Below are 113,450 nucleotides of genomic sequence, written 5' to 3'. Positions count from 1 at the left end.
GACCTGCGCCGGCACCGCATTCATGAGCACGGACGAGGGATAGGCCGCGGTACCGCCGGGCACGTACAGGCCCACCGCGTCCACGCTGGTCCAGCGATGGCCCAGCACGACGCCGGCGGCGTCGCGATAGCTGTCGTCGGCCGGCTTCTGGCGGGCGTGATGAGATTCGATGCGCGCCTTGGCGAAGGCGAGGGCTTCGCGGGTTTCCGGCGGGATGGAGGCGAGGGCCGCGTCCAGCTCCGCGTCGGTCACGCGCAGGCCGAGCTTCGCAAGGTCCACCCGGTCGAAGGTGCGCGACAGATCGATGAGAGCCTCATCGCCCCGCGCGCGCACGTCGGCGATGATGGTGGCCACCTGTTCCTGCACGTCCACCGAGGCCTCGCGCTTGGAGCCGAGGAAGGTGGTGAAACGCTCGGGAAAATCGGGTTGTTCTGTGATGAGGCGGATCGGCATGACGCCTTGCTAGAGCAGCTTCGCCCGCGAGGGAAGCCCCGCGGTCACCGTGCCGCGCCGGCAGCGCGTCGCGCCGGCGCTTCCGCGGCTCCGCTCAAGCAGCGGAACCCTTGGATTGCGCCACGTCTTCCGGCACCGGGTGCTTGGGCGCATGGGTGCACCCCCAGGCAGGTCCGAGGTCCCGCATGCCGGCCTCGATGCACTCCACCTCAAGCCGCACTTCCGCGCCGCCGGAGAAGGTGAGCAGAACGAAGCCCGAGGGCAACTCACCCGGGATGAAGGTGACGGCCAGGAGATTGAGCACGCCGGTGCGGCGCGCCTCCTCCATGTTGCGACACTTCACGTCGCGCACCCGCTCGAAATGCAGGCCGGTGCGCCGGCGCACGGTCTCGTTGGCGCAGACCTGCTGGTCCCAGTCGAAGCGGTTCAGCACCATGGCGAAGCGCTGCAGCCGCGGCAGGAACCCCATGTCGACCGTCTTCACCACCGCATCCTGCAGATGGGCGGAAAAAATGGCGAGATCCTCGTCGTCGAGGGCGATGAGCTTCAGATTTTCCATGGCGATGCTGCCTTTCTGGCATGCAGCGCACATAGCGATCACGCCCCCGCCCTTCAAGGGGCAAGTGCGCGGCTCAGCTCTGCAACCGCTCGCCGGCACGGGCAAAAGCGCGATGCTGCGCCTTTGCCCTGGCGCTCCGGCAACCTATAGGTTCGCGGCGCCGGCGCGTGCGGCAGGAGGGATGACGGCACAATGAGGATTTTCGGCCCGCTGTGGCGGGGCTCAAAGCGCGCAGTGAAGCTGTTCGCCCTGCTGGTGGCCGCCGTCGTCCTCACCATCTTCGTGGTGCGGGCCGTGGACAGCCAGCGCGGTCCGCCGCTGGAGCCGTGGCATACCTTCGTGCCGCCGGAACTCAGCCGCAGCGCGCTGGCGAAGGCCGACCTTGCCCAATATCTTGCGGCCGAAGACAAGGCTTTCGCCGCCGTCGAGACCAAGGTGACGCAGAAGCTGCCCCCCACCGACCGGGTGCGCTTCAACCGCTATTATGACGCCAGCCCCATCTATCCCGGCCGCTTCGCCCAGGATTTCAACCGCACCTATGTGCTGGAGCCCAAAGGCGCGCCGGAGGGGGCGGCGGTGTTCCTCCACGGCCTCACCGATTCGCCCTACAGCCACCGGCACCTAGCCAAGCTCTATGCCGATCACGGCTTCATCGCCATCGTGCTGCGCCTGCCGGGCCACGGCACCGTGCCCGGCGCCCTCACCGAGACCGATTACGAGGACTGGATCGCCGCCACCCGCCTCGCCATGCGCGAGGCCCGCCACCGCGTCGGGCCGGACAAGCCGGTGCATATCGTCGGCTATTCCAATGGCGGGGCGCTGGCGCTCATGCATGCGCTGGACGCGCTGGACGATCCTTCGCTGGTGGCACCGTCCCGCATAGTGCTGATGTCACCCATGGTGGGAGTGACGGAGTTCGCCCGCTTCGCCGGCCTCGCCGGCCTGCCGTCCATCTTCCCCGCCTTCGCCAAGGCGGCGTGGCTGAACCTCATTCCCGAGTTCAACCCGTTCAAATACAATTCATTTCCGGTGCATGCGGCGCGTCAGTCCTTCCTCCTGACGCAGGCTCTGCAGGAGAACATCACGCGCCATTCGCGCTCCGGGCGCCTGTCCGGCCTCGCTCCGGTGCTCACCTTCCAGTCGGTGCTGGACCATACCGTGAGCACCCGCGCGGTGATCGACGACCTGCACGCCCGCCTCGACGACAATGGCAGCGAGCTGGTGCTGTTCGACATCAATCGCGGCGGGCATTTCGAGGAATTGCTGACGGTCAATGCCGGGACCACCCTCGCCCGCCTGCTGCCGCCGGCGCCGCGCCGGTTCCGCACGGCGGTCATCGCCAATGCCTCCACCACCAGTGAGGCCATGGAGGTGCGCGAAACCCCCGCCAACGCCACCGAGGAGACGAGGCGCCCGCTCTCGATTACCTATCCGGACGATGTCTATTCCCTGTCCCACGTGGCGATCCCGTTCCCGCTCTCCGACGGGCTCTACGGGCTGGAGCCGGACCTTTCCGACACCTTCGGCATAAGGCTCGGCGACATCGCCGCCCGGGGAGAATTCGGATCGCTGGTGGTGGGCATGGACATGCTGGTGCGCATGTCCTCCAATCCCTTCTTCCCTTACCTCGCCGAGCGGGTGGCGGCCGGACTGCCCCCCGCCCGGTAGATGCGCCCAGACCCGGCGGGCCTGGAATCAGATCTCCTCGGGGACCGTCTGGCCGGAGAATAGTTCCGCCACGTAGCGGGACGAGGGATGGTGGGCGCAGATGGTGAGGACCGCGATGAGGATCGGCACGCCGATGAAGGCCCCCGCGATGCCCCACAGGAAGGCCCAGAAGAACACCGAGAACAGCACCAGGAACGGCGACACCGCCAGCGCCTTGCCGGCGAGACGCGGCTCCAGATAGGAGCCGGAGAGGAACTGGATCACGTTCAGGCAGGCGAAGACGAACAGGGCCATTTCCCAGGATTCGAACTGGGCAAGGGCGAACAGGGCCGGCAGCAGCGTCGCCACGAACGGGCCGATGAACGGGATGTAGTTCATGGCGAAGGCGATGGCGCCCCAGGCGATGGCCAGTTCCAACCCGGCGGTGAGGGTGAACACCCACACCACCGCGCCGGTGGCGATGCTCATGAGGGTGCGCACCGCCATGTATTTCTGCAGCTTGGCCGCCGTATCCGCGAGGGCCGCCGGCAGGTGCGGCGCCCGCCCGGTGCGGCCGAGCCGCAGCACCTGGCTTTTCGCCGCATCCACCTCCAGCAGGCCGAGCAGCACGTAGACAAAGGTAAAGACGAGGAAGCTCGCCAGCCCCTGCAGGCGGCCGGAGATATCCTGGAACACCCGCAGCAGCCAGCGCACGTCAAAATGCTCGGCCCACAAGCCGGCCAGCACGAAGCCATGGCCTTCCAGCCATGTGGCGGCCTGGCCATAGAGCACCTGGAAGCGGGCGGTGTTCTGGAACACCCAGGTCGCCACATGGCTGAAGCCCCACACCACCACCGACGACACCCCGCCCACCACCGCCAGGGTGATGACGAGGGTGGCCAACACCGCCAGCAGCTTCGGCAGGCGTTTCTCCAGCACGGACTGGAGCGGGTAGACCACGGCGATGACGAACACCGCGAAGGCCACCGGCACGATCAGCGTATCCGCCACATAGAGGGCGGCAAAGACCAGGATCGCCGCGGCGAGACCGACCGGAAACTTCATGCTGCATCCTTCCCCGAAAGCGGGCCCGCACCGACTACCGCAAGCGCAGCCGGATAGCGAGGGGACGGAAGGGGGGCAGGCCGAAGGGACGCGCCAATGTATGCAATGCGCCCACGGAATGGCACTTATGCTTAAATTTTGATCGTCATCTGCACGAGTCCGGCGCACGAGGATGCCCACTGAATCCTATAAACCATTGATTTTATTATATCCGAGATCTGGCACGCCCGTTGCTAGATAACAGAACGAGTTGGTGGCTAGGGTTCCGGCATCCTGCGGGATGTGCTGGTCCGAGAGCTGCCACTGCTCCGGGAGACATCCGGGGCGGGTGCACGGCGGGATAAAAGCCCGGGAGACCTCAGTGGCCAAGGAATTGGCGGCACTTGGGTTTCCGCCAGTTCCCAATCGTTCGAAACGAAGGGGAATTACATGCACACTGCGTTCTCATTCTCAGCTCAACGCCTGAAATCCTTCGCCGTCCGCGCCCTTGGCGCCGCCGCCGTGGTGGGCCTGGCGCTCGCCGCCCAGCCGGCCGCCGCCGCGCCCAAGAAGGAATTCAAGGTCGCCTGGTCCATCTATGTGGGCTGGATGCCGTGGGGCTATGCCAACGACACCGGCATCGTGAAGAAGTGGGCGGACAAGTACGGCATCAAGATCGATGTCGTGCAGTTCAACGACTATGTGGAAAGCATCAACCAGTACACGGCCGGCGCCTTCGACGCCCTCACCGTCACCAACATGGATGCCCTCTCCGTGCCCGCCGCCGGCGGCGTGGACACCACCGCCGTCATCGTCGGCGACTTCTCCAACGGCAACGACGCCGTGATCCTGAAGGGCAAGAAGGAGCTTTCGGCCATCAAGGGCCAGAAGGTGAACCTCGTGGAGTTCTCCGTCTCGCACTACCTGCTCGCCCGCGCCCTCGAGAGCATCAAGCTGAAGGAGCGCGACGTGAAGGTGGTGAACACCTCCGACGCTGACATGGTCGCCGCCTTCAAGACCAAGGACGTGACCTCGGTGGTCACCTGGAACCCGCTGGTGTCCGAGATCCTCGCCGACAAGAACGCCCACAGCGTGTTCGACTCGTCCAAGATCCCCGGCGAGATCATGGACCTGATGGTCGCGAACTCCGACACGCTCAAGGACAACCCGGACTTCGGCAAGGCACTGGTGGGCATCTGGTACGAGACCACGGCCCTGTTCACCGCCGACACCGAGGCCGGCAAGGCGGCACGGGCCGCCATGGGCAAGGCCTCCGGCTCGGACCTCGCCGGCTTCGACAGCCAACTCGCCGCCACCAAGCTCTTCGCCAAGGCGTCGGACGCGGTGGAGTTCGTGCGCTCCCCGGCCGTCGGCACCACCATGGATCGGGTGCGCAAGTTCCTGTTCGAGAAGAACCTGCTCGGCTCCAACGCCAAGTCCGCCGACGCGGTGGGCATCGCGCTGGCCGACGGCAAGGTGCTGGGCGACGCCAAGAACGTGAAGTTCCGCTTCGTCGACACCTGGATGGCGCTCGCCGCCGACGGGAAGCTCTGAGGGCGCAGCCCCTCCCCGACCAACGTCATGGCCGGGCTTGACCCGGCCATCCACGCCCCGCGGCTGGCGGCCTCATTTCGGGCGTCGCGCCGGCGGCACGACGTGGATGCCCGGGACAAGCCCGGGCATGACGCGGGCGAGAGACGATTGAGAGCCTTTCCCGGCCCTCCCCCGCAAGCGGGAGAGGGAGCCTCTGCGGTCCAGACCGACTGCCATCCAACCCAATTTTCGGAGCAGCGCTGATGCGCCTTGTCAACGTCAGGCCGGATCGGGGAACGGCGCTGTTCCTCGCCATCCTGCCCTTTGCCCTCGTCATCCTCGCCTATGTGCTGGGCTCGGCCGAGCGCCTGTCCGCCAACCCCGACGACAAGCTCCTGCCGAGCCTCGTGTCGCTGGGCGATGCCATCATCAAGGTGGCCTTCACGGCGGATGCCCGCACCGGCGACTATCTGTTGTGGACCGATACGCTGGCGAGCCTGGAGCGCCTGTTCTCGGCGCTGGCCATCTCCACCGCCATCGCCCTTCTCGTCGGCGTGCTGGTGGGCATGCTGCCCATCGTGCGGTCGTTCCTCGCGCCGTTCGTCGCCATGGTGTCCATGGTGCCGCCGCTGGCGCTTTTGCCCATCCTGTTCATCGTGATGGGGCTGGGCGAAGCCTCCAAGATCGCGCTCATCACCATCGGCATCACGCCCTATCTCATCCGCGACCTCGCCATGCGGGTGGAGGAGCTGCCGCGCGAGCAGATGATCAAGGCGCAGACGCTGGGCGCTTCCACCTGGCAGATGGCACTGCGGGTGGTGTTGCCGCAGATCCTGCCCCGCCTCATGGACGGGCTGCGCCTGTCGCTGGGGCCGGCCTTCCTGTTCCTCATCGCGGCCGAGGCCATCGCCTCGGACAGCGGTCTTGGCTACCGGATCTTCCTGGTGCGGCGCTATCTCGCCATGGATGTGATCCTGCCCTACGTGGCCTGGATCACGCTGCTTGCAGTGGCCATGGATTTCGCGCTGGTGCGCGCCCGCCGCTTCTTCTTCCCCTGGTTCGGAGCCGCGAAATGACTGCCATCTCCGTGCACCACCTGTGGAAGGAATATGGCGACCAGATCGTGCTGGAGGACATCTCCCTCGATTTCACGCCGCGCTCCTTCATCGCCCTCGTCGGTCCGTCCGGCTGCGGCAAGACCACCTTCCTGCGCATCCTGCTCTCGGAAGAGACCGTGACCCGCGGCGAGGTGCTGATCGACGGCAAGCCCATCGCCCGCGAGCCGGGCGCCGACCGGGGCGTGGTGTTCCAGCGCTATTCCGTGTTCCCGCACCTCACCGTGCTGGGCAACGTGGTGCTGGCCGCCGAGATGGAGGAAGCCCCCTTCACCGGCCGCCTGTTCGGCCCCCGCCGGCGTCAGGTGGAGGAGGAGGCCCGCGCCCTCATCGAAGAGGTGGGCCTGAAGGGCGCCGAGGACAAATATCCCGCGGCCCTGTCCGGCGGCATGCAGCAGCGCCTGGCGCTGGCGCAGGCCATCATGCGCAAGCCCAAGATCCTGCTGCTGGACGAGCCGTTCGGCGCGCTCGATCCCGGCATCCGCGCCGACATCCACCAGCTCATGCTGAAGCTGTGGAACAGCTGCGAAATGACCGTGGTGATGGTGACCCACGACCTGAAGGAGGCGTTCACCCTCGCCACCCGCATCATCGCCTTCGAGCGCCGCCGCAACCGGCCGGAGGAGAAGGCCCGCTACGGCGCCACCATCGCCAAGGACATCGAGGTCTGGCCGACCCGCATCGCCGGCAAGACCAGGCAGGCATCACCCACCCCAGGCCGGGACGACCCGGCCATTCCCTCGGGACCCGGCCGGGACGACCCGGCGCTTCAGACGGCTTGAGGAGACACGACATGACCGTCACCGAGGACACCCGCCTCTTCATCGAAGAGAACAAGCGCCGCTATGCCGAATTGAAGGCCGCCGGCCAGAAGCATGCGCCCAAGGCCCTGCCGGGCCCGACGCCGCGCGATGGCGCGCCCATCCCCGAAGGCGCCGTGCTCCACGCCGAGACCATTCCCGGCGGCTGGTACTGGTCGACGCCGCTCAAGGCCGGCGAGGCCCTGCGCATCCGCCTGCCTCACGGCCCGGCGGCGGTCTCCATGATCGCCTGGGCGGCGGGCGACAAGACCGAGCGGCTGAACTATGCCGACACGGTGAAGGTCCAGTGGACCTCGGCGCTCGGCAAGGGCCGCGTGCTGTTCTCCGACATGGGCCGGGTGATGTTCTCCCTGATCGAGGACACCACCGGCTTCCACGATGCTTTGGTGGGCGGCTCCACCGCCGCCTCCAACCGCGCCCGCTACGGCGAGAAGGCGCTGCGCAACACCCGCGACAACTTCATCCTCGCCGCCGGCAAGCTCGGCTACGACAAGCGCGACATCCCCCCGGCCCTGACCTTCTTCGCGCCCGTGCGCACCGATGCGGACGGCGTCTTCCACTGGCTGGAGGGCAAGCGCCAGACGGGCGACTTCGTCGACCTGCGCGCCGAGAGGGACCTCGTCGTCGCCTTGTCCAACTGCCCCCATCCCCTCGACCCGGAGCCCGATTACGCGCCGCCCGCCGTGGAGGCCATCCGCTTCCGCGCGCCCGCGCCGGCCGCGGACGACCTGTGCCGCACCGCCACCATCGAAGCCGTCCGTGGCTTCGAGAACAACGCGCGCTGAGGGAGGCTGACATGAGCAAGTTCTTCGCAACCCCGGTGCGGGATGCCTCCACCGCCATCGCCGATTACTTCGTGCCGGCCAACGCCCCCTTCTCCTGTCTGGTGAAGAAGGGCGAGAGTGTGCGCATCGTGGACCTGGAAGGCCAGCAGGCGGTGGATACCCTGTTCTACCGCGCCGACGACTTCTCCGAGCGCTATTCCTCTCAGGATACGCTGCGGGTGCAGGGCTCGGCCTATGTGTCCACGGGCACGAAGCTGATTTCGTCCGAAGGCAACCTCATGCTGACCGTGACCGCCGACACCTGCGGCCGGCACGACACCTCGGCAGGCGCCTGCTCGTGCGAGGCCAATACGGTGCGCTTCGGCCATCAGGTGAAGTATCTGCACGCCTGCCGCGAGAATTTCGTCATCGAGGTGATGAAGCACGGCATGTCGAAGCGCGACGTGGTGCCCAACATCAACTTCTTCATGAACGTGCCGGTGGAGCCCTCGGGGGAACTCGCCATCGTGGACGGCATCTCCGGCCCCGGCGACTATGTGGAGCTGAAGGCCGAGATGGACGTGCTTCTCGTCATCTCCAACTGCCCGCAGATCAACAATCCCTGCAACGGCTTCAACCCGACGCCGATCCAGGTCCTCGTCTTCGCCGGCGAGGAGGACTGATCCATGTTCACGAAGGTCCTGATCGCCAATCGCGGCGAGATCGCGCGGCGCGTCATCCGCACGCTCCGCGCCATGAACATCAAATCGGTGGCCGTGCATTCGGACGCCGACCGCTTCACCCGCGGCGTGCTGGAGGCGGACGAGGCGGTGCGCCTCGGCCCGGCCACGGCCGCCGAGAGCTACCTGAACGTGGACGCCGTCATCGCCGCCTGCAAGGCGACGGGGGCGCAAGCGGTGCACCCCGGCTACGGCTTCCTGTCGGAGAACGTGGCCTTCGCCCAGCGCCTCGCCGATGAGGGCATCCGCTTCATCGGCCCCAAGCCCGAGCACCTGAAGGATTTCGGCCTGAAGCACACGGCCCGCGCGCTGGCGAAAGCCTCCGGCGTGCCGCTGCTGCCGGGCACGGACCTGCTGGAGAGCGCCGAAGAGGCACTCAAGGCGGCGGAGGCCATCACCTATCCGGTGATGCTGAAGTCCACCGCCGGCGGCGGCGGCATCGGCATGCAGCTGTGCCACACGCCGCAAGAGCTGGCCGACACCTTCGAGCGCGTCCAACGCACCGCCCGCGCCTCCTTCGGCGATGCGCGGGTGTACCTCGAGCGCTTCGTGGCCGAGGCGCGCCATGTGGAAGTGCAGATCTTCGGCGACGGCAAGGGCAAGGTCGTGGCGCTCGGCGAGCGCGACTGCTCGCTCCAGCGCCGGAACCAGAAGGTGGTGGAGGAGACCCCCGCCCCCCTCCTCTCCGACGACGTGCGCGCCCGCCTCCACGCCGCCGCCGTGCAGTTGGGCCAGAGCGTGGCCTACGAGAGCGCCGGCACGGTGGAGTTCATCTACGACCCGGCCCGGCAGGAATTCTACTTCCTGGAGGTGAACACACGCCTGCAGGTGGAGCATCCCGTCACCGAGGCGGTGTTCGGCATCGACCTCGTGGAATGGATGATCCGCCAGGCCGCCGGAGAAGATCCCATCGCCGCCGCCGGCCCGCTGGCGCCGAAGGGCGCGGCCATGGAGGTGCGCGTCTATGCGGAGATCCCGCATGCCAATTTCCAGCCCTCGGCAGGCCTCCTCACTGAGGTGAAATTCCCGGCCGGCGCGCGCATCGACGGCTGGATCGAGACCGGCACCGAGGTGACCCCCTATTACGATCCCATGCTCGCCAAGGTGATCGTCACCGGCAAGGACCGCCCCGCCGCCATCGCGGCGCTCAACGCGGCGCTGGCGGAAACCTCTATCTGCGGCATCGAGACCAACCTGCAGTATCTGCGCGCCATCGCGGCGTCCGACCTGCTCGCCTCGGCCAAGGTGGCGACCACGGCGCTCAAGGATTTCGCCTTCCGGCCAGAAAGCGTGGAGGTGCTGGTTCCCGGCGCCCAGACCAGCCTTCAGGAACTGCCGGGGCGGCTTCACCTGTGGCACGTGGGGGTGCCTCCGTCTGGCCCAATGGACGAGTATTCCTTCCGCCGGGCCAATGCGCTGGTCGGTAACGCCGAGACCGCCTGCGCGCTGGAGCTGACGGTGAACGGCCCCACCCTGCGCTTCCACGACGATGCGGTGATCGCCCTCTCCGGCGCCTTGATGCCTGCCACCCTCGACGGCATCCCCGCCCCCCACGATGCCGCCTTCGCGGTGAAGGCGGGGCAGGTGCTGGCCATCGGCGCCATTTCGGGGCCGGGGCAGCGGGCCTATCTCGCGGTCAACGGCGCATTCCAGGCCCCCGTGGTGCTGGGCTCGCGCGCCACCTTCGCGCTCGGCGCCTTCGGCGGCCATGCCACCGGCACCCTGAAGGGCGGCGACGCCCTCCACCTCGCGCCCAAGGCCACGCGCCCACAGGTTCCGGACCATGTGCCCGGCACACCTGCGCCGCTGACGCGGGAATGGAGCATCGGCGTCATCTATGGCCCCCACGGCGCGCCGGACTTCTTCCAGGACGACGACATCGCCGACCTGTTCGATGCCACCTACGAGGTGCATTTCAACAGCGCCCGCACCGGCGTGCGCCTCATGGGGCCGACGCCGCGCTGGGCCCGCACCGATGGCGGCGAGGCAGGGCTCCACCCCTCCAACATCCACGACAATGCCTATGCCATCGGCGCCATCGACTTCACCGGTGACATGCCCATCATCCTTGGACCGGACGGCCCCTCGCTGGGCGGCTTCGTCTGCCCGGCGGTGATCGCCCGCGACGAGCAATGGAAGATGGGGCAGTTGAAGCCCGGCGACACCGTGCGCTTCTTCGCCCTGCCCCGCCCGCTGGACCCCGTCGCCGGCCCGATGGTCACCGACGCACCGGAAGAGACCGGCTCACCCATCCTCGCGCGGCGGGACGACGGGCCGGTGAGCGTCGTCTACCGCCGGCAGGGCGACGACAACCTGCTCGTCGAGTTCGGCGACATGCACCTCGACATCACGCTGCGCCTGCGCGCCCACCTGATGGCGCAGGCAGTGGAAGAGGCGAAGCTGCCGGGGATCGTCGATCTCACCCCCGGCATCCGCTCGCTGCAGATCCATTATGATGGCGCGGCGCTGCCCCGCGCCAAGCTGCTGGATGCCCTCGCCGAGATCGAGAGCGGGCTGCCCCGCGCCGAGGACGTGGTGGTGCCGAGCCGCGTCGTCCACCTGCCCCTGTCGTGGAACGACCCGCAGGCGGAACTTGCCATGCGCAAGTATCAGGAACTGGTGCGCCCCAACGCGCCGTGGTGCCCGTCCAACATCGAGTTCATCCGCCGCATCAACGGTTTGGCGGACGAGCAGGCGGTGAAGGACATCATCTTCGGGGCGAGCTACCAGGTGCTGGGCCTCGGCGATGTCTATCTCGGCGCGCCGGTGGCCACCCCCATCGATCCGCGCCACCGCCTCGTGACCACCAAGTATAATCCGGCCCGCACCTGGACGCCGGAAAACGCGGTGGGCATCGGCGGCGCTTATATGTGCATCTACGGCATGGAGGGGCCGGGCGGCTACCAGTTGTTCGGCCGCACCATCCAGATGTGGAACACCTGGCGCCGTACGCCCGCCTTCGCCGACACGCCGTGGCTGTTGCGCTTTTTCGACGAGATCCGCTTCTTCCCGGTAAGCCACCAGGAGCTGATGGAGGCGCGCGAGGCCTTCCCCCATGGCGCCTATCCGGTGCGCATCGAGGACGGCCGCTTCTCCTACGCCGACTATGCCGCCAGCCTTGCGGCGAACGCTGGCGAGATCACCGCCGGCAAGGCCCGACAGCAGGCGGCCTTCGAGGCCGAGCGCGCCCGCTGGAAGGCGGAAGGGCTCGACAGCTTCGTGGTGGAGGACGGGGCCGGTCCCTTCAGCGAGGGCGAGATGCCGGACGGCTGCTTCGGCGTCGCCGCCAACGTGCCCGGCAATGTCTGGAAGGTGCTGGTGGAAGAGGAGACGGTGGTCGCCGCAGGCGAAACCATCGCCATCATCGAATCCATGAAGATGGAAATCTCCATCACCGCCCATGCCGCCGGGCGAGTGCGGGAGATCCGTGCCGTCCCCGGCCGCACGGTGCGGTCCGGCGATGTGGTCTGCGTGCTCGAAGCCCTGTGACGAAAGCTGAGAGGAAAGCTGATGACGACCGATCTGCCGCTCAGCGGACATCGCCCGTCCGAAACCAGCCCACGGGAGGCCGTGCCCATCGCCGTGGTGGGTGCGCACCTCTCCGGCATGCCGCTCAATCCGGAGCTCACGGAGGCCGGAGGCGTGCTGGTGAAGAGCTGCCGCACCGCGCCGGACTACCGGCTGTTCGTGCTGCCGGACACCACGCCCCAGAAGCCGGGCGTGGTGCGCGCGCCGGGCTTTGACGGGCCGGGACTGGAAGTGGAGGTGTGGGCGCTGGAGCCCGCCGCCTTCGGCCGCTTCGTCTCCCGCATCCCCGCGCCGCTCGGCATCGGAAAGGTGCGGCTGGAGGACGGCAGCGAAGTGCCCGGCTTCCTGTGCGAGGCCCATGCGGTGGAGCGCGCCGAGGAGATCACCGCGCTGGGCGGCTGGCGCGCCTATATGGCGCGGCGGCGCGGATAGGTCCACGCGCTGGCCTTCGCATCCCACGGCCCAGCCGGGGGATGCCCCCTCCCCTATCGCAGGGGAGGAGGCGGCCGCAGCGGTCTTCAGGCGTCCGATTGCCCGCCGACCACTTCCTCGGCGCTGTATTTGTAGACGCGGCCGCAGAATTCGCAGGTGACGGCGATATGGCCATCGTCCTGGATCATGTCGCGCCGCTCCTCGCTGGAGAAGGAGGCGAGCACGCCCGACACCCGCTCGCGCGAGCAGGAGCAGTGGGCCGCCATGGGCGAGGGATCGAAAACCCGCACCCCGCGCTCATGGAACAGCCGATAGAGCAGCCGCTCGCTGGAGAGGTCGCGGTCGATCAGCTCCACGTCCTCCAGGGTGGCCACGAGGGAGCGCGCCTCCACCCAGGCGTCATCCTCGTCCACGGCGTGGGGGGTGGTGCCCTCCGGCGCGTCCCCCGGCGCAAGGTCGGACATGCGCGAGCGCGAGGCATCCTGCGGCAGGAACTGGGCGAGTAGCCCGCCCGCCCGCCAGGACGAAGCCGCGCCCCCGGCCTTCATCTCCTCGCCCACGGCAAGGCGCACGCGGGTGGGGATCTGCTCGGACTGCTTGAAATATTCGTGCGCCGCTTCCTCCAGCCCCGAGCCGTCGAGCGCCACCACGCCCTGGTAGCGGTTCGCCGAAATGCCCTGGTCGATGGTCATGGCAAGGTGGCCACGCCCGATGAGGGCGGCGGGCGAGGTCTCGTTGCGCCGCTCGGCTTCGGCCAGCGCCTCCTTGTCGAAGCGCGCATACGCCCGGATCTTGTCGGGGGTAACGAAGTCCGCCACCACCATGTCCACCGGCCCGTCGGTCTGGGTCTGCAGGATGAACCGGCCCTCGAACTTGAGGGACGAGCCCAGCAGCACGGCCAGCGTCACCGCCTCCCCCACCACGCGCTTTACCGCCGCGGGATAATCATGGTGCGCCAGCACGGCGTCCAGCGTAGTGCCGAGGCGCACCGTGCGCCCGCGCAGGTCCAGCGCATCAACCTGGAATGCGGTGACGATATCGTCCTGCGCCGCTTCGGCCCGGCGGGTGCTGCCGTGTCTCTCGCCGCGGGATTGCTCGCCGCGGGACCGCTCGCCGCTCATGGGGGGACTCCTCGAAACGATGGGCCGGGCAGGACGGACCTTGGCCACTGGCCATGGCCACGGATCCGGGCAGCCGCTGGCGCGGCCGGATGCCATCCGGCCCGGAAGGGTTGAGCCGGCATATAGTCACCCGACCCCGCCGGCGGAAGATGCCGCCGGATCACCGGGCCTGAACAACTCTAACCGCACCGGCCCCGGATCTATCCCGCGTCGGCGTCCCGCGTTCAGTCGCCCGCCGCGTTAAAGCACCAGGCCAGAATGCCCTTCTGGGCATGCAGCCGGTTCTCCGCCTCGTCGAACACCACCGACTGCGGGCCGTCCATCACCTCGTCGCTCACCTCCTCGCCGCGATGGGCGGGCAGGCAATGCATGAAGATGGCTTCCTTGTCGGCCCGCGCCATGAGCGAACGGTTCACCTGGTAGGGCTTCAAAAGGTTGTGGCGGCGCTCCGCCTCCTTGTCGCCCATGGAGACCCAGGTGTCGGTGACGACGCAGTCCACGCCCTCCACCGCTTCCTCGGGATCGCGCATGAACTTCACCTTCGCCTTGGTGCGCTTGACGAAGTCCTTCAGCGCCTGGCGCGGCGAAAGCTCCTTCGGGGTGGCGACCTTGAGCGAGAAATCGAAGCGCTGGGCCGCATGGACCCAGGACGCCAGCACATTGTTGGCGTCGCCGGTCCAGGCCACGGAGCGGCCCGTGATGTTGCCCCTGTGCTCCTCGAAGGTCAGCACATCCGCCATCACCTGGCAGGGATGGGAGATGCGGGTGAGCCCGTTGATCACCGGCACCGTGGCGTGCTTCGCCAGCTCGGTGAGGTCGTCATGGTCCAGGATGCGGATCATGATGGCATCCACGAAGCGCGACAGCACCCGGGCGGTGTCGGCGATGGTCTCGCCGCGCCCGAGCTGCATCTCCTGGCCGGTGAGCATGATGGTCTCGCCACCGAGCTGGCGCATGGCCAGGTCGAACGACACGCGGGTGCGGGTCGACGGCTTGTCGAACACCATGGCGAGTGTCTTGCCCGCGAGCGGCCGGTCCACCTCGCCGGCCTTGCGCCGGGCCTTGAGGTCCTTGGAAAAATCGAGAACCCGGCGCAACTCCTCGGCCGGGATCTCGGACAGGTCTAGAAAATGGCGCACGCCGTTCCCCTTCATTCCGCCGCTCCCTGCACCGGAGCGGCGACGAGGCGGTCCTCGATACGCCGGCAGGCAGCTTCGATCTTCTCCACGGCGATGCCCACCTCCTCCTCGCTCACGATGAGCGGGGGCAACAGCCGCACCACATTGTCGCTGGCGCCGGGCGCGAGCATGCCTTCCTCACGCAGGGCCGTGACGAGGTCGGCGGCCGGCACGGCGCAGCGCAGGCCCAGCAGCAGGCCCTGGCCGCGCACCTCGGCGATGACCGAAGGATGCCGGTCCCTGACCTCGGCGAGGCGCTGCACGAGGCGCGTCGACATGGCGTTCACATGGTCGAGGAAGCCGTCGGCGAGCACGAGGTCGAGCACCGCATTGCCCACCGCCATGGCCAGCGGATTGCCGCCATAGGTGGAGCCATGGGTGCCGAGCGTCATGCCCTTGGCGGCCTCTTCCGTGGCAAGGCACGCGCCCATGGGAAAGCCGCCGCCGATGCCCTTGGCCACCGCCATGATATCCGGGGTGACACCGACCCATTCGTGCGCGAACAGCTTGCCGGTGCGCCCAACCCCGCACTGCACCTCGTCCAGCACAAGCAGGAGGCCCTTCTCGTCGCACAAGGCGCGCAGCCCCTTGAGGAAGCCGGAGGGAGGAACGCGCACGCCGCCCTCGCCCTGCACCGGCTCCACCAGAATGGCGGCGGTCTCAGGCGTCACGGCGGCGCGGGCGGCGTCCAGGTCGCCGAACGGCACCTGGTCGAAGCCCGGCATGGCCGGCCCGAAGCCTTCGAGATACTTGGCGTTGCCACCGGCGGCGATGGTCGCCAGCGTGCGGCCGTGGAAGGCGCCTTCGAAGGTAATGATGCGGTTCTTCTCCGGATGGCCGCTGGCGAACTGATACTTGCGGGCCATCTTGATGGCGCACTCAAGGGCTTCCGCACCGGAATTGGTGAAGAACATGGTGTCCGCGAAGGTCACCGCCTTGATGCGATCCGCGAGCCGCTCGCCGCCGGGGATGCGGAACAGGTTCGAGGTGTGCCAGAGCTTCTTCGCCTGCTCGGAGAGCGCCTCGGCGAGATAGGGATGGGCGTGGCCCAGCACGTTCACCGCGATGCCGCCGGTGAAATCGAGAAAGCGTCGCCCGTCCGTCGTGACGAGCCAGCAGCCCTCCCCCCGTTCGAATTCGAGGTCGATGCGCGCATAGGTCGGCAGAACGGCGGTGATCACTTCAAACCTCCCAAAAAGGGTTCATTCCCCTTGAGGTGGCACCGGTTGACGAACAAAACGCGACAACCGGCACGTGGCAAACAAAAAAGGCCGCCCAAGCGGGGGGCGGCCCGACAGCTACGGATTCTAATGATCATGCGCGAGAGGTCAACTCGTGCGCTGCCGCGCCCGGTTCTTTGACCTGGCGCAAGTGTCCGGCGCATGTTTTCCCGGCACAAGGGAGCGCAATGGAACCTATGGGGTTAACGAAGCCTTAAGGAGCTGGGGAAAACGGCCTTGACGCCATTGCCGACTCTGTTGTGTGCACCAGCCATATTGTAGGTTGTTCCTCGTCAGCCACGAGATGTCGTGCGCGAGGGACGCCAGGGACGATTTTCCAGGACCTTGCAGAGCCGGGCCGGACCCGCGCGCAGATGCGTGCGGGAACGTGGAAGGAGTCCGGCTTCACGCGCCACCCGGCACGATCGGGGGCGGGCTGGCTTGGGGCCGGATCGGTTCAGGCTGAAAGGCCTGATCGACCATTCCGTCTCCAACGTGATGAAAAGAGGCCGGTTTTCCGATCAGGTCCCGACCTGACCGGACGGGCTCCAGGCGCCGCGCGTACTCCGGCGCCCTCGTTTTCGGCCGACGCATCTTCGCCGGCCGTCGTCCGAGGTCCGCAATGGGCTCCGGACCCACCCACGCGACACCGGCGGACGCCGGTGCCGGTGGCTTTCAAATGCGGCAAATGGAGAAGAGCGATGAGCTGGACTGACGAGCGCGTCGAACTCTTGAAAAAGCTCTGGAGCGAAGGCCTCTCCGCGAGCCAGATTGCAACTGAACTGGGTGAAGTCACCCGCAATGCGGTGATTGGCAAGGTGCACCGGTTGGGCCTGTCCGGCCGGGCCAAATCGCCGGCCCCGGCGCCGGCCCGCCCGCGCAGCAAGACGGACCGGCCCGAGCGGCCGGAGGCCCGTCCCAACCGCCCCGCGACCATCGGCAACACCGCGCTCGCGGCCGAGCCGGAGGACATGCCGGAAGAGGCGCCGGCTCCGGCTCCCGCCCCCAAGGCGTCCGACAACGTGGTGCCCATGGCGCAGCGTTGCACCATCATGAACCTCACCGAGTCCACCTGCCGCTGGCCTTTGGGCGAGCCGGGCACGGAGAGCTTTCATTTCTGTGGCGGCAAGAGCAATCCGGGCACGCCCTATTGCACCGTGCATGCCCGCATGGCCTACCAGCCGGTGCAGGATCGCCGCCGCGACCGGCGCCTCGCCTATCTGTGAAAACAGGACGGGCCGGGGAAGAGGCACCCCGGCCCGTCTTTCAAGACATTGAGATACAGAGGGGATTTCCCCTCAGCCACAGTCCGGAACGCTCAGTCCGCGAGCCCGAGCGTGGGCGCGGCGCGGCGTTCCAGTACGTCGCGGATGGCGGTGACGAGGTCTTCCTCCTTCACCGCGAACTGGGCCGGGCGGGCGGCGCGATATTCCGCATTGTCGGCAATGGAGGCGGCGATCTTCGCGCCCTCCACGAGGTCCTTGATCTGCACCTCGCCCGCCGATTTCTCGTTTGATCCCTGAATGATAACCGCAGGCGCGCCGCGCCGGTCGGCATATTTCATCTGCGGTTTCATGCCGCCGCCGCCCAGATACATCTCGGCCCGGATGCCGTTGGCGCGCAGGTCGGCGACCATCTTCATATAGTCGGCGAGGCGGTGCGGCTCCTTGTCCATCACCAGCACCACGACTGGGCCAACCTCTGGCGCCGCCTCCATTTTTCCCAAAAAGGCCAGGGCCGCCAGCAGGCGGGAGACGCCGATGGAGAAGCCCGTGGCCGGCACCTTCTCGCCGCGGAAACGGGCGACCAGCCCGTCATAGCGCCCGCCGCCGGCCACCGAGCCGAAGCGCACGGGGCGCCCCTCTTCATCCTTGATTTCAAACGTCAATTCGGCTTCGTAGACGGGGCCGGTATAGTATTCCAGGCCGCGCACCACGCTGGGATCGATCTTCACCCGGTCCTGATAGCCCGCCGCAGCCACCAGCGCGGCGATGTCGCGCAGCTCCGCCATGCCCTCAAGGAACGCGGAATTGGACGCCAAAGCCGCCGCGAGTTCCACATCACCGTCGAGTTCGACTTCAACTCCCACATCGGTGGCGCGCAGGCCCTTGCCGGTGAGCATGGCCAGCACGACCGCGCTCTGGCGCTGGTCCAGCCCCGCCCCCTTGGTGAAGTCGCCACTCTCGTCGCGGCGGCCGGGGCCGAGCAGAAGTTCGACACCTTCAACGCCGAACTTGTCGAACTTGTCGATGGCGCGCAGCACGGTGAGGCGGCGGCCGAAATTTTCATCCCCGCCGAGGCCGATGGCCTCCATCACCCCGTCGAGCACTTTCCGGTTGTTCACGCGCACCACATAGGCACCGCGGGGCACGCCCACCGCCTCCAGGGTGTCGGCGGCCATCATGCAGATCTCGGCATCGGCGGCGACCGAGGGGGCGCCCACGGTGTCGGCGTCGAACTGCATGAACTGGCGGAAGCGGCCGGGGCCGGGCTTCTCGTTGCGGAACACGTAGCCGGCCCGGTAGGAGCGGTAGGGCTTGGGCAGCTGCTCGAAATGCTCGGCCACGTAGCGGGCCAGCGGCGCCGTCAGGTCATAGCGCAGGGACAGCCACTGCTCGTCGTCGTCCTTCAGCGAAAACACGCCCTCGTTGGGGCGGTCGAGGTCCGGCAGGAACTTGCCGAGGGCGTCGGTATATTCGAAGGCCGGGGTCTCCAGCGCCTCGAAGCCGTACAGTTCATAGACGGCGCGGATCTTCTCCAGCATGGCGCGGGTGGCGGACAGCTCCGCGCCGGTGCGGTCGACGAGGCCGCGGGGGAGCCGCGCCTTCGGCTTGAATTCTTTGGCCATGGGGATTGGGAGCCCGTCCCGGTATCTTCAAAAAGGGTTGGGGCGTCTTAGAGGACGGGGGCCGGAACGGCAAGTTTGGGGGGCAGGTCTTGCCCCCTCTCCCGGTGCGGGGAGACTGGGTTGGGGGAGGCTCTCTCCGCGCGAGCCGATGCACCAAGCCCGCACGTTGCTTGCCTCCCACCCGCCCTTCCCCGCTCCGAAGCCGGATGTTTCCGACTTCGGCACTTGGGAGCTGAACTCGGCAAAAGCCGGGTTCAGACGGGAGAGGGTTCAAGGGCGCACCCGGCGATCAAGCTTTACCAGCCCATGGCCTCCGCCGGTCAGATCGCGTCGGTCAAGTCGCGCCGGACGGGCCGGGACGCGAGCGCCCAAGGGGCGAGCCCCCTCAGCCCCTCACATAGACCCGGGTGCCCAGCGGCACGCGCTCGTAGAGGTCGATGATGTCCTGGTTGAGCAGGCGGATGCAGCCGGAGGACACCTGCTGGCCGATGCTCCACGGCTCGATGGTGCCGTGGATGCGGAACAGGGTGTCGCGGTCGCCGTCATAGAGATAGAGCGCGCGCGGGCCGAGCGGGTTGGTCTCGCCGCCGGGCAGGCCGGCCGCATAGGGTCCGTAGCGGGCCGGCTGGAGGCGGACCATGTTGGCGGTGGGGGTCCAGTGCGGCCACTTTTCCTTGCGCTTGATGGTGGCCCAGCCCTTGAAGGAATAGCCCTCCTTGCCCACGCCCACGCCGTAGCGGATGGCCTTGCCGTCCTTGCCGATGAGGTAAAGGAACCGCTCGTTGATATCGACGAGGATGGTGCCGGGCGCGAAGCCCGCCGGCGCCGGCACTTCCTGGCGCAGGAAGCGGGGATCCACCTCGGACAGGTCGACCTCGTCCACCGGGAAGGGCTCGCCCTCCACCGGGCCATACATCAGCGCCGACCGGTTCAGCGGCGCCGGCGGCGGATTGGTCACGCAGGCGGCCAGCGCCAGGGGCGCGCCGAGCACAAACAGGCGGCGGGTAAGGCGTTCAGGCGTCGAGGAATGATCTGCCGGGGCGGGCTTCAGGGCCATGGTCTGTCCACTCGGAACGAAACGAATCTCTGCACGCATCAACGCGCGGACCGGGGCGCGGGTTTCGCCCCGTGTCCGTTGCATTGAATCTGGCTTAGGTGGCGTTAAGGTTAACGCCGCATCACCGTCTGCGCCCGAGGGCAAGCGGATGGCACCGCGGCAAAACCTTATGGGCAGCGATGTACCACCATTGCTGCGCTGCGGGGTGGCCATTGCGCCACACTTTTGCGGTGAACGACATCGCGGAATTGTGAAAGCCGGATCACCCGCCGTGCCCGGGTACCGAACCAGCGCGGCCATCCCCAAGGCCGCACCAAGAAGACCGTCTGGAACCGCCAACCGCCCTTGCGGCACCCGCACCCGGCTACGGAAAAGCGCGGCCGTCGCCGTGCTAGGCTTGATGGTGGAAGGCTTCGCACCCGGTTCCGGTGCGGGCGGCAGCCCCGCCGGGTCGCGCGATCACGCCTTCCACCTGCCCACGGTGGACCCGCCGGCAAGAGCGGGATGCACCGCACACAGCCAGGGGGAAACCCATGACCGCATCAACCGCCACAGCCTCCACCCTCGCCTTCCGCTTCGCCGTCATCTTCGTTGTGGCGGGCATGCTCATGGGCATCGCCATGGCCGCCTCCCACGACACCTCGGTGATGCCCGCCCACGCGCATCTCAACCTGCTCGGCTGGGTGAGCCTGTTTCTGTTCGGCATCTATTACGAACGGCGCCCCGCCCTCGACACCAGCGGCCTCGCCCGGGTCCAGGTCCTGATTTGGGCATTGGCCACTACGGTGCTCACGGTGGCCGTGGCCGGCGTCCACCTGGGCCACGACGCCGCCGACCCGGTGGCGGCGGTGACCTCACTGGTGGTCCTCGGCGACATGCTGCTGTTTGGCTATCTGGTGTATCGCGGCGGGCCAGCGCGGGAGAATAAAGGCTTCGCGCCGGCGGAGTGAGCCGCCGACGCCGATCTTGACCGATCTGGATGCCGAACCGGCGCCCGGCCCTCAGGAGGCCGAGCGCTGGCGCTCCTGCGGCACGATGGCGTTGCCGATGATCTCGCCGAACGGGCCGCGATGGTTGGTCGCCGCCTTGGGCCTGCCCGTGCCCGAGGCCAGCGGCAGCAGAGGCAGCACCCCCTCGCCGAACCGATAGGCTTCCTCGAGGTGGGGATAGCCGGAGAGCACGAAGGTATCGATGCCCAGCGCCATATATTCCTTCATGCGCTCGGCCACGGTTTCGGGATCGCCCACCAGGGCGGTGCCGGCGCCGCCGCGCACCAGGCCCACGCCGGCCCACAGGTTGGGGCTCACCTCCAGCTTGTCGCGGCGTCCGCCATGCAGGGCGCTCATCCGCCGCTGGCCTTCCGAATCCATGCGCGCGAACACCTTCTGCGCCTCGGCGATGGTGGTGTCGTCGATGTAGGAGATGAGCTTGTCCGCCGCCGCCCAGGCCTCGGCAGTGGTGTCGCGCACGATGACATGGAGGCGGATGCCGAAGCTCAGCTCGCGGCCCACCGCGGCGGCGCGGGCCTTCAGGTCCCTGATCTTCTCGGCCACCAGCGCCGGGGGCTCGCCCCAGGTGAGATACTTCTGCACCTGCCGCGCCGCCACGTCGTGGGCCGGGGCGGAGGAGCCGCCGAAGAACAGCGGCGGATGGGGCTGCTGCACCGGCGGATAGAGCAGCTTGCCGCCCTCCACCTGCAGGTGCTTGCCGGCGAAGGTCACCTCCTCGCCCTTCAGAAGGCGGGTGTAGATGTCGAGGAACTCCCGCGTGATCTCGTAGCGCTCGGCATGGTCGGCGAAGAAGCCGTCGCCCTTGTTCTCCTCGGGGTCGCCGCCGGTGACCACGTTGATGAGCGCCCGCCCGTTGGAGATCCGGTCCAGCGTCGCCGTCATGCGCGCCGCGACGCCGGGCGAGAGCAGGCCGGGCCGCACCGCCACCAGGAAGCGCAGCCGCTCGGTGAGGCCCGCCAGCGCCGAGGCGACGATCCACGAATCCTCGCAGGAGCGGCCGGTGGGGATGAGCACGCCGTAATAGCCGAGCTGGTCCGCCGCCTGCGCGATCTGGCGCAGGTAGCCGAGGCTCACCTCCCGCGCCCCGTGGGAGGTGCCGAGGTAGTGCCCGTCGCCGTGGGTGGGCAGGAACCACAGCACGTTGGCTTCCGTCGCCGGGGTCAGGGAGGCGGCGGCGGGCGAGGCTTCGGCATTCGACATGGATCGGCTCCGGTTGAGGGCGCGCCAGCCGCCGCCATGCGCCGGGTTCGGCCCGCCCTTTTTTAATTTAATAAACTTCATCGAGTTTATTGACTAATGCTCTGGCCGCTGTCTATCCTTTTTTCCACCAGACGCCCTCCGGATTGATCCGGAGGCTCAAGAACCCCCGGCGCCGCCGCGCCGACCAGAAGGCCCTTTCCATGAACGCGCATACGCCCGTCGCCGCCCCCACCCCCTCGCCCGCCCAATCGCCGAGCCTTGCCCCAGAGCTGCCCGACGCCTCGCTCGCCTTCCGCGCCGCCATGCGCAAGCTGGCCGGCGCGGTCAGCGTGCTCACTGTCGGCACCGGGGACGAGCGCACCGGGCTGACCGCCACCTCTGTCACCTCCCTTTCGGTGGAGCCGCCGACCCTGCTCATTGCCGTCAACCGCGGCTCCTCGTCCTTCGCCCCGCTGCTGAAGGAGCGCAGCTTCGCCATCAACGTCTTGCGCCCGCACCACCAGCCCATCGCCGACCAGTTCGCCGGCAAGGGCGGCCTGAAGGGACCCGCGCGCTACCAGGGCGCCGACTGGACCAGGCTGGAAACCGGCGCGCCGGTGCTGGCGGATGCGCTGGCCGCCTTCGACTGCGAACTGGAGGACGCCATCGAGCGGCACTCCCACGTCATCGTCATCGGTCGCGTGGTGGCCTCGCGCATCACCGAGAGCGCGCAGCCGCTGCTCTACTGGGCCGGCGGCTATCGCGGCCTCGCCGACTGACGCCGGCCCGCGATCGCCCCCGCATTTCTCCCGAAGGATCACCTCATGACCCACCGCGTCACCCGCCGCACCTCGCTCCTCCTCGCAGCCGGCCTTGCGACCAGCCTGGCGACGGGCCTCGTCTCGGCCCCCGCGCTGGCGCAGGAGAAGGTGGTCCGCATCGGTTACCAGAAGTACGGCACCCTCATTCTCCTGAAGAACAAGGGCCTGCTGGAAGAGAAGCTGAAGCCCCTCGGCTACAGCGTGAAGTGGGCCGAGTTCCCGGCCGGCCCGCAGCTCCTGGAGGCGCTGAACGCCGGCGCCATCGACTTCGGCAATACCGGCGAGGCCCCGCCGGTGTTCGCCCAGGCCGCCGGCGCGCCCCTCATCTACGTGGGCTACGAGCCCGCCGCCCCCCAGGGCGAGGCCATCCTGGTGCCCAAGGACAGCCCGCTGAAGACCATCGCCGACCTCAAGGGCAAGACGGTGGCCCTCAACAAGGGCTCCAACGTCCACTTCCTGCTGGTGAAGGCGCTGGAGAAGGCCGGCGTGCCCTACAGCGACATCAAGACCGCCTACCTCACCCCGGCCGATGCCCGCGCCGCCTTCGAGCGCGGCTCGGTGGACGCCTGGGCGATCTGGGACCCGTTCCAGGCGGCGGCGGAGAAGACCATCGCGGCCCGGCAGCTGGCGGACGGCACCGGCATCGTCTCCAACTACCAGTTCTATTTCTCCACCCGCGCCTTCGTGGATCAGGCGCCGCAGGTGGTGGATGCGGTGCTGGCCGGCGTCGCCGAGATCGGCGCCTGGGTGAAGGCCAATCCCAAGGCGGCGGCCGAGACCTTCTCGCCCCTCATCGGCATTCCCGCGCCGATCCTGGAGGTGGCGCTGGCCCGCCAGCAGTATGACGTGAAGCCGCTGACGCCCCAGGTGGCGGCGGAGCAGCAGAAAGTGGCGGACGCCTTCTTCGCCCTGGGCCTCATCCCCAAGCCCATCCGCATCGCCGACGCCCTGCGCGCGCCCAAATCCTGAGCGCTGAAGTCCCGAGGAGATCCGCCATGAGCCTGTCCGGCCCCACCGAAGCCATCGCCTTCACCCACGGCGCGGCTGCCGGCACCCTGCCGGCCAGTAGCGTCCCGGCCGTCGCCGGGGCACAGGCGGAGCGTCGCGATGCCGCCGGCACTGCCGTCCGGTCGCGGCTGGCAGGCCCCGGGCAGGCACTGGGCAGATCGCTGGCGAAGTCGCTCGCCCCCTGGGCGCTGCCGCTGGCCATCCTCGCCGTGTGGCAGGCGGCGTCGAGCCTGGGCTTCCTCTCCTCCCGGGTGCTGCCGGCACCGGGGGACGTTGCGCTCGCCTTCTGGCGCACCCTGAAGGACGGCACGCTCCTGTCCAACATCTGCGTCTCCACCGGCCGGGCGCTCACCGGCCTTGCCATCGGCGGCGGCATCGGCTTCGCGCTCGGGGTGCTCAACGGGGTGTGGAAGCCGGCGGAAACCGCGCTGGATTCCACCCTGCAGATGCTGCGCAACGTGCCGCACCTCGCCATCATCCCCCTCGTCATCCTGTGGTTCGGCATCGGCGAGGAGGCCAAGATCTTCCTGGTGGCGGTGGGGGTGGCCTTTCCCATCTATCTCAACACCTACCATGGCATCCGCAACGTGGACGCCGGCCTCATCGAGATGGCGCGGGTCTACGGGCTTTCGCCCGCCGCCCTGTTCACCCGCATCGTGCTGCCGGGGGCGCTGCCCTCGGTGCTGGTGGGCCTGCGTTACGCGCTGGGCATCATGTGGCTGACGCTGATCGTGGCCGAGACCATCTCCTCTACCGAGGGCATCGGCTACATGACCATGAACGCCCGCGAATTCCTCCAGACCGACGTGGTGGTGCTGGGCGTGCTGGCCTATGCCCTCCTCGGCAAGCTCGCCGACAGCCTGACGCGGGGCATCGAGCAGCGCGCGCTGGCCTGGAACCCGGCCTACCAGCCCGGCGGCAAGGGAGTGGCGTGATGGAAATCTTCGCCGCCAGCGACGCCGAGATCGCCGCCGCCCTCCGAGACCGGCACAGCCGCGAACCGGACAGCCGCGAACCCAACGGCCGCGTTTTGGAGATTCGCGAAACCTTCCGCAGCCCACGCTTTCCGGAAATCGCCACCGCCGAGCGCCGGCACGGCGAGCGCATCCGCCTCAACAGTGTGGTGAAGAGCTTCGGCGCCCGCACCGTGCTGCGCCGGCTCGACCTCGACGTGCCCGCCGGCCAGTTCCTCGCCGTGGTGGGCCGCTCGGGCGGGGGCAAGACCACGCTGATGCGCCTCATCTGCGGGCTCGACACCGCCACCTCCGGCGAGGTGCGCATCGGCGAGGCCACTGTAACAGGCCTGATGCCGCAGGTGCGCCTGCTGTTCCAGGATGCCCGCCTCGCGCCTTGGCAGCGGGTGATCGGCAATGTGGGCATCGCCCGCGGCCCCGGCTGGCGCGAGAAGGCCCATGCGGCCCTCAGGGACGTGGGCCTCGCCGATCGCGGCCGGGAATGGCCCTATGTGCTCTCCGGCGGGCAGAAGCAGCGGGTGGCGCTGGCCCGCGCCCTGGTGTCGCGCCCCGGCGTGCTGCTGCTGGACGAGCCGTTCGGCGCGCTCGACGCCCTGACCCGGGTGGAGATGCACCGCCTCACCGAGCGCATCTGGACGGAATACGGATTCACCGTGGTGCTCATCACCCACGACGTGGCCGAGGCGGTGTCGCTGGCCGACCGCGTGGTGGTGCTGCGGCAGGGCGAGATCGCCCTCGACGTTCCGGTGGACCCCGACGGCACCTTGCCCCGCGGCGCGCGCACCGGCGCCGAGGCCGCCCGCCTGCACGAGCGCATCCTCGCCGCCGTGTGAGGCACGGGCAGACTTGATGTCTTAAGTCCGGAAGCCGCACCGGGACGGTGCCCTCCGAGACAAAGCGGCGAGGACGGGTCAGCAGTGGCCCATGGCGCCCTGAACCACCGTCGCCCTCCCCCGCAAGCGGGAGCGGGGGTTACAGCTGCTCTCCTTCCACTGCTCTCATCCTCCGTTGCTGTCGGCCGGGACCGTCTCGCCCTCCCCCCGAAAACGGAAAGACCTGCCCCTTCGGCATCTGTGCCATGACAGTGCCGCGTTCCTGCGGAATACTGCACCGGCTGGCAGGGGCATTCGCCTGGACTGCCCTCATCCCAAATCCGGGCTCCCGCGCGCATCCGGCGCGAGACGCCCCCTTTGCCCGACGGAGGACGACCCTTGCCCCACGAAACGCCGCTCATTGCGACACTCGTCGGGGCCTTCGTCCTCGCCTTCGTCTTCGGCGCCATCGCCCAGCGCTTCAAGCTGTCGCCGCTGGTGGGCTACCTGCTGGCCGGCGTCATGGTGGGGCCGTTCACCCCCGGCTTCGTCGCCGACCAGAGCATGGCGCTGGAGCTGGCCGAGGTCGGCGTCATCCTGCTCATGTTCGGCGTCGGCCTGCATTTTTCGCTGAGCGACCTGTTGTCGGTGAAGGCCATCGCCATTCCCGGCGCGGTGCTGCAGATCGGCGTCGCAACCCTGATGGGCATGGGCCTCGCCTATGCCCTCGGCTGGGGGCTGGGCGCCGGCATCGTGTTCGGCCTCGCCCTTTCGGTGGCGAGCACCGTGGTGCTGCTTCGAGCACTCCAGGAACGGCGCATGGTGGAAAGCGAGCAGGGCCGCATCGCGGTCGGCTGGCTCATCGTGGAAGACCTCGCCATGGTGCTGGCGCTGGTGCTGCTGCCCGCCCTTTCCGGTGCCCTCGGCGGGCGCGTGGTGGCCACCCCCACCGTCGAATGGCTGGGCGGGGACGACGTGTGGATGACGCTGGGCATCACGCTGGCCAAGGTGGCCGGCTTCGTGGTGCTGATGCTGGTGGTGGGCCGGCGGGTCATTCCCGGCATCATGCACTGGGTGGCCCATATCGGCTCGCGGGAGCTGTTCCGCCTCGCCGTGCTGGCCATCGCGCTGGGCGTCGCCTTCGGCTCGGCCAAGCTGTTCGGGGTGTCGTTCGCGCTCGGCGCCTTCTTCGCCGGCATGGTGCTGAGCGAATCGCCCCTGTCCCACCGCGCGGCGGAAGAGACGCTGCCCCTGCGCGACGCCTTCGCCGTGCTGTTCTTCGTCTCGGTGGGCATGCTGGTGGACCCCTCCATCGTCATCAAGAGCCCGATCCCGCTCATCATCACCGTGCTGATCGTGCTGTTCGGCAAGTCGCTGGCCGCCTTCCTGCTGGTGCGGGCGTTCGGCTACGGCAACATCACGGCGCTCACCATCTCCGCCTCGCTGGCGCAGATCGGCGAATTCTCCTTCATCCTGGTGGCGCTGGGCGTCGACCTCCACCTGCTGCCCGAGGAAGGCCGCGACCTCATCCTCGCGGCAGCGATCATCTCCATTCTCGCCAACCCCTTCTTCTTCCTGGCGCTGGATCGCTACCGGGCGAAGGCCGTGGCGGTGTCCGCCGCCAAGGCGGCTGCAGCGGCGGCCGCGGCTCCGGCCCAGGCCGCGGCGGACAAGGCCGCGACAGCCAAGGGCGCGGAGAAGGGGGCGGAGAAGGCGCCGCCCGCCCCGACCCTGCCGGTCACCGCCCAGCAGGCCCATACGGTGCTGGTGGGCTACGGCCGGGTGGGCCACCTGGTGGCGGACGGGCTGAAGGCCGCCGGCCTGCCCTTCCTCGTCATCGAGGACCAGGAAGACCGGGTGGAGGAGCTGCGGCGCGGCGACATCGAGGTGATCGACGCCAACGCCGCCTCCCCCGCCGCCATCACCGCCGCCAACGTGGCGGGGGCGAGCCGGCTCATCCTCGCCATTCCCGACGGCTTCGAGGCCAGCGGCGTGCTGCGCAAGGCCCGCCAGATGAACCCCGGCATCGAGATCATCGCCCGCGCCCACTCGGACGCGGAGGTGGAGCACCTGCGCCAGGGCGGCGCCAATTTCATCATCATGGGCGAGCGCGAGGTGGCGCGCGGCATGCTGGCCCATGTGCTGGACCGCAGCGACGCCGACCTTGCCGCCGCCGTGCAGGCTGCCGGGGTCGCCAGCGGGACCGAGGCTGCATCCCCCTCCCCCGATGCGCCCGTCGCCGAGGTGGAGGTGAGCCCGGTCACGCCCCCCACTCAGTCCATTGCTGCGGCCGGAGCAACTCCTGCGCCCACGCCCACCATGGTTCCGGCGGGCATCGCCGGGCCTGCGGCAACGCAGCCGCCGCTTTTGGCGCCGGAATCCGCTCCCGGCCCGGTCCCCGCCCTTGCGGAGAGCGCCGCAGCGGAGCAGAACGAAAAGGGTTAGGCCGACTTAAATGCGAATAAGTTGCAATTGCAGTTTGGTGGGCCTATTTTTGCAAATGGATCGCAAATTGATGCGATAATTGGATTGGAGCGCGGCTTCATGCGCTGCCGTAGCTGTTTGACGGCCGGTTCTGCGGCCCCTTCTTTGGTGCGTTCCTGGGCTGGCCGCGTCTTTTCGACGGCCGGCGCCGTGCTTCTCGCGGCGCTGGTGGCAACCTCGTCCACCGCCCCGGCCCGGGCAGCCGACAAGCTGAAGGTGGTCACCACCTTCACCATCATCGCCGACATGGCGAAGAACGTGGCCGGCGATGCCGCGCAGGTGGACAGCATCACCAAGCCCGGCGCCGAGATCCACAATTACCAGCCCACCCCCGGCGACCTCATCAAGGCTCAGGGCGCCAACCTCATCCTGTGGAACGGCCTGAACCTCGAACTGTGGTTCGAGAAGTTCTTCAGCCGCCTGAAGGGCGTGCCGAGCGTGGTGGTGTCCGACGGCGTCGAGCCCATGGGCATCACGGAGGGCCCCTACAGCGGCAAGCCCAATCCCCACGCCTGGATGTCGCCCACCGCCGCCCTCGTCTACGTGGACAACATCCGCGACGCGCTGGTGAAATACGATCCGGCCAACGCCGCCACCTACAAGGCCAATGCCGAGGCCTACAAGGCCAAGATCACCGCCACCATCGCCCCCATCCGCGCCGAGCTGGACAAGGTGCCGGCGGACCAGCGCTGGCTGGTCACCAGCGAGGGCGCCTTCAGCTACCTGGCGCGGGATTTCGGCCTGAAGCCGCTCTATCTGTGGCCCATCAACGCCGACCAGCAGGGCACGCCCCAGCAGGTGCGCCGGGTGGTGGACCGAATGCGAGCGGACAAGATCCCCGCCATCTTCTCCGAGAGCACCATTTCCGCCGAGCCCGCCAAGCAGGTGGCGCGGGAGACCGGCGCCCGCTACGGCGGCGTGCTCTATGTGGATTCGCTGAGCGACGCCGCGGGCCCGGTGCCCACCTATCTCGACCTGCTGCGGGTGACCTCCACCACCATCGCCGACGGCCTCACCGGAGGCACCGCCCGATGAATGCCCCGCTTCCTCCCCTCACCCAGGCGGATGCCGCCGGCGCCGGCCTTTGCGTCGCCCACGTCACCGTCACCTATCGCAACGGCCACACTGCCCTGCGCGACGCCAGCTTCGAGATCCCCACCGGCACCATCACCGCGCTGGTGGGGGTGAACGGCTCGGGCAAGTCCACCTTGTTCAAGACAATCATGGGCTTCCTCTCGGCGGCGAAGGGCTCCGTCACCATCCTCGGCATGAGCGTGCGCGACGCCTTGAAGCGCAACGTGGTGGCCTATGTGCCCCAGGCCGAGGAAGTGGACTGGACCTTCCCCGTGCTGGTGGAAGACGTGGTGATGATGGGCCGCTACGGCCACATGAATTTCCTGCGCATGCCCCGCCGCGCCGACCACGAAGCGGTGACGGCGGCGCTCGGCCGCGTCAACATGCTGGAATTCCGCAAGCGCCAGATCGGCGAGCTCTCCGGCGGGCAGAGGAAGCGCGTGTTCCTCGCCCGCGCGCTGGCGCAGGACGCCCGCGTGATCCTGCTCGACGAGCCCTTCACCGGCGTGGACGTGAAGACCGAGGACGCCATCATCGCCCTGTTGAAGGCGCTGCGCGACGAGGGCCGGGTGATGCTTGTCTCCACCCACAATCTCGGCTCGGTGCCGGAATTCTGCGACCGCACGGTGCTCATCAAGGGCACGGTGCTGGCCTATGGGCTGACCTCCGAGATCTTCACGCAGGTGAACCTCGAGAAGGCCTTCGGCGGCGTGCTGCGCCATTTCGTGCTGGACGAGAGCCACTCCACCGCCGCCGGCACGCTGGGCGTGCTGACTGACGACGAGCGCCCCCTCGTGCTCTACAAGGACCGCCCCGCCGCCAGCGGCACCGCCGGCTCCTCGGAGGGGATCGGGTGATGCGCTGCGCACATTATGGCCCGCACGCTCCGTCATGCCCGGCCTTGTGCCGGGCATCCACGCGGACCGGCCGGGACGGGATCTGCGATCACCGCGCCAGCGGCTCGGCGTGGATGGCCGGGTCAAGCCCGGCCATGACGGCGTGCGGGTTGGGCAAGGCCGGCGCTGAATGGCGCGCAGCCGGACGGCTCACATCGGGAGAGGCCTGAGCCATGGCCGCCTCCCTGTCTCCGATCCTCGCCCTCCTCATCGAGCCCTTCGGCTATTCCTACATGGTCAACGCCATGTGGGTGAGCGCGCTGGTGGGGGCGGTGTGCGCGTTCCTGTCCGCCTTCCTCATGCTGAAGGGCTGGTCGCTCATCGGCGATGCCCTGTCCCATGCCATCGTGCCGGGGGTGGCGGGGGCCTACATGCTGGGCCTGCCGTTCTCGCTGGGCGCCTTCTTCTCCGGCGCGCTGGCGGCCGGCGCCATGTTGTTTTTGCAAGAACGCACCAAGCTGAAGGAAGATGCCGTCATCGGCCTCATCTTCACCTCCTTCTTCGGCCTCGGCCTGTTCATGGTCTCCCTGTCGCCGACTTCAGTAAACGTGCAGACCATCGTGCTCGGCAACATCCTCGCCATCTCGCCGTCCGACACGCTGCAGCTGGCGCTCATCGGCTTCGTCTCGCTGGCGCTGCTGCTGGTGTTCTGGAAGGACCTGATGGTGACCTTCTTCGACGAGAGCCACGCCCGCTCAATCGGCCTCAACCCCACCTTCCTGAAGATCATGTTCTTCACGCTGCTGTCGGCCTGCACGGTGGCGGCGCTGCAGACGGTGGGGGCCTTCCTCGTCATCGCCATGGTGGTGACGCCGGGGGCCACCGCCTATCTGCTCACCGATCGCTTCCCCCGCCTCATCGCCCTGTCGGTCGCCATCGGCGCGGGCACGAGCTTTGTCGGCGCCTATCTCTCCTATTTCGTGGATGGGGCGACAGGCGGCATCATCGTCGTGCTCCAGACCCTCATCTTCCTCACCGCCTTCGTGTTCGCCCCCAAGCACGGGCTTTTGGCGGCGCGGCGGCAGGCGGCGCTGGCCTTGAGGGAGGGCGGGCTGTGATGGACACCCTGCTCGCCCCGTTCCAGTTCGATTTCATGCAGAGCGCACTGGTGATCTCGGCGCTGGTGGCGGTGCCCATGGCGCTGCTGTCCTGCTTCCTGGTGCTGAAGGGCTGGTCGCTGATGGGCGATGCCGTCTCCCACGCGGTGCTGCCCGGCGTGGTGCTGGCTTATATGGCCGGCCTGCCGCTCGCCTTAGGCGCCTTCGTGGCCGGCATGGTGTGCGCGCTCGGCACCGGGTACCTGAAGGCCAACAGCCGCATCAAGGAAGACACGGTGATGGGCGTGGTCTTCTCCGGCATGTTCGGGCTGGGGCTGGTGCTCTACACCAAGATCCAGTCGGACGTGCATCTCGACCACATATTGTTCGGCGACATGCTGGGCGTGACCTGGGGCGACATCACTGAGAGCGCGCTCATCTGCGGCCTGGTGACGGTGGCGCTGCTGGCCAAATGGCGCGACCTGCTGCTGAACGCGTTCGATCCCGCGCAGGCGAAGGCGGTCGGCCTGCGCGTCGGGCTGCTGCATTACGGGCTCTTGGTGATGCTGTCGCTGACCATCGTCGCGGCACTGAAGGCCGTGGGCATCATCCTCGCCGTGTCCCTCCTGATCGCGCCGGGGGCCATCGCGTTTCTGGTAACGCGCCGCTTCGGCGTCATGCTGGTGGTGGCGGTGCTGGTCGCGGTGGGGTGCGCGCTCTGCGGCGTCTACCTGTCCTTCTTCCTCGATTCCGCGCCGGCGCCCACCATCGTGCTGCTGATGACGGCGGTGTTCATCGCGGCCTTCGTCGGGGTGCGGGTGAAGGCGGCCGGCATCCAGAGCCAACTGCCTTCCGCTTAGGCTTTGCGACCAACCATTCGGCATCAGCCGCCATCCCGCCCTTGACGCCCCCGCCCCCTCGGGCGTAACCCCATCCGCGGGACACCTCCCCCCAACGGGAGGCGCCCATCTGTAAGGATGGACCACATGACGATGAATCCTGCTCCGACCACTCGTCCGGAGAACCCTAACTTTTCGTCCGGCCCCTGTGCCAAGCGTCCCGGCTGGACGCTGGAAGCGCTCTCGGACGCGCCGCTAGGCCGCTCGCACCGCGCCAAGGTGGGCAAGGCCAAGCTGAAAGAGGCCATCGACCTCACCCGCGACGTGTTGGAAGTGCCCGCCGACTACAAGATCGGCATCGTTCCCGCTTCCGATACCGGCGCCGTGGAGATGGTGCTGTGGTCCATGCTGGGCGCCCGCCCGGTGGACATGCTGGCCTGGGAAAGCTTCGGCGAAGGCTGGGTGACGGACGTGGTCAAGCAGCTCAAGCTGACCGATGCCCGCGCGCTGACCGCCCCCTATGGCGCGCTGCCGGACCTCACGCAGGTGGATTTCTCCCACGACGTGGTCTTCACCTGGAACGGCACCACCTCCGGCGTCATGGTGCCGGACGCGGAGTGGATCCCGGCCGACCGCACCGGCCTCACCATCTGCGACGCCACCTCGGCAGCGTTCGCGCAGAAGCTGGATTTCGCCAAGCTCGACGTGGTCACCTTCTCCTGGCAGAAGGTGCTCGGCGGCGAGGGCGCGCACGGCATCCTCATCCTCTCCCCCCGCGCGGTGGAGCGGCTCGAGACCTACAAGCCGGCGTGGCCGCTGCCCAAGATCTTCCGCATGACCAAGGGCGGCAAGCTGATCTCCGGCATCTTCGAGGGCGAAACCATCAACACGCCCTCCATGCTGTGCGTGGAAGACTATATCGACGCGCTGAAGTGGGCGAAGAACGTGGGCGGGCTTAGCGCCCTGCAGGAGCGCTCTAACCGCAACTTCGAGGCCATCGCCCAGTGGGTGCACAACACGGCGTGGGTGGACTTCCTGGCCACCGATCCGGTGACGCGCTCCAACACCTCGGTGTGCCTGAAGGTGGTGGATGCGGACGTGACCTCGCTGCCCGCCGACGCGCAGGCGGCCTTCGCCAAGGCCATCGCCTCCGGCCTTGAGAAGGGCGGCATCGCCTACGACATCGGCGCCTATCGCGACGCCCCTCCCGGCCTGCGCATCTGGTGCGGCGCCACCGTGGAACGGGCCGACGTGGAAGCCCTGACCCACTGGCTCGACTGGGCCTTCACCGAAGCCAAGGCCGCGCTGCCCAAGGCTGCGTGAGGTCTGGCTGCGTGAGGTCTGGGCGGGGTGACTGAACCGCGCTGCCCCCTCTCCTGCTCAAACTCGGCTGTTGCCGAGTTTGGTTCCCGGCGGCCGAAGCCTAAAGCATCCGGCTTCGCGCGGGGAAGGGTTGGGGTGGGGGCCTTCCGCCCTCGCCTATCCTGAAGCGCCTTCCGCAGCACGCCCGCCTGCCCCCTCCCAACCCTCCCCCGCAAGCGGGAGAGGGCTTTCACCGGCAGGAGCCGCGGGGCAGCGCGCCCCCAGCCTGGGTCACCGGCCCCCCATAGCGATCGTCATGCCCGGGCTTGTTCCGGGCATCCACGCCGAGCCGCCCGTGCACGCGGCCGAAAGCTGTTCCCGGCCTCCCCGCGTGGATGGCCGGGTCAAGCCCGGCCATGACGGCAGCCAGAGCGGCACGGCTTATCCGCGCAATTTCCGGAGCCCACCATGGCACCCCGTGTTCTCATTTCCGACAAGCTCTCCCCCGCCGCCGTGCAGATCTTCAAGGATCGCGGCATCGAGGTGGATTTCCAGCCCGACCTCGGCAAGGACAAGGACAAGCTGGCCGAGATCATCGGCAATTATGACGGCCTCGCCATCCGCTCGGCCACCAAGGTCACCCCGAAGATCCTTCAGAAGGCCGACCGCCTGAAGGTCATCGGCCGCGCCGGCATCGGCGTCGACAATATCGACCTGCCGGCGGCCACCGCCAAGGGCGTGATCGTGATGAACACGCCGTTCGGCAATTCCATCACCACCGCCGAGCATGCCATCGCCATGATGTTCGCGCTGGCCCGCGAGATCCCGGCGGCGGATGCCTCCACCCAGGCCGGCAAGTGGGAGAAGAACCGCTTTATGGGCGTCGAGGTCACCGCCAAGACGCTGGGCATCATCGGCTGCGGCAACATCGGCTCCATCGTGGCCGAGCGCGGCGTGGGCCTGAAGATGAAGGTGATCGCCTTCGATCCCTTCCTCTCGGTGGAGCGGGCGCTGGATCTCGGCGTGGAGAAGGTGGAGCTGGACGACCTGCTCGCCCGCGCCGACTTCATCACCCTGCACACGCCCTTGACCGAGAAGACCAAGAACATCCTCTCGGCCGAGAATATCGCCAGGACGAAGAAGGGCGTGCGCATCATCAACTGCGCCCGCGGCGGCCTGGTGGACGAAGCCGCCCTGCGCGCCGCCCTCGACAGCAAGCACGTGGCGGGCGCCGCCTTCGACGTGTTCGCGGTGGAGCCGGCGGAGCAGAACCCGCTGTTCGGTCATCCCAACGTGGTGTGCACGCCGCACCTCGGCGCCGCCACCAACGAGGCGCAGGAGAATGTCGCCCTCCAGGTCGCCGAGCAGATGAGCGACTATCTCCTCACCGGCGCCATCACCAACGCGGTGAACTTCACCTCCATCACCGCCGAGGAAGCGCCGAAGCTGAAGCCTTTCATCGCGCTCGCCGAGAAGCTCGGCTCGTTCGCCGGCCAGCTCACCGACACCGACATCAAGACCGTGCACATCGTCTACGAAGGCGCGGTGGCGGACCAGAAGGTGAAGGCGCTGACCTCGGCCGCGGTGGCAGGGCTGCTGCGCCCGATGCTCTCAGAGGTCAATGTCGTGTCCGCCCCCACCGTCGCCAAGGAACGCGGCATCGTCATCGAGGAGACCACCCGCGCCGCCACCGGCGACTATGACAGCCTCATCAGCATCACGGTGGTGACCGACACGTATGAGCGCGCGATATCCGGCACCGTGTTCGCGGATGGCCGCCCGCGCATCGTGAACATCAAGGGCATCAATGTGGATGCCGAGTTCGCGCCCTCCATGATCTACGTCACCAACGAGGACAAGCCCGGCTTCATCGGCCGCTTCGCCGGCCTGCTGGGTGATGCGGGCCTGAACATCGCAACCTTCGCCCTCGGCCGCGACCATCTGGGCGGCGACGCCATCGCTCTGGTGGCGGTGGATGGCACCGTGCCGGCCGACGTGCTCGGCAAGGTGCAGGCGCTGCCGCAGGTGAAGGCGGCCAAGGCGCTGGTGTTCTGAGGCGTTGGTGCTCTGACGATCTGCAACGGCCGCCCCTCGGGCGGCCGTCTGCTTTTGTGCGTTATGCGTTCAGCGCCGGTCGAAAGCCGGGCCCGCCCGCTCGCCGGCCCACTCTTGCCTCAATGCGGCAGGCGGTCGGCGATCTTGGCCAGGCCGGCGGCGGCACAGGCCTCGTCCTTCTCCCCGCCCGGTGCTCCGCCGACGCCGATGGCGGCCACGATCTCCCCCTTCGCCTTCACGCCGACGCCGCCGGCCAGCAGCAGGATATCCGGCAGGGAGGCGAGGGCCTGGGTGCTGGGCCCGCCGCGGGTCTTCTCCACGAAGGCCGAGAGGGTATCGAAGCCGAACACCGGCCCAAGGGTCGCGACCGTATAGGCCTTGCGGAAGCTGGAGGTGCGGGTGTGGGTGGTGGAATGGTCGCCCTTCACCAGCACCCGGGTCTCGCCGGACACGTCCACCACCGCCACGGAAACCGGCCAGCCCTTCTCGGAGCAGGCGCGCACCGCCTCCAGCGCGGCCTCGTTGGCGAGCGCCAGCGGCAGTTCCCAGCCGGACCCGCGCACCTGCGCTGCTGCCGGCGCGGCCAGCCCCGCCAAGATCAGCGCCAGCAGCGCGCCCGGCAGGCGCGCGCCAATACCCCTGGTGGAAATCCCCTTGCTCATGGTCATCACCTCCTGCCGGCTCACCCGGCAGGACCGCTCCTAGCAGAGGAGGCGTAACCCCTAAATATCAAATTTAACGGTTTCACGCAGGCGTGACGGCACGGCCCTTCAGGCCGGGGGCCGGCGCTTGGCGCGGGCGGCCAGCGTCGCCAGGGCAATGCCGGTGATGACCAGCGCATAGCCCGCCATATGGTACCAGGCGATGGTCTCACCCAGGAAGATGATGGCGAGCGCGGTGCCGAACACCGGCATCAGGTGCAGGAACGGCGCGGCGGCGTTGGCCCCCACCAGTTCCACCCCCCGGTTGAAGAACAGGTAGGCGACGATGGACGGCCCAATCATCACATAGGCCAACACCCCCAGCGTCATGTGGTCGAAATGCAGGATGCGCCCCTGCGCCGCTTCCCACAGCGCGAACGGTGCCAGCAGCACCGAGCCCAGCGCCATGATCGAGACAAGGAAGGAGAGCGGCCCCAGCCCCGGCCGCTTGCGCAGGATGGCGGCGTAGAAGGCATAGATGACCAGCGCGCAGATGATCCACACGTCGCCGATGTTGGGCTTCAGATGCAGGAAGGTATCGAGGCTGCCGTGGCTGATGATCACCAGCACGCCGACGAGCGAGGTGACGATACCGGCCATCTGGCCGAGGCTCAGCCGCTCGCGGAAGATGAAGAAGGTCCACAGGGCCACCAGCAGCGGCGCGGTGGACTGCACCAGCAGGCCATTGAGGGCCTGGGTATATTGCAAGCCATAATAACTCATGGCGTTGTAACAGGCGATGCCGGTGGCCGCGAGCAGCACCAGCAGCCAGAAATGGCGGCGGATGAGCGGCAGGTCGCGCCGCACCTGCCCGAGGGCGAACGGCAACAGGATGAGCGTCGCCCCGGTCCAGCGCACGAAGGCCAGCGTCACCGGCGGCACATGGCCGGCGACGACGCGCCCGATCACGATATTGATGGCCCACAGCAGCGCCGTGACGGTGAGCAGCAGGTAGGGCGCGTCATACAGGGCGAATCCCGACGCGCGCGGAGGCCTCAGCGACATCTTTCCTCCCGCTTGATGGGATCCACGCCTTCGGCGCGGGCTTGGGGCCAGCTCCGGTGGGAGCGGGCCCGGCAGGCGACCGCTGTAGCGTCATCCGAGGCGCGGGGGAAATCGATTTTGGCGCACGCACCCATCAGCGGGCGTGATGGGTCGCGCCCGCGCAGCCCGCGCCTCAGGCCGGGCGGAACACCGCCGTGTTGCCGGAGGGATCGCGCGCGGTGAGGCCGCCGCCCTCAAGCGCCGTGAAGGCGACACCCGCCGCCGCGAGGCGCTGGCCGAGGGCATCGATGGAAACCTGCGGCAGCCGAACGGTGAAATGGTCGAGCCCCGCCGTGCCGGTCGCCGGCGCGGGTGCGCCCGAGGACTGCCAGGTGTTGAGGCCGAGATGGTGGTGGTAGCCGTCCGCGCTCACGAACAGGGCGCCGGGATAGCGCGCCATGATGGTGAGGCCCACCGTATCCACCCAGAAGCGCCGCGCCGCCTCGAGGTCGGACACCTTGAGATGCACATGCCCCATGTCGGTGCCGGCGGGCGCGGGTTGCGCGGCCGGCGGAGCCTCGCGGGACAGGGCATTCAGGTCGAGGGGCAGCGTCGCCATGGCGATGGTGCCGTCCGGGCTGCGCGGCCATTCGTCGGCGGGGCGGTCGCGATAGATCTCGATGCCGTTGCCGTCCGGGTCGTCCACATAGAGCGCCTCGCTCACCAGATGGTCGGAGGCGCCCATGCGCAAACCCATGTGGTGGAGCGCCATGAGCCGCGCGGCGAGGCTGGAGCGGTCGGGCACGCGGATGGCCATGTGGAACAGCCCCGGCGCCCGGACGCCGGCGCGGGCTGCGTCCGGCCGGCGGGCGATCTCCACCAGCGGGCGGCCGCCGGCGCCGAGCACCGTGGTCTCGCCGGTGGAGAGCACCTCAAGGCCCACGCCGTCGCGATAGAAGGGGATCAGCCGCTCGGGATCGCGGCTCGTCAGGGCCACGGCGCCGAGGGCGAGGTCGTGAGGCGCGGTTTCAAGGGGGAGGGAGAGGGCGGCGGTCATGGTGAAGCTCCTTGCGGGGCGGAGGCGCCTTTCGGGGCCACCGCCTGCGTTGCTCCAAATATGGTGGAAGTGGCAGGCGCACGCCATTGCACCAACGCAAGCAAAGTGGAGCGCCGCCGCACGCCTTTCCGACGGGCCCATCTCGGGCGGACTTCAGTCGGTAAACCAGTCCTCGGAGATTTTCCGGAGCTTGCCCCGGCGCCATTCATAGACCTGGGTGCAGCGCATGTAGCGCTCGGGATTGGGCCGCGTGCAGTAGGCCGAATGGGAGAAGACGATGACCTGCGGCACCTTGCGGCCCTTGTTCTCGATCTCGAAACCGCGCGCACCGCGGTCGAAGGCCCGGACCCAGCGGCCGGGACCGGTGGAGACGAACAGGATGTGCCGGAAGCCGTCCGAGCCGATCCAGGGGGTGAAGCCACCGTCGCAGGCGATGGCGTGGGTATCGATCAGATAGTCCGGCCGCCCGTCGGGGGAGACGTTGACCACCTCGGCGAGGGTGCCGGGCTTCCAGTTCGGCCTGCCCTCGGCGGCGCGGCACTCCGCTTCCAGTTCCTGCACCGCCCGCGCCACCACCTTCGGCAGGCCGGCATAGGGATCGGCGGCGGGGCCGGGTGTCGGGGCCGGTGCGGTGGAGGCCGGTGCCGAAACGGCGGGGGCAGGCGGATTGGGGGCCGCTTCCGACGTAGCCACGTCCACCGGCGCACCCTCGGCCCGCGCAACCGGCACGCTCACGGCCGCGAGGGCAACGACTAGAGCGGACGCCATCAGCGACCGCCCCCGTCCACCTGCATCTTCAAGGGCCATGCGCCCTCTCCCGGCAAATCGAGCACCGACCTGTCAAAGGCGCCGATCAGCCTACATCGCAGGCCGATCGGCGAAACCTTTCCCCGGCGCGCCCGGCTCAGGCCGCCTTCTGGGCCTGCCGGTCCACGATGGCGACGATGTCGGCCATGATGCGGTTCAGCTCGAAGTTCTTCGGGGTGTAGACGGCGGTCACGCCGAAGCCCTTGAGCTGCACCTCGTCCTCCGGCGGGATGATGCCGCCCACCACCACGGGGATGTCGGACAGCCCCTCGGCCCGCAGGCGGTCCATCACGTCGCGCACCAGCGGCACGTGGGAGCCGGAGAGGATGGAGAGGCCGATGACGTGCACGCTTTCTTCCAGCGCGGCGTTCACGATCTCGGCGGGGGTCAGGCGGATGCCCTCGTAAACCACTTCCATGCCGCAGTCGCGGGCGCGCACGGCGATCTGCTCGGCGCCGTTGGAATGGCCGTCGAGGCCCGGCTTGCCCACCAGGAACTTGATGCGCCGGCCGATCTTCTCGGAGACCGCGTCAACGCCCTTGCGCACCTCGTCCAGCCCCTGCGTGTCCACCCGGGCGGCACGGCCGACACCGGTGGGCGCGCGATATTCGCCGAACACCTCGCGCAGGCAGGAGCCCCATTCGCCGGTGGTGATGCCGGCCTTGGCGCACACGATGGAGGGCTCCATGATGTTGCGCCCCTCCTGCGCCGCGCTCTTCAGCGCTGCGAGGGCCGCCGCCACCGCCTTACTGTCGCGGGCCTCGCGCCAGGCCTGAAGGCGGGCGATCTGCTCGGCCTCCACGCCTTCGGGCACCGTGAGGATGGCGCCTTCCCCGGTGGTGAGCGGCGAAGGCTCGGTCTCGGTCCAGCGGTTGACGCCCACCACCACCTGCTCGCCGCGCTCGATGGCCTCCAGCCGGCGGGTGTTGGATTCCACCAGCTGCTGCTTCATGTAGGAATTCTCGATGGCCGCCACCGCGCCGCCCATGGCGTCGATCTGCGCCAGCTCCGCGCGGGCCTCTTCCTTCAGCTGCTCCACCTTCCTCGCGATCTCGATGGAGCCGTCGAAGATGTCGCCGTATTCGAGCAGGTCGGTCTCATAGGCCAGCACCTGCTGCATGCGCAGCGACCATTGCTGGTCGAACGAGCGGGGCAGGCCCAGCGCCTCGTTCCACGCGGGAAGCTGCACGGCGCGGGCGCGGGCGCCCTTCGACAGGGTGACCGCCAGCATCTCCAGCAGGATGCGATAGACGTTGTTCTCCGGCTGCTGCTCGGTGAGGCCCAGCGAATTCACCTGCACGCCGTAGCGGAACAGCTTCTGCTTGGCGTCGGTGATGCCATAGCGGTTGACGCAGATCTCGTCCCACAGATCCACGAACGCGCGCATCTTGCACATCTCGGTGATGAACCGCATGCCGGCGTTCACGAAGAAGGAGATGCGCCCCACCACCTCGCCGAACACCTTGCCTTCCGCCTCGCCCGACCTCTTCACCGTGTCGAGGATGGCGATGGCGTTGGCGAGCGCGAAGGCCAGCTCCTGCACCGGCGTCGCCCCGGCCTCCTGCAGGTGGTAGGAGCACACGTTCATCGGGTTCCACCGGGGCAGATACTCAGTGGTGAAGATGATGGTGTCCTTGGTCAGCCGCATGGACGGCGCCGGCGGGAACACATAGGTGCCGCGCGACAGATATTCCTTGATGATGTCGTTCTGGGTGGTGCCCTGCAGCTTGGTGCGGTCGGCGCCCTGCTCGTCGGCGGTGGCGATATAGAGCGAGAGCAGCCACGCCGCACAGGCGTTGATGGTCATCGACGTGTTCATCTCGGCGAGCGGGATGCCGTCGAACAGGGTGCGCATGTCGCCGAGATGGGAGATCGGCACGCCCACCTTGCCCACCTCGCCGCGCGCCAGCGGGTGGTCCGAATCATAGCCGGTCTGGGTGGGCAGGTCGAAGGCGACCGAGAGGCCGGTCTGGCCCTTGGCGAGGTTGGAACGGTAGAGCTTGTTGGACTCCGTGGCGGTGGAGTGGCCCGCATAGGTGCGGAAAAGCCAGGGTTTGTCGCGCGCCACCATTCCTGTTCCCCCATCTGGTCGTTCTGGATTGGACGCGATTGTGCGTCGCAATGGCCTGGACGTCGATGGGAAATTGGTGGAGGTCGACGGCACAGCTCCGCGCGCGTGCCGATCCCGCCTGTCATCCATGCACCGGCGCCGCGCGCGCCTCGCAGCTTCAGCGCTCGAAGGATCGCGCGCGGCCGCCGGCCCTGCCCCTACCGTTTCACCAGCGAGATGATGAACAGCAGGATGATGGCGCCGATGGTGGCCGAGATGATCTGGCCGATCATGCCACCCACCACGAACACGCCGCCGAACAGGAAGCCGCCGATGAGGGCGCCGACGATGCCCACCGCGATGTTGCCGATGAGGCCGAAGCCATAGCCCTGGAAGATCTGCCCTGCCAGGAAGCCGGCGATGGCGCCGACGATGACCATCCACAAGATACCCATGTTCCGTCCCCTTTCGTTGTCGCTGCCCCGGCCTGGCCGGCCTCGGCGGCCGGCCCGTCCCGCGACGCCCCAGCCTAGCGCCTGCAGCGCGCCTCGTGAATGACAACGCGAGCGTGGCCTTGTGGTTCGCAGAGTGCGGAAATTGTTCCCCAATGGTCCAAAGTGGGGGGTATCGCTTTGGAATTTTTCTCTGCTACGCTGCAACGCAAGAAGCCCCCAAAGACGCGACCGAACGGTCCGTAAAAATGCCAGGAGAGGACGAAAGCCATGGCCCAGACGGCAGCCGCCAACGCGAACGAGGGACCGGTGAAGGACCTTTATGAGCTGGGCGAGGTTCCCCCCCTCGGTCACGTCCCCGCCAAGATGTACGCCTGGGCCATCCGCCGCGAGCGCCATGGGCCGCCGGAAGAGTCGTTCCAGCTGGAAGTGGTGCCCACCTGGGAGCTGGGCGAGAATGACGTGCTGGTCTACGTCATGGCCGCCGGCGTCAACTACAACGGCATCTGGGCGGGCCTCGGCCAGCCGATCTCGCCGTTCGACGTGCACAAGGCGCCCTTCCACATCGCCGGCTCCGATGCCTCGGGTATCGTCTGGGCGGTGGGCTCCAAGGTGAAGCGCTGGAAGGTGGGCGACGAGGTGGTCGTGCACTGTAACCAGGACGACGGCGACGACGAGGAGTGCAACGGCGGCGACCCCATGTTCTCCCCGTCCCAGCGCATCTGGGGCTATGAGACGCCGGACGGCTCGTTCGCCCAGTTCTGCCGGGTGCAGGCGCGCCAGCTGATGCCGCGCCCCAAGCACCTGACCTGGGAAGAGAGCGCCTGCTACACCCTCACCATGGCCACCGCCTACCGCATGCTGTTCGGCCATCCGCCGCACACGGTGAAGCCGGGCGACTACGTGCTGGTGTGGGGCGCCTCGGGCGGCCTCGGCGTGTTCGGCGTGCAGCTCGCCGCCGCCTCCGGCGCCCATGTGATCGGCGTGATCTCCGACGAGACCAAGCGCGACTATGTCCTCGGCCTCGGCGCCAAGGGCGTGATCAACCGCAAGGATTTCAAGTGCTGGGGCCAGCTGCCCAAGGTCAACTCGCCGGAATACAATGAGTGGACCAAGGAAGCCCGCAAGTTCGGCAAGGCCATCTGGGACATCAGCGGCAAGCGCGACGTGGACATCGTGTTCGAGCATCCCGGCGAGCAGACCTTCCCGGTCTCCACCCTCGTGGGCAAGCGCGGCGGCATGATCGTGTTCTGCGCCGGCACCACCGGCTTCAACATCACCTTCGACGCCCGCTACGTGTGGATGCGCCAGAAGCGCATCCAGGGCTCCCACTTCGCCCACCTCAAGCAGGCCTCCGCCGCCAATCAGTTCATCATCGACCGGCGCGTGGACCCCTGCATGTCGGAAGTGTTCCCGTGGGACCGCATCCCCGAGGCGCACACCAAGATGTGGAAGAACCAGCACGCCCCCGGCAACATGGCGGTGCTGGTCAACACCCCCCGCACCGGCCTGCGTACCCTCGAGGACGTGATCGAGGCCGGCGCGAAGAAGTGAGCCAGACTTCGTAAGCCAGGCTTCATCCAGGACCAGGCCGCGTCCAAGACCCGCGCCGTATTCGGCGCGGGTTACCTGTGCTAGTGTGCCGTGCAACGTTCCTCCGATGGAGAGGTGCCATGGCGACGACCAAGCTCGCACGAAAGCTTCCCGCGCCACGCTCCTACGATCTTGAGGCTCTCTTCGACGCCGCGAAAGCCGTCTCGAAGAACGCCTATGCGCCCTACTCGCGCTTCCGGGTCGGTGCCGCGCTGCTGTCCGCGAACGGCACGGTGCACGTGGGCTGCAACGTCGAGAACATCGCCTATCCCATCGGAACCTGCGCCGAGGCTGGCGCGATCGCGGCCGCCCGTGCCGCTGAAGGGGCAGGCCTCGAAGCCGTCGCCATCGCCATCTATGCGGAGAAGGAAGGCGAAGGTCACGTTGCGTGCACCCCTTGCGGAGCCTGTCGCCAGCGCATCCTCGAACTGTCGCCTGCCACCACCGTCCACTTCTACGGGTCGGGCGACAAGGTCGTCAGCGTGACGGCGGCCGACCTGTTGCCCCACGCCTTCACGTTCTGAGCAAACCACCGGTCACTGGGCGTCTAGTCGAGCAGTAGGCCGAGAATTCGTTGAGCTGGAAGAGGCCGAGACCACCTTCATCGCATAGCTCTCAGGGGGGCTTCGATGCCGGACACATCCTTCAAACTCAATCCGACCTTGGAAGACGACGAGAACCACTTCGGCTACCTCAAAAAACTTGAGGGACCAGAACAATGGGCCGTCAAATATCTTTATGATCGGCTGGGCATCATCGACAACAAGATGAGCGCCCTGCTGCGGCTGAACGGCATTATCATCGGCTTTCTTTCGCTCGCGGTGTTTCGCGTCGCCGAAAACTCGAAAATCGTGACCTGGCCGATCATTTTCCTTTCAATGTGCGTCGTCGTCTTTGTGGTGCTCACGTACGCGGAAATCATGGGTGCGCGAATTTTCTACCTGGCGTTTGATCGCGTCACCCCATCGAGAACGTTTGACGATTATTGCAAGACGGCGATGAACATCACGATCACGCGTGAACGCCAGTATCGCCAGGCGTTCTGGGCCTCGGTCGGCGGCATCGCGCTCTTCATCCTGATGTTCATGTTCGTCGCAGTCGGGGATATCTACAAGCTTTCGACGGCAGGCGCCGAGGCGCTCCCCGCCCCCTGCCCGCCGGCTGCCTCCTGCACGCCGCCCCCTAAGCCGCCGGCTTGAGCGCGGCCAGTTCCCCCGGCAGGGCATAGGCCCAGCCGCTGATGGAGCCGGCGCCGAGGCAGATGATGTAGTCTCCGGGCTTCGCCAGCCCACCCACCACTTGGGCAAGCCGTTCCGGTCCCTCCAGCGCCGTCACCGAGCGGTGGCCGTGGGCGATGAGGCCCTGCACCAGATGGTCCCGGTCCGCGCCCTCGATGGGGGTCTCGCCGGCGGCATAGACCGGGGCCACCACCACGTGGTCGGCATCGTTGAAGCAGGTGCAGAATTCGTCGAACAGGGAGGCGAGCCGCGAATAGCGGTGCGGCTGCACCACGGCGATCACCTGCCCCTCACTCGCCGCCCGCGCCGCCTTCAGCACGGCGGCGATCTCCACCGGGTGGTGGCCGTAGTCGTCGAACACGGTGACGCCGTTCCATTCCCCGGTGCGGGTGAAACGCCGCTTCACGCCACCGAAATTGGCGATGGCCTCGATGATCTTGTCGTCGGGCACCTTCAGCTCATGGGCCACCGCGATGGCCGCAGTGGCGTTGAGCGCATTGTGCTTGCCCGGCATGGGCAGCTTGAGCCCGGAAATCTCGTGCACCGTCTCCCCCGCGCGGTTGCGGAAGACAACGCCGAAGCGGGTGATGCCGCCCTTCAGGTCCACGTCCACGAGGCGCACGTCCGCCTGCGGGTTCTCGCCATAGGTGATGACGCGCCGGTCCTCGATGCGGCCCACCAGCGCCTGCACCACCGGATGGTCGATGCACATCACCGCGAAGCCGTAGAAGGGCACGTTCTCCACGAAGGTCTTGAAGGCGTCCTGCACCTTGTCGAAGGTCTTGAAATGGTCGAGGTGCTCGGGGTCCACATTGGTGACGATGGCGACTTCCGTGGGCAGCTTCAGGAAGGTGCCATCGCTCTCGTCCGCTTCCACCACCATCCAGTTGCCGTCGCCGAGGCGGGCATTGGTGCCGTAGGCGTTGATGATGCCGCCGTTGATGACGGTGGGGTCGAAATTGCCGGCGTCCAGCAGCGCCGCCACCATGGAGGTGGTGGTGGTCTTGCCGTGGGTGCCGGCGATGGAGACGCAGCTCTTCAGCCGCATCAGTTCGGCCAGCATCTCGGCGCGGCGCACCACCGGCAGGCGCTTGGTGCGGGCGGCCACCAGCTCCGGATTGTCGCGCTTGATGGCGGAGGAGACCACCACCACGTCGGCGTCATCCACATTGACCGCGGCGTGGCCGATCATCACCTTGATGCCGAGGTCGCGCAGGCGCTTCACGTTGGCGCTGTCCGCCACGTCCGAGCCCTGCACCTCGTAGCCGAGATTGTGCAGCACTTCGGCGATGCCGCTCATGCCGATGCCGCCGATGCCGACGAAATGGATGGAGCCGAGGCCGGACGGCAACTTCATGCCAGTTTCCCCTGAAAGGTTGCGACCGCGCCCTTCGCCGCCAGATGCCGGACGAGATCGCCCAGTCGTTCCGCTGCGTCGAGCACACCCTGGCTTCTGGCCTTATCCGCCATCAGCGTCAATGATCGAGGTTCGCTGGCAAAGCTGTGAAGCTCCAGCGCCAGCCGGTCGGGATCGAACTCCACCTGCCGCAGCACCAGCGCCGCTCCCACATCGCCCAGCGAACGGGCATTGGCGGCCTGGTCCTGATCGAGGGCGTGGGGCAACGGCACCAGGATGGACGGCCGGCCGATGGCGGCCAGCTCCGCCACCGTGCCCGCACCGGAGCGCGCCACCACCAGATGGGCCAGCGCCATGCGCGCCGGCAGGTCGTCGAAGAAGGGCGCCACAAGCGCCCGCACGCCGAGGCGCGCGTAAGTGGCCTTCACCCGCTCTAGATCCTCCTCCCGCGCCTGCTGGGTGAGGACGAGGCGGGATCGCAGGTCGGCGTCGAGCCGCTCGATGGCCTCCGGCACCACGTCGGACATCACCCGCGCGCCCTGGCTGCCGCCGAATACGAGGAGGCGCAGTTCGCCCCCCGGCAGCGGCGGGTCATAAGGCGTGGCGGCGGCGGCGATGGCGGAGGGGCGCAGGGGATTGCCGGTCCACACCGCCTTGGGGGCAAGCGCCGGATCGGCCGCGACGATGCCGGGAAAGCCGGTGGCGATGGCGGTGACGCGCCGCGCCAGCATGCGGTTGGCCCGGCCCATGACGCCGTTCGCCTCATGGATCAGGGTCGGCACGCCCAGCAGCGCGGCCGCGAGCAGCGGCGGCACGGTGGGATAGCCGCCGAAGCCCACCACGGCCACCGGCTTCACCCGCTTGAGCAGCGCGAGGGAGGAGACGAGTCCGGAGGCGAGGGCAAATCCGGTGCGCGCCAGCGCCACCGGGGAGCGGCCGCGCACCGTGTCGGCGGGCAGCACATGCAGTTCGCGCGCCGGGAAATGGCCGGCATAGCGCGCGGCGCGGGCATCGGTGGCGAGATCCACGTCGAACCCGCGCCGGCCGAGCGACGCCGCCAGCGCCTCGGCCGGAAACAGGTGGCCGCCGGTACCCCCGGCGGCGAGAAGTACAATCTGCGTCACATCACCCTCGCATGGCCGCTGGAGACGGCCCCGCACCTCGAATGGCCGATCCGGTCGGCCAGATGGGGCTTGCTGCCCCGCCAATGCGGCCATTCCGGGGAAGGATTTTTCCCGGATCGCAAGGAAGCTGGCGCATCCGCGACCCCCTCGCTCAGGCGCCGCGCGGGCTTGTCGGGTCGGATCGCAAGGATGCTGGCGCATCCGCGATCCCTCCGCTCAGGCGCCGCGCGGGCTCAGGCCGGGTCCGGCATGGCGCCGGCCGGCGGCGCGAACGGCTGTGCCACAGGCTCCACCGCCGGCTTCTCGGTGAGGGCCGCCAACGCCGCCGCGCCGGGCCGCTTGCGCGAGAGGGCCAGCAGCATGCCCATGCCGAAGGCGATGGAGATGAGCGAGGAGCCGCCATAGGAGATGAAGGGCAGCGTCATGCCCTTGGCCGGGGCGATGTGCACGTTCACCGCCATGTTAATGGCTGCCTGCAGCCCGAACAACAGGGCAAGCCCGGTGATGGCGAAGCGGGAGAAGGGGTCGCTCTCCTTCGAGGCCCGCGACAGCGACCGCAGGATGATGAAGGCGAACAAAGCGAGGATGATGAGGCACAGGATGATACCGAACTCCTCCGCCGCCACGGCGAAGACGAAGTCGGTGTGCCCGTCCGGAAGCATGCGCTTCATGGTGCCCTCGCCCGGCCCCTGGCCGAACCAGCCGCCGTTGCGGAAGGAATTGAGCGCGGCGTCGATCTGGTAGGTGTCGCCCGAATCGGGATTGAGGAAGCGGTTGATGCGCTTCTGCACGTGGGACACGGTCATGTAGGCGATAAAGCCGCCGCCCGCGCCCACGCCCACCAGCCCCACCATCCAGATCCAGCGCAGCCCGGCGAGGAAGAACAGGGACGCCCACACCAGCGAGATCAAAAGGCTCTGGCCGAAGTCCGGCTGCTTCACCAAAAGGCCCAGCACGCTGCCGAGCAGGCCGAACGCCAGCAGGGTGGCCGGCATCTCCGGCCGCCGCGTGCTCTCGGCGAACAGCCAGGCGGCGAGGATGACGAAGGCCGGCTTGATGAATTCGGACGGCTGCACGGTGACGCCGGCGATGGTGAGCCAGCGCCGCGCGCCCTTCACCTCCGGTCCCACCACCAGGGTGGCCATGAGCAGCACGAAGAAGATGGCGAACACCACCATGCAGATGCGCCTGAGCGCGCGCGGCGACAGGAAGGAGGTGGCGATCATCACCACCGCGGCCGGCACCAGAAACAGCACCTGCCGGTTCACGAAATGGAACGGGTCGGCGATGCCGAGGCGCGCGGCCACCGCCGGGCTTGCGGCAAGGCACAGGATGATACCGATCACCATCAGGCCGCAGAGGGCGGCCAAAAGGGCGCGGTCCACCGTCCACCACCATTCGCTCAAGACGGTGCGGTCGGCGCGCGACATCATGGGAAGGCCACTCCGGTGCGGAACATCTGCCGCACCATGCGTCCGGGACGGTTGACGAGCGATTAAGACCCCATCCCCTTGCCGCGGACGAAGCGCCACAGCCGGCGCAACAACGACCGCTGAGGCGGGGGTGGCGGCGGAGGCGGGGGCGGCGGAGGAGGCGGCGCGTCCGGCTTGATGGGATGGAACAGCCAGTCACCCTGCGGAAAGTCCTCGGGGCGCTCGGCGAAATAGTCGGGCCGCCAGGGCCGGTACACGAAGGTCCCCGGCACGAGCTGCGGATGGAGCGGCGTGTTGGAGTAGAGCGTTCCGCGCCGCTCGGGCGGACAGAACGGCCCCTGCCCGCCCATGTCCTCGATCTTGAGGCCGCGATGGCGGGCGACGGTGGGCAACAGATACTCGAAATGGCCCTGCCAGCCGGGATCGCGCACCTCGTCCGCATAGGCCTCCATGAACCGCCGGGACATGCGCATGAGCGGGTTGAACGACCGCATGCGGCAGGCCGGGTCCACATGGGCCGGGGCCAGTGCCGTGTCCGCGAAATACCAGTCCGGATCATCGGCGAGGGGCAGGAGCGTGGTGGTCAGGAGATCGGCGTCGCTGGCGGCGAAGCGCTCGAACAGGGCGCGCCAGTCGCCGGTGTAGTCCACGTCGAATTCCATGATCCAGGTCTGGTCATGGGGCAGCGGCCAGGCGGCGGCCATGGTGAGCACGTCCACATGGCCGGGAACGAGGCCGCCGTTGCGTTCCAGCTGGCGCAGGCGCTCGGGCAGCACCTGATCCGGCGGCGGATCAAGGCACGGCTCCACCGGTGCCACGTGGTTGCCCGGATTGTGGACGAAGCGCCAGTCCACCAGCCCCTCGGTCTGCCGGCGCACCCGCTCGAAATGGGCCCTGATGCGGTCCGTGCTCTTGGTGGTGACGAAGAGACCATTGGCCATCCGCACGGCACAGCCTTGCGACCCTGCCGGAGACTCACCTGCAACGTGAACCGTCATCCATGCCCTTCCCTCCGCCCCGGATCGCGACGCCCCCGTTTAAACCGGCCGCACTATAGGGGGAAGCGCCCATGACGCAACGTCATTCGGCTATCGCCCGTCGCGAAAACACCGCCGTTCAGACACGGCTTACGAGCTTCGTTACCATCGCACAACCGACCTGTCATGCCTATCTTGAGGGGGTGCCGCGCTCCCCACGAAAAGCCCCCAAACCCACCGCGCCCGACTCTGCCGCGCCCCCGTCGGACGCGGTGCGGCCCGGCGCGCCTTCACCCGGCGCGCTGCCGGAGGTGTTCCAAAGCTGGTTCCGCGCGCGCGGCTGGACGGCGCGGGCGCACCAGCTCGATCTCGTCGCCGCCGCGCAGGCCGGGCGCTCGGTGCTGCTGATTGCCCCCACCGGCGCCGGCAAGACCCTCGCCGGCTTCCTGCCCACGCTGATCGAACTGAGCGGTGGACGCGGGAAACGCGGGGGTGTTGCCCCTCCGGACGCTCTGCCCCCTCTGGACACCACGCCCCCTCCGGACACCCCGCCCCCTCCCCAGGCCTCCCCCGCAAGCGGGAGAGGGAGCAAGGCCGCGCGGGGCGTCGGCAAAGGGGAAATGATGAATGCCGACGCCACCCCCCTGCCCTTCGCCCGCTGGCAGGCGGAGCAGCCGGCCTCGCCGCTGCACACGCTCTATATCTCCCCGCTGAAGGCGCTGGCGGTGGACATCGCGCGCAACCTCGAGACGCCCATCAGCGAGATGGGCCTGCCCATCCGCGTCGAGACCCGCACCGGCGACACCCCCTCCTCCCGCCGCCAAAGGCAGCGGCGCGACCCGCCGGACATCCTGCTCACCACCCCCGAGCAGATCTCCCTGCTGCTCGCCTCGAAGGATGCCGAGCACCTGTTCAGCGGCCTGAAGCGCGTGGTGCTGGATGAGTTGCACTCCCTCGTCACCTCCAAGCGCGGCGACCTGCTGGCGCTGGCGTTGGCGCGGTTGCGGGCCATCGCGCCGGGGCTGCAATGCGTCGGCCTCTCCGCCACCGTGGCCGAGCCCGACGACCTGCGCCGCTATCTGGTGGCGCAGGATGAAGGCGCCGCCACGCCCGTCCCCGGTCACGCCCCCCTTGCCGACCTGGTGGTGGCGCAGGGCGGCGTCGCGCCCGACGTGCGGATGCTGGAAACGGACGTGCCCATGCCGTGGGCCAGCCACATGGCGCTGCATGCGGTGCGGGACATCTATGCGCTGCTGAAGGCGAACCGGCTCAGCCTCGTGTTCGTCAACACCCGCCGGCAGGCGGAATTCATCTTCCAGGAGCTGTGGCGCATCAACGACGACAATCTGCCGATCGCGCTCCACCACGGCTCGCTGGCGGTGGAGCAGCGGCGCAAGGTGGAGGCGGCCATGGCCGCCGGGCGGCTGAAGGCGGTGGTGGCTACCTCCTCCCTCGACCTCGGCATCGACTGGGGCGACGTGGACCTCGTCATCAATGTAGGCGCCCCCAAGGGCTCCTCACGCCTGCTGCAGCGCATCGGCCGCGCCAACCACCGGCTGGATGAGCCCTCCCGCGCCGTGCTGGTGCCGGCCAACCGGTTCGAGGTGCTGGAATGCCGGGCGGCACTGGAGGCGGTGGCGGTCGGCGCGCAGGATACCCCGCCGGAGCGCCTCGGCGCGCTGGACGTGCTGGCCCAGCATATCCTCGGCATGGCCTGCGCCGCCCCCTTCGCCGCCGACGCGCTCTTTAACGAGGTGCGCTCGGCCGCGCCCTACCGGCACCTGCCCCGGGAAGACTTCGACGCCGCCCTCCAATTCGTCGCCACCGGCGGCTACGCGCTGAAGGCCTATGAGCGCTACGCCAAGATCCGCCCCACCCGCGACGGCCTGTGGCGGGTGGCCAACCCCATGATCGCGCAGGCCTACCGGCTGAACGTTGGCACCATCGTGGAATCCACCATGCTGAAAGTGCGACTGGTTTCGGCCCGCGGCGCGGCCAAGACCGGGGTCACCGGGCGGGTGCGCTTCGGCGGGCGGATGCTGGGCGAGGTGGAGGAATATTTCGTGGAGACCATGGTGCCCGGCGACACCTTCGTCTTCGCCGGCGAGATCCTGCGCTATGAGACCCTGGTGGAGGACGAGGTCTATGTCTCGCGCACCACCGCCACCGAGCCCAAGGTTCCGGCCTATGCCGGGGGCAAGTTTCCCCTCTCCACCTTCCTCGCAGCGGGGGTGCGGGCGCTGCTTGCCGCGCCCGAGCGCTGGGCCGCGCTGCCGAAGCAGGTGCGCGAGTGGCTGGAACTGCAACGCCTGCGCTCGCGCCTGCCGGGCCGCGACGACCTGCTGGTGGAAAGCTTCGTGCAAGGCGGGCGTTATTATCTTGTCACCTACCCGTTCGAGGGCCGCCTCGCCCACCAGACCCTCGGCATGCTGCTGACGCGCCGGCTGGAGCGGGCGCGGCTGAAGCCGCTGGGCTTCGTCGCCAACGACTATGCCCTCGCGGTCTACGCAGCCGGCGACATGGGCGCCGCCATCGCGGGGGGCCGGCTCGCGCTGGCGGACCTGTTCGACGAGGACATGCTGGGCGACGACCTTGAGGCGTGGCTGGCGGAAAGCGCCCTCATGAAGCGCACCTTCCGCTATTGCGCGGTGATCGCCGGGCTGATCGAGCGGCGGTTTCCGGGAAAGGAGAAGACATCGCGGCAGGTCACCGTCTCCACCGACCTGATCTACGACGTGCTGCGCCGGCACGAGCCGGACCATCTTCTACTGCGCGCCGCCCGGGCGGATGCCGCCACCGGCCTGCTGGACGTGAAGCGGCTCGCGCAGATGCTGGCGCGCATCAAGGGACGCATCGTGCACATGCCGCTGGAGCGGGTGTCGCCGCTGGCGGTGCCGGTGCTGCTGGAGATCGGTCAGGAGAGCGTGGGGGGCGAGGCAAGCGATGCGCTGCTCGCGGAGGCGGAGGAGGAACTCATCCGCGCCGCCATGGGTTGATCAGGTCAGATCAGGCGGGTCTTACCGCATCCGGCTTGGTCGCGGATCGGCGGTGGGTATCCGGAAACAGGGCGCACAACATCGCTCCCGCGACACACTCAAGGCGCGTGGCGAAAGGTCTGGCGGCCGATTTCGCAACTGCGAAGGCGCCAACTCAGCTGTTGCACTTCGGAAACGGGCAACTTTGAACGGTCTCCATTTCCATCACAATCACGTGATCAGACGGCGCGCAAAAAGCTCGCCGTCCAGCCCGGATATCAGAACATCACGCCGCCGAGCATGCCGACCGTGGCGGCATTGGCCTCGTGAGGGGCAAAAAACGCAGCAATTCCAAGGATGGTCACCAGAGCGCCGGTGACAGCAAGCTTCCGAACCATGGCCATTCTCCAAAATCGTCGTCTACAGGGCTAACGATGCAGGTCGATTAAGAGTTCCTTAACCAAGTCTGTCTGAACCCCCTTTGATGCTCCCGTTCAGAAAGTGTTCAGGAAAGTCACGGCTGCGTGACGATTGCGCCCGGGGGAGGGTCAGGACGATTGACCTTTGGCCCGCATGATGTTGCATCGCAGCAGCAAGGGTTCCGCCGAAGGAGGTACAGGCATGTCGCAGAAGAGCGCGGGCGAGAGCGGGGCGCTGAAGATGTGGCGCGATCTCGAGGCCCCCGGCGTCGCCGCGTTCGAGGACCTGGCCCGCGACGCCTTCGCCCGCCTGCCCGAGTCCTTTCGCGCGCTGTGCGAGGGCCTCGTCATCCGCATCGAGGACTTTCCCACCGACGAGGTGCTGGACGAGATGGAGGCCGAGACGCCGTTCGACCTGCTCGGCCTGTTCCAGGGCATCGGCCGCGCCCAGGCGGACGCGGTGGCCCACACCGGGCAGATGCCCAACATGGTGTTCCTCTATCGCCGCCCCATCCTCGATTACTGGGCCGAGCACGAGGAAACCCTCGGCGACGTGGTCACCCACGTGCTGGTGCACGAGATCGGCCATCACTTCGGCCTCTCCGACGACGACATGGAGGCCATCGAGGACCGGGCCAATTGACCGCAGGGAAAGCCGCGCCTTAGCGCTGGACCGGCCCGTCGCCGATTTTTTAGAATGAATCAAAATAAGGAGGCTCATGTGGCCGTCGATCCCAAACTGTCGCGCTATGGGGCGCCGTTGCGCGCTATCCACTGGCTCACCGTTCTGAGCATCATCGTGGTGTTCGGCATCACCTATTTGGAGGGTTTCTTCGCGCGCGGCACGCCGGCGCGGGAGCTCATCTGGTGGACCCACATCTCGGTGGGCCTCCTCCTCATCGCCCTGGTGGCGGTGCGCATCCCGGTGCGGATCTTCGGGCCCACGCCGCCAGCGTCGGCGCAGATCAGCCGGCCGGTGGCCATCGCCTCGCACATCGTGCACGGGCTGCTCTACCTGCTTCTGATCGCGACCCCGTTCGTGGGCATCTATCTCGCCTTCCTGCGCGGCAACGAGGTCAGCTTCTTCTCGCTGTTCACCATCCCCTCGCCCATCGCTCCGGACCGCCCCATGGCCCGGCAGGTGCAGGAGGTGCATGAATGGCTGGCCAACGGCCTCGTCATCCTCGCGTTCCTGCACGCGGCGGCCGCTGTGGTCCACCACGTGCTGCTCAAGGACGACGTGCTGAAGCGCATGCTGCCGGAACGCGTCGCGCCCTGAGCGGCGGGAGCGGCCCAAACCGGCGCGCGGGCCTTCGCGCGCCGGTCTTCTTGACTGGGCAAGGGCGGATGCGCCTGTTATGGAGGGGCCTCAGGCAGGAAGCCTAAAGACAAGCCGAGGCTCAAGGTCCCATGGAGAAGTTCACCGTCCTCGAGGGCGTCGCCGCCCCGCTGAAGCTGGTCAATGTCGATACCGACATGATCATCCCCAAGCAGTACCTCAAGACCATCAAGCGCACGGGCCTCGGCACCGGCCTGTTCTCGGAGATGCGGTACAAGGACGACGGCTCGGACAATCCCGACTTCGTGCTCAACCAGAGCGCCTACAAGAATGCCAAGATCCTGGTGGCCGGCGACAATTTCGGCTGCGGCTCGTCGCGTGAGCACGCGCCCTGGGCGCTGCTCGACTTCGGCATCCGCTGCGTGATCTCCACCTCGTTCGCCGACATCTTCTACAACAACTGCTTCAAGAACGGCATCCTGCCCGTGGTCGTCTCCAAGGAGGACCTGGACAAGCTGTTCGACGACGCCGATCGCGGCGCCAACGCCACCCTCACCATCGACCTGCCGGCGCAGGAGATCCGCGGCCCGGACGGCGGCGTGGTGAAGTTCGAGATCGACCCGTTCCGCAAGCGCTGCCTCATCGAGGGGCTGGATGACATCGGCCTGACCCTGGAGAAGGCCCCCGCCATCGCCGCCTACGAGACCGCCAAGGGCGCCGAACAGCCCTGGCTGTGAGCAGTTGCAGCCCCGCGCGGGGCTGATCGCGGGACGGACGGGACCAAAGCCTCTACGCCTCCGCGATTTACGGGGGCGCTGGCGGGACCTGAGCCGCTGAGTCCCTGTCCCGCTTGTGAGGGAGGGTTGGGGAGGAGGGGACGGCTCTTCCCCACCCCGGTCGCCCTCCGGCTTGACCGGAGGGTCCATCTGGCGCTCTGCAAATCCCCGCCGCGTTTTCCAGGCCGGGCCATGGGCCGTCCGGTCAAGCCGGAGGGCGACGGCGCTCTGTCACCTCAAGGCGCCGCCGCATCCTCAACGTCATGCTGCGCACAAAAGCCCGAGGGGAGGGCTGCTTAGCCCCTCCCCCTGCTTTTGCCGCGCTTCCGTCCCGCGCGGTCGGCGTGCTATCGGGGGCGCAGCGGATGGCATCGCTATTCCGCGAGGCTTTCCCCCCTGCCGTGAGCATCATGCCGGGTTCCCAGCGCGCCAGCCGATCCGTTGTCGTGGATCTCATCGCCGTGCTCGCGGCGGTGACCGCCGGCGAGCCGCGGGTGATGACGGTGACGAAGGGCAGCGCCCTGCCCTCCGGCCCATTCGAACTGGCCCACCGCTCGCTCCAGCAGGGCCTGCGCGACTGGGTGGAGCAGCAGACCCACCATCCGCTCGGCTATGTGGAGCAGCTCTACACCTTCGCCGACAAGGACCGCGCCGACGCGGACACGGCACCGCGCACCATCTCCATCTCCTACCTGGGTCTGACCCGGGAGCATGACGCGGCCGAGACCGGCTGGCACAGCTGGTATGAATACTTCCCGTGGGAGGATCACCGCGCCGGCCCGCCTCCGGTGATCGCCAAGGTGCTGGCGCCTGCGCTTGCCGCCTGGGCGGAGGATGCGCCCACCGTCGGCATGCGCAGCGAGCGGCGGCTGCGGGCGGCGGCCACTTTCGCCCTCGATGGGGCGCGCTGGAACGAGGAACTGACCCTCCAGCGTTACGAGATGCTGTACGAGGCCGGCATCGTCGCCGAGCGCCTGCGCCGCGAGGGCAAGAACGAGGCGGGCGGCGCCGGCCGCCCCATGATCGCCGACCACCGGCGCATCCTCGCCACCGGCATCGCCCGGCTCAGGGCCAAGATCAAGTATCGCCCGGTGGTGTTCGAGCTGATGCCGCCCACCTTCACCCTGCTGCAGCTGCAACGCTGCGTGGAAGCCATTGCTGGCCGCACCCTGCACAAGCAGAATTTTCGCCGGCTCATGGAACAACAGGAACTGGTGGAAGAAACCGGCGGCACAGCCTCCGAAAGCCTTGGACGGCCAGCAAAACTCTTCCGCTTCCGCCACGCCGTGGTGGAGGAGCGGGCGCTGGCCGGGACCAAATTGCCCCTCGCGCCCACTTGACAGTGCTTATGCTCAGTATAAGCATATGCCAGACATATGCTCAAACTGAGTATAGACAATGGTCGCACTTGCCCAGCCTGCCCTCGCCGAAACCAGCCTCGCCGGGGGCCCCCTTGCGGGAAATGCCCTCTCGGAGGCCTTCGCCCGCACCACCGCGCTCTATGAGCGGGTCCGGCGGGTGGTGCCGCCCGCCGACTGGGCCTTCTTCGCCGAAGATGCCGAAGCCATCCTGCGCCTGAAGCGCGAGCGCAACGCGGTGATCCTGGCGCACAATTACCAGACGCCGGAAATCTTCCACTGCGTCGCCGACATCGTGGGCGACAGCCTGGCGCTGGCCCGCGAGGCCATGCGGGTGGATGCGGACGTGATCGTGCTCGCCGGCGTCTATTTCATGGCGGAGACCGCCAAGCTGCTCAATCCCAGCAAGACCGTGCTGATCCCGGACCAGGGCGCCGGCTGCTCGCTGGCCGATTCCATCACGGCGCAGGACGTGCGCCTCATGCGGCAGGCCTACCCCGGCCTGCCGGTCATCGCCTATGTGAACACCTCGGCCGCCGTAAAGGCGGAGGTGGACGTGTGCTGCACCTCGGGCAATGCGGCGCGCATCGTGAGAAGCTTCGGCGTGCCGAAGGTGATCATGCTGCCCGACCAGTATCTGGCCAAGAACGTGGCGGCCGAGACCGGCATCGAGATCATCTCCTGGGCCGGCCAGTGCGAGGTGCACGAGCGCTTCACCGCGCAGGACGTGCGCGAGCTGCGCATCGCCAATCCCGGCGTCACCGTTCTGGTGCACCCGGAATGCCCGCCGGACGTGGTGGCGGAGGCCGATTTCGCCGGCTCCACCGCCGCCATGAGCGATTATGTGGGGCAGAAGCGCCCGCCCCGCGTGGTGCTGCTCACCGAATGCTCCATGAGCGACAATGTCGCCGTGAACTATCCGGACATCGACTTCGTGCGACCCTGCAATCTCTGCCCGCACATGAAGAAGATCACCCTTGCCAACATCCGCAAGGCGCTGGAAGGCAATTTGCACGAAGTGACCATCGCGGCGGACGTGGCGGATCGCGCCCGCGCCTCGGTGGAGCGGATGCTGGCGCTGTGACCGGCTTCGAGCGGCTGGAGGGCCGCCCCGTCATCGTCGGCGGTGGCATCGCCGGGCTTGCCGCCGCCCTCTTCCTCGCGCCCGAGCCGGTGGTGCTGGTCACCCGCGCCCCCCTCGGCGCGGACGGCTCCAGCCCGCTGGCCCAGGGCGGCATGGCCGCCAGCGTCGGCACCGACGACGACGCCGACCTCCACCTCGCCGACACGCTGATGGCCGGCGACGGCCTGTGCGATCCCGAGGTCGCCCGCCGCATCCTCGCCGATGGCCCTGCCGCCGTGGCGGAGCTGGAACGTCTCGGCGTCGCCTTCGACCGGGCCGCCGACGGCAGCCTCGCCCTCGGCCTTGAGGCCGCCCACAGCCGGCGCCGCATCGTCCATGCGGACGGCGACGCCACCGGCCGCGCGCTGGTGCAGGCCCTCACCATCGCCGCCCGCGCCTGCCCGTCCATCACCGTGGTGGAGGCCGAAGCCCGGCGCATCCTGATGGAGGATGGCGCGGTGGCCGGCCTGTTGGTGGCCGGCCGCGACGGCGGCGCCGTGCTGCGCACCCGCCGCCTCATCCTGGCGACGGGGGGCGTGGGCGCCCTGTTCGAGCACACCACCAATCCCGCCTCCTCCTTCGGCATGGGCCTCGCGCTGGCCGCCGAGGCCGGGGCGGAGCTGGCGGACCTCGAATTCGTGCAGTTCCACCCCACCGCGCTCGCCACCTCGGCCCGCCCGCTCTCCCTCATCAGCGAGGCGGTGCGCGGCGAAGGCGCCCTCATCGTGGATCGCGCCGGCCGCCGCGTGCTGGAAGCCGTGCCGGGCGCCGAGCTCGCCCCGCGCGACGTGGTCGCCCGCGCCGTGTGGCAGGAGCTGGTTGCGGGGCGCGAGGTGTTCCTCGATGCCCGTGCCAGCCTCGGCGCGCGCTTTGCCACACGCTTTCCCTCGGTCGCCGCCGGCTGCCGGGCGGCGGGCATCGATCCGGCCACCGACCTCGTGCCGATCCGCCCGGCGGCGCACTACCACATGGGCGGCATCGGCGTGGATGCGGACGGCCGCAGCTCCGTTCCCGGCCTGTGGGCCGCGGGCGAGGTGGCGGCCACCGGCCTCCACGGCGCCAACCGGCTCGCCAGCAATTCGCTTCTGGAGGCGGTGGTCTGCGGCCGCGCGGCGGCCCTGAGCGTGGCCGGAACGCCGGCCCGCGCCCCCGCCCGCCGAATAGCCGTTCATTTGCCGGCGGCGCCGGACGCGACCTCAGTCCGCCCCATCGTCTCGCGCCATCTCGGCGTCACCCGCGATGCCGCCGGCCTTGCCACCGCCATCGCCCGCCTGCTGCCGCTGGCAGAGGGCGCGGGGCCGGCCTGCGCCCCCGCCCGGGTAGGGCTCATGATGGCCGTGTCGGCGCTGGCCCGTGAAGAAAGCCGGGGCGCGCATGCGCGCACGGATTTCCCCGCGCCCGCCGCCGTGGCCCGGCGCTCCCGCACCACCCTTGAGCGCACCCTGGCCGAGGCCCGCCGCCACGCCGCGCCGGCCTTCGCCCTCGCCTCATCCAGCTGACGGATCGTTCCATGCCCCTCGACCCGCTCCCCGAGCTGATGGTGGAGCCCATCGTGCGCGCCGCGCTGCTGGAGGATCTCGGCCGGGCCGGCGACATCACCACCGACGCAGTGGTGCCCCCCGGCCATGAGAGCCGCCTCGTGCTCGCCGCGCGCCAGCCTGGCGTGGTGGCAGGCCTCGATTGCGCCCGCCTCGCCTTCCGCCTGCTGGATGGCGCCGTGCGCTTCACCCCGCGCGTGACGGACGGCACCGCCGTTGAGCCCGGCACGGTGCTGGCACAGGTGGAGGGCTCGTCCCGCGCTCTGCTTACCGGCGAGCGCACCGGGCTGAATCTGGCCTGCCGGCTCTCCGGCATCGCCACCGCAACAGCGGGGCTGGTTGCCGCCATCGCCGGCCACAAGGCGCAGATCGTCTGCACCCGCAAGACCACGCCGGGGCTGCGATCGCTGGAGAAATACGCGGTGCGCGCCGGCGGCGGCGCCAACCATCGCTTCGGCCTCGATGATGCGGTGCTCATCAAGGACAACCATGTGGCCATCGCCGGCTCGGTGCGCGAGGCGGTGAGCCGGGTGCGGGCGCGGGCCGGCCACATGGTGAAGGTGGAGGTGGAGGTGGACACCCTCGCCCAGCTGGAAGAGCTGCTCACCATCGGCGCCGACGCGGTGCTGCTCGACAACATGACGCCTGAGACACTCACCGAGGCCGTGCGTATGGTGGGCGGGCGCATGCTCACCGAGGCCTCCGGCCGGGTGAACCGAGATACCGCGCCGGCCATCGCGGCGGCGGGCGTGGACCTCATCTCCGTGGGCTGGCTGACCCACAGCGCCCCCATCCTCGACATCGGCCTCGACTGGGTGGGGTGAGCGCGCCCCAAACGAAAACGGCCGGGCGAGAGCCCGGCCGTTCCGTATCAACAGGCTGAGAAAACCCTCAGGCCATCACTTTCACGCCGCCTTGGGCCAGTGGCGCACATCCACGAAGTGGCCGGCGATGGCCGCAGCCGCAGCCATGGCGGGCGACACCAGGTGGGTGCGGCCCTTGAAGCCCTGACGGCCCTCGAAATTGCGGTTCGAGGTGGAGGCGCAGCGCTCTTCCGGAGCGAGGCGGTCGGCGTTCATGGCAAGGCACATGGAGCAGCCCGGCTCGCGCCACTCGAAGCCGGCGGCGAGGAAGATCTTGTCGAGGCCTTCCGCCTCGGCCTGCTCCTTCACGAGGCCCGAGCCCGGCACCACCATGGCGTTCACGTTCGCATTCACCGTGTGGCCGGCGACGATGGCGGCGGCCTGCCGCAGATCCTCGATGCGGCCATTGGTGCACGAGCCGATGAACACGCGGTCGAGCGTGATGTCGGTGATCTTGGTGCCGGCGGTGAGGCCCATATAGCCCAGCGCGCGGATCTTGGCGGCACGCTTGCCCTCGTCGGAGATGAGGGCCGGATCAGGCACGAGGCCCTCCACCGAGATCACGTCCTCGGGGCTGGTGCCCCAGGAGACGATGGGCGGCAGGTTGGCGCCGTCGAGCTGGATCTCGGCATCGAAATGGGCACCCGCGTCGGTGCGCAGGGTCTGCCAGAAGCGCAGCGCGGCATCCCAGTCGGCGCCCTTGGGCGACTTGGGCCGGTCCTTCAGATAGGCGAAGGCCTTCTCGTCAGGGGCCACGAGGCCGGCGCGGGCGCCGCCCTCGATGGACATGTTGCACACCGTCATCCGCCCTTCCATGGACAGGGAGGTGATGGCGTCGCCCGCATATTCGATGACATAGCCGGTGCCGCCGGCGGTGCCGATGGTGCCGATGATGGCGAGCACCACGTCCTTGGCGCCGACGCCCTCGGGCAGCGGCCCGGAGACGGTGACGCGCATGTTCTTCGCCTTCTTCTGGATCAGCGTCTGGGTGGCGAGCACATGCTCCACCTCGGACGTGCCGATGCCATGGGCGAGCGCCCCGAAGGCGCCGTGGGTGGAGGTGTGGCTGTCGCCGCAGACGATGGTGGTGCCGGGCAGGGTGAAGCCCTGCTCGGGGCCCACCACATGGACCACGCCCTGGCGCTTGTCGAAGCCGTCATAATATTCGACGCCGAACTCGCGGGTATTCTCCGCGAGCGCGGCGATCTGCGCGACGCTCTCCGGGTCCGGGTTCGGCAGGGTGCGGTCGGTGGTGGGGACGTTGTGGTCCACCACAGCCAGCGTCTTGTGCGGCGCGCGCACGGTGCGCCCGGTCATGCGCAGGCCCTCGAAGGCCTGGGGGCTGGTCACCTCATGGACCAGGTGGCGGTCGATGTAGAGGAGGCAGGTGCCGTCCTCCTGCCGCGCCACCACGTGGTCGTCGAAGATCTTGTCATAGAGGGTGCGGGGGCCGTTCGCGGGTGCGGTCATGGCTACGTCTTACGTCCTGTCCTGAGGAGAGGCCGGCGCGCGCGATGGGCGGCCGGGCCGGTATCTGGAATGCGGGCTGTCTCGACAACGAGACTTGAATGCGCGTCAGCCGCGAAGCTGGGCCGAGGCCGCCGTGGTGAAGCGGCCGAAGAAGCGACCCGGCAGGCGGACATGATCCGGCACCGCCGCAAACTCCATGGTCGTGCGCGCGAACGGCCCGGCGGCGCAAAGGGCCACCCGGCTCAGGATCGAAAGAGGCGCACAGGCATGATGCATGGGCGGTTTGTAGCAGTTCCATCGAGCCGCGACAATCCGGCGCGCGAGACTGTGAAAACGTCTCCGGCTGGCTTTTTCCCTTGCCCGCCCGCCGCCGGGACGCGAGGAAGAAGACGCCCGGAACCAGCCCAGCATGGGGACCCGCGTGAGCTTCCTTAAGACCTTCGAATTGTGGTCGTTCCTTGATTCCGTCCTGAGCCTTGGCGCCGCCTTCGTGCTCGGCACGCTCATCGGCGCGGAGCGGCAGTACCGCCAGCGCACCGCCGGCCTGCGCACCAACGTGCTGGTGGCGGTGGGCGCCGCCGCCTTCGTGGACCTTGCCGCGCGCATCGCCGGCAATCAGGAGGCCATGCGCGTGGTGGCCAACGTGGTCACCGGCGTCGGCTTCCTCGGCGCCGGCGTCATCATGAAGGAAGGCCTCAACGTGCGCGGCCTCAACACCGCCGCCACCCTGTGGTGCTCGGCGGCGGTGGGCTGCTTCACCGGGGCGGACATGCTGGCCGAGGCCATGCTGCTGACCTTCATCATCATCGCCGGCAACACCCTGCTGCGCCCGGTGGCCAACTTCATCGACCGCATCCCGCTGGACGAGCGTCGTTCGGAAGTGAGCTACGAGGTCCGCGTGACGGTGGACACCGACGCCATCCCCGACCTGCGCGAGAAGCTCATCGAGCTGCTGGAACAGGCGAAATATCCGGTGAGTGACGTGGAAGAGGGTCCCGCCGCCGACGATACGTCCCTGCTGGTGGCCAAGCTCGTGAGCACGGCGGTGGAGCCCGCCGAGCTGGACGCAGTCACCGACCGCCTCGCCGCCTTGCCCGGCGTGCGCCACGCCACCTGGGAGAGCACCACGGAGGAGTGAGGCCGAAGGCCCTTGAGCTTGACTCATGGGTCTTCGGCCAAGCCCGCGCGGCGCCTGAGCGTGACCCACTTGGCTTCGGTCGAAGACCGGGGCCGATGGTATGAATCCCTCACACCCCCGACAAATGATGCAGGACGATGCCGCTGGTGGTCGCGACGTTCAGGCTGTCGAAGCCGGCCGCCATGGGAATGGCGACGGTCCGCGTCATGGCCATCACCGCGTCCTGCAGGCCCGGCCCCTCGGTGCCGAACAGGGCCGCCACGCGCGGCGGCCGGACCAGCCGCGATAGAGGCTCCCGCCCGGCAGGCGACAGCGCCACCACCTCGAAGCCGCGCGCCTTCAGCAACTCCACGGCCGCCGCCCCATCCGCCACCCGCGCGAACGGCACCACCAGGCTTGCCCCCACCGACACCCGGATCGCCTTGCGGTAGAGCGGATCGCAGCAGGCGGCATCGATCAGCACCGCATCGGCGCCGAAGGCCGCCGCATTACGGAAGATGCCGCCCATATTGTCGTGATTGGTGAGGCCGAGGGCCGCCACCACCAGCGCCCGCTCCCCCAGTCGCTCCAGCAACGCCGCAGGCTCCGGCAGCGGCCGCGCCGCCCCGAGCGCGAGGATGCCGCGATGGATGGGAAAGCCCACCACCTGGTCCATCACCTTCTGCCCCGCCACATAGACGGGCACGTCCTGCGGCAGGGCGGCGATGACATCTCCGAGCCGCTGCGCCTGCGCTTCGGACAGGAGCAGCGCGCGCAGGCGGTGGCTGTCCGCTCCGCCGAGACGGGACACGAGGAGGCGCAGCACCACCTCCCCCTCGGCCATGAAGGCGCCCTGCCGGCCCACGAGGTCGCGCTCGCGCACGTCCCGGAAATCCGCGATGCGCGGATCGTCGGCCTCAGCAATCGGAAGGATCATAGGGGCCGGCGCTTCACCGGCACCGGCGGGGCTGTGGTGGCGCGCACCACCAGCTTGGGGGGCATCTCCACCCGTTCCACCGGGCGCGACGGATCGGCGATGCGCTTCAGGGCGAGGTCGGCGGCGGCCCGGCCATATTCGGGGATGAAGGTGTGCACCGAGGTCAGCCCCGGATGCCAGACCTTGGCCTCGCCGATATCGTCATAGCCCACCAGCGAGAAGTCGCGGCCCACCGTGAGCCCGGCTGCCTGCAGCTCCATGAGGGCACCGAAGGCGGAGAGGTCGTTGAAGCTGACGGCGGCGGTGGGCGGCTCCTCCAGCGCCAGCAGTCGCGCCAGCTGGCGGCGGCCTTCTTCCCGCAGGCCCGGCCCTTCCATCACCAGGGTGGGATCGAAGGTGAGGCCGGCGGCGGCGAGACCCGCCTTATATCCGGCGAGGCGCTTGCGGCCGGTGGAGATGGCGCCGAAGCCGCCCAGCATGCCGATGCGGGTATGGCCCAGCTCCACCAGATGGGCGACGCCCAGCGCCACCCCGGTCACATCGTCCGAGCCGGCGAAATCGAAACCGGAGCCCTCGATCTCCCGCGTCACCTGCACCACGGCGATGCCGGTGGAGGCGAGCGCCTTCAGGTCCGCGACCGTGGAATAAGCGGCGGGCGAGACCAGGAAGGCGTCGGGGCGATATTCGGCAAGGGTCCCCAGGGTGCGGGTCTGGCGCGCCACATCCTCCTGGCTGACGCCCAGCAGCACGGTCTTGCCGGCAGCGGTCAGCGCCTCCTCCACCGCCGCGAGCAGCTCGGTGAAGGAGGGGTTGACGATGTCGTGCAGGCCCAGCGCCACGATGTTGGTGCGCGCCGTACGCAGGGCCGCGGCGCCGCGATTGGCCACATAGCCACGGGCGCGGGCCACTTCCTGCACCTTGAGGCGCGTCGCCTCCGCCACCATGGGGCTGTCGCGCAGGGCGAGCGAAATGGTGGCAGTGGACAATCCAAGCTCGCGGGCGAGGCCCTGGAGCGTCACCTTGCCGATGGAAGCGGGCAGCTGGCCGGCTGGGGCCTGAGCGGGGATATTGTCATCCATGGGCCTTCCCTATAACCGGATCTGTCGCGTCTCGCGCCGTCCTTTCGTTCATGTTAAACGATTTAACGGCAACGACCAATGGTAATTGGCACGGGGACGACCGACATGACCGAGGATACGACCAAGGCGCGGGTGGGCTTCATCGGCGTGGGCCTGATGGGGCACGGGATGGCGAAGAACATCCTCGCCAGGGGTTTTCCGCTTGCAGTGCTGGGCCATCGCAACCGGGCGCCGGTGGAAGACCTCGTCGGGCGCGGCGCCACCGAGGTGAAGTCCGCCGCCGAGCTGGCGCAGGTGAGCGACATCATCGTCCTGTGCGTCACCGGCGCGCCGCAGGTGGAAGCGGTGCTGCGCAGGGAAAACGGCATCCTCTCCACCGCGAGGTCCGGCCTCCATATCATCGATACCTCCACCTCCGAGCCCACCCTCACCATGGCGCTGGCGGCGGAGCTGGAGGCGCGCGGCATCTTCTTCTGCGATTCGCCCCTCGGCGGCACGCCGGTGCAGGCGGACGAAGGCACGCTCTCGGCCATGGTGGGTGCCCACGACGCCGCCTTCGCGGTGATCGAGCCGGTGGTGGCGGCCTATGCGAACCGCATCGTGCGGGTGGGCGCGCCGGGGGCGGGGCACACCATGAAGCTGCTCAACAACTTCCTGTCGCTGGGCTATGGCGCCATCTATGCGGAAGCGCTGGCGCTGGCCGCCAAGGCGGGGGTGACGCCGCAGGTGTTCGACGCGGTGATCCGCGGCGGGCGCATGGATTGCGGCTTCTACCGCACCTTCATGGGCTATGCGCTGGACGGCGACGTGAACGCCCACCGCTTCACCATCACCAACGCGCACAAAGACATGCGCTATGTGACCAACCTCGCCACCAACACCGGCGCGGCGGCCTTCATCAGCGCCACGGTGAAAAACCTCTACGCCACCGCCGAGGGGCTGGGGAACGGCGAGAAGAACGTGCCATTGCTGGTGGACGTGGTGGCGCAGATGAACGGGGTCAAGAAAAGCTGAACCCGCCCCGGAGCACGTGACGATCCGCCATGACGCGGTCGGTACGTGCTCCGGCGGGCTGTGTGGGCAGTGTTCCGGCTCGGGGCTCAGGCCGCGTTCTTGATCGCCAGACCGTCTTCGTAGGACACTTCCTTGTAGTCGGAAGGCGAGGAATACTTCAGGCCCACATCGGCCAGCGCGTCGAGCTTGGCGGCGGTATCGTACTTCTTCAGCTTGATCTTATCCACGTAGAACGTGTCGATCAGCTCGTTGTAGACCGACGTTCCATCGATGAAGATGGCGAAGATCTTCACATCGCCGAACTGGATCGACAGGCGATTGCCCTGGGGCAGGTCCGCAATATAGATCAGATACTTGCCATCGGCATTGAAGGCCGAGCCGAAGGTCTCGACCAGCTTGGGCAGGGATTCGAACTCGGCGATGGAGCCGGCGAGGAAGCCGATGGCCGGCTGGCCGTCTTCGGACACGGCGAAGACCTCCTTCAGGAGGGTCTCCGGGCCGTCATAGGAGATTTCGCCGCGAAAGCCGAAGCGGCCGGCCACGTGGGTGTCGGCATTCAGGCTGGGCTTCAGCAGCCGGCCCTCGGTTTCGAGCTTGGCAAACGGCGTATCTGCAATGGCAGTCATAAGGATTGGTCCTTTATGGAGGTCGGGGGTGGAGGTCGTCGTGGGCTTGCCTTCGGTGCGCTCGCCCGCGGCGGCAGGGAGTGCCGCGCGGACCGCACCGTCGCGGTCTGCCGCGCCCGAAGGGCGCGACCTCTGGTCGGCGGGCCGTGGGGCCCGCGTCAATCGCCCGTGATCAGGACCTCGGGGACCTCGTTGGGGTCCTCAATGTCTAGTCCGTCTTCTTCGGCCAGCTCGACATCCACCAGGCACACGTCGCCATCGTCGATGACGAGCTTGATGGGCGTCAGCGCCTTGCCCTGGCAGGGGCCGATGAAGCAATGGCCGGTGTCGAAATCAAACTTCGCCCCGTGCCGGCCGCACGTGAGGAAGTTGCCCTCCCGGTCGAGAAACTCCCCCGGCACCAGGTCCAGGCGCGTGCCCTCGTGGGGGCAGGCATTCTCGTAGCCGTAATAATTTTTGGACTGGCGGGCGATGAGGATGGGCCACCTCTTGACGGCGCCATTCTCGTCCAGCCGCGCCAGCACGAAGCCGCGCGCGTCGCCGTCATCGACCTCATAGGTGGCACATACGGCGAAAAGCTCACTCATGGACCGCGCCTTCCCCGGACGTACTAGGCGCCCCCCTTGGCGGGAAGCAGACATGGACCAAACCCATGCAAGATCGACGCCACGGGGAATTGTCGGGTTTCGGCGGCCATCCGAAGGCGCGGGAACAAGCCGAGCCGCCGCAAGCTCCGTGGCTTCCAACCCGCTTCCCCTTCACCCCGCCTTAACCCCTGCCAGCCACACTCCTGCCTGTTCGTAAGCGTTGCGTAGGGTTGCGTCATGCGTAGTGTGGCCAAGGGGGCAGCCGGACGGACGGCGCGCCAGTTGGGCGTTTGTCCGGAGTATGCCGAGCCTGCCCCCTTGGCGGCCCCGCGGGCCGCGAACGCGGTCGGTTCGGCCCCGCGGGTCGTCGATGTGCCCGCGGCGGCACCCCGTGCCGCGCGCGCCATGTCTTCGGCGAAGCGGATGCGGGACGCGGCCGGCGCCGCGCCGGGCGACCTGCCCCTCGACCAGATCCTCCTCGGCGACAGCATCCAGATGATGGCCGGCCTGCCCGCCGGCAGCGTGGACCTCGTGTTCGCCGATCCGCCCTACAATCTCCAGCTCGGCGGCGAGCTGAAGCGGCCCGACGAGAGCCTCGTCGATGCCGTGGACGACGACTGGGACCGCTTCGACAGCTTCGCCACCTATGATGCCTTCACCCGCGCCTGGCTTCTGGCCGCGCGGCGGGCGCTGAAGCCGAACGGCACGCTGTTCGTCATCGGCTCCTATCACAACATCTTCCGCGTCGGCGCCATGATGCAGGATCTGGGCTTCTGGATCCTCAACGACATCGTGTGGCGCAAGGCCAACCCCATGCCCAACTTCCGGGGTAGGCGCTTCACCAATGCCCACGAGACACTGATCTGGGCCGCCCGCAGCGCGGATGCCAAATACACCTTCAATTACGAGGCGCTGAAAGCCGGCAACGACGACGTGCAGGTGCGCTCGGACTGGCTGTTTCCCCTCTGCACCGGCCAGGAGCGGCTGAAGGACGGGGCGGGCAAGAAGCTGCACCCCACCCAGAAGCCCGAGGCCCTGCTCGCCCGCGTCCTGCTCTCGGCGACGAAGCCCGGCGACGTGGTGCTCGACCCCTTCTTCGGCTCCGGCACCACCGGCGCTGTGGCGAAGCGCCTGCGCCGCTCCTTTATCGGCATCGAGCGGGAGGAGGCCTATGCGCAGGCCGCGCGCGCCCGCATCGACGCGGTGGAGCCGCTGCCGGAAGATGCCCTCGTCGCCCCGCCCAGCGCGCGGGAAGCCCCGCGCGTCGCCTTCTCGGTGCTGGTGGAGCGCGGGCTGGTGACGCCCGGCGCCGAGCTGACCGACGCCAAGGGCCGCTTCCGCGCTGTGGTGCGGGCCGATGGCACATTGGCACTGGCCGGCGGGCAGAATGTGGGTTCCATCCACCGCGTCGGCGCGCTGGCGCAGGGGGCGGAAGCCTGCAACGGCTGGACCTTCTGGCACGTGGAAGAACAGGGCCGCCGCCATCCCATCGACACCCTGCGCGCTCGCCTCAGGGCCGAGATGGGCATCGCGGCGGAATAGGCCAGCCGGGACGCTCCACTTACGCACGCCGGTGACGCCCGCCTATCCCGGCCGCAGCATCCCCTCTTCAAAGCCCGGCCACGGATGCCAGATGGACCTCCCCGGTCAAGCCGGGGATGACGGTGGTTCGGGGGATGACAGCGGCTGTCCTCTACTCGATCCCCCCGTGGGCCAGCACCTTGCGCATGAGCGAGGGCAGCGCCTCCCGCCCGAAGCCCTCCGGCCGCACCCAGCGATGGCCCTCCGGGGCCGGCGTGGCAGCGGGCAGGTCGGCGCGGAGCACCTTCAGCGTCAGCGCAAAATGGGTGAAGACGTGCTCCACCACCCCCGGCACAGCGCGCCAGCGGGTCGGGAAGGGGGCGTGATCCTCGGCGCGCGCCGGCGCCTTCGCCCCCGCCCGGCTGTCCCAGGGGGTGGAGGGCACTTCCGTCATCTTCGCCAGAAGGCCCTTGTCCGGCCGGGTGCGCAGCAGCACCGCGCCATCCGCCCGCACGGCGAGGAAGGCGGTGCCCTCGCGCCGGGGCTTGTCGCCCTTGGGCGCCTTCACCGGATAGCGGGCGGCATCGCCCTCGGCCCGCGCCGCGCACGGCTCCATCCAGGGGCAGAGCGAGCAGGCGGGGGATTTCGGCGTGCAGATGGTGGCGCCGAGATCCATCATGGCCTGGGCGAAATCCCCTGGCCGATCCGGCGGCGTCAGCGCGGCGGCTCGGGCCTTGATGGCGGGTTTCGCCCCCGGCAACGGCTCGCCGATGGCATAGAGGCGGGAGATGACGCGCTCGATATTGCCGTCCACCGGGCTTGCCGGCCGGTCGAAGGCGATGGCGGCGATGGCGGCGGCCGTGTAGGGGCCGATGCCGGGAAGATCCAGCAGCGCCGCCTCGGCATCCGGAAACGCTCCGCCGTGGCGGTCCACCACCGCCTTGGCGCAGGCGTGCAGATTGCGGGCGCGGGCGTAATAGCCGAGCCCCGCCCAGGCGGATAGCACCTCCTCCAGCGGCGCGTCGGCGAGATGCGACACGCTGGGCCAGCGGGCCAGGAAGGCGCCGAAATACGGCCCCACCGCCTTCACCGTGGTCTGCTGCAGCATGATCTCGGAGAGGAACACATGGTAGGGATCGGCCCGCCGCCCCGGCTCGGCCCGCCAGGGCAGGCGGCGGCGGTGACGGTCGTACCAGGCGAGCAGCGCGGCAGGATCAGGTCCGCCGGGGGCCGATGGCACGGGCGCGGCGACAGGTGCGCTGGAGCTTGTTGCGTCCGGACTGGCTGCGGCATGGGCCGAGGCCCTCGCGGTCGCTCTCGCAGCGGCGCGCGCTGCGGCTCTCGCGGCGGCTCTTGCCGTGGCTCTTGCGGCGGGGGAGGATGTCATGCGGCCAAGGTGGCCGCGCCGGCGCCGCAGGACAAGGGGTGCCGCGCCCTCTTCCCCATTCAGAGACGCCCCGTGTCGAACCCGCCCCGCACGCTCCGCCGCCACTCCGGCCCCCGGCCGCTCGCCGACTTCGTCGCGCCGAGCATCTCGGACCTGTGCGGCAAGGCGGGCTTCTCGGTGGTGGAGGTGGTGACCCACTGGGACGAGATCGTGGGGCCGGACCTTGCCCCGCGCTGCATGCCCGTGCGCCTGCAATGGCCCAAGGAGGACGGCGCCGCCGCAACCCTCGTGGTGCGGGTGGAAGGGGCCTATGCCATCGAGCTGCAATATGCGGCCGGCGTGGTGGTGGAGCGCATCAATGCCTATTTCGGCTGGCGCTGCGTGGGGCGCCTCGCCTTGCGCCAGGGGCCGGTGCCCCAGCGCCACGCCCGCCAGCTTCCGCCGCCCAAGCCCGAGCCGGCGACCATCGCCGCCGTGCGCGGGGAAATTGGCGCCTTCGAGGACGAGGCGCTGGCCGCCTCCCTCGCCCGCCTCGGTGCGCTGGTGCGGCGCGAGCGCGGGCACGGCTGAACCGCTTTCGGCGGGCCTGCGGCGGCACTGAACAAGCTGTGATCAGCGCAAGGTTTGCCGCCATACGGGCGACATGTTAGAGCGCCATGGATTCCACCGGCGGGGTGCCCTGCCCCGCTCCTACCCGTGCTTTGCGCTCAATAGCTTCGGCGATATGGCGCATCCGGCTCCCGCCCGCGCGGGACCGCCGGATCCGACGCCGGACCTTTCGGAGATGTCCATGATTCTCGATCGCCGCCGCTTCCTGGCCGGAGCCGGACTTGCCGCCCTCGCCGCCGGCCTGGGCCTCGGCCTCACCGTGCCGTTCGAGCCGGCCGCCGCGCAGACCGTCGAGCAGGCCAAGCTAATGGCCCCCGCCGCGAGCCCCCTGCCGGAGAAGGCGATCGGCAGCGCCACGGCGCCGGTGACGGTGGTGGAATACGCCTCGGCGACCTGCAGCCACTGCGCCGCCTTCCACACCACCACCTTCCCGGAGCTGAAGACGAAGTATATCGACACCGGCAAGGTGCGCTTCATCTTCCGCGAATTCCCGTTCGAGCCGGTGGCCACCGCCGCTTTCATGCTGGCCCGCTGCATGCCGGACGACAAATATTTCCCCATGGTCTCGACCCTGTTCGAGACGCAGAAGGCCTGGGCCTACAGCCAGGATCCGGCGGCCGGTCTTCTGGCCGTGGCCAAGCAGGCGGGCATGAGCCAGGCCGATTTCGAGAAGTGCCTCACCGACCAGACCCTGGGCGAGAAGGTGCAGGAAAGCGCCCTCTACGCCAACAAGGAGCTGGGCGTGAACGCGACCCCCACCTTCTTCATCAACGGCAAGAAGATCTCCGGCGCCCTCGGCATCGCCGAGTGGGACAAGGAACTGGCCCCGCTCCTCGCCGGCAAGTGAGACAGGGCCGCGCATCTCACGGGGCATGATGCTCCCCCTCTCCCGCCCGAACTCGGCTGTTGCCGAGTTCAGTTCCCAAGAACTGAAGTCGGAAACATCCGGCTTCAGTGCGGGGGAGGGTTGGGGAGGCGGCAGGCCCTCTCCCCTTGTACCGATAGCGCTAAGGCAAAGCACCGTTGCCCCACCCTGCCCTCCCCCGCAAACGGGAGAGGGTTTCCAGCGTGACTGGTCGATGCTCCGGAGCACGGCGGACCGTCGAAGTACCCGCCCTCACGCCGCCTTCAGCTTCTTCTCCACATAGCGGCTTTCCTGGGTGCGCCCGCCGTAGCCGTAGGCGTCGGCCTTCACCTCGCGCACCAGGATGTAGCTCTCCGGATCGAGGTCCGGCAGCAGGGCGCCCATGGCGGCGAACACGGCTTCCAGATAGGCCGCCTTCTCGTCCTTGGTGTTGGTGCCGTCCACCACCTGGATGTCGAGGGCGAAGGACGAGGCCGTCTTCGCCGCCAGCGACGCGCCACCCACGAACCACTGCTCCCGCGGCACGAAGGAAATCGCGACCGCCGTCACCTTCGGGTCCTTGTGCAGGATGCGGGCGGTGAGATCGGACAGGGTGGCCGCGACCGTGGCGGCTAGCGCGGCATCCGGCGTGCCGGACAGCTTCACATCAAGAAGGGGCATAAGAGTCTCCATCGGGTTGATGGCGTCACCCTACGCCGCGCCTTCGCATGAGAAAATTTGAATTCTAAAATCCGAGAAATCGGATATTCTCATATCATGATCCGCAACCTCGATCTCGATCTCCTGCGCAGCTTCGCGGCGGTGGCCGATCTGGGCTCCATCTCGGCGGCCGCGCGCAAGGTGGGGCGCAGCCAGTCGGCCGTGAGCCTGCAGATGGACCGGCTGGCCGAATCCCTCGGCTTCCAGGTGCTGGAGCGGCGCGGCCGTGCGGTCTCCCCCACCCCGCGCGGCGGCGCCTTCCTGGAGGATGCCCGCCGCCTGCTCGACCTCAACGACCGGGTGCTCACTCAGCACGTCCACGGCGCCTTCGCCCAGCCGCTGCGGCTCGGCTTCGTGCAGGACGTGGGCGAAGACGTGATGAAGCGCATCCTCTATCGCCTCGCGGCCAGCTTTCCCCAGGCCCCCATCACGGTGCGCGTGTGCACCACCGTCACCATGCTGGACAAGCTGAAGGCGGAGGACCTCGACATCGCGGTGGGCCTGCGCAACGAGAGCGACCTGCCCACCACCCTGCTGCTGCGCGAACCCATGGTGTGGATCGCCGCCCGCCACCTGCGCCTCGACCGGGAGGCCCCGGTGCCGCTGGTGTTGTTCGAGAACCCCTGCATCTGCCGCAGCGCCGCCATCTCGGCGCTTAATGCGGCGGGGCGGGCCTTCCGCATCGCCTTCACCAGCCCCAGCCTGCCAGGGCTGATGGCGGCTGTGGGCGCGGGCATCGGCGTCACCGTGCGCTCGCCGCGCGCGCTGAGGCCCGACCTCGCGGTGGTGGCCGACCTCGATCGCGCCAGCCTGCCGGACATGGAATTCGTGCTCTATGGCCGCCCCGGCAGCCGCCCGCCGGCCCTCGCCAAGGTGGAGGAGATCCTGCTGGAGGAGCTGCGCCGCGAGCATCCGCTCTACGCCGTGGCGTGACGCCGGCTGGACATCGCCGGGGGGAGACCCCACCTTTTCCCCATCGTTGACGGCCCGGGGGGTCTGCCCCTTTTCCGCCCCGGGGGAGATTGCCGCACCATGTCCGCCCCTTTCCCCTTCGACAATTCCTACGCCCGCGACCTGCCGGGCTTCTATGCCCCCGCCACGCCCACCCCGGTGACCGCGCCCGGCCTCGTGAAGGTCAACGCCCCCCTCGCGGAGGAGCTGGGCCTCGACCCCGAAGCGCTGGCTACCCCTCACGCGGTGGAGATGTTCGCCGGCCAGCACGTGCCGGAAGGCGCCGACCCCATCGCGCTGGCTTATGCCGGCCACCAGTTCGGCCAGTTCACGCCCCAGCTCGGCGACGGGCGGGCGATCCTTTTGGGCGAGGTGGTGGACCGCGCCGGCCGGCGCCGCGACATCCAGCTGAAGGGCTCGGGCCCCACACCCTTCTCCCGCCGCGGCGACGGGCGGGCGGCGCTGGGTCCGGTGCTGCGCGAATATATCGTCAGCGAGGCCATGGCGGCGCTGGGCATCCCCACCACGCGGGCGCTGGCAGCAGTGACCACCGGCGAGCCGGTGCTGCGCGACCGCCCACTGCCGGGCGCCGTGCTGGCGCGGGTGGCGGCGAGCCATATCCGCATCGGCACCTTCCAGTTCTTCGCCGCCCGCAAGGCCACCGACGCGGTGCGCCAGCTGGCCGACTACACCATCGCCAGGCATTATCCGGAGCTGGCCGGCACCCCCGAACCCTATCTGGCGCTGCTGAACGGCGTCATCGGCCGGCAGGCGGCGCTGGTGGCGCGCTGGCTTCTGGTGGGCTTCATCCACGGGGTGATGAACACGGACAACATGTCGGTCTCCGGCGAGACCATCGATTACGGCCCCTGCGCCTTCATGGACGCCTACGATCCGGAAACGGTGTTCTCCTCCATCGACCAGATGGGCCGCTACGCCTATGGCAACCAGCCGGATATCGCCCACTGGAACCTGGCGCGCCTCGCCGAATGCCTGATCCCGCTGCTGGGCGAGGACAAGGAGGCCGCCGTCGCCGCGGCCAACGGCGCCTTGAAGGACTTCCCGGCGCGCTTCAGGGCGGCGTACCATTCCGGCCTCGTCGCCAAGATCGGTCTCGCCGGGCCGGACGGGGTGGCGAGCGAGGAGGACACCACCCTCGCTTTGGAGCTGCTGTCGGTGATGGCCGCGTCCAAGGCCGACTTCACCCTCACTTTCCGCCGGCTCGGCGCGCTGGCGGAGGATGCAGACGCGGGTGGGCCGGTGCGCGACCTGTTCCTCGACCGGGAGGCCTTCGACGCCTGGACCACCCGCTGGCGCGAGCGCCTCGCCGCCACCGGGCGCGACGGCGCGGCGACCCGCGCGGCCATGGACCGCGTCAATCCCCTCTTCATCCCGCGCAACCATCTGGTGGAACAGGTGATCGCGTTGGCGACGGAGGGCGATTTCGCGCCGTTCGAGACGCTGAATACGGTGCTGGCACACCCCTTCGAGGAGCAGCCGGCGTTTGCCGCCTATGCCGGCCTGCCGCCGTCCATGGAGGGCTACCAGACCTTCTGCGGGACGTGAGGGACCGGTTGAAATCAAGACCGGTATTACCGCGACCACCCCCGTCATGCCCGGCCTTGTCCTGGGCGTCCACCCCGAACTGCCTGGAATAGCATGCGAAAACTGTTCCCAGCCTTCCCGCGTGGATGGCCGGGACAGGCCCGGCCATGACGGTCCTGAAGCATCGGAGGGGGCCGGGAGCACCCGTCCAAGCAAACTTTCAAGCGGCGGCGGTTCACCCCTGTCGGCCGGGGCACGAGAGCGAGCTGATCGAGCCGACCAGCCAAACGAAAAGGGCGCGGCCGAAGCCGCGCCCTCTCGCACACTTAGAGACGAACAGACTTCCTCAGAAGTCCATGCCGCCCATGCCACCCATGCCGCCGCCGGGCATGGCGGGCATGCCGCTGTCGCGCTTGGGCAGCTCGGCCACGAGGGCTTCGGTGGTGACGATCAGGGCGGCGATGGAGGCCGCGTCCTGCAGGGCGGTGCGCACCACCTTCGCCGGATCGACGATGCCGGCGACGATCATGTCCACATATTCCTCGCTCTGGGCATTGAAGCCAAAGTTCGGATCGTTGGACTCCTGCACCTTGCCCACCACGATGGAGCCTTCCACGCCGGAATTCTCGGCGATCTGGCGGATGGGGGCCTCAAGGGCGCGCAGGACGATCTTGATGCCGGCGGTGATGTCGGGGTTCTCCGAAGTCACCAGCTCGACCGCCTTCTTGGCGCGCAGCAGGGCCACGCCGCCGCCGGGGACGATGCCTTCTTCCACCGCAGCGCGGGTGGCGTTCAGCGCGTCGTCCACGCGGTCCTTCTTCTCCTTGACTTCCACTTCCGTGGAGCCGCCGACGCGGATCACCGCGACGCCGCCCGCGAGCTTGGCCAGGCGCTCCTGGAGCTTCTCGCGGTCGTAGTCCGAGGAGGTTTCCTCGATCTGCGCCTTGATCTGGTTCACGCGGGCCTCGATGTCGGCCTTCTCGCCGACGCCGTCCACGATGGTGGTCTTCTCCTTCTCGAGAATCACCTTCTTGGCGCGGCCGAGCTGGGCGATGGTCACGTTCTCGAGCTTGATGCCGAGATCTTCCGAGATCACCGTGCCGCCGGTGAGGATGGCGATATCCTCCAGCATGGCCTTGCGGCGATCACCGAAGCCGGGAGCCTTCACCGCCGCGACCTTCAGGCCGCCACGCAGCTTGTTGACCACCAGGGTGGCCAGCGCCTCGCCTTCCACGTCCTCGGCCACGATGACCAGCGGACGGCCGGTCTGCACCACGGCTTCGAGCACGGGCAGGATCGGCTGCAGGCCGGAGAGCTTCTTCTCGAAGATGAGGAGATAGGGCTCTTCCAGATCGGCGATCATCTTCTCCGCATTGGTGATGAAATAGGGAGAGAGATAGCCGCGGTCGAACTGCATGCCTTCGACCACTTCGAGCTCGGTCTCGGCGGTCTTGGCTTCCTCGACGGTGATGACGCCTTCATTGCCCACGCGCTGCATGGCGCCGGCGATCATCTCGCCGATGGAGGCATCGCCGTTGGCGGAGATGGTGCCGACCTGCGCGACTTCGGCGGAGGAGGAGACCTTCTTGGCGCGGGCGCGGATGTCGGCGATGGCGGCGGCCACGGCGAGGTCGATGCCGCGCTTCAGGTCCATGGGGTTCATGCCGGCGGCGACCGACTTGGCGCCCTCCTTCACGATGGCCTGGGCCAGCACGGTGGCGGTGGTGGTGCCGTCGCCGGCGAGGTCGTTGGTCTTGGAGGCGACCTCACGCACCAGCTGGGCGCCGAGGTTCTCGAACCGGTCTTCCAGCTCGATCTCCTTGGCGACGGTGACGCCGTCCTTGGTGATGCGCGGGGCGCCGAACGACTTCTCGATCACCACGTTGCGGCCCTTGGGGCCGAGGGTGACCTTCACCGCGTTGGCGAGGATGTCGACGCCGCGCAGCAGCTTTTCACGAGCGTCGCCGGAGAACTTTACGTCTTTGGCAGCCATTACGGCCTCCTAAATTCTGGGATTATGGGGTGCGTTCAGGCCGCCATCACCTGGCATCACTTGGCGAAACCCGCACGCGGCAGCGACACTCAACCAGCAACACCACTCACTTGGTGATGACGCCGAGGATGTCGCTCTCCTTCATGATGAGAAGGTCCTGGCCGTCGATCTTCACTTCGGTGCCGGACCACTTGCCGAACAGCACCCGGTCGCCCGCCTTCACGTCGAGGGGAACCAGCTTGCCGGCCTCGTCGCGCGCACCGGCGCCCACCGCGATCACCTCGCCCTCCTGGGGCTTTTCCTTGGCGGTGTCGGGGATGATGATGCCGCCGGCGGTCTTCTGCTCGGCTTCGATGCGCTTGACCACGACGCGGTCGTGCAGGGGACGGAAGGACATTGTTTTTACCTCTCCGAGGGACGCGAGCCTCTGGCCCGCCGGTTCTGGCACTCTCCAAGGTGGAGTGCCAAGCTCGCAGCGGAGATAAGCGGGCCACCCCGCCCCGTCAAGGCGCGCTGCAGCATGAGATCCGACCGGCTGCCCCAAAGGACAGCTAGGAAAGCCGTAACCCACATGGTCTAGCTTTGCGGCACACTGGCGCCGAACCTTCGCGATTCGCGGGGCGCGGCGGCATCGACGCGGGCGGCGCCAGCCGGTATGGTCGGTGCAACCGGCTGGTATGGCGGGCGATCGGACAACGGATCCCAGGCGGCGGGAGGCCTCGGAAATCACATGACGAAGATGTTTGCGGGATCGAAGTCGCATGTGGGCGCCACGCGGCGCGCCGGCCTGCTGGGCGTTGCCATAACCGGACTGGCGCTGACCCTCGCCGGCTGCGCGAGCGGCCCCACTGAGCCGCCGCCCCCGGCCCGCCCGCAATTCACCAGCCCGATCCCGCCCGACCGCCTGGTGGGCCGCTGGGGCCTGGCCGCCTATCACCGTCCCGACGACGCCACCCGGACAGAGAACCAGGCGCGGGCCCAGTGCTCCAACCCCTATGTCATCACCGCCGGCACCAATGGCGGCGTCATGATGTATCTCGCCGACGACAACAAGCTGACCGAAGTGGTGTCGAAGCAGGTGGCCGGCGGCCCAACCTATATCGGCCCCCCCGATGACCCGGCGGGCGGCGAGCGCGACCGGCAGGTGGTGCGCTTCGACGGCAACGTGCTGGTGCTGAAGTGGCTCGACCCCGAGGTCGCCCGCCGGTACGGCACCATGGTCTACGTGCGCTGCTCCTGAGCCGCACGCCTGATCCGGCCGGCCTTGAGCCGGCCGTTTCCCCTTCAGCCCTTCCCTGCCGCGCTGGAGCGCAAAAGCCGGTTCAGCGCCGATAGGCGCTGAGCAGGGACGAGCCGCGGTTGGTGGGGTCGAACACGTGCAGCCCCATCTCTTCGGCGAGGTCGCGGAAGGCCGAGATGCCGCGCACCGAATTGCCCTTGGCGTCCAGGCGCGGCGAATAGGTGCCGATGCCCAATTGGCGGTTCACCACGCCGAGGATGCCGCCGCCCACTCCGCTTTTCGCCGGCACGCCCACGTCGAAGGCCCAGTTGCCGGCAAAATCATACATGCCGCAGGTGAACATCACCGACAGGGTGTTGCGCACCGCCTCCACCGCGAACGCGGCGCTGCCGGTGAGCGGATTTTCACCGATATTGGCCAGCGTCGCCCCCATCACCGCAAGATCCGTGGCGGTGACGAGGATGGAGCACTGGCGGAAATAAAGGTCGACCGCGTCGTCCACATCGGCGCCGAGCGCGCCCGCGCATTTCAGCAGATGGGCGATGCCGCGGTTGCGGTGGCCGGTTAGCGCCTCGGAGCGGAACACGGTCTCGTCCATCACCAGCCGGCGGCCGGCGGCGGCGGAGAAGCGATCCAGCACCACCTCGAACGCCTCCGCCCCGAACGCTTCCGAAAGAAGGCCGGACACGGTGATGGCCCCGGCATTCACCATGGGATTGAAGGGGCGGTTGGACAGCGCATCGAAGACGATGGCGTTGAAGGCATCGCCGGACGGCTCGACGCCCACATGGGCGAGCACCTTGTCCCGGCCCAGCGCCTCCAGCGCCAGGCAATAGGCCAGCGCCTTGGAAATGGACTGGATGGTGAAGGGCAGATCCACGTCGCCCACGCCCACCACCTCGCCGGAGACCGAGGCCATTGCGATGCCGAAACGGTCGGGATCGGCCTTGGCGAGTTCGGGAATGTAATCGGCAAGCGCGCCTGAGGCGTCGTGGCGGGTGCGCTCGAAGCTATGCTCCAGCACACCCTTGAGCCCGTACACCCGCTCGTTCTCCGGGATCGATGACACGTCCGGCATTCCTTCCCGCCCCGCCGATCGGCCGGATCAGGTCCGATTCGGCTTGTGCCTGAATATCATGCAAGAGACGGGCCGGCGGCGGCGCGGCGGGACCGCGTTCAGGCCAACACAGGACCAGTGCGCGCGCGCTATTCGTCCATCTTCAGCGCGGCGATGAAGGCCTCCTGCGGGATCTCCACCTTGCCGAACTGGCGCATCTTCTTCTTGCCTTCCTTCTGCTTGTCCAGAAGCTTGCGCTTGCGGGAGATGTCGCCGCCGTAGCACTTGGCGGTCACGTCCTTGCGCAGGGCCTTGATGGTCTCGCGGGCAATGATCTTGGCGCCGATGGCGGCCTGGATCGGGATGTTGAACAGATGCTGGGGGATCAGGTCCTTCAGCTTCTCGCACATCACCCGGCCGCGGGCATCGGCGCGCGCGCGGTGGACCAGCATGGACAGGGCGTCCACCGGCTCCGAATTCACCAGGATGGACATCTTCACCAGGTCGCCGGCGCGGTACTCGGTGATCTGGTAGTCGAAGGAGGCGTAGCCCTTGGAGATGGATTTGAGCCGGTCGTAGAAATCGAACACCACCTCGTTGAGGGGCAGGTCATAGGTCACCATGGCCCGCGCGCCCACATAGGTGAGCTCGATCTGGGTGCCGCGCCGGTCCTGGCACAGCTTCAGCACCGAGCCGAGATACTCGTCCGGCGTGAGGATGGTGGCGCGAATCCAGGGCTCGCGGATCTCCTCGATCTTCACCACGTCCGGCATGTCCGCCGGATTGTGCAGGTCGATGACCGAACCATCGGTCATCTGGATCTCGTAGATGACCGAGGGCGCGGTGGCGATGAGGTCGAGGTTGAACTCGCGCTCCAGCCGCTCCTGGATGATCTCCAGATGCAGCAGCCCGAGGAAGCCGCAGCGGAAGCCGAAGCCCAGCGCGGCGGAGGTTTCCATCTCGTAGGAGAAGCTGGCGTCGTTGAGGCGCAGCTTGCCCATGGCGGCGCGCAGATCCTCGAACTGCGCCGCATCCACCGGAAACAGGCCGCAGAACACCACCGGCTGCGCCGGCTTGAAGCCCGGCAGCATGTCGGCGCAGGGGCGCTTGTCTTCGGTGATGGTGTCGCCGACGCGGGTGTCGGCCACTTCCTTGATGGAGCCGGTGAGGAAGCCGATCTCGCCGGGGCCAAGCTCGGCCATGGCCACCATCTTGGGGGTGAACACGCCCACGCGATCCACGTCGTTCACAGCGCCCGAGCCCATCATCTTGATGCGCTGGCCCTTCTTCAGCACGCCGTCGATGATGCGCACCAGCACCACCACGCCGAGGTAGGTGTCGTACCAAGAATCCACCAGCAGCGCCTTCAGCGGCGCGGCGCGGTCGCCCATGGGCGGCGGCAGGCGGGTGACGATGGCTTCCAGCACCTGGTCCACATTGAGGCCGGTCTTCGCGGAAATGCCGATGGCATCGGAGGCGTCGAGGCCGATCACGTCCTCGATCTGCGCCTTCACCTTCTCCGGCTCGGCGGCAGGCAGGTCCACCTTGTTCAGGACCGGGACGATGTCGTGGTTGTTGTCGATAGCCTGGTAGACGTTGGCCAGGGTCTGCGCCTCCACGCCCTGGGAGGCATCCACCACCAGCAGCGAGCCCTCCACGGCGGCGAGCGACCGGTTCACCTCATAGGCGAAGTCCACGTGCCCGGGGGTGTCGATGAGGTTGAGGATGTAAGTCTCGCCGTCCTTGGCCTTGTAGGACAGGCGCACCGTCTGGGCCTTGATGGTGATGCCGCGCTCGCGCTCGATATCCATGCTGTCGAGCACCTGATCCGTCATCTCCCGCTCGGTGAGACCGCCCGTGATCTGGATCAGGCGGTCGGCGAGGGTCGATTTCCCATGATCGATGTGGGCGACGATGGAGAAGTTGCGAATGTTCTTCTGGGCGCTGGCGGTCATCCGCGCCGCATAGCATCGGCGCGGGTTCGCCACAAGGCGGCAGGGCCGGCGCGGGGCAGGAGAAGGGATAGCGCGAGACCCGCCGGGCGGCCTGCGCCCCGGCAATCCCCGCAGGGGCGCGCACCGCCGCCGTTTGGCGAATGCGCGCGCCCGTCTCAACGCGATCGGGACAAGCGGCCCTCAAAGCCCCATCAAGCGGCGCTTCTTGCCGGGGGTTTCCGGCTCGTCCGGGGTTTCCCCGTCCGGTCCGGGATCATCCGGCAGGGGCGGCAGGGCGACGATGGGGGCGGGCCGCGACGCCTTCCCCTTCCCGTTCGCCGCTGCGGCCGGGGCCGGCGTCGGCTCCGGTGAAACCGGTGCAGGCGCAGGCTTTGCGGGAGCTGGCGGCGCGACCACCACCGCCGGTTCCGGCTCCGGCACCACGACCGGCTCCGGCTTCGGCTCCTCCTTGGGGGGCGTGAGCGCGGCGGCTTCCGCCTCGGCGGCGGCAACAAGGGCAGCGGCTTCGGCGGCGGCAACTGCGGCCTTGGCCTCCTCGCTGGCGCGGACGGCGGCGATGGCCGCCTTCACCCGCTCCGCCTCATGCTCGAGGATCGGTGTGGCGGAGACGCCGGGGGGCACCTCCCACACGAAGGCGTCGAGCTTTCCGGACACCGGCGACACTGCCGCCCAGGCATCGGACACCACGCCGTCGGCGATCCAGGCCGGGTCGCGATGGGCCCGCACGGCACGCGCGGTCCATTCACGGGCCTTGCCGATATCGGCATGTTCGGCGGCTTCAAGTTCGGCCATGAGCAGGCAGACCCGCTGGCTCGGCTCGGCCAGCAGCGGCTCCAGCACCAGGCGGGCCTGCCGGAACTCATGCGCGTCGATGGCGGCGCGCGACAGCGCGATGGCGCTCTCGCGATGGCTGGGCGCCCGGTTCACGAGGGTGCGGATGCGCTTCAGGCGATCCTGCGCCGCGTCGCCGGGCCGCAGGTAGGCCTCCACGTCCGCCAGCTCGGGATGGGGATTGGTGGCGAAGGCGGTCTCCACCACCTTGGCCGCCTTGCGCAGCTCGCCGGCGGCGCCCAGCAGGCGGCCGGCGCAGGCGGCGGCGGGCACGAGGGTGGGGGCGAGGCGCACCGCCTCCACCGCCTTCTCTCGCGCGACCAGCGGATCGGAATGCTCCAGCGCGATGGCTTCGGCGGCCAGCAGCACCGCCTTGCGGCGGCGGTACTGTGCCTTGTCGATGCCCTTGAGCGCCATCTGGCGCTCCAGCACGCCCCGCGCGCCGGCATAATCGCCGGCGGCGCAGCGCGCCTCGATCACGGCATCCGCCGCCCAGCCCAGCGTCGGCGCGGCGGAAGCGGCTTCCTCGGCGATGGCGTAGGCGGCCACCTTGTCCCCCGCCTTGCGCGCCTCCATGTGGAGGCCGCGCAGGCCAAGCAGGCGGGTCTCGGGCTTGTCCACCATGGCGCGGAAGGCGGCGACCGCCACCTCGTGCTTGCCATCCAGCTGCGCCGCCTGGGCGGTGAGCAGGTGGGTCAGCGGCTCATGGGGCAGAAGCCGGGCGGCATCGTGCCGGGCCTGGCGCACGGCGGCATTGTCGCCGATGCCCACCGCGAGCAGGCCGCGCGTCACCGCGTTCCAGCCCTTCTCGCGCCGGCGACGGCGGGAGAAGGCGGCGATGATCTTGGGCGAGCGCACCAGCAGGGAGAGGATGCGCCACAGGATCAGGATGAGGCCGGCGACGACGGCGATCACCGCCAGCGCCACGGGCACCGTGGTGCCATAGGCGACGCCTTCCCACACCACCGTCACCTCGCCCGGCCGGTCGGCCAGCCAGGAGACGCCGAAGGTGATGGCGACGAGCAGGAGCAGGAATAGGACGAGGCGGATCACGGCACCTTCCTCGAAATGGCGGCGAGCTGCTGCTGGTAGAGCGTCCCGGCGACACGCACCGCAGCGGTGCGCGCCTCGATCTCGCGGATCACGGCAAGGCGGGCCTGCACCGGATCCGGCAGCTTCTTGAGCGTGATGAGGGCATCATCCAGCTGGCCGGCCTTCACCTGGCTGACGGCGGTGGCAATCAGGCCTTCCAGGTCCACCGAGCCGGGACCCGTGACCGGGCGCACCTTCACCAGGCTCTCGGCCGAGGACAGCAGCCGGTCCACCAGCGAGGCGGACGAATCCACCGGCGCGGGCGCGGGGCGCTCGGCGGCGATGGCGGCGGCGCCCTGCTGTGCCAGCGTGGCGGCGAGCTTTGCCGGCGCCGCATAGCCCGTCGCCGCAGCGGGGGCGAACGGATCGAGCTGGCCGGCGGCCGGCCCCAGCGTGGTGCGGGCGGCGGCAAGCTCGGCCGCGAAGGGGCGGCCGGAGACCACCGCATCGCGGAAGGTGGAGAGCACCACGAGGCCGGCGGCGGCGCGGTTGAAGGCGGTGGCGGCGGCAGTCGCCTCCTCGATCTGCGCCTTCAGCGCATCAAGGCGCGGGCCGACAGCCTCCACCTTGGGGGTGAGGGACTGCGCAAGGGCCTGAACCTGCGCCTGGGCCTGGGCGCCGGCCTGCTGGGCACCGGCGGTAGCGGCGGCCACCGCCGTATGGAGGTTGCTCTCCACCGTGCGCAGGGCCTCGATGTCGCGGCGGGCGGTGGCGAGCGCGTCCCGCGTCGCCTCGCTGCTCGCCTTCAGGTCATCCACCGTTTTCAACAGGGCCGGCGGCACCGCGGCTGCCGGGGCCTGAGCCTGAGTCGGAGACGGTGCGGCTGCGCTGGTCGGGGCCGGCGTGGACTTCAGCGCCGCCACCGTGGCTTCAAGCGATTTCAGGGTCGCCTCGCTGCGCTCCAGCCGCTCGGACAAGGCGGCGATGGCGCGCGGATCGAAGGCCGGGCGGGCCTCGATGGCGGCGATGCGGTTCTGCAGCGGCGTCAGGTTCACCACCGGGGCTGGCTCCACCACGGGAGCGGGCGCCGGAAAGAATTGCGGAAGCGCATACCACAGGCCACCGGCCACGGCGCCACCGCCGACGATGCCGGCGATCAGGCCGGCAAACACCGCCCCGCCATTGCCCGAACGGGCCGGAGCAGGTGCGGGCGGAACGGGAGTGGAGGCCTTGGCAGCAGCGGCGGGCGCCGATTCGTCGGAGGCGGCGGCCTCGCCCGGCTTCGATCCCGCCGCCTTGGTGTCGGACGGCTTGGCGTCGGACGGCTTGGCATCCGACAGCTTCGGCCCGGTCGATGGGGTGGTGGAGGGCTTAGGGTCAGCCGCTTTGGGCTCCACCGGCATGGACGGAGCCGGCCTGGCTTCGACGGGTTTGGCTTCCACCGGTTTAGTGTCGGCCGGCTTGCCGGCGGTCCCTGCGGCCTTCGGGTCAGTGCCCGGCTGCGGCGCGCCGGTACCCGGGGCCGGAATATTCTTTGCGCCAGTATCGCTGGCTGGGGTCGCACCGGGCGCGCCCGAGGCGGTCGCGACCTCCTCGGCCTTCAGGTCCAGCGTGGGCGGGGTGCGGGACGGGCGGGACGCGAAGCCCTCCGCCTTCGGATCGTCGCTCGCCATAGGCGTCTCTCGTGCCTCCATCGTGAGTTCGGATCCGCTGTACCGGTTCCGGATAAACCGCCCCGCGTCGCACCGCAACAGCCCCGCTACGCGAGGTCATGTCACAGGCCATCACAGCAGGGCGAGAAGCGCGTCCTCGTTGGGCGCCGTGGCCACTTCCACCTTCAGTCCCGCCTTCACCAACGGCTCGGCCACCTGCTCCGACAGGCACAGTTGGCGCACTTCGATCAACCGATCGTTAAGACCGGCGGCGGCGACACATGCGAGCAGGGTCTTCACCGTACGCTGGGACAAGTGCAAAGCTGCCGTCACGGTTCCGCTGGCCAACGCCGCATGCGCCTCCTCCGAGAGAGCATCGGCCGGCTGGGCGGCATAGACGATGGCGAGTTCCAGCGTGATGCCCGGCGCCGCCAGCAGCGCCTGAAGATCCGCCGCCCGGTCCTCGCCCGCCGGATTCAGCACCCTTGCCCCGGCTGGCAGCGCCCCCGCGATACGCCCGGCGAGGGCCGAGGCGTCGCCGTCGCAGTCGGTGACGTTCGCAAAACCGATGGCGCGCGCTTCCTTCGAGGTGCGCGGGCCCACGGCGAAGGCCGGCAGGTGGAAGAAATCCGGCCCCTGCGGATGCTGTGCAAACGCTTTCACGCCGTTGATGGAGGTGAAGGCCACCGCATCGAACGGCCCGTCCGGCAGGGTCGGCGCGGTGGGGGCGATGCGCAGCATGGGGTCCACCGTCACCGCGTGGCCGAGGGTGCGCAGGCGCTCGGCGGTCTGGGAGGCGGCAGGCTCCGGACGGGTGACGAGAATATGCATGGCGGCCTCTGCAAAAAAAACGTGTCCGGGCTCGAAAAGAACCGTCGTCAAAATGTGGGGGCGCTCAAAGAAATTTAGTCCGCGCCCGGAACCGGGCTTTCACTTACGCCCGCGTCGTCCACCTCTTCGGGCTGGCGCCCCCCTCTCCCCTCCTCGGGCGGGAGAGGGTTCTGCGCCGGTCCCGGCCCAATCAACCCGCTTCACCTGCGAGCACCATAAGTCTCCCGTGCCCTCCCCCTAAAGCCCCAGCGCCCGCGCCGGTGCGCTGGTGCGCAGGCGCCCCCCACATTCCGCGCCGAGCCGGGCGGCGTCGGCGATGGGCGCCAGTTCGGCGATCTCGGCGGCATCGCTGCCGTCCGGTGACAGGACGAGGCCGCGCAGGTGCACGCTCTCCCCCTCCACCGTGGCGAGGCCGGCGATGGGGGTGCGGCACGAGCCGTCCAGCGCGGCCAGGAACGCCCGCTCCGCCTCCAGCGCGACGCCGGTGTCGCGGCAGGCGATGGCGGCGATGGCGGCATTGGTATCGGGATCGGCGATGCGGCACTCGATGGCCACCGCCCCCTGCCCCACGGCGGGCAGGAAATCATCGGTCGCCAGCACGCAGCTTGCCGCCTGCGCCATGCCGAGGCGGGTGAGGCCGGCAAGCGCCAGCAATGTGGCGTCGAAATCCCCGTCCTTCACCTTGGCGAGGCGGGTGTGGACGTTGCCGCGCAGCAGCTCCACCTTCAGATCCGGACGGATGCGGCGCAACTGCGCCTCCCGCCGCAGCGAGGCGGTGCCCACCTTCGCGCCCGCCGGCAGGTCGGCCAGCGCGGCGCCGGACTTGAGAATCAGGGCATCGCGCACGTCGGCGCGCGGCAGGTAGCCGGCCAGATGCAGGCCATCGGGCAGCACCGTCGCCACGTCCTTGGCGGAATGGACGGCGAGGTCGATGCGGCCGTCCAGCAGCGCCTCCTCGATCTCCTTGGTGAAGAGGCCCTTGCCCCCCGCCTCGGACAGCGCCCGATCCTGGATCTGGTCGCCGGAGGTCTTGATGACCTCGACGGCGATGGCCTCCTTCTCGACCCCCAGCGCAACAGCGAGCGCGGCCTGCACCGCATGGGCCTGCCACAGGGCCAGCGGGCTGCCACGGGTGCCGATGCGCAAACGGGGGTGGACGGAATGGTAAACGGATTTCGTATTCTCACTCATGGCGGCGTACAATGCGCGACGGAATCGAAATGGGATAGAGCGGCGTTCGGGCGCAGCGGTGCCATATCGGATTACCGTGCAAGAACGGATCGGGGAGGGTGAGGGCGTGGCCGATCTTCTGGTGCTCGGCATCGAGACCACGTGCGACGAGACATCGGCGGCGGTGGTGGCGCGCTCGCCTTCGGGGGCGTCCGACATCCGCTCCAACGTGATCCGCTCGCAGGTGGAGATCCACTCGCCCTATGGCGGCGTGGTGCCGGAGATCGCGGCGCGCGCCCATGTGGAGATCCTCGACCACGTCATCGCCGAGGCCATGCGCCAGGCCAATGCGGATTATTCCGAGCTGTCGGGCATCGCGGCGGCGGCCGGGCCGGGGCTCATCGGCGGGGTCATCGTCGGCCTCACCACCGCCAAGGCCATCGCGCTGGCCGCCAAGAAGCCGCTGGTGGCGGTGAACCATCTGGAAGCCCACGCGCTGACCGCGCGCCTCACCGACGGCGTCGCCTTCCCCTATCTGCTGCTGCTGGTCTCCGGCGGCCACACCCAGCTTCTCGCGGTGGAGGACGTGGGCCGCTACACCCGCCTCGGCACCACGCTGGACGATGCCGTGGGCGAGGCCTTCGACAAGGTGGCGAAGATGCTCAGCCTGCCCTATCCCGGCGGGCCGCAGGTGGAGGCACAGGCCAGGCTCGGTTATGCCGGCCGCTTCGCCTTTCCCCGCCCCATGCTGGGCCGGCGCGAGCCGGACTTTTCCCTCTCCGGCCTCAAGACCGCCGTGCGGCTTGAAGCGGACCGCCTTGCCCCGCTCTCCGACGACGACGTGGCGGACCTGTGCGCCAGCTTCCAGGCGGCGGTGGTGGACCTGATTGCCGATCGGGTACGTGCCGGCGCCCGCGCCTTCCGCGACCGGCTGGGCCGTGGCCCCACCGCTTTGGTGGTGGCCGGCGGGGTCGCCGCCAATGGCATGATCCGCGAGACACTGGCCAAGGTGGCCGCCGAGCTGAACACCCGCTTCGCCATGCCGTCGCCGGAGCTGTGCACCGACAATGGCGCCATGATCGCCTGGGCCGGGGCCGAGCGGCTGTCGCGCGGCATGCGCGACCGGCTCGATTTCAGCCCCCGCGCCCGCTGGCCGCTGGACCCCTCGGCCGCCGCCTCCGCCAACGCCCGGGCCTGACGCACGATGGCTGCTGCTTACCGGCGCATCGGCGTCATGGGTGCGGGCGCGTGGGGCACCGCGCTCGCCAATGCCGCCGCCCGCGCCGGTCGCCAGGGCGGCCGCGAGGTGGTGCTGTGGGGCCGCGACGCCGCCGCCATGGCCGAGATGGCGCAATTGCGCGAGAACCGGCCGGACCTTCCGGGCATCGCGCTCGATCCCGCCGTCACCCCCACCGCGGATCTCGCCGCCGTGGCCGCAACCGACGCCCTGCTGCTGGTGGTGCCGGCGCAGGCCTGCCGGACGGCGCTGGCGCGCCTTGCCCCACTCGCCCGCGACGGCCTGCCGGTGATCTCCTGCGCCAAGGGCATCGAGCGCGGCACCCGCGCCTTCATGAGCGAGGTGATCGGCGAGGCCATGCCCGGCGCGCGCCCGGCCGTGCTCTCCGGCCCCAGCTTCGCCACCGATGTCGCCGCCGGCCTGCCCACCGCCGTCACCCTCGCCGCCCATGACGAGCAGCTGGCGATGGAGCTGGCCGCGGCGCTCGGCTCGTCCACGCTCAGGCTCTACCATTCCGCCGATGTGCGCGGGGCGGAGATCGGCGGCGCCACCAAGAACGTGCTGGCCATCGCCGCCGGCATCGTGTCCGGCCGCCGGCTCGGGGCGAGCGCTGCGGCGGCGCTGGTGGCGCGGGGCTTTGCCGAGCTGATGCGCTTCGGCCGCGCCTATGGGGCGAAGGCGGAGACCATCACCGGCCTCTCCGGCCTCGGCGATCTCATCCTCACCACGTCCGGCCCGCAATCGCGCAACTTTGCCTTCGGCCAGGCGTTGGGAGCCGGCGCGGCCACCGGCGACAAGCTGGCGGAAGGCGCCTTCACCGCCTCCGTGCTGGTGGAGATGGCCCGCGCCAAGGACGTGGACGTGCCGGTGAGCGCGGCGGTGGACGGGGTGCTGCAGGGCCGCCTGTCCATCGACGGCGCCATCGAGGCGCTCATGGCCCGCCCCCAGCGGGCAGAAGGTTGAATCCCGCGCGGAGCACCCGCGCCTTTGGTCGAAACCGCTTCTTGATCCGGCGCAACACCCTGCCCCAAGCGCTGGAATATGGTATGTCAAGGACAACAGGCGAAAACGCCGGAAACCAAGCCAAGGCCAAGATGCACGGCCAGGGCGCACGGCTCAGGGAGACGCCAAGGCTCATGCACACGCTGCTTGTTACCCATCCTGCCGGCCTCAACCATGTGACCCCGCCCGGACATCCCGAGCGGCCGGACCGGTTGCGCGCCCTCGACCGTATCTTCGAGCAGGAGAAGTTCACCCACCTCATCCGCGACCTCGCCCCCCTCGGCGCGCGCGAGGACATCATCCGCGTCCATCCCGGCGACTTCGTCGATGCCATGGGCGAGGCTTCGCCTAAGGACGGGCTGGTGCGCATCGATTCGGATACGGTGCTGTCCCCCGGCAGCTGGGAAGCGGCCCTGCGCGCGGTGGGCGGCGCCTGCTACGCGGTGGACGAGGTGCTGGAAGGCAAGGTGCAGAACGCCTTCGTCGCCATGCGCCCGCCGGGCCACCATTGCGAGACCCGCAAGCCCATGGGCTTCTGCCTGCTCAACCAGGTGGCCATCGCCGCCCGCCACGCCCAGGCGAAATTCGGCCTCGGCCGGGTCGCCATCGTGGATTTCGACGTGCACCACGGCAACGGCACCCAGGACATCTTCTGGGCCGACGACAGCGTGCTCTACTGCTCCACCCACGAGATGCCGCTCTATCCCGGCACCGGCGCCGTGAGCGAGACCGGGGACGCCAACACCATCGTCAACGCCCCGCTGCGCTCGGGCGACGACGGAGCGGTGTTCAAGGAGGCCATGGAAACGCGCATCCTGCCGCGCATCTCCGCCTTCTCGCCGGACCTGATCCTGATCTCGGCCGGCTTCGACGCCCATATCCGCGATCCGCTGGCCTCGCTGCGCCTGGTGGACACCGACTTCGGCTGGGTCACCCGCCGGCTGATGGAAGTGGCCGACGCCACCTGCCAGGGGCGTGTCGTGTCGGTGCTGGAAGGCGGCTACGATCTGGAAGGCCTCGCCTCCTCCGCCGCCGCGCACGTCTGCGCGCTTATGCACGGCTGAGGGGGGCTTCGGCGGGCCGCCCGCCGAAGCGATCTTCGCGGCGGAAAGACACCGGCCGTCGCGATCCGAGGAGCTGTTGCCGTGAACCGCGTCCGCTCTCCCGCCGCGTTCCTTGCCGCCGTCTTGCTTGCCGCTCGCGTGCTTGCCGCTCTCCTGCTCCCCGCCCTTGCGGCGGGAGGGGCGGCGGCGCAGCAGGGCCTCACCCTGCCCTACCTCAACGCACCGCCTGACGGAGCGCCGATCCGCCGCCCGCCCACCCTGGGCCTGTCGGTGGGCGGCGAAATCCACCGGGCGGTGATGGACACGGGCTCCACCGGCGTGGTGGTGTCCGCCACCTCCATCGCCGGGTTCGAGGCGCTCCCGCAGCTCGGGCCGGGGGAACTGACCTATTCCTCCTCCGGCCGCATCATGCGCGGGGTCTATGTGGAGACGCCGGTGACCCTGACCGGCGCGGACGGCACCAGCCTCACCACCCGCCCGATCCGCGTGCTCGCCGTCACCCGCATCGATTGCCTGAAGCGCGCCCGCTCCTGCCGCCCGCAGGAGGCGCCGCGCCGCGTGGCCATGCTCGGCATCGGCTTTGCCCGCAGCCGCGATCACCAGCCCGGCGCGACGCCGGACCGCAACCCCTTCCTCAACCTGCCGGGCATGGGCACGCCCGGCCAGCCCGGCGCCCTCGGGCGCGGCTATGTGGTACGCCGGCAGTCGGTGACGGTGGGCCTTTCAGCCGGCGACGCACAGGGCTTTTCGCAGGTGAAGCTCACCGCCGACCCGCAAACCGGTGACTGGGCGGCAACGCCCGTCTGCCTCTCCCTCGCCGGCCGCACCCCCGCCGCCTGCGGCACGCTGCTGATGGATACGGGGGTCACCACCATGTTCCTGTCGCTCCCGCTGGCCCAGACCGACGGCCTCGCGATCCGCTCGGCGCGCGGTGCGCCCGTGGTGGCGAACGGGACACGCCTCGCCGTCTCCCCCGGCCCCGGCGCCACCGCGCCCGCCTACGCCTTCACGGTGGGTGACGCGAGTGATCCGGTGGTGCCTCAGGCGGCGATGCTGGTGGGACGCGGGCGGCGGCCCATCTTCGTCAACACCACAGTGCGGGCGCTGAACGCCTTTGACTATCTCTTCGACGCCGACGCCGGCGCGGTGGGCTTCCGCCCGCACGCGCCCTGACCCATCCCGCCATGCCCCCCCCGAGGTCGGCAACTATGACGCAGGCGATGACGCCACCGTGTTTCGCGTGGACGCGCTGACGCCGCTTTTGCGCCCCACCCTCCTCGCCCTCACCTCTCGATCCGACCGGGCCGCCTGTGCGTAGTAAGCCGGCACGCGCAACACGCCGGGCCCCCATTTCCGAGCCCCCCATGTCCGACAAGATCGCCGACGACGAACGCAACCGCTTTTCCGCCCGCGCCGCGCGCTATGCCCGCGTCGGCGCCAATGTGGGGGGCGTCGCGGCGCGCATCGCCGGCACACGGCTCATGGGCCTCGACCGCAACAGCTCCAACGCCGCCGCCCTCACCGCCGCGCTGGGCGGGCTGAAAGGGCCGTTGATGAAGGTGGCGCAGCTGATGGCCACCATTCCCGACGCCCTGCCCCCCGAATATGCCGCCGAGCTGCAGAAGCTGCAGAGCGATGCCCCGCCCATGGGCTGGGCCTTCGTGCGCCGGCGCATGATGGCGGAGCTGGGCCGCGACTGGGAGACACGGTTCGCGTCCTTCTCCCACCAGCCGGCCGCCGCCGCCTCTCTCGGGCAGGTGCACAGGGCGGTGACGCTGGATGGCGAGGACGTGGCCTGCAAGCTCCAGTATCCCGACATGCAGGCGGCGGTGGAGGCGGACCTCTCCCAGCTCGACATCCTGTTCTCCATCCAGCGCCGCATGGACGGGGCCATCGACACCCGCGAGATCGCCACCGAAATCGGCGAGCGGGTGCGCGAGGAGCTGGACTATCGCCGCGAGGCCCGCCACGCCGCCCTCTACGCCTTCATGCTCGCGGACGAGAGCCGGGTGCGCGTGCCCCGCGTGCGCGACGACCTCTCCACCGGCCGCCTGTTGACCCTGCAATGGCTGGAGGGCGAGAAGATCCTCGGCTTCACCGACCATCCGCTGGAGGAACGCAACCAGCTGGCCGAGGCCATGTTCGCCGCCTGGTGGCTGCCGTTCAGCCGGTTCGGGGTGATCCACGGCGATCCGCACCTGGGCAATTACACCGTGTTCTCCGAGGCTGGCCGCCCGGCCGGCATCAACCTGCTGGACTACGGCTGCGTGCGCATCTTCCCGCCGCGCTTCGTGGCCGGGGTGGTGGAGCTTTATCGCGGCCTGATCGCGGGTGACGAGGCCCGCGTGGTGCATGCCTACGAGACCTGGGGCTTCAAGGGTCTGAAGCGCGAGCTGATCGACGTGCTGAACATCTGGGCGCGCTTCATCTACGGCCCCCTCATGGACGACCGGGTACGCTCCATCGCCGACGGGGTGGCGCCGGGCCAGTACGGCCGCAGGGAAGCTTTCACCGTGCACAAGGCCCTGAAGGAGCTGGGGCCGGTGACGGTGCCGCGCGAGTTCGTGTTCATGGACCGCGCCGCCGTGGGCCTCGGCGCCGTTTTCCTGCACCTCAAGGCGGAACTGAACTTCCACCGCCTGTTCGAGGCCGCCATGGGCGACTTCTCCGCCGAAGAGGTGGCCACGCGCCAGTCGGACGCGCTGAGGGCGGCGGGGCTTTGAAGCGTTTTCGAGCGAAGTGGGTACCGGTTCGCGTGAAGAAAACGCAGCACGAAAAAATCTACAGTGCCCGCCCCTCGATCACCAGCGCGCCGTCGCGGTCGCGCAGCAGCGGGAGCGGGGCGATGCGGCGGTGGAAATGCACCATGAAGGCGGTGCCGAACACCGGCAGGATGAGGTTCAGGATCGGCACGAAGAGGATCGGCGCGATCAAGAGCCCGGCCACGAAAACCTGCACCCCATGGGCCTGCCGCAACCGCCGCGCCTCTTCCGGGGTGCGATAGCGCATGGCCGCCAGCTCGAAATATTCCCGGCTGATGAGATAGGCGTTGGCCACGTAGAAGATGATGACGTTTACCCCTGGCACCAGCAGCAGCAGCAGGGCCGCAAGGTTCACCGCCAGCACCACGCCGAAGAAGCGCAGCGAATAGAACAGGGAGCGCAGCACCGGCTGGGGCTGGCCCGGCGGATCCATGGGATAGCTCGCCTTCTCCACCCGCTCGGCCACGTCGTCCAGGAACAGGCCCGCCACCAGCGAGGACACCGCCGGCATCAGGTAGATGATGCCGAAGACGAGGCCGAAGCCCGCGATGATGGCAAGGGTGGTCTCCACCCAGGGATAGGACGGCACGTGCACGAAATGGGTGAGCGCCGCCTCCAGAGCGATGGCGAGGACCACCAGCAGCAGCGCCGCCAGCGCCATGGACTTCAAGAGCATGCCGCGCAGCAGCGGCGAGAAGGTCTGGCGAAAGGCTTCCAGGGCAGAAGCGAGCATGGCACCGTCCGGGTTTGAACCAAGCGAGAAGTAAGGTGCCGGCCGCAGCGGCTCAAGGCCCTGCGGAACGAAGTCGGCCCGGCGCGCTCACAGGGTGACCTTCACCCGGTTGGTCACCTGCAGCACGCCCCATTGGTGGAAGCGCTCCGAATACAGGCGCCGGATCTCGGCGAGGCGCGCGGCCGCCTCGGGCGTGTCGGGATGGTAGATGAGGACGAGCCGCATGTTCTCCTGCACCACCTGCGCCGTGCCGTGGGCCTCGCCCTTCACCTGGCCATAGGCGGCGATGACGGTGAGGCCATCGGGAAAGCGCGGCGTCACCTCCTCGGCGAGGAAGCGCGACCATTCCTGCTCGCTGACGCCGCTGCCATCGGCGCTGGCAAGGCCGAACAGCAGCTTGGTCTCCACCAGATCGGCGGAGAAGCCGGGCGCGAGGATCACGGGGGCTGCCTGCTCGGCACGGGCCGGCACCACCGCCGGGCTGGCAAGAACCACAGCCAGCACGGCGACGGCCAGAAAGGCGAAGGGCGATCGCGGCATGGACACTCCGGATGGGGTGGAGGATTCGCCTCCCGATTCAACCGACGCCTCTGCGGCTTGCAACCCGGCAGCAGCGAAAAAAGCCCGGCGCAGCTCCCGGCGGCGGTCGCCGCAGGCACGGTGACGGTCCCCCCTCGGTCCCGCTTGATCCATCACGATCTCACGACAGCCGGGACGCGAACGAACGTTCACTCTTGCTCGCCGCAGTGCAGCGTGATAATGCGAACGAACATTCGCTCTCATTTCTTCCGGCGCGCGTTTGCCGATGGACCCCTGCCCATGACCTCTTCCACGGCGCCCGCCCAGGCCACATCGCTGCCAAACGCCAAGCCCGCGAGCCGGGCCGACCACCGCTCGGAGCAGCGCCAGCGCATCCTCGATGCCGCCGTGGCCTGCTTCTCCCGCGACGGGTTCCACGGTGCCTCCATGCAGAAGATCTGCGCCGAGGCAGGCATGAGCCCGGGCGCGCTCTATCGCTATTTCCCCTCCAAGGAATCCCTCATCGCCGCTATTGCGGAGGGGGAACGGTCGGAGCGGCTCGCCTTCTTTGACGCCGTCTCCAAGGCGCCGTCCGTGCTCGACGCCCTGACCGACTGCACCGCCGCGATGATGGAGGAAGGCTGCCTCGCCACGGCCCGTCTCGGCCCCGAGGTCATGGCAGAGGCCATCCGCAACGCGGACCTGCGCGCCGCCGTGGAGCCCCACGAGGAGGAGAGCCGCGTCCAGCTGAAGGCGGCCCTCGCCAATGCGGTGGCCCAGGGGGAGGTCGACCCGGCGCTGGATCTCGACACGGTGGTTCTGCTGCTCCAGATCATCGGCGATGGGGTGCTGCTCCACCATCAGCTGCATCCCCAGTGGCGGCTTGCCGAGCGGCTGCCGGCGTTCGCGCAGCTGGTCAAGCGCATGCTCGCGCCCGATGCCCCGGTGCCGGCGGAGGCTAAAGCGTGACCGCAATGCCACAGCCCCTCGCAAGCGGTGCCGCAGCCGCCTTCCGTCACGTTAATGCCGTGGTCTCGCCCCACGGTCCCGCCCCGATCCGGAAAGAGGCTTCCCTCATCATGTCCGCCACCGTCCGTCCTGCGACCCGCGCCGCGTTGGCGGCGGCCGTTCTCCTCGCCTGCGCCGCGGCGGCGCCCGGCGGCGGCGTCCTGGCGGCGGAGCCGGCCAAGGCCGCCGAAAGCCCGGCGCCCAAGGCGCCGCCCGCGCTGTCGGTGACGGTGGTGAAGCCCAGGCCCGACACCATGACCGACACCCTCCTCGTCACCGGCACCCTGAAGCCGCGCGAGGAGATCGAGGTGGGCCCGGAGATCGAGGGCTACCGCCTCATGGAGATCCTGGTGGAAGCCGGCGACAAGGTGGAGAAGGGCCAGGTGCTGGCCCGCCTCTCCCGCGAGGTGCTGGAGACCCAGCTGGCCCAGAACACCGCCTCCGCCGCCAAGGCCCGCGCCGCCATCGCCCAGCAGCGTGCCGCCCTGGACCAGGTCATCGCCCAGGAGACCGAGGCCACCGCGGCAGTGGAGCGCACCCGGCAGCTGCGCAAGACCGGCACCTCCTCCCAGGAGCAGCTGGACGAGCGTGAGCGCGCCGTGAAGGTGGCCACCGCCCAGGTCGCCGCCGCCCGCGAGACCCTGATCGCCGCCGAGGCGGAAGCGGTCTTCGTGAAGGCACAACGCGACGAGCTGGAGGTGAAGATGAAGCGCACCGATGTGCGCGCCCCTGCCGCCGGCCTCATCCTGTCGCGGGAAGCGCGGCTCGGCGCCATCGCCCTCTCCACCCGCGCCGCGCCCCTGTTCCGCATCGCCGAGGACGGCGCCATGGACCTTCAGGCGGACGTGCCCGAAAGCGCCATGCCGCGCATGAAGGACGGCCTCATTGCGCAGGTGCAGCCCGCCGGCTTTGATGCACCGCTGGACGGCAAGGTGCGCCTCGTCTCCGCCGAGGTGGACCGCGCCTCGCGGCTCGGCACGGTGAAGATCGCCCTGCCCGACGACCCGCGCCTGAAATCGGGCGCCTATGGCCGCGCCGTCATCAACCTCGGCGAGGTGAAGGGGCTCACCGTGCCCCAGTCCGCCGTCATGTTCGATGCCGACGGGGCCTATGTGCTGACCGTCACCGACGGCATCATCGGCGTGCGGCGCATCGTGGCCGGCCTCAAGAAGAGCGGGCGCATCCTTGTCGCCAGCGGGCTTGGCGCCGACGACGCCGTGGTGGCGCGCGCCGGCAGCTTCCTGCGCGACGGCGACCGGGTAACCCCGGTCACCCAGCCGCTCTCCCTGGGCGAGGCACGCTGATGGCCGTCAACGTCTCCGCCTGGGCGATCCGCAAGCCGGTCCCCTCTCTCGTCTTCTTCTTCATCCTGGTGGTGCTGGGCATCGTGCACTTCCGCGGCCTGCCGGTGACGCAGATGCCGAACATCGACGTGCCCATCGTCATGGTCACGGTCACCCAGTCCGGCGCGGCGCCGAGCGAGCTGGAAACCCAGGTGACCAAGAAGGTGGAAAACGCCATCGCCGGGGTCGCCGGGGTCAAGCACATCACCTCCTCCATCTCGGAGGGTGCCAGCATCACCACGGTGGAATTCCATCTGGAGACGCTGGTGGACCGCGCGGTGAACGACACCCGCGACGCGGTCACCAAGATCCGCCAGGACCTGCCGCGCTCCATCGACGAGCCGCAGGTGCAGCGGGTAGATATCGAGGGCCTGCCCATCGTCACCTATGCGGTGTCCTCCCCCGACATGACGACGGAGGAACTCTCCTGGTTCGTGGACGACACCATCGCCCGCGCGCTGCAGGGCGTGCGCGGGGTGGCGCAGGTGAAGCGGCAGGGCGGCGTCGACCGGGAGATCCGCATCGCCCTCGACCCCGACCGGCTGATGGCGCTGGGCATCACCGCCGCCGAGGTGAGCCGGCAATTGCGCGCCACCAATCTCGACGTGTCCGGCGGGCGCGGCGAGGTGGGCACGCAGGAGCAGTCCATCCGCACGCTCGCCGGTGCCACCACCATGGAAGGCCTCGCTGAGACCCGCATCGTGCTCTCCAACGGGCGCTTCGTGCGCCTCGGCGACCTGGGACAGGTGATCGACGGCGCCGCCGAGCAGCGGGTGTTCGCGCGCCTCGACGGCAAGAGCGTGGTGGCCTTCGGCGTCTACCGCGCCAAGGGCTTCTCCGATGTCACCGTCTACGACCGGGTGAATGAGGACCTCGCAAAGCTCAAGGCCGCCAATCCGGGCATCACCATCACCGAGATCGACACCACGGTCCGCTTCACCAAGTCGGACTACCAGTCGGCCATGCACACGCTGATCGAGGGCGCCATCCTCGCGGTGATCGTGGTGTTCCTGTTCCTGCGCGACGTGCGGGCGACGCTGATCACGGCGCTCGCCATCCCCCTGTCCATCCTGCCCACCTTCTGGGTCATGGACATGCTGGGCTTCTCGCTGAACGCGGTGAGCCTGCTCGCCATCACGCTGGTTACCGGCATCCTGGTGGACGACGCCATCGTGGAGATCGAGAACATCGTGCGCCACATGCGCATGGGCAAATCGCCCTATCGCGCGGCCATCGAGGCGGCGGACGAGATCGGGCTCGCGGTGGTGGCCACCACCCTCACCATCGCCGCCGTGTTCGCGCCGGTGTCCTTCATGGGCGGCATCGCCGGGCAGTATTTCAAGCAGTTCGGCCTGACGGTGGCCATCGCGGTGCTGTTCTCGCTGGCAGTGGCGCGGCTTATCACGCCGCTGGTGGCGGCCTATTTCCTGCGCGACACCGGCCACCGGGAGACCGGTGACGGGAAGGTGATGCGGGGCTATGTGCGCCTGTTGTCGTGGTCGGTGCGGCACCGCTTCGCCACCATCGGCATGGGCATCGCCATCTTCATCGGCACCATCTTCCTCTCGACGCTGCTGCCGTCCGGCTTCCTGCCCACCAACGACATCTCCCGCGCCCTGCTCTCGGTGGAGCTGCCGCCCGGCACCACGCTGGCCGAGACCCAGAAGGTGTCCGACGACATCACCCGCACCCTGCTGAAGCTGCCGGAGGTGAGGAGCGTCTATGCCACCGCCGGCTCCGGCGGCTCGGGCGGCCTGTCGCTCACTGCCGGCGAGGTGCGCAAGGCGCAGATCGTCATCAACCTGAAGCCGCGCGCCGAGCGCGACATGGACCAGAAGGCGTTCGAGACCGCATTCTCGCGCACGCTCGCCGCCATTCCCGACGCGCGCTTCTCCTGGAGCCAGAACGGGCAGAACACCCAGCGCGGCTTCCAGGTGGTGCTCTCCGGCAATGACGGGGCGGCGGTGGAGGATGCCGCCATCGCGCTCGAAAAGGACATCCGCACCCACGTTCCGGAACTGGCCAACGTGGTCTCCTCGGCGGCGCTGGACCGGCCGGAAATCCGCATCGTGCCCAAGCTCGACGAGGCGGCGGAGCTGGGGGTCTCGGTGGACACCATCGCCGAGACCGTGCGCATCGCCACCATCGGCGACATCTCCGCCAACCTCGCCAAGTTCTCGGCCAAGGACCGGCAGATCGACATCCGCGTGCAGCTCGACGAGAAGGCCCGCACCAGCCTTGCCACCTTCGACGCCCTGAAGGTGCCCACCGCCGCCGGCGGCGCGGTGCCGCTCTCGGCGGTGGCGGACGTGCGCTTCGGCAAGGGCCCCACCGCGCTCGACCGCTACGACCGCGCCCGACGCATCGCGGTGGAGGCCGACCTTGTGGGCGAGACCCCGCTGGGCGACGCCCTCGCCCATGTGAAGGCCCTGCCCACGGCCCAGCGCCTGCCCGCCGGCGTGACCCTGAAGGAGGCGGGCGACGCCGAGATCATGGAAGAGGTGAACACCGGCTTCGCCATGGCCATGGCCGCCGGCCTCATGCTGGTGCTGGCGGTGCTGGTGCTGCTGTTCCACGATTTGCTCCAGCCCATCACCATCCTGGTGTCGCTGCCGCTCAGCGTGGGCGGCGCCTTTATCGCCCTGCTGATCACCGGCAATTCGGTGTCCATGCCGGTGATCATCGGCTTCCTGATGCTCATGGGCATCGTGACCAAGAACGCCATCCTGCTGGTGGACTTCGCCATCGAGGCCATGCACCAGGGAGTGGAGCGCACCACCGCCCTGATCGAGGCGGGGCGCAAGCGGGCGCAGCCCATCGTCATGACCACCATCGCCATGGTGGCGGGCATGGTGCCCTCGGCCATGGCGCTGGGCGAAGGCGGCGCCTTCCGCGCGCCCATGGCCATCGCAGTCATCGGCGGCCTCATCACCTCGACCGTGCTGTCGCTGGTGTTCGTGCCGGCGGTGTTCTCGGTGATGGACGACCTGAGCCACTTCCTCGGCCGCATCTTCGGCCGTTTCATCGGCGCCAAGGACGAACCGGGCGACCACCACGCGGGAACGCCGCCCCACGCGCGCCCCGGCCTGCCCCGCGCCGCGGAATGATCCCGGACACATGAGTCAAGCGGGGCGGGAGAAATCCCGCCCCGCTTGACTCATGCTCCATTGTGTACCATTCAGTACATTATTGACTGATCGGTACAGGAGAAGACTATGAACCAGCGCCCCCCGCTTCCGCCCTTCACCGTGGAGACCGCCGCGCAAAAGGCGCGGCTGGCCGAAGACGCCTGGAACAGTCGCGATCCGGAGCGCGTGTCCCTCGCCTACACGCCGGACAGCCGCTGGCGGAACCGCTCGGACTTCCTGGTGGGCCGTCCTGCCATCGTCGCCTTCCTGACCGCCAAGTGGCAGAAGGAGCAGGACTATCGGCTCATCAAGGAGCTGTGGGGCCTCAACGACAACCGCATCGCCGTGCGCTTCCAGTACGAGTGGCACGATGCGGACGGGGCGTGGTACCGCTCCTACGGCAACGAGCAGTGGGAATTCGACGAGAACGGGCTGATGCGCCGGCGCGAGGCCTCCATCAACGATGTGGCCATCCGCGAGAACGAGCGCCGCTTCCTGTGGCCGCTGGGCCCGCGCCCGGCCGACCATCCCGGCCTCACGGAACTGGGCATGTGAGCTTCAGGGACAGGGACAAAAGACCGCCATGGCACGGACGGTGAGCGAGCGCGCGGACATCCTGCCCCTGCTGGGCGAGGTGTTCCGCGAGCACGGCTTCGAGGGGGCGAGCCTTGCCCACATCACCGCCCGCACCGGGCTGGGCAAGGGCAGCCTCTATCACTTCTTCCCCGGCGGGAAGGAGGAGATGGCGGCCGCCGTGCTGGCGGAAATCGACCTCTGGTTCGAGACCAACGTGTTCGCGCCGCTGCGCACCGAAGCGGACGGCGCCGCCGCCATCCGCGACATGCTGGCCCGCACCGACGCCTATTTCCGATCCGGCCGGCGGGTGTGCCTCGTGGGTGTGTTCGCGCTGGGCGAGGTGCGCGACCGCTTCTCTGAAGCGGTGCGCAGCTATTTCGCCCGCTGGCGCGATGCGCTGGCCGATGCGCTCATCCGGGCCGGCCGGCCTGCAGCGGCGGCAGACGAGGAGGCCGAGGACGCGGTGCTCGCCATCCAGGGCGCGCTGGTGCTGGCCCGCGCGCTGGACGATGCCGCAGTCTTCACCCGCACCCTGGCGCGGCTGGAGCGGCGCCTGCTTCAGGGCCTTGGCGGACGGTCAGATCAGAACTAAGTTCATCGGATTAATAACTGACTTGACGCGTTCGATAAAGAGAACGATATTGGGAAGGAACATTGCCCCATTACGGACGGGCGTCGCCATGATGATGTGTCGCTGAACCCAGCTGGAACCCGCCGGAAGACACAGCTTATTGAAGCTTTTGTGGACCCGCGGCCGCCACGTCGTCCCTGAAACGTGACGCTCGCCTTTGTTCGCGCTACCCTTCCGCCGTCCTTCACGGCAGGACACGGGGTCCGGTCTAGCGAACAGGCGGCAAGCCCGGAGCCTCCCGTGAACGCCCCACTCATCCTATCGGCGGATCAAGTGCAGACCCCCTCCCCCGCCCCGCCCGCCTCGCCCGCCCCTGCCACGGCGGCTGCGCGGCCGATCATTCGCTTCGAGAAGGTGGCGAAGATCTTTGCCGCGCGCGGCGCCAGCGCGCAGGTCGCCGCCCTTTCCGACATCACGCTGGACGTGCCGGAAGGCGCCATCCTTGGCGTCATCGGCCGGTCCGGCGCCGGCAAGTCCACCCTCATCCGCCTGGTCAACGGGCTGGAGCGGCCGAGTTCCGGCCGCGTCACCGTGGACGGGGTGGACATCGGCGCCCTGGACGAGAAGGCGCTGCGCGCCGAGCGTCGCTCCATCGGCATGATCTTCCAGCATTTCAACCTGCTGGCGCGGCGCACCGCCTTCGACAACGTGGCCCTGCCGCTGGAGATCGCCGGTGTTCCCCGCCGCGAGATCAAGGCCCGCGTCGAGCCCCTGCTGGAGCTGGTGGGCCTCTCCGACAAGCGCGACCGCTATCCGGCCGAGCTGTCCGGCGGGCAGAAGCAGCGCGTCGGCATCGCCCGGGCGCTGGCCACCCGCCCCCGCGTGCTGCTCTCCGACGAGGCCACCTCGGCCCTCGACCCCGAGACCACCAACCAGATCCTCGCCCTGCTGCGCAAGGTGAATGCCGAGCTCAACCTCACCGTGCTGCTCATCACCCACGAGATGGCGGTGATCAAGGCGGTGGCCGACCGGGTGGCGGTGATCGACGGCGGCCGCATCGTGGAGGAAGGCGCCACCTACTCTGTCTTCGCCGCGCCACGGCACGCCACCACCCGCTCCTTCCTCTCCGCCCTCACCGGCCAGAGCCTGCCGCCGGAACTGGCCGACCGCCTGAAACCCGTGCCGGCGGAAGGCCGCGAGGCGGTGCTGCGCATCGTCTTCACCGGCAACCATGCCTCGGATCCCGTGCTGTCGCGGGTGTCGCGGCTGCTGTCGGTGGATGTGAACATCATCCAGGCTCAGGTGGACGAGATCGCCGGCGCGCCCTTCGGCGTCATCATCGTCTCGGTTCCCGGCGACGCCGCCACCGTCTCGGCGGTGGTCAATGCGGTGGAACGGCTTCATCTGTCCGCAGAGGTGCTCGGCTATGTTTGATCTCAGCTTCGGCCTGCTGCCGCCCTCCATCGTCGACCTGATCCTCGATGCCACCCAGCAAACCCTTTATATGGTTGCGGTTTCCGGCGTTCTCGGCACCCTCGCCGGCCTGCCGCTGGGGGTGTTCCTCGCCACCAGCCGCAAGGGCGAATTGTTCTCCGCGCCCCTGGCCAACCATGTGCTCGGCCTGGTGGTGAATGCGGCGCGCTCCACCCCCTTCATCATCCTGGTGGTGGCCATCATCCCCTTCACCCGGCTGGTGGCGGGCACCTCCATCGGCACCAATGCGGCCATCGTGCCGCTGACGGTTGCCGCCGCGCCGTTCATCGCGCGCCTGATCGAGGCGGCGATCCGCGAGGTGGATCAAGGACTTGTGGAGGCCGCCCGGGCCATGGGCGCAAGCCCGCTCCAGATTGTCGCAAAGGTTCTGCTGCCCGAGGCGCTACCGGCCATCACGCTGGCCCTGACGCTCGCGGCGGTGTCGCTGCTCGGCTACTCGGCCATGGTGGGCGCGGTGGGTGGCGGCGGGCTGGGCGACCTCGGCATCCGCTTCGGCTACCAGCGCTTCATGCCGGAGGTGATGGCGGCGGTGGTCATCGTGCTCATCCTGCTGGTGCAGGGGGTGCAGACCATCGGCGACCTCATCGCCCGTCGCCTCGACAAGCGCAGCCGCTCCTGAACTTCACCGACATCGACACGTTCGACTTCTACACGGAGACTTCCATGAAAGCCCTCGCGACTGCCGGCGCGCTCGCCCTCGCGCTCGCCGCCGGCCTCATCACCGCGGCGTCCGCCGAGACCATCAAGGTCGGCGTCACCCCCGGCCCCCACGCCCAGATCCTGGAGAAGGTGAAGGCCGAGGCGGCAAAAAAAGGCCTTGATATCAAGGTGATCGAGTTTTCCGACTATGTGGTGCCCAATGCCGCGCTGGCGGGCGGCGACCTGGAGGCGAACTCGTTCCAGCACCAGCCCTACCTCGACAACCAGATCAAGGATCGCGGCTACAAGATCGTGCCCGTGGGCCTGACGGTGAATTTCCCCATCGGCGTCTATTCGACGAAGTACAAGACCTTCGCCGATATCCCCGCCGGCGCATCGATCGGTATTCCGAACGATCCCACCAACGGCGGGCGCGTCCTGCTGCTGCTGGCCGACAAGGGCTTCATCAAGCTGAAGGACGGCGTCGGGGTGAAGGCCTCGGTGGTGGACGTGGTGGACAACCCCAAGAAACTCAAGTTCGTGGAGATCGACGCCGCCCAGCTGCCGCGCTCCCTGCCCGATCTCGCGGCGGCCGGCATCAATACCAATTATGCCAAGGAAGCCGGCCTCGACCCGGTGAAAGACCCCATCCTGCGCGAGGACCCCAAGGGGCCTTACGTGAATGTCATCGCGGTGCGGGCCGAGGACAAGGACAAGCCCTGGGTGAAGACTTTGGTGGAAACCTACCAGTCTCCCGAGACCAAGGCCTTCATCCTGGAGACCTTCAAGGGCGCCGTGCTACCGAGCTGGTAACCCGACGGGCCCTTATGCAGAGGGCCTGCACGGGACGTCTTCCGAAGGCCGATGGGTTCACCCCATCGGCCTTTTTTATTTCTTCACCGCCAGCAGGAACAGGCGCGGGAAGGCCAGCAGCACCTTGCCGTCCACCCGCGGCCGATAGCAGTCGGAAAGGCGGGCGGCATAGTCCTCGAGAAACTCGGCGCGCTCGTCGCCCTCAAGCGGATCGAGGAAGGGGCGCAGGCCTGTGCTCTTCAGCCACTCGACGATGGCTGAAACCCCGTCCAGCGGGTGGTTGTAGATGGTGTGCCAGATGTCCACCCGCGCCGCGTGGGGCGCCAGCATGTCGTAATAGCCGCCGGGCTCCGGCAGCACGGCGCGGGCGCGGGAGGCCTCCGACAGCTTGTCGGCCCAGGGGCCGGACATGGCGCTCTCCCGCATGGCCACATGGGACGGCTCGTCGAGATTGTCCGGCATCTGCACCGCCAGCACGCCGCCCGGCGCCAGCAGGGTCATGAGCCGCGGCAGCAGGGTGGCGTGGTCGGGCACCCATTGCAGCACCGCATTGGCGAAGATGAGGTCCGCCGGCTTGTCGAGCGTGAACGTGGAGGCGTCGCCCGCCTCAAAGCGGGCGTTGGGCAGGCGCGCGCGGGCGGCCGCCAGCATGTCCGGCGAGGTGTCGAGCCCCAGCACCTCGGCTCCGGGAAAGCGCTCCGCCAAAAGCTGGGTGGAATTGCCGGGGCCGCAGCCGAGATCCACCACGAAGCCGGCGTCCGCCAACGGCACCTGTGCCAGCAGATCGCGGGACGGACGGGTGCGCTCGTCCTCGAATTTCAGATACTGGCGGGCATTCCAGTCGGCGGCCATGAATGGTGCTCCCTCAAGGCGGATCCCGCCCGGGCGAGGCGCCTTCTCGCTGAATGAGAGCGCGCGCTTTGCCGGTGATTCCGTCTCACATTCTCAGGACTGGAAGGTTCCACGCATCCGGGGTGCGATGCAATCGGCCTCAGCCGTGCCGCTGCGCCGCACGGGAGCCGGCGCGAACCGGGACAGGCGCGCGGGAAATGCGGGACCTGGTGGAATGGCGCAGCGCCGGGGCGAAGGCGTCCGGGGGCGAAGGTATGGGGGCGCGGTTTGGGCGCGCGCTTTCGGAGGCGAGATTTCGCAGAGCAGCCGCGAGGGTCAATGGACGCGGTCAATGGACGGGCCAATGGCACGCGCCCCGCGCGGGCTCGTCCGGGGCATCCACGCCGCTCCGCTGGCACCATCCCTCCACAGGACACGCCAGGCGGTCGAGGCGTGGATGGCCGGGACGAGTCCTGCCGGGACAACTGCCCCCGAGACCTGTGTCCCGAGACGGTCCGGACCAAGCCGGAACCTGCCTGTGCCTCACACCTTGATGAGCAAGAGTCTGGCGGCGACGAATGGATCTTGAAGAATACGGGCCGCGGTCGCTCGGGCGACGCGCACGGGAGCCAAAACGGCAAGGCCCGGCGAAAATGCGGATACGCGAAGGAGGGCCACGGCGCGCGGAACGCGCCGTGGCTTGTGAGATCAGGCCGCAGCCGACACGTCGGTGGGAACCGACGCGATGGTCTTCAGGATCTGCGAAGCGATCTGGTAGGGGTCGCCCATGGAGTTGGGGCGGCGATCCTCAAGGTAGCCCTTGTAGTCGTTCTTCACGAACGAATGGGGCACGCGGATCGACGCGCCACGGTCGGCCACGCCATAGGAGAACTTGTTCCACGGCGCGGTCTCATGCTTGCCGGTGAGGCGCATGTGGTTGTCCGGGCCGTAGACAGCGATGTGGTCCTCGAGGTTGGCCTCGAACGCCGCCATCAGCGCCTCGAAATAGGCCTTGCCGCCCACTTCGCGCAGATAGGTGGTGGAGAAGTTGGCGTGCATGCCCGAGCCGTTCCAGTCGGTGTCGCCGAGCGGCTTGCAGTGGAACTCGATGTCCACGCCATACTTCTCGGTGAGACGGAGCAGCAGGTAGCGCGCCATCCACACTTCGTCGGCCGCCTTCTTGGAGCCCTTGCCGAAGATCTGGAATTCCCACTGGCCCTTCGCGACTTCCGCGTTGATGCCTTCGTGGTTGATGCCGGCCGCGAGGCAGAGGTCGAGGTGCTCCTCGACGATCTGGCGGGCGATGTTGCCGACATTCTTGAAGCCGACGCCGGTGTAGTAAGGGCCCTGGGGCGCCGGATAGCCGTGCTCGGGGAAGCCGAGGGGACGGCCGTCCTTGTAGAAGAAGTATTCCTGCTCGAAACCGAACCAGGCGCCGGCATCGTCGAGGATGGTGGCGCGCTTGTTGGTCGGGTGCGGGGTGACGCCATCGGGCATCATCACTTCGCACATGACCAGGGCGCCGTCGGTGCGGGCCGGATCGGGATAGACCGCCACGGGCTTCAGCACGCAGTCGGAGCTGCGGCCTTCGGCCTGCTGGGTGGAGCTGCCATCGAAGCCCCACAGCGGCAGTTGCTCGAGGGTCGGGAACACGTCGTATTCCTTGATCTGCGTCTTGCCACGCAGATTCGGGGTCGGGGTGTAACCGTCCAGCCAGATATACTCGAGTTTAAACTTTGGCATTGCAGTCTCTCATAAGCCGATGACGTGAGATCTTGGAACTCGTGACTGAGCGTCCGGCCGCGCAGAATCCACTGACCGTTTGAGCCGCCATCTCTCTAGCAATCCGTGTGCCAAAGTTCACGCAACCGCCACACAAGGCTCCGCAGCGCCCAGCCCGGGTGCGACCTGCCCATTTGTGCACCAGGATTAGGCCTTACGCTTGGGCGCTTCGCCCATCGTGCAGGCAAAACGCAGATATCGCGCCACCGGGACGCCACCACGGCGATTCCCACGGAACAAATGCGCGCCACAGGCGATTGATCCTGCGCCCCTTCGCTGCACTGCGATAGACGCGCAGACGCTATGCACCATTCGCTCAAACAAATCGGATATCTGTCTTGAAATTATCAACGCCTAAAATTTAGGCATCGTACTAATTTTTTAGGCAATTTATGTATATCCAAATCGAAAAGTCTGCTAAGAACGGATCAATGGATGGTGCCTAGGAGGCTCATCGACCGGAGTTTGAATGATGACTGTGATGCAGAAGCGCGAGACGGCGAAAATCTACCCCTTCCCGATGAAGAATGGCGCGAATGTCGGCATGCCTTCCAAAGAGGCGAAATGGGCGGCCGAAATCGCGGCCATGGGCGCCACCCAGGCGGTCATCGGCTCCAGCTGGTATCACGACGAAGCGGTGAAGGCCGACGCCCGGCCCGAGCGCCGCTGAGCCTCATCACGGCATCTGCCTTCCGCGATCCGGCCGGGCCGGATCGGAGCGGGCACGTTTGAGGGATCGGCCGCGCGAGCGGCCGTTTCCATTTATGGACCGCCCTGTCCTGCGCGCGGTGCTTCGCGGCCGGCGCGCCGTGCCTCGCGCCCAACCTCGCCCCGTCCCGCACGCCCTGCCCCGCGGCTGATGGATCGGCTCTTGCTTCTCCCGCCCCGGGACACCTTCACGGGTAGGGAATGCGACATGGCTCTCGACATCAACGGCGACTGGACCGACGCCGACCTCGCCAAGCTCATCGGCTCGGTGGTGGACGACCGCGACTGGCGGCTGGAAGTCTCCAAGGAGGGTGTGGCCACCCTCGCCGACAAGACCGCCAACCCCACGGGTGCGGACTATGACGAGGGCCTGCACTGCTTCTTCGAGACCTGGATGGCCGGCACCGACTTCGTCGGCCCCTCGGCGGCGGGCGACAAGGCCCTGGTGGGCAAGATCGCCACGGCCCTGCGCGCCAATTATCCGGCGCTGCAGGGCGACAAGTTCATCTATGTGAGTCTCTGATACCAAAGGCCGTGAGCTTCGCTCATGAGCCTTTGCTCAAGCCCGCGCGGCGCCTGAGCGTACCCTCTCGGCATCGGTCAAAGACCGAGGCCGTCGGTATAAGTCGCACGTGCGCGTGGCCCGGCTCCGCGCCGGGCCGCCTCACTGGCACAGGAAGCCGCCGTCCACGGGCAGGATATGGCCGGTGATCATGGAGGCCATGGGGCTCGCCAGGAACAGCACCGCGTCGGCCACCTCCTCCGGCTCGGCGATGCGGCCCATGGGCATCAGCGCCTCGATGCGGGCGAGCTGCTCCGCGTCGTTCATTAGCGGCGCGATGAAGGGCGTGCGCACCCAGGTCGGCGCCACGGCGTTCACGCGGATGCCCGCCGGGGCCAGTTCCACCGCCAGCCCGCGGGTGAGGTTCACGATGGCACCCTTGCTGGCCTGATAGGCCGGGTTGGGATAGGGCCCGCCCCCCGACAGCCCCATGATGGAGGCGATGTTGACGATGGCGCCCGCCCCCTGCGCCCGCATGGCCGGCACCACCGCGCGGGTGGTGAGGAAGGCGCCGGTGACATTCACCGCGAACACCTTCTCCCAGTCCGACAGCGCCAGCTCGGCGATGCCCTTGCGGATGGAGAGGCCGGCATTGTTGACCAGGATATCCACACGGCCATGAGCGGCGAGCACCTGCGCCACGCCCTCCCCCACCGCCGCCTCATCGGTCACGTCGAAGGCCTGGCTGGAGGCGCGCATGCCCGCCGCGCCGAGAGCCTGCGCCGCCGCCTCGGCGGCCGCGCCGTCCCGGTCGGCCAGCACCACATGGGCGCCCTGCCGGGCGAGCAGTTGCGCCGCCGCAAGGCCGATGCCGCTCGCCGCCCCCGTCACCAGGGCCACCTTCCCGGACAGATCGAGATCCGCCGCCATACTTGCGTCCTCCCCGCGATTCGCGGGTCGGATCATCCCACATGCGCCGGCCGCGCGCGCTCCCGGAACGGCCTCGGGCGGCCCCGCCCGTGAGAGCGGAGCCGCCCGATTGACCGTCGTTCGGATCAGCCTTCCTGCGCGACCTGCGCCACCGGAGTTGCATCCAGCGTCGCCCCGGACTGGAGCCGGCCCTTCAGGAAAATGGCGAGGCCCGCCACCAGCGCGGGCGCGGCGGCGATGGCGAAGATGGTCTCGAAGCCCCAGTGGAAGGAGAGCAGCAGGCCGCCCACCATGGACCCCACCACCGAGCCCGAGCGGCCGATGCCGTTGGCCCAGCTGACGCCGGTGGCCCGGCTCGCGGTGGGATAATAGGCCGCCGCCAGCGCATTGATGCCGATCTGCGAGCCGGCGATGCAGAAGCCGGCGCCGAACACCGCCACCGGCAGCAGGCCGGGTACTCCGGTGGAATTGCCGATGGCGGTGACGCACAGTCCGCCGCCCACATAGGCGGAGGCGAGCAGGGCGTGGGGGTTCACCTTGTCCATGAACAGGCCCAGCACCACGCCGCCGAGGGTGCCGCCGAGCTGCAGCATCATGGTGACCAGCGCCGCCTGCTGGATCGAGGCGCCGCCGGCATTGATGAAGGTGGGCAGCCAGTTGGTGAGGAGATAATAGACCAGCAGGCTCATGAAGAAGGCGAGCCACAGCAACAGCGTTCCGCCCACGAGATTACGCGAGAACAATTGCTGCACCGGCAGCCCCTTGGCCTTCTTCGGCCCGACGAAGACCGCGCCGGCGAGGTCCGCCTTCGGGGCGATGCGGGCAAGGTTGCGCGCGGCGGCGGCCGAGCGGGGATCCTTCAGCACCAGGAAGCGGATGGATTCGGGCAAGAGCGCCCACAGCAGAACAGCCACCACCAGCGGCACCGCGCCGCCCACCACCAGCACCGAGCGCCAGCCGTGTTCCGCCACAAGTTGCGCCGCCAGCAGACCACCCATGGCCGAGCCCAAAGTGAAGCCGCAGAACATGATGGTGACGAGGAAGGAACGCCTGCGCTCGGGGCAATATTCCGAGGTGAGGGTGATGGCGCTGGGCATGGCGGCGCCGAGCCCGAGACCGGTGACGAAGCGCCACCAGGTCAGTTCGGTGATGGAATGGGAGAAGGCCGCCCCCAGCGAGGCGAGGCCGAAGAAGACCACCGAGAAGATCAGGAGCGGCTTGCGCCCGAAGCGGTCGGCGAACGGGCCGATGACCAGCGCCCCCACCATGAGGCCGAACAGGCCGGCGCCGAACATGGGGCCGAGCACCGCCGGCGTAAGCTGCCATTCGGCGCGGATGGCCGGCGCGATGAAGGCCGCGGCCGCCGTGTCGAAGCCGTCCACCGCGACGATGAGAAAGCACAGCACGATGATAAGCAGCTGGAACCGCGACACCGGGCTCTCGTCGATAAGCTGCTGGATGTTCACGGGCCTTGGGCCCGCCTGAGCTGGGGCAGACATGAGCGTTTTTCCTCTCTGAAATTGAAGGGTGTGCCGGCTTTGCCGTGCTGGTCTTGGGCCGCGATGGCCTTGGGCCGCGATGGCCTTGGGTTGCGGGGCGTGCGGGCCTTTCGCAGGCGATCTCAAAATTCAAAAAGGCGTCGTGCCGCGATCACCCTCGTCATGGCCGGGTCAAGCCCGGCCATGACGGTGATAAGGCGCCTTTGAAAACCTGCGGGCGCCCCCGGGAACGATCCCGCAGGCGGCCTCTCACGCCGCCTCCCTCACGCCGCCTTGGCTTCGGCGCCGGGAGAGAATTTCTCGTAGTGGAAGGCGGCGGGGGTCACCCCCGCGGCCTGGAAATGGTGGCGCACCGCATCCACCATGGCCGGCGGACCGCACAGATAGGTGTCCACGTCGCCGCCGTTGAGGTGCTCGGGCTCAAGGTGATGGGTTACATAGCCCTTGCGCGGATGGCTGCTTGCCGCGTCGGCGACGACGGTTGAGAAGGTGAAGCCCTTAAGGCGCGCGGCGAACGCCTCCAGCCTGTCCACCAGCACCAGGTCGGCGTCGGAGGTGACGCCATAGACGAGGTGCGCCGGCACGTTCAGCCCGTCGCGCGCCAGAAGGTCCAGCATGGCGAGGAAGGGCGCGAGCCCGGTGCCGCCGGCGAGGAACAGCAGCGGCCGCGTCACCGGCCGCAGATAGAACGAGCCCATGGGCGCGGTGAAGCTCATCGCATCGCCCACCTTCGCCCGCTCGGCGAGGAAGGACGACATGCGCCCGCCGGGAATGTTGCGCACCAGGAACTCCACCTCGCCGTCGTGCGGCAGGCTGGAGAAGGAATAGGCGCGCACCTCCCGCGTGCCGGGCAGGCTCAGATTGGCATATTGCCCGGGCAGGAAGGACAATTCCCCCGCATCCACCTTCAGCGCGAAGCCGAGCGTGGTGGGCGAAAGCCGCTCCAGCCGCGACAGGCGGGCGGAAAAGGTGGAAGCCCCCGCCTTGCACATGGCCGAGGTGGCGGCGATCTTCACCACGCAATCGCTTTTCGGCCGCATCTGGCAGGTGAGCACATAGCCCTCCGCCGCCTCGTCCTCGGTGAGGGCGTCCTCGATATAGTCGCCCTTGTCGTAGGCGCCGCTCTCGCAATGGCTCTTGCAGGTGCCGCAGGCGCCGTCACGGCAGTCGAACGGCACGTTGATGCCGGAGCGATAGGCGGCATCCGCCACCGTCTCTCCGGTGCCGCAGGTGATGAAGCGGGTGACCCCGTCCTCGAAGCTCAGCGCGATCTTGTGGCTCACCGCCGCCTCCCGCTCAAATGTGGTAGATGTCGACCACCTGGTGGATGTAATCGTTCTTCAGAACCACCTTCTTGTTGGTGATCTTGAAGTCGTTCCCCGTGGTGTCGAGCGTGTAGAAGGACGAGCCGAAATAGGTGTCGGTCGTCTTGTAGCGGAAGCTCAGGGTGAACCAGTTGAAGCGCACGCTGACGCTGGCGCCGGTCTCCTCCAGAATCTCGATATTGGTGAGATTGTGCGAGGTGCGCGGCTCGGGCAGGCTGGTGGCGGAGGAGCGCTCCGTGCGGATGCGGAACACCCGGTCCTCCAGCCCCTGCTTCTGCCCGTAATAGATGAGCGAAATCTCGGTCTGGGGGTTCTCCACCAGTTCGTCGTTGTCGTCCCAGGAGGGCATCCAGAAGACGGCCTCGGGGGCGTAGAGGGAGAGCCAGCTCTCCCAGTCCTTGTCGTCGAGCAGGCGGGCCTCGCGATAGAGGAAGGCCGCCACGGCCTCGTGGGTCACGTTCATTGTTTCCTCCCGGACGGCGGCTCCTGAAGGCGCGCCGTCTCTCGTTAAGGCATTGGGCTGTCAGGGCGTCTCGGAGGCATCCGTCGCAGCGACGGCGCGGGCCAAAGTGTCCTTCCAGTAGCGGTGCTGGACCACGAACAGGCCCTCGTCCTCGGTCTTGGCGCCGGAGAGGAGCGGCTTCAGGCCGATGGCGGCGGCGCCTTCGTCCGCCCCCTCGATCCAGTGGGTGGCGCCGCGCGACAGGTCGTTCCACGGCGCGGAGGTGGCCATGAAGCCCATCTGGCAGGAGCGGAATTCCTCCAGGTCGTCGGGCGTCGCCATGCCGGAGGCGTTGAAGAAGTCCTCATACTGGCGGATGCGGTGGGCCCGCGCCTCCGCGCTCTCGCCCTTGGGAGCGATGCAATAGATGGTGACCTCGGTCTGATCCACGCTGATGGGCCGGAAGGTGCGGATCTGCGAGGAGAACTGGTCCATCAGATAGACGTTGGGGTAGAGGCACAAATTGCGCGAGCGGCTGATCATCCAGTCGGCCATTGCCTCGCCGAACTTTTCCGCCAGCTCCGCGCGGCGGTCGTAGAGCGGCCGATCCTCCGGGTTGGCCCAGCGGCTCCATAGCAGGAGGTGGCCGTTGTCGAAGGAATAGAAGCCGCCGCCCTGCTTGGCCCAGCTGCCCGCATCCATGGCGCGCACGTCGTCCTTGCCGGCTTCTGCTGCGGCCGCGGCCTTGCGCTGGTTGACGGTGGCAGCATAGTTCCAGTGCACGGAGGTGACGTGATAGCCGTCGGCGCCGTTCTCCGCCTGCACCTTCCAGTTGCCGTCATAGACATAGGTCGAGCTGCCCCGCAGCACTTCGAGACCTTCGGGCGACTGGTCCACGATCATGTCGATGATCTTGGCCGCCTCGCCCAGATGCTCGGTCAGGGGCAATACATCTTCCTTCAGCGAGCCGAACAGGAAGCCGCGATAATTCTCGAACCGCGCCACCTTGGTGAGGTCGTGGGAGCCGTTGGTGTTGAAGCTTTCGGGATAGCCGGCGCCATCGGCTTCCTTGGTCTTCAGCAGTTTTCCGGCATTGGAGAAGGTCCAGCCGTGGAACGGGCAGGTATAGGTCGCCCGGTTGCCGCGCTTGTGCCGGCACAGCATGGCGCCGCGATGGGAGCAGGCATTCACCAAAGCATGCAGTTCGCCCTTGCGGTCGCGGGTGATGACGATGGGCTGGCGTCCGATGAAGGTGGTGAAATAATCGTTCGGATTGGGGATCTGGCTCTCGTGGGCAAGATAAATCCAGTTGCCCTCGAAGATGTGCGTCATCTCCAGCTCGAACAGGTCGGGGTCGGTGAAGATGTCGCGGCGGCAGCGATAGAGGCCCTTGGCCGGGTCTTCCACCACCGCGCCTTCGAGGCGGGCGGCAAGGGCGGCATAATCGGGGAGCGGAGCGTGGGCGTTCATTGGCGTTTCCTCTCTGCCGGCTCGGCCCGCCGTCGGTGCGACGGGCCGTCCGGATCGTTGCGGGAATGGCTGTAGGCGATGCGCTCCCGGCTCAGGCCGCGGCGCGGGGCCGGCTCACCTCGGTGCCGACGACGCCCTGCGCCTCGGGGGCGATGGAGAAGTCGAAGTCGATCACCGCGAACGGCTTGTTCAGCCCGCGGGCATGGATCTCGGCGGCGTCCGACACCCGCCGCACCGCCGGGATCAGTCCTTCGCGGGTGCCGAAGGCGAAGTCCGTGTGCAGATACTGGTCGCCCTCGATGTTGATCTGGGTGGTGAGCTTGCGATAGCCGGGCGCGGTGACGAAGAAATGCACGTGGGCCGGGCGCTCCGCATGGCGGCCGAGGCCTTCCATCAGCTGGCGGCTCGCCGAGCCGGGCGGGCAGCCGTAGCCAGCGGGCATGATGGTGCGGAAGCTGTAGGTGCCGTCCGCGAGGGTCTCGATACGGCGGCGCAGGTTGAAAGCCGGCTGGGTGGGATCGAAGTGGGAATAATTGCCCATGGTGTTGGCGTGCCACACGTCCACTATGGCGCCTTCCACCGGCTTGCCGTCGATGCCGGTGACCCGGCCCTGCACGAACAGCACCTCGCCGTCGTCGGAGCCGTCGTCGAGCCGCGCGGTGCCCTTGGAGAGCGGCGCGCCGGCCACGTAGAGCGGGCCCTCGATGGTACGTTGGGTACCGTTGGCAAGGCCCGCGAGGCGCTCGGCCTCGTCGAGGCGCAGGTCGAGATAATGCTCCACCGCGATGCCCGGCACGATGAGGCCCAGTTCGTTGGACTGGCCGGCGGCGGTGACATAGGCGACGCCCGCCCAGAACTCGTCCATGGAGATGTCGAGATCGTCGATGGCCACCATCAGGTCGCGGGTGAGGCGGCGCACGATCTCCTTCAGCCGCGCATTGCCGCCGGCCACGTCGAGCCCCGCCGCGCGGTCGGCGAGCTGGTCGATGAGGGCCGGGTTCATGATGGACTTGCTCATGGGTTTCCTCCTGATTTTCTTAACGAATTGGGTCAGATCCGGCGGTCCCGCGCATGCGGGCCGGCGGGTGGGCAGGCAGGGAATGTGAGGGAGCGCGCCATGGCTCAGCTCCCGGCCTTGGTTGCCGCGAGCACCAGCGTCCGGCGCGCGCCGTCGCGGCGGAAGCGGGCGATGCGCTCCTCGTCCAAGGTGATGCCGAGGCCCGGCCCCCTGGGCACCTCCAGCGAGAAG

101 protein-coding genes, 1 pseudogene and 1 riboswitch (2 of these 103 only partly in view) are annotated in these 113,450 nt (G+C 68.6%); of the genes and pseudogenes, 55 read left to right on the top strand and 47 right to left on the bottom strand.

What is annotated here, in order from left to right:
- Positions 1–453: the beginning of a histidinol dehydrogenase gene (gene hisD / locus V5F66_RS01440; RefSeq protein WP_394093055.1), read on the bottom strand. The gene continues 840 nt to the left of window position 1, outside the view; 453 of the gene's 1,293 nt are visible here — the first part of the coding sequence; it begins with the start codon at positions 451–453; its stop codon lies beyond the left edge, outside the window.
- Positions 454–547: 94 nt separating this feature from the next.
- A complete protein-coding gene (locus V5F66_RS01435) occupies positions 548–1,012 on the bottom strand; it encodes a DUF2948 family protein (RefSeq protein ID WP_041576470.1) in 465 nt (154 codons plus the stop codon).
- A 192-nt stretch (positions 1,013–1,204) separates the two neighbouring features.
- On the opposite strand from V5F66_RS01435, the gene V5F66_RS01430 reads away from it, so the two are divergent.
- Positions 1,205–2,680: an alpha/beta hydrolase gene (locus tag V5F66_RS01430; protein WP_394093054.1), complete on the top strand. Its 1,476-nt coding sequence runs from the start codon at positions 1,205–1,207 to the stop codon at positions 2,678–2,680.
- 27 nt (positions 2,681–2,707) lie between these two features.
- On the opposite strand, the gene V5F66_RS01425 is transcribed toward V5F66_RS01430, so the two are convergent.
- Positions 2,708–3,724, bottom strand: a complete 1,017-nt coding sequence (locus tag V5F66_RS01425) for an AI-2E family transporter (RefSeq protein ID WP_012113248.1) — start codon at positions 3,722–3,724, stop codon at positions 2,708–2,710.
- Between the two features lie 246 nt (positions 3,725–3,970).
- Positions 3,971–4,081, top strand: a riboswitch (guanidine-I (ykkC/yxkD leader).
- A gap of 72 nt (positions 4,082–4,153) precedes the next feature.
- Between V5F66_RS01425 and V5F66_RS01420 the strand changes: the two genes are divergently transcribed.
- From V5F66_RS01420 to V5F66_RS01390, 7 genes and pseudogenes are all read left to right on the top strand, one after another.
- Entirely contained in the window at positions 4,154–5,257 is a 1,104-nt protein-coding gene (locus tag V5F66_RS01420) for a putative urea ABC transporter substrate-binding protein (protein ID WP_012113247.1), read from the top strand.
- A gap of 242 nt (positions 5,258–5,499) precedes the next feature.
- Entirely contained in the window at positions 5,500–6,312 is an 813-nt protein-coding gene (locus V5F66_RS01415; RefSeq protein ID WP_012113246.1) for an ABC transporter permease, read from the top strand.
- Positions 6,309–7,133: an ABC transporter ATP-binding protein gene (locus V5F66_RS01410; protein WP_012113245.1), complete on the top strand. Its 825-nt coding sequence runs from the start codon at positions 6,309–6,311 to the stop codon at positions 7,131–7,133. Before V5F66_RS01415 ends, V5F66_RS01410 begins: the two co-directional genes overlap by 4 nt.
- Before the next feature lie 11 nt (positions 7,134–7,144).
- Positions 7,145–7,957, top strand: coding sequence for an urea amidolyase associated protein UAAP1 (locus tag V5F66_RS01405; RefSeq protein ID WP_394093053.1), 813 nt, complete (start codon positions 7,145–7,147; stop codon positions 7,955–7,957).
- An 11-nt stretch (positions 7,958–7,968) separates the two neighbouring features.
- Positions 7,969–8,619, top strand: a complete 651-nt coding sequence (locus V5F66_RS01400) for an urea amidolyase associated protein UAAP2 (protein WP_394093052.1) — start codon at positions 7,969–7,971, stop codon at positions 8,617–8,619.
- Between the two features lie 3 nt (positions 8,620–8,622).
- Positions 8,623–12,165 (top strand): urea carboxylase, encoded by a 3,543-nt coding sequence (gene uca, locus V5F66_RS01395; protein ID WP_394093051.1) that lies wholly within the window; start codon positions 8,623–8,625, stop codon positions 12,163–12,165.
- Between the two features lie 81 nt (positions 12,166–12,246).
- Positions 12,247–12,636 (top strand): annotated as a pseudogene (locus V5F66_RS01390) (allophanate hydrolase-related protein); the annotation flags it as partial.
- A gap of 86 nt (positions 12,637–12,722) precedes the next feature.
- Here the strand turns inward: V5F66_RS01390 and V5F66_RS01385 are convergent.
- From V5F66_RS01385 to V5F66_RS01375, 3 genes are all read right to left on the bottom strand, one after another.
- Positions 12,723–13,757, bottom strand: a complete 1,035-nt coding sequence (locus V5F66_RS01385) for an Hsp33 family molecular chaperone (RefSeq protein WP_012113240.1) — start codon at positions 13,755–13,757, stop codon at positions 12,723–12,725.
- Positions 13,758–13,981: 224 nt separating this feature from the next.
- Positions 13,982–14,911 carry an ornithine carbamoyltransferase gene (gene argF / locus V5F66_RS01380; RefSeq protein ID WP_012113239.1) on the bottom strand — a complete coding sequence of 310 codons (930 nt, stop codon included), beginning with the start codon at positions 14,909–14,911 and terminating at the stop codon, positions 13,982–13,984.
- Positions 14,908–16,116, bottom strand: a complete 1,209-nt coding sequence (locus tag V5F66_RS01375) for an aspartate aminotransferase family protein (RefSeq protein WP_012113238.1) — start codon at positions 16,114–16,116, stop codon at positions 14,908–14,910. Before V5F66_RS01375 ends, argF begins: the two co-directional genes overlap by 4 nt.
- Before the next feature lie 740 nt (positions 16,117–16,856).
- Here V5F66_RS01375 and V5F66_RS01370 point away from each other — a divergent pair.
- The gene (locus V5F66_RS01370; RefSeq protein WP_012113237.1) at positions 16,857–17,381 is read left to right on the top strand and encodes a GcrA family cell cycle regulator; all 525 of its coding nucleotides are present in this window, start codon (positions 16,857–16,859) and stop codon (positions 17,379–17,381) included.
- Positions 17,382–17,473: 92 nt separating this feature from the next.
- On the opposite strand, the gene hisS is transcribed toward V5F66_RS01370, so the two are convergent.
- The gene (gene hisS / locus V5F66_RS01365; RefSeq protein WP_012113236.1) at positions 17,474–19,003 is read right to left on the bottom strand and encodes a histidine--tRNA ligase; all 1,530 of its coding nucleotides are present in this window, start codon (positions 19,001–19,003) and stop codon (positions 17,474–17,476) included.
- 385 nt (positions 19,004–19,388) lie between these two features.
- Positions 19,389–20,060 carry a L,D-transpeptidase gene (locus tag V5F66_RS01360; protein WP_012113235.1) on the bottom strand — a complete coding sequence of 224 codons (672 nt, stop codon included), beginning with the start codon at positions 20,058–20,060 and terminating at the stop codon, positions 19,389–19,391.
- 533 nt (positions 20,061–20,593) lie between these two features.
- Here V5F66_RS01360 and V5F66_RS01355 point away from each other — a divergent pair.
- Positions 20,594–21,010, top strand: coding sequence for a hypothetical protein (locus V5F66_RS01355; RefSeq protein ID WP_012113234.1), 417 nt, complete (start codon positions 20,594–20,596; stop codon positions 21,008–21,010).
- 51 nt (positions 21,011–21,061) lie between these two features.
- Here V5F66_RS01355 and ssuD read toward each other — a convergent pair whose 3' ends face one another.
- The gene (gene ssuD, locus V5F66_RS01350) at positions 21,062–22,270 is read right to left on the bottom strand and encodes an FMNH2-dependent alkanesulfonate monooxygenase (RefSeq protein WP_394093050.1); all 1,209 of its coding nucleotides are present in this window, start codon (positions 22,268–22,270) and stop codon (positions 21,062–21,064) included.
- Between the two features lie 200 nt (positions 22,271–22,470).
- Here ssuD and V5F66_RS01345 point away from each other — a divergent pair, with 200 nt between their 5' ends.
- The 7 genes from V5F66_RS01345 (at position 22,471) to V5F66_RS01315 (ending at position 30,279) form a co-directional block, all read left to right on the top strand.
- Entirely contained in the window at positions 22,471–23,028 is a 558-nt protein-coding gene (locus V5F66_RS01345; RefSeq protein WP_394093049.1) for a flavin reductase family protein, read from the top strand.
- Positions 23,029–23,073: 45 nt separating this feature from the next.
- Positions 23,074–24,039 carry a sulfonate ABC transporter substrate-binding protein gene (locus V5F66_RS01340; RefSeq protein ID WP_394093048.1) on the top strand — a complete coding sequence of 322 codons (966 nt, stop codon included), beginning with the start codon at positions 23,074–23,076 and terminating at the stop codon, positions 24,037–24,039.
- Positions 24,040–24,125: 86 nt separating this feature from the next.
- On the top strand, positions 24,126–25,013 hold the full coding sequence (gene ssuC / locus V5F66_RS01335; RefSeq protein WP_394093286.1) for an aliphatic sulfonate ABC transporter permease SsuC: 888 nt from the start codon (positions 24,126–24,128) through the stop codon (positions 25,011–25,013).
- Positions 25,013–25,885: an ATP-binding cassette domain-containing protein gene (locus V5F66_RS01330; protein WP_394000762.1), complete on the top strand. Its 873-nt coding sequence runs from the start codon at positions 25,013–25,015 to the stop codon at positions 25,883–25,885. The genes ssuC and V5F66_RS01330 overlap by 1 nt, the downstream gene beginning before the upstream one ends.
- A 378-nt stretch (positions 25,886–26,263) precedes the next feature.
- Positions 26,264–28,309, top strand: coding sequence for a cation:proton antiporter domain-containing protein (locus V5F66_RS01325; protein ID WP_394093047.1), 2,046 nt, complete (start codon positions 26,264–26,266; stop codon positions 28,307–28,309).
- A gap of 99 nt (positions 28,310–28,408) precedes the next feature.
- The gene (locus tag V5F66_RS01320) at positions 28,409–29,383 is read left to right on the top strand and encodes a metal ABC transporter substrate-binding protein (RefSeq protein ID WP_394093046.1); all 975 of its coding nucleotides are present in this window, start codon (positions 28,409–28,411) and stop codon (positions 29,381–29,383) included.
- Positions 29,380–30,279, top strand: coding sequence for a manganese/iron ABC transporter ATP-binding protein (locus V5F66_RS01315; RefSeq protein WP_394093045.1), 900 nt, complete (start codon positions 29,380–29,382; stop codon positions 30,277–30,279). The genes V5F66_RS01320 and V5F66_RS01315 overlap by 4 nt, the downstream gene beginning before the upstream one ends.
- 88 nt (positions 30,280–30,367) lie before the next feature.
- Here V5F66_RS01315 and V5F66_RS01310 read toward each other — a convergent pair whose 3' ends face one another.
- Positions 30,368–30,493 (bottom strand): hypothetical protein, encoded by a 126-nt coding sequence (locus V5F66_RS01310; protein ID WP_394093044.1) that lies wholly within the window; start codon positions 30,491–30,493, stop codon positions 30,368–30,370.
- On the opposite strand from V5F66_RS01310, the gene V5F66_RS01305 reads away from it, so the two are divergent.
- The 4 genes from V5F66_RS01305 (at position 30,492) to serA (ending at position 35,551) form a co-directional block, all read left to right on the top strand.
- Entirely contained in the window at positions 30,492–31,376 is an 885-nt protein-coding gene (locus tag V5F66_RS01305; protein WP_394093043.1) for a metal ABC transporter permease, read from the top strand. The genes V5F66_RS01310 and V5F66_RS01305 overlap by 2 nt on opposite strands.
- Entirely contained in the window at positions 31,376–32,215 is an 840-nt protein-coding gene (locus tag V5F66_RS01300) for a metal ABC transporter permease (RefSeq protein WP_394093042.1), read from the top strand. Before V5F66_RS01305 ends, V5F66_RS01300 begins: the two co-directional genes overlap by 1 nt.
- Before the next feature lie 126 nt (positions 32,216–32,341).
- Positions 32,342–33,517: a phosphoserine transaminase gene (locus tag V5F66_RS01295; RefSeq protein ID WP_394093041.1), complete on the top strand. Its 1,176-nt coding sequence runs from the start codon at positions 32,342–32,344 to the stop codon at positions 33,515–33,517.
- A 447-nt stretch (positions 33,518–33,964) separates the two neighbouring features.
- Complete coding sequence (gene serA, locus V5F66_RS01290) at positions 33,965–35,551, top strand: phosphoglycerate dehydrogenase (protein ID WP_394093040.1); 1,587 nt, start codon at positions 33,965–33,967, stop codon at positions 35,549–35,551.
- Between the two features lie 119 nt (positions 35,552–35,670).
- Here the strand turns inward: serA and V5F66_RS01285 are convergent, their stop codons facing one another.
- The 6 genes from V5F66_RS01285 to V5F66_RS01260 form a co-directional block, all read right to left on the bottom strand.
- A complete protein-coding gene (locus tag V5F66_RS01285) occupies positions 35,671–36,213 on the bottom strand; it encodes a GlcG/HbpS family heme-binding protein (RefSeq protein WP_012113221.1) in 543 nt (180 codons plus the stop codon).
- Positions 36,214–36,321: 108 nt separating this feature from the next.
- The gene (locus V5F66_RS01280; protein WP_394000780.1) at positions 36,322–37,257 is read right to left on the bottom strand and encodes a DMT family transporter; all 936 of its coding nucleotides are present in this window, start codon (positions 37,255–37,257) and stop codon (positions 36,322–36,324) included.
- A 172-nt stretch (positions 37,258–37,429) separates the two neighbouring features.
- On the bottom strand, positions 37,430–38,293 hold the full coding sequence (locus tag V5F66_RS01275) for a VOC family protein (RefSeq protein WP_394006413.1): 864 nt from the start codon (positions 38,291–38,293) through the stop codon (positions 37,430–37,432).
- 153 nt (positions 38,294–38,446) lie between these two features.
- Positions 38,447–39,100 (bottom strand): hypothetical protein, encoded by a 654-nt coding sequence (locus V5F66_RS01270; protein ID WP_394093039.1) that lies wholly within the window; start codon positions 39,098–39,100, stop codon positions 38,447–38,449.
- Between the two features lie 97 nt (positions 39,101–39,197).
- A complete protein-coding gene (locus tag V5F66_RS01265; RefSeq protein ID WP_394093038.1) occupies positions 39,198–41,171 on the bottom strand; it encodes a methylmalonyl-CoA mutase family protein in 1,974 nt (657 codons plus the stop codon).
- A 197-nt stretch (positions 41,172–41,368) separates the two neighbouring features.
- Positions 41,369–41,605 (bottom strand): GlsB/YeaQ/YmgE family stress response membrane protein, encoded by a 237-nt coding sequence (locus V5F66_RS01260; RefSeq protein WP_012113216.1) that lies wholly within the window; start codon positions 41,603–41,605, stop codon positions 41,369–41,371.
- A 267-nt stretch (positions 41,606–41,872) separates the two neighbouring features.
- On the opposite strand from V5F66_RS01260, the gene ccrA reads away from it, so the two are divergent.
- From ccrA to V5F66_RS01245, 3 genes are all read left to right on the top strand, one after another.
- Positions 41,873–43,156: a crotonyl-CoA carboxylase/reductase gene (gene ccrA / locus V5F66_RS01255; protein WP_012113215.1), complete on the top strand. Its 1,284-nt coding sequence runs from the start codon at positions 41,873–41,875 to the stop codon at positions 43,154–43,156.
- Between the two features lie 119 nt (positions 43,157–43,275).
- Positions 43,276–43,719, top strand: a complete 444-nt coding sequence (gene cdd / locus V5F66_RS01250) for a cytidine deaminase (RefSeq protein WP_394093037.1) — start codon at positions 43,276–43,278, stop codon at positions 43,717–43,719.
- A 105-nt stretch (positions 43,720–43,824) separates the two neighbouring features.
- Positions 43,825–44,394 carry a hypothetical protein gene (locus V5F66_RS01245; protein ID WP_394093036.1) on the top strand — a complete coding sequence of 190 codons (570 nt, stop codon included), beginning with the start codon at positions 43,825–43,827 and terminating at the stop codon, positions 44,392–44,394.
- Here V5F66_RS01245 and murC read toward each other — a convergent pair.
- The 4 genes from murC to V5F66_RS01225 form a co-directional block, all read right to left on the bottom strand.
- Positions 44,378–45,790: a UDP-N-acetylmuramate--L-alanine ligase gene (gene murC, locus V5F66_RS01240; RefSeq protein ID WP_394093035.1), complete on the bottom strand. Its 1,413-nt coding sequence runs from the start codon at positions 45,788–45,790 to the stop codon at positions 44,378–44,380. The two genes, V5F66_RS01245 and murC, sit on opposite strands and share 17 nt — an antisense overlap.
- Positions 45,787–46,914, bottom strand: coding sequence for an undecaprenyldiphospho-muramoylpentapeptide beta-N-acetylglucosaminyltransferase (gene murG, locus V5F66_RS01235; RefSeq protein ID WP_394000792.1), 1,128 nt, complete (start codon positions 46,912–46,914; stop codon positions 45,787–45,789). Before murG ends, murC begins: the two co-directional genes overlap by 4 nt.
- A 233-nt stretch (positions 46,915–47,147) precedes the next feature.
- The gene (ftsW, locus tag V5F66_RS01230; protein WP_394093034.1) at positions 47,148–48,347 is read right to left on the bottom strand and encodes a putative lipid II flippase FtsW; all 1,200 of its coding nucleotides are present in this window, start codon (positions 48,345–48,347) and stop codon (positions 47,148–47,150) included.
- Between the two features lie 62 nt (positions 48,348–48,409).
- A complete protein-coding gene (locus V5F66_RS01225; protein WP_394000794.1) occupies positions 48,410–49,288 on the bottom strand; it encodes a hypothetical protein in 879 nt (292 codons plus the stop codon).
- A 347-nt stretch (positions 49,289–49,635) separates the two neighbouring features.
- Between V5F66_RS01225 and V5F66_RS01220 the strand changes: the two genes are divergently transcribed.
- From V5F66_RS01220 to nadC, 8 genes are all read left to right on the top strand, one after another.
- Entirely contained in the window at positions 49,636–52,320 is a 2,685-nt protein-coding gene (locus V5F66_RS01220; RefSeq protein WP_445329418.1) for a ligase-associated DNA damage response DEXH box helicase, read from the top strand.
- A 600-nt stretch (positions 52,321–52,920) separates the two neighbouring features.
- The gene (locus V5F66_RS01215) at positions 52,921–53,361 is read left to right on the top strand and encodes a metallopeptidase family protein (RefSeq protein ID WP_012113207.1); all 441 of its coding nucleotides are present in this window, start codon (positions 52,921–52,923) and stop codon (positions 53,359–53,361) included.
- 78 nt (positions 53,362–53,439) lie between these two features.
- Positions 53,440–53,997, top strand: a complete 558-nt coding sequence (locus V5F66_RS01210) for a cytochrome b (protein WP_394000800.1) — start codon at positions 53,440–53,442, stop codon at positions 53,995–53,997.
- 131 nt (positions 53,998–54,128) lie between these two features.
- Positions 54,129–54,734 carry a 3-isopropylmalate dehydratase small subunit gene (gene leuD, locus V5F66_RS01205; RefSeq protein ID WP_012113205.1) on the top strand — a complete coding sequence of 202 codons (606 nt, stop codon included), beginning with the start codon at positions 54,129–54,131 and terminating at the stop codon, positions 54,732–54,734.
- A 449-nt stretch (positions 54,735–55,183) separates the two neighbouring features.
- Entirely contained in the window at positions 55,184–56,113 is a 930-nt protein-coding gene (locus tag V5F66_RS01200; RefSeq protein WP_086017064.1) for an NUDIX hydrolase, read from the top strand.
- 58 nt (positions 56,114–56,171) lie between these two features.
- A complete protein-coding gene (gene nadA, locus V5F66_RS01195; protein ID WP_394093033.1) occupies positions 56,172–57,215 on the top strand; it encodes a quinolinate synthase NadA in 1,044 nt (347 codons plus the stop codon).
- On the top strand, positions 57,212–58,753 hold the full coding sequence (locus V5F66_RS01190) for an L-aspartate oxidase (protein ID WP_394093032.1): 1,542 nt from the start codon (positions 57,212–57,214) through the stop codon (positions 58,751–58,753). The genes nadA and V5F66_RS01190 overlap by 4 nt, the downstream gene beginning before the upstream one ends.
- Positions 58,754–58,764: 11 nt before the next feature.
- Complete coding sequence (gene nadC / locus V5F66_RS01185) at positions 58,765–59,616, top strand: carboxylating nicotinate-nucleotide diphosphorylase (RefSeq protein WP_394093031.1); 852 nt, start codon at positions 58,765–58,767, stop codon at positions 59,614–59,616.
- A gap of 81 nt (positions 59,617–59,697) precedes the next feature.
- Here the strand turns inward: nadC and leuC are convergent, their stop codons facing one another.
- Together leuC and V5F66_RS01175 are read right to left on the bottom strand one after the other, a co-directional pair.
- Positions 59,698–61,125: a 3-isopropylmalate dehydratase large subunit gene (leuC, locus tag V5F66_RS01180; protein ID WP_394093030.1), complete on the bottom strand. Its 1,428-nt coding sequence runs from the start codon at positions 61,123–61,125 to the stop codon at positions 59,698–59,700.
- 105 nt (positions 61,126–61,230) lie between these two features.
- Positions 61,231–61,536: a hypothetical protein gene (locus tag V5F66_RS01175; protein ID WP_394093029.1), complete on the bottom strand. Its 306-nt coding sequence runs from the start codon at positions 61,534–61,536 to the stop codon at positions 61,231–61,233.
- Positions 61,537–61,546: 10 nt separating this feature from the next.
- Here V5F66_RS01175 and V5F66_RS01170 point away from each other — a divergent pair, with 10 nt between their 5' ends.
- Complete coding sequence (locus V5F66_RS01170) at positions 61,547–62,263, top strand: MgtC/SapB family protein (protein ID WP_012113199.1); 717 nt, start codon at positions 61,547–61,549, stop codon at positions 62,261–62,263.
- A 109-nt stretch (positions 62,264–62,372) separates the two neighbouring features.
- On the opposite strand, the gene V5F66_RS01165 is transcribed toward V5F66_RS01170, so the two are convergent.
- Complete coding sequence (locus V5F66_RS01165) at positions 62,373–63,179, bottom strand: TrmH family RNA methyltransferase (RefSeq protein ID WP_394093028.1); 807 nt, start codon at positions 63,177–63,179, stop codon at positions 62,373–62,375.
- Positions 63,176–64,258, bottom strand: coding sequence for a LacI family DNA-binding transcriptional regulator (locus V5F66_RS01160; protein ID WP_394093027.1), 1,083 nt, complete (start codon positions 64,256–64,258; stop codon positions 63,176–63,178). The genes V5F66_RS01165 and V5F66_RS01160 overlap by 4 nt, the downstream gene beginning before the upstream one ends.
- A 105-nt stretch (positions 64,259–64,363) precedes the next feature.
- Here V5F66_RS01160 and V5F66_RS01155 point away from each other — a divergent pair, with 105 nt between their 5' ends.
- A complete protein-coding gene (locus V5F66_RS01155) occupies positions 64,364–65,272 on the top strand; it encodes an NAD(P)-dependent oxidoreductase (protein ID WP_394093026.1) in 909 nt (302 codons plus the stop codon).
- Between the two features lie 86 nt (positions 65,273–65,358).
- Here V5F66_RS01155 and V5F66_RS01150 read toward each other — a convergent pair whose 3' ends face one another.
- Together V5F66_RS01150 and V5F66_RS01145 are read right to left on the bottom strand one after the other, a co-directional pair.
- A complete protein-coding gene (locus tag V5F66_RS01150; protein WP_012113195.1) occupies positions 65,359–65,898 on the bottom strand; it encodes a hypothetical protein in 540 nt (179 codons plus the stop codon).
- A 158-nt stretch (positions 65,899–66,056) separates the two neighbouring features.
- Complete coding sequence (locus V5F66_RS01145; protein ID WP_012113194.1) at positions 66,057–66,485, bottom strand: Rieske (2Fe-2S) protein; 429 nt, start codon at positions 66,483–66,485, stop codon at positions 66,057–66,059.
- A 423-nt stretch (positions 66,486–66,908) separates the two neighbouring features.
- On the opposite strand from V5F66_RS01145, the gene V5F66_RS01140 reads away from it, so the two are divergent.
- Positions 66,909–68,027, top strand: a complete 1,119-nt coding sequence (locus V5F66_RS01140) for a site-specific DNA-methyltransferase (RefSeq protein ID WP_394050294.1) — start codon at positions 66,909–66,911, stop codon at positions 68,025–68,027.
- A gap of 151 nt (positions 68,028–68,178) precedes the next feature.
- On the opposite strand, the gene mutY is transcribed toward V5F66_RS01140, so the two are convergent.
- Positions 68,179–69,246, bottom strand: coding sequence for an A/G-specific adenine glycosylase (gene mutY / locus V5F66_RS01135; RefSeq protein ID WP_394050296.1), 1,068 nt, complete (start codon positions 69,244–69,246; stop codon positions 68,179–68,181).
- Between the two features lie 219 nt (positions 69,247–69,465).
- Here mutY and V5F66_RS01130 point away from each other — a divergent pair, with 219 nt between their 5' ends.
- On the top strand, positions 69,466–69,963 hold the full coding sequence (locus V5F66_RS01130; RefSeq protein WP_394000819.1) for a DUF721 domain-containing protein: 498 nt from the start codon (positions 69,466–69,468) through the stop codon (positions 69,961–69,963).
- Between the two features lie 220 nt (positions 69,964–70,183).
- Positions 70,184–70,849 (top strand): DsbA family protein, encoded by a 666-nt coding sequence (locus V5F66_RS01125; RefSeq protein WP_041575214.1) that lies wholly within the window; start codon positions 70,184–70,186, stop codon positions 70,847–70,849.
- A 270-nt stretch (positions 70,850–71,119) separates the two neighbouring features.
- Here V5F66_RS01125 and V5F66_RS01120 read toward each other — a convergent pair whose 3' ends face one another.
- On the bottom strand, positions 71,120–71,527 hold the full coding sequence (locus V5F66_RS01120; protein WP_012113189.1) for a tautomerase family protein: 408 nt from the start codon (positions 71,525–71,527) through the stop codon (positions 71,120–71,122).
- 96 nt (positions 71,528–71,623) lie between these two features.
- On the opposite strand from V5F66_RS01120, the gene V5F66_RS01115 reads away from it, so the two are divergent.
- Both V5F66_RS01115 and V5F66_RS01110 read left to right on the top strand, forming a co-directional pair.
- Positions 71,624–72,499, top strand: a complete 876-nt coding sequence (locus V5F66_RS01115; RefSeq protein WP_012113188.1) for a LysR substrate-binding domain-containing protein — start codon at positions 71,624–71,626, stop codon at positions 72,497–72,499.
- A gap of 99 nt (positions 72,500–72,598) precedes the next feature.
- Positions 72,599–74,083: a protein adenylyltransferase SelO gene (locus tag V5F66_RS01110; RefSeq protein WP_394093025.1), complete on the top strand. Its 1,485-nt coding sequence runs from the start codon at positions 72,599–72,601 to the stop codon at positions 74,081–74,083.
- 325 nt (positions 74,084–74,408) lie between these two features.
- Here the strand turns inward: V5F66_RS01110 and groL are convergent, their stop codons facing one another.
- Both groL and groES read right to left on the bottom strand, forming a co-directional pair.
- Entirely contained in the window at positions 74,409–76,055 is a 1,647-nt protein-coding gene (groL, locus tag V5F66_RS01105) for a chaperonin GroEL (protein ID WP_394093024.1), read from the bottom strand.
- A 106-nt stretch (positions 76,056–76,161) separates the two neighbouring features.
- Positions 76,162–76,452: a co-chaperone GroES gene (gene groES, locus V5F66_RS01100; protein WP_012113185.1), complete on the bottom strand. Its 291-nt coding sequence runs from the start codon at positions 76,450–76,452 to the stop codon at positions 76,162–76,164.
- A gap of 342 nt (positions 76,453–76,794) precedes the next feature.
- On the opposite strand from groES, the gene V5F66_RS01095 reads away from it, so the two are divergent.
- Entirely contained in the window at positions 76,795–77,295 is a 501-nt protein-coding gene (locus tag V5F66_RS01095) for a hypothetical protein (protein ID WP_012113184.1), read from the top strand.
- Positions 77,296–77,377: 82 nt separating this feature from the next.
- Here the strand turns inward: V5F66_RS01095 and glsA are convergent, their stop codons facing one another.
- From glsA to hemC, 6 genes are all read right to left on the bottom strand, one after another.
- Complete coding sequence (glsA, locus tag V5F66_RS01090) at positions 77,378–78,373, bottom strand: glutaminase A (protein WP_394006383.1); 996 nt, start codon at positions 78,371–78,373, stop codon at positions 77,378–77,380.
- Positions 78,374–78,501: 128 nt separating this feature from the next.
- On the bottom strand, positions 78,502–80,307 hold the full coding sequence (lepA, locus tag V5F66_RS01085) for a translation elongation factor 4 (RefSeq protein ID WP_012113182.1): 1,806 nt from the start codon (positions 80,305–80,307) through the stop codon (positions 78,502–78,504).
- Between the two features lie 180 nt (positions 80,308–80,487).
- Positions 80,488–82,191 carry a heme biosynthesis protein HemY gene (locus V5F66_RS01080; RefSeq protein WP_394006381.1) on the bottom strand — a complete coding sequence of 568 codons (1,704 nt, stop codon included), beginning with the start codon at positions 82,189–82,191 and terminating at the stop codon, positions 80,488–80,490.
- The gene (locus V5F66_RS01075; protein WP_394093023.1) at positions 82,188–83,843 is read right to left on the bottom strand and encodes a hypothetical protein; all 1,656 of its coding nucleotides are present in this window, start codon (positions 83,841–83,843) and stop codon (positions 82,188–82,190) included. Before V5F66_RS01075 ends, V5F66_RS01080 begins: the two co-directional genes overlap by 4 nt.
- Positions 83,844–83,954: 111 nt before the next feature.
- Positions 83,955–84,653: a uroporphyrinogen-III synthase gene (locus V5F66_RS01070; RefSeq protein ID WP_394050305.1), complete on the bottom strand. Its 699-nt coding sequence runs from the start codon at positions 84,651–84,653 to the stop codon at positions 83,955–83,957.
- A 237-nt stretch (positions 84,654–84,890) separates the two neighbouring features.
- The gene (gene hemC, locus V5F66_RS01065) at positions 84,891–85,844 is read right to left on the bottom strand and encodes a hydroxymethylbilane synthase (protein WP_394093022.1); all 954 of its coding nucleotides are present in this window, start codon (positions 85,842–85,844) and stop codon (positions 84,891–84,893) included.
- Positions 85,845–85,950: 106 nt separating this feature from the next.
- Here hemC and tsaD point away from each other — a divergent pair, with 106 nt between their 5' ends.
- From tsaD to V5F66_RS01040, 5 genes are all read left to right on the top strand, one after another.
- Positions 85,951–87,021, top strand: a complete 1,071-nt coding sequence (gene tsaD, locus V5F66_RS01060) for a tRNA (adenosine(37)-N6)-threonylcarbamoyltransferase complex transferase subunit TsaD (protein WP_012113177.1) — start codon at positions 85,951–85,953, stop codon at positions 87,019–87,021.
- Positions 87,022–87,027: 6 nt separating this feature from the next.
- A complete protein-coding gene (locus tag V5F66_RS01055; protein ID WP_012113176.1) occupies positions 87,028–88,023 on the top strand; it encodes an NAD(P)H-dependent glycerol-3-phosphate dehydrogenase in 996 nt (331 codons plus the stop codon).
- A 173-nt stretch (positions 88,024–88,196) separates the two neighbouring features.
- A complete protein-coding gene (locus tag V5F66_RS01050) occupies positions 88,197–89,126 on the top strand; it encodes a histone deacetylase family protein (protein WP_041575211.1) in 930 nt (309 codons plus the stop codon).
- Between the two features lie 81 nt (positions 89,127–89,207).
- Positions 89,208–90,299 (top strand): hypothetical protein, encoded by a 1,092-nt coding sequence (locus tag V5F66_RS01045; RefSeq protein WP_394093021.1) that lies wholly within the window; start codon positions 89,208–89,210, stop codon positions 90,297–90,299.
- Positions 90,300–90,490: 191 nt separating this feature from the next.
- On the top strand, positions 90,491–91,849 hold the full coding sequence (locus V5F66_RS01040) for an ABC1 kinase family protein (RefSeq protein WP_041575209.1): 1,359 nt from the start codon (positions 90,491–90,493) through the stop codon (positions 91,847–91,849).
- Between the two features lie 58 nt (positions 91,850–91,907).
- On the opposite strand, the gene V5F66_RS01035 is transcribed toward V5F66_RS01040, so the two are convergent.
- Together V5F66_RS01035 and V5F66_RS01030 are read right to left on the bottom strand one after the other, a co-directional pair.
- Positions 91,908–92,621, bottom strand: coding sequence for a sulfate transporter family protein (locus tag V5F66_RS01035; protein ID WP_012113172.1), 714 nt, complete (start codon positions 92,619–92,621; stop codon positions 91,908–91,910).
- A gap of 87 nt (positions 92,622–92,708) precedes the next feature.
- Entirely contained in the window at positions 92,709–93,161 is a 453-nt protein-coding gene (locus V5F66_RS01030; protein WP_394093020.1) for a DUF3574 domain-containing protein, read from the bottom strand.
- A gap of 279 nt (positions 93,162–93,440) precedes the next feature.
- Between V5F66_RS01030 and V5F66_RS01025 the strand changes: the two genes are divergently transcribed.
- From V5F66_RS01025 to V5F66_RS00990, 8 genes are all read left to right on the top strand, one after another.
- Positions 93,441–94,109: a TetR/AcrR family transcriptional regulator gene (locus V5F66_RS01025; RefSeq protein ID WP_394006367.1), complete on the top strand. Its 669-nt coding sequence runs from the start codon at positions 93,441–93,443 to the stop codon at positions 94,107–94,109.
- Between the two features lie 110 nt (positions 94,110–94,219).
- Entirely contained in the window at positions 94,220–95,452 is a 1,233-nt protein-coding gene (locus V5F66_RS01020; RefSeq protein ID WP_394006366.1) for an efflux RND transporter periplasmic adaptor subunit, read from the top strand.
- On the top strand, positions 95,452–98,598 hold the full coding sequence (locus V5F66_RS01015) for an efflux RND transporter permease subunit (protein ID WP_394093019.1): 3,147 nt from the start codon (positions 95,452–95,454) through the stop codon (positions 98,596–98,598). The genes V5F66_RS01020 and V5F66_RS01015 overlap by 1 nt, the downstream gene beginning before the upstream one ends.
- Before the next feature lie 108 nt (positions 98,599–98,706).
- Positions 98,707–99,174, top strand: a complete 468-nt coding sequence (locus V5F66_RS01010; protein WP_394006364.1) for a nuclear transport factor 2 family protein — start codon at positions 98,707–98,709, stop codon at positions 99,172–99,174.
- Positions 99,175–99,202: 28 nt separating this feature from the next.
- The gene (locus V5F66_RS01005) at positions 99,203–99,787 is read left to right on the top strand and encodes a TetR/AcrR family transcriptional regulator (RefSeq protein ID WP_394093018.1); all 585 of its coding nucleotides are present in this window, start codon (positions 99,203–99,205) and stop codon (positions 99,785–99,787) included.
- A 279-nt stretch (positions 99,788–100,066) separates the two neighbouring features.
- Complete coding sequence (locus V5F66_RS01000) at positions 100,067–101,200, top strand: methionine ABC transporter ATP-binding protein (RefSeq protein ID WP_394093017.1); 1,134 nt, start codon at positions 100,067–100,069, stop codon at positions 101,198–101,200.
- Complete coding sequence (locus tag V5F66_RS00995) at positions 101,193–101,879, top strand: methionine ABC transporter permease (RefSeq protein ID WP_394093016.1); 687 nt, start codon at positions 101,193–101,195, stop codon at positions 101,877–101,879. The genes V5F66_RS01000 and V5F66_RS00995 overlap by 8 nt, the downstream gene beginning before the upstream one ends.
- Before the next feature lie 44 nt (positions 101,880–101,923).
- Positions 101,924–102,712, top strand: a complete 789-nt coding sequence (locus V5F66_RS00990) for a MetQ/NlpA family ABC transporter substrate-binding protein (RefSeq protein ID WP_394093015.1) — start codon at positions 101,924–101,926, stop codon at positions 102,710–102,712.
- Positions 102,713–102,787: 75 nt separating this feature from the next.
- On the opposite strand, the gene tam is transcribed toward V5F66_RS00990, so the two are convergent.
- Together tam and V5F66_RS00980 are read right to left on the bottom strand one after the other, a co-directional pair.
- Entirely contained in the window at positions 102,788–103,564 is a 777-nt protein-coding gene (gene tam / locus V5F66_RS00985) for a trans-aconitate 2-methyltransferase (RefSeq protein WP_394093014.1), read from the bottom strand.
- A gap of 687 nt (positions 103,565–104,251) precedes the next feature.
- Positions 104,252–105,286 carry a glutamine synthetase beta-grasp domain-containing protein gene (locus tag V5F66_RS00980; RefSeq protein ID WP_012113161.1) on the bottom strand — a complete coding sequence of 345 codons (1,035 nt, stop codon included), beginning with the start codon at positions 105,284–105,286 and terminating at the stop codon, positions 104,252–104,254.
- 520 nt (positions 105,287–105,806) lie between these two features.
- On the opposite strand from V5F66_RS00980, the gene V5F66_RS00975 reads away from it, so the two are divergent.
- Positions 105,807–105,995 carry a DUF2735 domain-containing protein gene (locus tag V5F66_RS00975; protein ID WP_170218844.1) on the top strand — a complete coding sequence of 63 codons (189 nt, stop codon included), beginning with the start codon at positions 105,807–105,809 and terminating at the stop codon, positions 105,993–105,995.
- Between the two features lie 246 nt (positions 105,996–106,241).
- On the top strand, positions 106,242–106,556 hold the full coding sequence (locus V5F66_RS00970; RefSeq protein ID WP_394006354.1) for a hypothetical protein: 315 nt from the start codon (positions 106,242–106,244) through the stop codon (positions 106,554–106,556).
- A 141-nt stretch (positions 106,557–106,697) separates the two neighbouring features.
- On the opposite strand, the gene V5F66_RS00965 is transcribed toward V5F66_RS00970, so the two are convergent.
- From V5F66_RS00965 to V5F66_RS00935, 7 genes are all read right to left on the bottom strand, one after another.
- Positions 106,698–107,465, bottom strand: a complete 768-nt coding sequence (locus V5F66_RS00965; protein WP_394006352.1) for an SDR family NAD(P)-dependent oxidoreductase — start codon at positions 107,463–107,465, stop codon at positions 106,698–106,700.
- A gap of 125 nt (positions 107,466–107,590) precedes the next feature.
- Entirely contained in the window at positions 107,591–108,964 is a 1,374-nt protein-coding gene (locus V5F66_RS00960) for an MFS transporter (RefSeq protein ID WP_394093013.1), read from the bottom strand.
- Between the two features lie 263 nt (positions 108,965–109,227).
- Positions 109,228–110,247: a benzoate 1,2-dioxygenase electron transfer component BenC gene (gene benC, locus V5F66_RS00955; protein WP_394093012.1), complete on the bottom strand. Its 1,020-nt coding sequence runs from the start codon at positions 110,245–110,247 to the stop codon at positions 109,228–109,230.
- A gap of 13 nt (positions 110,248–110,260) precedes the next feature.
- On the bottom strand, positions 110,261–110,752 hold the full coding sequence (benB, locus tag V5F66_RS00950) for a benzoate 1,2-dioxygenase small subunit (RefSeq protein ID WP_012113153.1): 492 nt from the start codon (positions 110,750–110,752) through the stop codon (positions 110,261–110,263).
- A gap of 60 nt (positions 110,753–110,812) precedes the next feature.
- Positions 110,813–112,201: a benzoate 1,2-dioxygenase large subunit gene (benA, locus tag V5F66_RS00945; RefSeq protein WP_394032582.1), complete on the bottom strand. Its 1,389-nt coding sequence runs from the start codon at positions 112,199–112,201 to the stop codon at positions 110,813–110,815.
- Positions 112,202–112,292: 91 nt separating this feature from the next.
- Positions 112,293–113,219, bottom strand: coding sequence for a catechol 1,2-dioxygenase (catA, locus tag V5F66_RS00940; protein ID WP_394003360.1), 927 nt, complete (start codon positions 113,217–113,219; stop codon positions 112,293–112,295).
- A gap of 104 nt (positions 113,220–113,323) precedes the next feature.
- A protein-coding gene (locus V5F66_RS00935) for a muconate/chloromuconate family cycloisomerase (protein ID WP_394093011.1) crosses the window boundary here: on the bottom strand, positions 113,324–113,450 show its final stretch. The gene runs 1,064 nt beyond the window's last position; the window shows 127 of its 1,191 coding nt (coding positions 1,065–1,191); its start codon lies off the right edge, out of view; it ends in the stop codon at positions 113,324–113,326.

The sequence above is a fragment of the Xanthobacter versatilis genome, from assembly GCF_043193975.1.
In the GTDB taxonomy this organism is placed as follows: Bacteria; Pseudomonadota; Alphaproteobacteria; order Rhizobiales; family Xanthobacteraceae; genus Xanthobacter; species Xanthobacter autotrophicus_E.
Note: the sequence above shows the minus strand (reverse complement) of the source record. Positions and strands in the feature narration are given on the sequence as shown.

Coding starts and splice junctions, on each gene's coding strand:
- V5F66_RS01435 (WP_041576470.1), bottom strand. CDS start 1,012: ATGGAAAATCTGAAGCTCATCGCCCTCGACGACGAGGATCTCGCCATT.
- V5F66_RS01430 (WP_394093054.1), top strand. CDS start 1,205: ATGAGGATTTTCGGCCCGCTGTGGCGGGGCTCAAAGCGCGCAGTGAAG.
- V5F66_RS01425 (WP_012113248.1), bottom strand. CDS start 3,724: ATGAAGTTTCCGGTCGGTCTCGCCGCGGCGATCCTGGTCTTTGCCGCC.
- V5F66_RS01420 (WP_012113247.1), top strand. CDS start 4,154: ATGCACACTGCGTTCTCATTCTCAGCTCAACGCCTGAAATCCTTCGCC.
- V5F66_RS01415 (WP_012113246.1), top strand. CDS start 5,500: ATGCGCCTTGTCAACGTCAGGCCGGATCGGGGAACGGCGCTGTTCCTC.
- V5F66_RS01410 (WP_012113245.1), top strand. CDS start 6,309: ATGACTGCCATCTCCGTGCACCACCTGTGGAAGGAATATGGCGACCAG.
- V5F66_RS01405 (WP_394093053.1), top strand. CDS start 7,145: ATGACCGTCACCGAGGACACCCGCCTCTTCATCGAAGAGAACAAGCGC.
- V5F66_RS01400 (WP_394093052.1), top strand. CDS start 7,969: ATGAGCAAGTTCTTCGCAACCCCGGTGCGGGATGCCTCCACCGCCATC.
- uca (WP_394093051.1), top strand. CDS start 8,623: ATGTTCACGAAGGTCCTGATCGCCAATCGCGGCGAGATCGCGCGGCGC.
- V5F66_RS01385 (WP_012113240.1), bottom strand. CDS start 13,757: ATGAGCGGCGAGCGGTCCCGCGGCGAGCAATCCCGCGGCGAGAGACAC.
- argF (WP_012113239.1), bottom strand. CDS start 14,911: ATGAAGGGGAACGGCGTGCGCCATTTTCTAGACCTGTCCGAGATCCCG.
- V5F66_RS01370 (WP_012113237.1), top strand. CDS start 16,857: ATGAGCTGGACTGACGAGCGCGTCGAACTCTTGAAAAAGCTCTGGAGC.
- hisS (WP_012113236.1), bottom strand. CDS start 19,003: ATGGCCAAAGAATTCAAGCCGAAGGCGCGGCTCCCCCGCGGCCTCGTC.
- V5F66_RS01360 (WP_012113235.1), bottom strand. CDS start 20,060: ATGGCCCTGAAGCCCGCCCCGGCAGATCATTCCTCGACGCCTGAACGC.
- V5F66_RS01355 (WP_012113234.1), top strand. CDS start 20,594: ATGACCGCATCAACCGCCACAGCCTCCACCCTCGCCTTCCGCTTCGCC.
- ssuD (WP_394093050.1), bottom strand. CDS start 22,270: ATGTCGAATGCCGAAGCCTCGCCCGCCGCCGCCTCCCTGACCCCGGCG.
- V5F66_RS01345 (WP_394093049.1), top strand. CDS start 22,471: ATGAACGCGCATACGCCCGTCGCCGCCCCCACCCCCTCGCCCGCCCAA.
- V5F66_RS01340 (WP_394093048.1), top strand. CDS start 23,074: ATGACCCACCGCGTCACCCGCCGCACCTCGCTCCTCCTCGCAGCCGGC.
- V5F66_RS01330 (WP_394000762.1), top strand. CDS start 25,013: ATGGAAATCTTCGCCGCCAGCGACGCCGAGATCGCCGCCGCCCTCCGA.
- V5F66_RS01320 (WP_394093046.1), top strand. CDS start 28,409: ATGCGCTGCCGTAGCTGTTTGACGGCCGGTTCTGCGGCCCCTTCTTTG.
- V5F66_RS01315 (WP_394093045.1), top strand. CDS start 29,380: ATGAATGCCCCGCTTCCTCCCCTCACCCAGGCGGATGCCGCCGGCGCC.
- V5F66_RS01305 (WP_394093043.1), top strand. CDS start 30,492: ATGGCCGCCTCCCTGTCTCCGATCCTCGCCCTCCTCATCGAGCCCTTC.
- V5F66_RS01310 (WP_394093044.1), bottom strand. CDS start 30,493: ATGGCTCAGGCCTCTCCCGATGTGAGCCGTCCGGCTGCGCGCCATTCA.
- V5F66_RS01300 (WP_394093042.1), top strand. CDS start 31,376: ATGGACACCCTGCTCGCCCCGTTCCAGTTCGATTTCATGCAGAGCGCA.
- V5F66_RS01295 (WP_394093041.1), top strand. CDS start 32,342: ATGACGATGAATCCTGCTCCGACCACTCGTCCGGAGAACCCTAACTTT.
- serA (WP_394093040.1), top strand. CDS start 33,965: ATGGCACCCCGTGTTCTCATTTCCGACAAGCTCTCCCCCGCCGCCGTG.
- V5F66_RS01285 (WP_012113221.1), bottom strand. CDS start 36,213: ATGAGCAAGGGGATTTCCACCAGGGGTATTGGCGCGCGCCTGCCGGGC.
- V5F66_RS01280 (WP_394000780.1), bottom strand. CDS start 37,257: ATGTCGCTGAGGCCTCCGCGCGCGTCGGGATTCGCCCTGTATGACGCG.
- V5F66_RS01275 (WP_394006413.1), bottom strand. CDS start 38,293: ATGACCGCCGCCCTCTCCCTCCCCCTTGAAACCGCGCCTCACGACCTC.
- V5F66_RS01270 (WP_394093039.1), bottom strand. CDS start 39,100: ATGGCCCTTGAAGATGCAGGTGGACGGGGGCGGTCGCTGATGGCGTCC.
- V5F66_RS01265 (WP_394093038.1), bottom strand. CDS start 41,171: ATGGTGGCGCGCGACAAACCCTGGCTTTTCCGCACCTATGCGGGCCAC.
- V5F66_RS01260 (WP_012113216.1), bottom strand. CDS start 41,605: ATGGGTATCTTGTGGATGGTCATCGTCGGCGCCATCGCCGGCTTCCTG.
- ccrA (WP_012113215.1), top strand. CDS start 41,873: ATGGCCCAGACGGCAGCCGCCAACGCGAACGAGGGACCGGTGAAGGAC.
- cdd (WP_394093037.1), top strand. CDS start 43,276: ATGGCGACGACCAAGCTCGCACGAAAGCTTCCCGCGCCACGCTCCTAC.
- V5F66_RS01245 (WP_394093036.1), top strand. CDS start 43,825: ATGCCGGACACATCCTTCAAACTCAATCCGACCTTGGAAGACGACGAG.
- murC (WP_394093035.1), bottom strand. CDS start 45,790: ATGAAGTTGCCGTCCGGCCTCGGCTCCATCCATTTCGTCGGCATCGGC.
- ftsW (WP_394093034.1), bottom strand. CDS start 48,347: ATGATGTCGCGCGCCGACCGCACCGTCTTGAGCGAATGGTGGTGGACG.
- V5F66_RS01225 (WP_394000794.1), bottom strand. CDS start 49,288: ATGGCCAATGGTCTCTTCGTCACCACCAAGAGCACGGACCGCATCAGG.
- V5F66_RS01215 (WP_012113207.1), top strand. CDS start 52,921: ATGTCGCAGAAGAGCGCGGGCGAGAGCGGGGCGCTGAAGATGTGGCGC.
- leuD (WP_012113205.1), top strand. CDS start 54,129: ATGGAGAAGTTCACCGTCCTCGAGGGCGTCGCCGCCCCGCTGAAGCTG.
- V5F66_RS01200 (WP_086017064.1), top strand. CDS start 55,184: ATGCCGGGTTCCCAGCGCGCCAGCCGATCCGTTGTCGTGGATCTCATC.
- nadA (WP_394093033.1), top strand. CDS start 56,172: ATGGTCGCACTTGCCCAGCCTGCCCTCGCCGAAACCAGCCTCGCCGGG.
- nadC (WP_394093031.1), top strand. CDS start 58,765: ATGCCCCTCGACCCGCTCCCCGAGCTGATGGTGGAGCCCATCGTGCGC.
- leuC (WP_394093030.1), bottom strand. CDS start 61,125: ATGACCGCACCCGCGAACGGCCCCCGCACCCTCTATGACAAGATCTTC.
- V5F66_RS01175 (WP_394093029.1), bottom strand. CDS start 61,536: ATGCTGGGCTGGTTCCGGGCGTCTTCTTCCTCGCGTCCCGGCGGCGGG.
- V5F66_RS01165 (WP_394093028.1), bottom strand. CDS start 63,179: ATGATCCTTCCGATTGCTGAGGCCGACGATCCGCGCATCGCGGATTTC.
- V5F66_RS01160 (WP_394093027.1), bottom strand. CDS start 64,258: ATGGATGACAATATCCCCGCTCAGGCCCCAGCCGGCCAGCTGCCCGCT.
- V5F66_RS01155 (WP_394093026.1), top strand. CDS start 64,364: ATGACCGAGGATACGACCAAGGCGCGGGTGGGCTTCATCGGCGTGGGC.
- V5F66_RS01150 (WP_012113195.1), bottom strand. CDS start 65,898: ATGACTGCCATTGCAGATACGCCGTTTGCCAAGCTCGAAACCGAGGGC.
- V5F66_RS01145 (WP_012113194.1), bottom strand. CDS start 66,485: ATGAGTGAGCTTTTCGCCGTATGTGCCACCTATGAGGTCGATGACGGC.
- V5F66_RS01140 (WP_394050294.1), top strand. CDS start 66,909: ATGCGGGACGCGGCCGGCGCCGCGCCGGGCGACCTGCCCCTCGACCAG.
- V5F66_RS01125 (WP_041575214.1), top strand. CDS start 70,184: ATGATTCTCGATCGCCGCCGCTTCCTGGCCGGAGCCGGACTTGCCGCC.
- V5F66_RS01120 (WP_012113189.1), bottom strand. CDS start 71,527: ATGCCCCTTCTTGATGTGAAGCTGTCCGGCACGCCGGATGCCGCGCTA.
- V5F66_RS01115 (WP_012113188.1), top strand. CDS start 71,624: ATGATCCGCAACCTCGATCTCGATCTCCTGCGCAGCTTCGCGGCGGTG.
- V5F66_RS01110 (WP_394093025.1), top strand. CDS start 72,599: ATGTCCGCCCCTTTCCCCTTCGACAATTCCTACGCCCGCGACCTGCCG.
- groL (WP_394093024.1), bottom strand. CDS start 76,055: ATGGCTGCCAAAGACGTAAAGTTCTCCGGCGACGCTCGTGAAAAGCTG.
- groES (WP_012113185.1), bottom strand. CDS start 76,452: ATGTCCTTCCGTCCCCTGCACGACCGCGTCGTGGTCAAGCGCATCGAA.
- V5F66_RS01095 (WP_012113184.1), top strand. CDS start 76,795: ATGTTTGCGGGATCGAAGTCGCATGTGGGCGCCACGCGGCGCGCCGGC.
- glsA (WP_394006383.1), bottom strand. CDS start 78,373: ATGCCGGACGTGTCATCGATCCCGGAGAACGAGCGGGTGTACGGGCTC.
- lepA (WP_012113182.1), bottom strand. CDS start 80,307: ATGACCGCCAGCGCCCAGAAGAACATTCGCAACTTCTCCATCGTCGCC.
- V5F66_RS01075 (WP_394093023.1), bottom strand. CDS start 83,843: ATGGCGAGCGACGATCCGAAGGCGGAGGGCTTCGCGTCCCGCCCGTCC.
- V5F66_RS01070 (WP_394050305.1), bottom strand. CDS start 84,653: ATGCATATTCTCGTCACCCGTCCGGAGCCTGCCGCCTCCCAGACCGCC.
- hemC (WP_394093022.1), bottom strand. CDS start 85,844: ATGAGTGAGAATACGAAATCCGTTTACCATTCCGTCCACCCCCGTTTG.
- V5F66_RS01055 (WP_012113176.1), top strand. CDS start 87,028: ATGGCTGCTGCTTACCGGCGCATCGGCGTCATGGGTGCGGGCGCGTGG.
- V5F66_RS01050 (WP_041575211.1), top strand. CDS start 88,197: ATGCACACGCTGCTTGTTACCCATCCTGCCGGCCTCAACCATGTGACC.
- V5F66_RS01040 (WP_041575209.1), top strand. CDS start 90,491: ATGTCCGACAAGATCGCCGACGACGAACGCAACCGCTTTTCCGCCCGC.
- V5F66_RS01035 (WP_012113172.1), bottom strand. CDS start 92,621: ATGCTCGCTTCTGCCCTGGAAGCCTTTCGCCAGACCTTCTCGCCGCTG.
- V5F66_RS01030 (WP_394093020.1), bottom strand. CDS start 93,161: ATGCCGCGATCGCCCTTCGCCTTTCTGGCCGTCGCCGTGCTGGCTGTG.
- V5F66_RS01025 (WP_394006367.1), top strand. CDS start 93,441: ATGACCTCTTCCACGGCGCCCGCCCAGGCCACATCGCTGCCAAACGCC.
- V5F66_RS01020 (WP_394006366.1), top strand. CDS start 94,220: ATGTCCGCCACCGTCCGTCCTGCGACCCGCGCCGCGTTGGCGGCGGCC.
- V5F66_RS01015 (WP_394093019.1), top strand. CDS start 95,452: ATGGCCGTCAACGTCTCCGCCTGGGCGATCCGCAAGCCGGTCCCCTCT.
- V5F66_RS01010 (WP_394006364.1), top strand. CDS start 98,707: ATGAACCAGCGCCCCCCGCTTCCGCCCTTCACCGTGGAGACCGCCGCG.
- V5F66_RS01005 (WP_394093018.1), top strand. CDS start 99,203: ATGGCACGGACGGTGAGCGAGCGCGCGGACATCCTGCCCCTGCTGGGC.
- V5F66_RS00995 (WP_394093016.1), top strand. CDS start 101,193: ATGTTTGATCTCAGCTTCGGCCTGCTGCCGCCCTCCATCGTCGACCTG.
- V5F66_RS00990 (WP_394093015.1), top strand. CDS start 101,924: ATGAAAGCCCTCGCGACTGCCGGCGCGCTCGCCCTCGCGCTCGCCGCC.
- tam (WP_394093014.1), bottom strand. CDS start 103,564: ATGGCCGCCGACTGGAATGCCCGCCAGTATCTGAAATTCGAGGACGAG.
- V5F66_RS00980 (WP_012113161.1), bottom strand. CDS start 105,286: ATGCCAAAGTTTAAACTCGAGTATATCTGGCTGGACGGTTACACCCCG.
- V5F66_RS00975 (WP_170218844.1), top strand. CDS start 105,807: ATGCAGAAGCGCGAGACGGCGAAAATCTACCCCTTCCCGATGAAGAAT.
- V5F66_RS00970 (WP_394006354.1), top strand. CDS start 106,242: ATGGCTCTCGACATCAACGGCGACTGGACCGACGCCGACCTCGCCAAG.
- V5F66_RS00965 (WP_394006352.1), bottom strand. CDS start 107,465: ATGGCGGCGGATCTCGATCTGTCCGGGAAGGTGGCCCTGGTGACGGGG.
- V5F66_RS00960 (WP_394093013.1), bottom strand. CDS start 108,964: ATGTCTGCCCCAGCTCAGGCGGGCCCAAGGCCCGTGAACATCCAGCAG.
- benB (WP_012113153.1), bottom strand. CDS start 110,752: ATGAACGTGACCCACGAGGCCGTGGCGGCCTTCCTCTATCGCGAGGCC.
- benA (WP_394032582.1), bottom strand. CDS start 112,201: ATGAACGCCCACGCTCCGCTCCCCGATTATGCCGCCCTTGCCGCCCGC.
- catA (WP_394003360.1), bottom strand. CDS start 113,219: ATGAGCAAGTCCATCATGAACCCGGCCCTCATCGACCAGCTCGCCGAC.